Consider the following 114,017-nt stretch of genomic DNA (forward strand, 5'->3'; position numbering starts at 1 on the left):
TGGGCCAGCACTTCGGCACCGCCGAGCCGCGGTGGGCCGGCGCGCCGGGCGTCGTCCTCCTGGCGGAGGCGGCCCGGCGCACGCGCGACGCCGGGTTCGAGGTCGGCAACGTGGCCGTCCAGCTGCTCGGCAACCGACCCCGCTTCGCCCCCCGGCGGGCGCAGGCGCAGGAGGTGCTCAGCCGTGCGGCCGGTGCCCCGGTGTCCGTCTCCGCCACGACGACGGACGGCCTCGGCCTCACCGGCCGGGGCGAGGGGCTCGCGGCCCTCGCGACCGCCCTCGTCGTCCCCCGCGGCTGACTCAGGACGGGCCCAGGCGGACGTCGACGGCCTCGTGGACGGCCGCGACGGCGTCGCCGGCGGAGCGGCACGTCAGGCGGGCGGGCGGGCGACGGGTCCGGCGCACGGTGACCACCGCCTGGCGCGGCAGCGGCCCGCTGCCCGTGACGGGGACCTCCCAGCGGTCCTCGCCGACGGGCACCGGCCGACCGGCGACGGCGTCGCGCACGGACGCCGGGCCGTACCGGCCCAGCACGCCGAGCACGGCCGCCTGCGCCACGGGCGGACCGCTGGTCACGCCGCGCAGGTGCCGGGTCCGGACGGCGCCCGCCAGGTGCTCCTCGACGACCCGCTCCGCCGACGCGGGGTCGAGGTCGCCGTAGCAGGCCCCGTCGGGCAGCACGAGGAGGTTGGGCGCGAACCGGTCGCCGCCGACGTGCGAGCACTCCCAGGTCTCCTCGGGCCACCGCGAGGCCAGGGCCGCGGCGACCGGGCGGCCGCGGACGGCGCAGCACGCGTCGTGGCGGCCGTGCGCGCACACGAGCAGCAGGGGCGAGGTCCCGTCCGTCCCCGGGGACAACGGCTCCGCCAGCGCCCGGAGCGCGTCGGCCAGACCACCCAGCCGCGCTGCGGTCGGGTCGACGGCTCCCGCCGGCGGGTCGGCGGGGACCTCGTCGACGCACGCCTCCCAGGGCCCGCCCCGGCCGGGCCCACCGGGGTCGGCGCGGGAGGCGGGGTCGGCTCGGGAGCCCGGGTCTGCGCGGGAGCCCGGGTCTGCGCGGGAGGAGGGGTCGGCGCGGGAGGAGGGGTCGGCGAGCGCGGCGTCCCACGTGCCCCACCGCACGAGGCCCGTGGGCTGGTCCACGACGGCCCAGCGCCGCTGCGGGCGGGCGGCCGCCCTCGTCGCCGCGGGACGGCCCGCCGGCCGGCGGACGAGGAGCACCCGTCCACCGGCGTCCGAGGCCGCCGACCGCAGCCGTTCGCGGACGACCGTGGCCAGGCCGGACCCGCCCAGCGCGTCCGGGGCCCACGGACCGGGGTGCTCCAGCAGCAGCCAGCGGCGGGTCCAGGACGCCGAGGCGCCGAGCGGGTCGCACCGCTCGCGGGCGCCGTCCGAGCAGCGCGGCAGGTCGCGCCGCCGCTGCGGGGCGTCGGCCGAGCCGGGGTCCACCTGCGCCGGCACCGAGGTCCCGGCGAGCGCCGGGCGACCGGGCGACCTCGTCTCGGCGGCCCCGCTCACCGGGGGACGAGGACGCCGGCGAGGACCAGCCGGCGCGCGAGGTCTGCGTCCAGGGCAGCGGTGCCGGCGTCGCCCCCGCGGTCCAGCAGCGACCGGACGGCGTCGACGTCGTCCGCCGCGAGCGGGAGGTCACCGGCGCGGCTGCGCAGCAGGGCGCCGCCGTCGTCGCGGGCCACCAGCGAGGCGGCCAGGTGCTCGCGCAGGACGAGCGCGTCGGTGGCCCCGCCGTCCTCGACCTGCCGGGCGGCGCGCAGCTGCGCCAGGGGTCCTACGGGGGCCGCCCGCTGGTTCGACCGCACCTGCGCGGCCAGCGGCGCCGCCACCCGGGCGGCGTCGACGGCCTCGACGGCGCGCAGGAGCCGCTCGCGGACCAGCTCGAGGTCGTCGGCCGTCGCGGACGGGTCGTCCACCGCGACCCCGAAGGGCAGCGACGCGCGCACGTCCTCGTCGTCGGCGAGGTCCGCGAGCGCCGTGCGCACGAGCTGGTCCGCGAGCGCGTGCCGCGTCCAGGGGTGGACGCCGACCGTGAGGTGCGTGCTGACGCCGCCGAGCGCCGTCGCGGCGTGCAGGTAGCCGCGCGGCAGGTAGAGGCAGTCCCCGGGGCGCAGGACGACGTCCAGCAGGGGCTCGCGCGCCGCCTCGGCCTCCACGTCGGCCCGGCGCGAGGTCCACGGCTGGTCCCGCATCGGCCACGGGTGGACCGGGCGGTGGATGCGCCAGCGCTTCTCGCCCTCCACCTGCAGCACGAAGACGTCGTGGACGTCGTAGTGGTCGTCGAAGCCGCGCGACTGGGGCGGCGTGACGTAGGCGTTGACCTGCACCGGGTGCCCGAGGTCCGCGGCGAGGGACTGGGCGAAGGTCACGAGCGGCGGCCACGTGCGGTGCAGCCCCTGCAGGACCATCGTCGCGCCGTCGGCGAACAGGCGGGTGAGGCGGTCGTCGCTGACCTGGTCGCCCACGGCGGCGCCCACCCCGCCCCCGGCGGTGAACGAGCGTTCGGGCAGCGTGCTGCCCTGCTTGGCGACGCGCAGGAACGGGGTGCGCAGGCCGCGCTCGGAGACGAGCTCGTCCACGGCCCGTGCCGAGAGCAGGTCGTCGAAGCCCCGGGGCAGGTCCTCCGCGCGCGTCAGCAGGGGCGCGAGGCCCCAGGTGCGGGCGCCGAAGCCGTCGGCGCTGCCGCCGACCACCCTCCGCAGGGCGGCGAGCCCCGCGTCGTCGGCCGGGCGTCGGACGTGCGAGACCGGGTGGTCGGGCTGCTGCCCGACCACCCGGTCCTCGTGCGGTGCGATCACCTCAGGCGCTGCCGTCCGCGCCGCCGTCGTGGTGGCCCGGGATGCCGGTCTCGCCGGCACCCGCGTCGGCCGGGCCCTCGACCGCGTCGGAGGCGTCGGCGCCGCCGTCGGCGCCGCCGTCGGCCCCGCCGTCGTGCTGGCCCGGGGTGCCCTCGCCGGCGCCCGAGTCCGCGGGGCCCTCGGCGCCGCCGTCGGCCCCGCCGTCGTGCTGGCCGGGGACTCCCTGGCCGGCGCCGCTGTCCGCGGGGCCCTCGATGTCGTCGTTCGTGCTCATGGTTCCTCCTGGGTCGTCAGGTCGTCACGTTCGTCGTCCCCGGGCGCCGCGACGTGCGCCCGGCCTGCCGGCCCGCCGTCGACGGGCACGCCTCATGCCTACGACGCCGTGGCCCGGCGCGCCAGCCGGGACCACGGACCGGCGCCCCCTGTGCCCCTGCCGGCACGGGGGGAGTGCTCAGTGCCCCCGGTCCACCCACTCCTGCAGGTGCGGCGCCTCGTCCCCGATCGTCGTGCCCGGGCCGTGCCCGGTGCGCACCTCGGTCTCCGGCGGCAGGGCCAGCAGCCGGTCCCGGATCGAGGCGACGATCGTGGGGAAGTCGCTGTACGAGCGCCCCGTCGCCCCGGGCCCGCCCCGGAACAGCGTGTCCCCGGTGAAGACGACGCCCAGCGCCGGCACGTGCAGGCACACCGAGCCGGGGGAGTGGCCGGGCGTGTGCAGGACGTGGACGTCGGTGCCCGCGACCCGGATCACCTCGCCGTCGGACAGGGTCCCGCTGGGGGCGGTCGCGGGGTGCGTCGTCGTCCACAGGCCCATGTCCGCGGGGTGCAGCAGCACCGGCGCGGCGAAGCGCTCGCCGAGGTCGGGCGCCACGCCCACGTGGTCGTCGTGGGCGTGGGTGCAGACGACGGCGACCACGCGCCGCGTGCCGATCGCCTCGGCGATGGGCGCCAGCGCGTGCGGCGCGTCCACGACGAGCACCTCCTCGTCGTCGCCGAGGAGCCACACGTTGTTCTCCACGTCCCAGGTGCCGCCGTCGAGGCTGAACGTGCCCTCTGTCGTGAGGTGCTCGACGCGCACGCCGTCGGCCGCCATCAGAGCACCACCACCGAGCGCAGGACGTCGCCGCGCCGCATCGCGGCGAACGCCTCGTCGACGTCGCCGAGGCCGATCGTCTCGGACACGAAGTCCTCCAGGGGGAAGCGCCCCTGCAGCGCGAGGTCGACGAGCATGGGGAAGTCCCGGCTGGGCAGGCAGTCCCCGTACCAGGAGGACTTCAGGGCGCCGCCGCGGCCGAAGACGTCGGCCATCGGCAGCTCCACGGTGCGCCCGGGCTCCGGGACGCCCACGAGGACGACGGTCCCGGCGAGGTCGCGGGCCTCGAAGGCCTGGCGGTAGGTCTCCGGGCGGCCGACCGCGTCGACGACGAGGTCCGCGCCCACGCCGCCGCAGATCTCGCGGATGCGGGCGACGACGTCCTCGGAGCGGCTGCTGACCGTGTGCGTGGCGCCGAAGCCCTTGGCCCACTCCAGCTTCCGGTCCTCGACGTCGACGGCGACGATCGTCGAGGCGCCGGCGAGCCGGGCGCCGGCGATCGCCGCGTCCCCCACGCCGCCGCAGCCGATGACGGCGACCGACTGCCCGCGGGTGACGCCGCCGGTGTTGACGGCCGCGCCGAAGCCCGCCATGACGCCGCACCCGAGCAGGCCCGCGGCCGTCGCCGGGACGCGGTCGTCGACCTTCGTGCACTGCCCCGCCGCGACGAGGGTCTTCGCCGCGAAGGCGCCGATGCCGAGCGCGGGGGACAGCGGCGTCCCGTCGGCGAGGGTCATCGGCGTGCTGGCGTTGCGGGTGTCGAAGCAGTACCAGGGCTTGCCGGCCGCGCACGCGCGGCACACGCCGCAGACCGCCCGCCAGTTGAGGACGACGAAGTCGCCGACCTCGAGGCCGACGACGCCCTCGCCGACGGCGGAGACCCGGCCGGCCGCCTCGTGGCCGAGCAGGTACGGGTAGTCGTCGCCGATGCCGCCCTCGCGGTAGTGCAGGTCGGTGTGGCAGACCCCGCAGGCCTCGACGTCGACGACGGCGTCGCCGGGGCCCGGGTCGGGCACGACGACGTCGACGAGCTCGACGGGCGCCCCCTTCGCTCGGGAGACGACCCCCTGGACGGTGTGCGGCATGCCGGGCTCCTGTCGTGGACGGCGTCGTGGTGGTCCGGTGCCGCAGGGGCACGCGGGCGTCGAGGCCGGCAGCGGTCCGCACCGACCTCTGCGCCCGACCCTAGCCAGCGGTGCCGGTGCCCGCCGGGGCGCGGGGAGGGCACCGCCGCGCCGGTACCCTCGAGCGGGTGAGCCTGCGCCTGCACGACACCGCCACGGGGCAGCTGCGCGACCTCGAGCCCCTGGTGCCGGGCGAGGCCTCCATCTACCTGTGCGGCGCCACGGTGCAGGCGCCGCCGCACATCGGCCACGTCCGCTCGGGCATCGCCTTCGACGTCCTCGCGCGCTGGCTGGAGGCGGGCCACGGCCTGCGGGTGACGTTCATCCGCAACGTCACCGACGTCGACGACAAGATCCTCGCGAGGTCGTCGGAGGCGGGGGTCCCCTGGTGGGCGCTGGCCGCCCGCAACGAGCAGGCCTTCACCCGCGCCTACGACGCCCTCGGCGTCCGCCGCCCGACGTACGAGCCGCGCGCCACCGGTCACGTCACCGAGATGCTCGAGCTGGTCGACGAGCTCGTCGGCGCCGGGCACGCCTACGCGGCGCCGGACGGCAGCGGCGACGTGTACTTCGACGTCCGGTCGTGGCCGGACTACGGGTCGCTGACGCACCAGTCGCTCGTGGACATGGAGCCTGCCGCCGATGCCGACCCCCGGGGCAAGCGCGACCCGCGCGACTTCGCGCTCTGGAAGGGCGCCAAGGAGGGCGAGGCGGCGAGCTGGCCGTCGCGCTGGGGCCGCGGCCGGCCGGGGTGGCACCTGGAGTGCTCGGCGATGGCGCGCCGCTACCTCGGGCGCGAGTTCGACGTCCACGCCGGGGGCCTGGACCTGCGCTTCCCGCACCACGAGAACGAGCAGGCGCAGTCGCGCGCCGCGGGCGACCCCTTCGCCCGCACGTGGCTGCACAACGGCTGGGTCACCGTCGCGGGCGAGAAGATGAGCAAGTCGCTCGGCAACTCCCTCGTCGTCGACACCGTGCTCGCCTCCGGCGCCCGGCCGCTCGCCCTGCGGTACGCGCTGGGGACGGCGCACTACCGCTCCATGCTCGAGTACTCGCCCGAGCAGCTCGACGACGCCGGACGCGCGGTCGACCGCATCGAGGGTTTCCTGCGGCGCGCGATGCAGGCTCCCGGGGCGGCGGAGGTCCCGTTCGTCGAGTCCTTCCCGGAGGACTTCCGCCACGCCCTCGACGACGACCTCGACGTCCCCCGGGGCCTCGCCGTCGTCCACCGGGTCGTGCGCGCGGGCAACACCGCGCTCGACGCGGGGGACGGCCCGGCGGCGCAGGCCGCGGCGCAGGGGGTCGTGGCCATGCTCGACGTGCTCGGGCTCAACCCCCTGGACCCGCACTGGGGCCCGGGGGCGTCGGCGTCCAGCTCCGCGACCCGCGCCGAGCTCGCCGTGGACGCGCTCGTGCAGGCCGAGCTCCTGCGGCGCCAGGAGGCGCGCGCCGCGCGCGACTTCGCCACCGCCGACGGCGTCCGCGACCGTCTGGCCGACCTCGGCGTCGCCGTCGAGGACACCCCCGACGGCGCCCGCTGGTCCTGGGCCTGACCCGGCAGCGACGCAACGCCCGCCGCGCCCGCCCGCCCCCCGCCGGCACCTCCCGTCGCGCACCTCCCATCCCGCACCAGCAGCAAGGAGCACCAAGTGGCCGGCAACAGCCAGCGGCGCGGCGCAGTCCGCCGCGCCGGGTCGAAGAAGGGCGCCACCGTCGGCAGCGGCGGCCGCGGCCGACGGGCCCTCGAGGGGCGCGGCCCGACGCCGAAGGCGGAGGACCGCGTCTACCACGTGGCGCACAAGCGCTCCCAGGGCAAGCCGCAGGGGGCAGGGGGTCGTGCCGCGGGCCAGCGCCGTCGCAGCGGCGGGGGCAGCAGCGAGGTGGTCGCCGGCCGCAACTCCGTCGTCGAGGCCCTGCGCGCCGACATCCCCGCCACCGCGCTCTACGTCGCCGCCCGCGTCGAGTCCGACGACCGCACCCGCGAGGCCATCAAGACGGCGGCGGACCGGGGCATCCCGCTGCTGGAGGCGTCCCGCACCGACCTCGACCGCCTCACCGACGGCGCCGTGCACCAGGGGCTCGCCCTGCAGGTGCCGGCGTACGACTACGCCGGCGTCGACGACCTGCTCGCCGCGGCCCGGGCGTCCGACCGAGCGCCGCTGCTCGTCGCGCTCGACGGCGTCACGGACCCGCGCAACCTCGGTGCCGTGCTGCGCTCGACCGCCGCCTTCGGGGGCCAGGGCGTCCTCGTCCCCGAGCGCCGGTCGGCGGGCGTGACGGCCTCGGCGTGGAAGACGTCGGCCGGCGCCGCTGCCCGCGTCCCCGTGGCCCGGGCCACGAACCTCGTCCGCGCGCTGGAGCAGCTGAAGGCCGCGGGCCTCTTCGTCGTCGGCCTCGACGCCGGCGGCGACGTCGCCCTGCCCGACCTCGAGCTGGCCACCGGGCCCGTCGTCCTCGTCGTCGGCTCCGAGGGCAAGGGCCTCGGACGGCTCGTGCGCGCCGCGTGCGACCAGGTCGTCTCGATCCCCATGGACTCCGCCACCGAGTCCCTCAACGCCGGCATCGCCGCCGGTGTCGCGCTCTACGAGGTGGCGCGCCGCCGCGGCTGACCCCCGGGCCGGACGTCGCCGCGGACCTGACCGTGGACGTCGCCGTGGACGTCGAGGCCCGTGCCGGCGGGCGTCAGCCGGTCTCGACGACGTCCACGGGCGCCGTGTCGGTCTGGCCGATGAAGGCGGCCTCGTCCCGGCGGTGGACGAGGACGCCCGCCACGTAGGCGTCGACGGCCTCGCGGAGCGGCACGTCGCGCCGCTGCTGCTCGCTCATGAACCAGCGGTGCTCGAGGACCTCGTGGTAGACCTCGGCCGGCTCGAGCTTGCGGCGCAGGTCGCGGGGGACGGCGCGCACGACGGGCTCGAAGCTCCGGCTCACCCACTCGTGGGCGACGATCTCCTCGTCCTCGTTCTGCTGGTCGGTCGCGGCGCCGTACCCGTCGAGGTCGTTGAGGAGGCGGCGCGCCTGGTTCTCCTGCGCGTCGATCCCGGTGAGGCGCAGCAGGCGCCGGCTGTGGTGGCCGGCGTCCACGACCTTCGGCTGGATGCTCACGTAGGTGCCGTCGAGGTCGGTCGAGATGGACAGCTCGTCGACGTCGAAGCCGAGGTCGTTGAGGCGCTCGATCCGCGCGGCGACGCGCCAGCGGTCCCCCGCCTCGAAGGACTCCGTGTCGGTGAGCTCGGCCCACAGCGAGCGGTAGCGGCTCATGATGTGCTCGCTGATCGACAGGGGGTCGACGTCGATCTCCAGCAGGTCGCCGGCCTGCAGGTCCATGAGCTCGCCGGCGATGTTGACGCGGGCGACCTCGAGGTCGTACTCGCGCTGGCCGGTCGACAGCTCCTGGTGCAGCTCCCCGGTCTCGGCGTCGACGAGGTAGGCGGCGAAGGCCCCGGCGTCGCGACGGAACAGGGTGTTGGACAGCGAGACGTCGCCCCAGTAGAAGCCCGTGAGGTGGAGCCGGACGAGGAGCACGGCGAGGGCGTCGATCGCGCGGGTCGCGGTGTCGGGGCGCAGCACCTGGCTGAAGAGCGCTCGGTAGGGCAGCGAGAACTGCAGGTGGCTGGTGACGAGGGCGGCCTCGAGGTGCTCGCCGTCGCGGCCCTCCCGACCGGAGATCACGGCCACGGGGTGCACCGACGGGACGTCGAGGCGGCCGAGGTTCCGGAGCATCTGGTACTCGCGCCGGGCGATCGGCTCGGCGATCTCCTTGATCGCGATGACCTGGTCGGACAGGCGCACGAAGCGGACGGTGTGCCGCGAGATGCCGCGGGGGAGCGCGGCGATGCGGCTGGCCGGCCAGTCCTCCAGCGGGACCTCCCACGGGAGGTCGAGCAGCGCCGGGTCGGGCGCCGCCGCGGTGATCTGGAGACCGGCCATGGCGGGATCCTCCCACTGGGCAGGGGTGTGGACGGCGTGGACGTGCCGGAGGGGGCGGTCCGACGAACGGACCGGCCCCNCGGGCGCCGCCGCGGTGATCTGGAGACCGGCCATGGCGGGATCCTCCCACTGGGCAGGGGTGTGGACGGCGTGGACGTGCCGGAGGGGCCGGTCCGACGAACGGACCGGCCCCTCCGGGTGGTGCTGTGGTGCTGGGCTGCCGCAGGGCGGCTGCGGTCAGCCCTGGCCGAGGCGCCGGCCGTCCTCCGCCGAGAACAGGTGGACGTGGTCGGGCTTGGGCGCGAGGGCGATGACCGAGCCCTTCTCCGGGGGACGGCGGCCGTCGACGCGGGCGATGACCTCGCCCTCGGTGCCGTCCATCTTCGCGGTGCCGTAGATGTAGGCGTCGGCGCCGAGCTCCTCGACGACGTCCACGTCGACCTTGAGGCCGTTGTCGGCGATGTCGAGGTCCTCGGGACGGACGCCGACGACCACGCGCTGGCCGGCGCCGGAGAGCACGTCGCGGGGGACCGGGTGGACGTAGTCGCCGAACTTGATGCCGCCGTCGACCACCGGCACCTCGATGAGGTTCATGGCCGGCGAGCCGATGAAGCCCGCGACGAACACGTTCTTCGGCCGGTCGTACATCTCGCGCGGGGTCGCGACCTGCTGCAGGAGGCCGTCCTTGAGGACGGCGACGCGGTCGCCCATGGTCATGGCCTCGACCTGGTCGTGCGTCACGTACACCGTCGTGACGCCGAGGCGCCGCTGCAGCTGGGCGATCTGCGTCCGGGTCTGGACGCGGAGCTTGGCGTCGAGGTTCGACAGCGGCTCGTCCATGAGGAAGACCTGGGGCTGGCGGACGATCGCGCGGCCCATGGCGACGCGCTGGCGCTGGCCGCCGGAGAGCGCCTTGGGCTTGCGGTCCAGGTACTGCGTGAGGTCGAGGATCTTGGCGGCCTCCTCGACCCGCGAGCGGATCTGCCCCTTGTCCACGCCCGCGATCTTCAGGGCGAAGCCCATGTTGTCCGCCACGGTCATGTGGGGGTACAGCGCGTAGTTCTGGAACACCATCGCGATGTCCCGGTCCTTCGGCTGCACGTCGGTGACGTCGCGGTCGCCGATCATGATCCGGCCGGCGTTGATGTCCTCGAGCCCGGCGAGCATGCGCAGCGACGTGGACTTGCCGCAGCCCGAGGGGCCGACGAGGACGAGGAACTCGCCGTCCTCGATGTGCAGGTCCAGGGCGTCGACGGCGGGCTTGTCGCCGCCCGGGTAGATGCGCGAGGCCTTGTCGTAGGTGACGGTTGCCATGGTGTGTGTCCTCCCACCGGCAGGTACGTGCCGGACGATCCGTCGTAGGGGTGGCGACGACCCGAGGTGCGGGGTGCACCTCGGTGCCGTGGTGCGGGGCGAGCGGGACTCGGCTGCGAGCCCGTGCTCTCCTGCGCGGCGGACGCCCTCTCGACTGCGAGGGGAGTCCGCCGGCACGGCGCCTGGGCCGCCCGACGGGCGGACGGCGGCGTCGCCGTGCGGGCTCATCATGCACCACCGCGCCCCCGGCGGGGGCTCCTGCGCGAGATCGCCGCCCGAGAGGTCGCCGGGACGGGGGACGGCCTCGTCGCCGGGAGGGCGGGGCGACCTCCCGCTCCCGCCGGGCGCGGCGGTGCGCCGACGCCCCGCGAGCCCGAGCACGTCCTCGGCTCAGCGCGAGCGCAGCGCCAGCAGGTGCTCGAGCAGGTCGGCCACCGCCTCGGGGTCGGCGACCCGGTGCGCGGCGGCCGTGCTCCCGTCCCCGACGTGCACCCCGACGTCGCCGGCGGCGGGGTCCAGCACGGCGAAGGCGTGCTCGTCGGTGACGTCGTCGCCGGCGTAGAGGACGGCGTCGGCGCCCGTCGACGCGCGCAGCGCCTGCACCGACCGGCCCTTGTCGACGTCCAGGACGGCGAGCTCGACGACGTCCTTGCCGCGCATCGCGCGCACGCCCGGGAGGCGGCCGGGGCCGTCCGTGACGGCTCGCTGCGCGGACGAGGCGACGTCGAGCGCCGCGCGGCGGGTGTGCAGGACGACGCCCGCCGGCTTCGTCTCGACGTCGGTCCCGGCGTGGGTGCCCGCGACCGCCCGCACGCGGTCGACGACGTCCGCGAGGAGCGCCGTCTCGGCCTCGTCGAGCGGCGCGGACGACTCCTGCGCCCCGGCGAGCCGCACCTCGGCGCCGTGGCTGCCGACGAGCGAGGTGCCCTCCGGCGGCGAGGCCAGCCGGACCAGGGGCTCGAGCGGGCGGCCGGAGACGAGGGCGAGGTCGACCGCCCGGTCGCCGTCGAGCGCGGCCAGGGCGGCGAGCGCCGCGGACGACCGCTCGAGGGGCCTCGCGGCGTCGCGGTCGTCGACGAGCGGTGCGAGCACGCCGTCGAAGTCCAGGACCACGAGCGGCCGGGGCAGCGCCGCGAGGCGCTCGAGCGCCTCGCGCAGGGCCGGAGGGAGCGAGCCGCTCCCGGTGCCCGCCCCCGGGGTCACACCGGCTCCCGCGTCGGCACGGGGGCGTCCTGAGGGTCCCCGCCCGTCGCCGCGGGCCCGCCCGCGACGGCCCCGTCGTCGCCCCCTGCGGGCACCTCGTCGGCGAGGTCGGGGCGCAGCGCCGCGAGGAAGTCGTGCGCCCAGCGCTGGACGTCGTGCTCGCCGACGCGCCGGCGCATCGAGCGCATGCGCCGGCGCTGCTCGCGCGGCGACATCACGACGGCCTGCACGACGGCCGCCTTGAGCCCGTCGATGTCGTGCGGGTTGACGTGGACGGCCTGGCCCAGCTCGTCCGCGGCGCCGGTGAACTCCGACAGGACCAGCGCGCCCTGCTCGTCGTGGCGACTGGCGACGTACTCCTTGGCGACGAGGTTCATGCCGTCCCGCAGGCTCGTCACGAGCATGACGTCGGCGGCCTGGAACATCGCCGCCATCTCCTCGCGCCCGTAGCTGTGGTGGAGGTACTGCACGACCGAGTGCCCGAGGCGGCCGTGGGCCCCGTTGACCCGCCCCACCTGCAGCTCGATGTCCTCGCGCAGGAGCCGGTACTGCTCGACGCGCTCGCGGCTCGGGGTCGCCACCTGCACCAGGACGGTGTCGTCGGCGGCCAGCAGCCCGTCGTCGAGGAGCTCGGCGAAAGCCTTGAGGCGGTGGCCGATGCCCTTGGTGTAGTCGAGGCGGTCGACGCCGAGGATCACCGTGTCCGGGTCGCCGAGGTCCGTCCGGATCTCACGGGCGCGCTGACGCACGGCCTCGGTGCGGGCGAGGGCGTCCATCGCGGCGGTGTCGATGGAGATGGGGAAGGCGGCGGCGCGGACGCGGCGCCGGGTCCCGTCGGCGCCGCCCACCTCGACGGCCTGCTGGCGCGGCACGAGCCCCAGCGACCGGCGGCAGGCGCGCAGGAAGTTCTGCGCGTCGGAGGGCCGCTGGAAGCCGAGCAGGTCGGCCCCGAGCAGGCCCTCGAGCACCTGCCGGCGCCACGGCATCTGGGCGAAGATCTCGTAGGGCGGGAAGGGGATGTGGTTGAAGAAGCCGATCCTCAGGTCCGGGCGCGCGGCGCGCAGCATCGCCGGCACCAGCTGGAGCTGGTAGTCCTGCACCCACACGACGGCCCCGTCGGAGGCGACGGCGGCCGCGGCCGCCGCGAAGCGCTCGTTGACCGCGACGTAGTGCTCCCACCACGTCCGGTGGTACTCCGGCGCGACGATGACGTCGTGGTAGAGCGGCCACAGCGTGCCGTTGGAGAAGCCCTCGTAGAACCCCGCGACCTCGTCGGCGGACAGCCCGACGGGGACGAGGTGCATGCCGCCCCAGTCGAACGCGTCGGTGACGTCGTCCTCGGCGCTGCTCGGGGCGCCGGACCAGCCGACCCAGGCACCCTCCTGGGACTGCATGACCGGCTCGAGCGCCGTCACCAGGCCTCCGGGCGAGCGCTTCCACCGGGGCGAGCCGTCGGCGCCGGTGCCGTCCCGGTCGACCGGCAGGCGGTTGGCGACGACGACGACGTCGTACCCCTCGCCGTCGGCGGGGACGGGGGCGTGCTCCTGCGGCGTCGGCAGGTCGGCCCCCGCGGGCGACGGCGCCTGCCCGGCGTCCGTGACGGCCGTGCCGTCCTCGGGAGCCGCTGCCGTCCCGGTCGGGGCCTGCGGCGGCGGACCGTTCGGGCTGGTCGGGCCGGGAGCAGCTGGCACAGGGTCTCCTCGTCGGCCGCGCGCGGCCCTCGTCGTCTGACCTCGTCGGTCCCCGCCGGGGCGGGGCCCCCGGGCGGCGGTCCGCGCGGTGCGCGGCCGTCTCCCCACTTCGAACGTAGTGGCGGACCCGCCGTGCCCGCGAGCCGCGGGCACGCTCGCGGGTCGCTGCGGCCCGGCCGGGCTGCCGTAGCGTGGACCGCCGGCGGGGCCGGACCCGTCGACGGGACGGCGAGAGGCGGGCGAGACGCCCGCGGCGGCTGAGGAGGGCGCGTGGACGACACGACCCGCCGTCCGTCCGCCGCCCCGTCGCCGGGTGTGGGGGAGGTCCTCGGGCCGTACCGCCTGCTGCAGCGGGTCGGCGAGGGCGGCATGGGCGTCGTCCACCTCGCCCTCGGCCCGGGGGACCGGGCCGTCGCCGTCAAGGTCCTGCGCCCGCACATCGCCGACGACCCGGCGGCCCGGGAGCGGTTGCGCCGGGAGGTCGAGGTGCTGCGGAGGGTCCGGCACCGCCGGGTCGCCGAGGTCCTCGACGCCGACCCGGACGGCCCCCAGCCGTACGTCGTCACCCAGTTCGTGCCGGCGCGCAGCCTCGAGCAGCACGTCGCCGAGGAGGGCCCGCTCGGGCCCGCCGCCCTGGCGCGCCTCGCCGACGGGCTCGGGCGCGCGCTCGCCGCGGTCCACGACGCGGGCGTGGTGCACCGGGACCTCAAGCCCTCCAACGTGCTCATGCTCGACGGCGACCCCGTCGTCATCGACTTCGGCATCGCCCGCGTCGCCGACGAGGCCGCGCTCACCAGCCCCGGGCTCGTGATGGGGACGGCCGGGTACCTGGCGCCGGAGCTGCTCGAGGGCGCCGACGTCGGCCCCGCGGCGGACTGGTGGGGGTGGGCGGCGACGACCGCCTTCGCCGCGACGGGACGGCCGCCCTTCGGCCGGGGGCCCGTGGCCGCCGTCCTGGACCGCGTCCGTCGCGGCCGGGCCGACCTCGACGGCGTCCCCGCGGAGCTGCTGCCCGTGCTGCGCGCGGCGCTGTCCCCCGACGTCGACGAGCGCCCCGGCGAGGGCTGGCTGCGGCGGGCCGTCGAGGACCTCGCGGCCGCGGCGGCGCGCGAGCCCCGGATGGCGCCGTCCGCGGGGGACGCCGCGGCGACGACGGCGCTCGCCTCGCTCGCCGGCGGCCGCGTCGACGACGAGATGACGTCCGTGCTGGGTGGGGCGACCCCGCACGACACGGGGGGCGGGACGCCCGTCGAGGACGACGTCCTCGACGTCCTCGACGGCGGCGACGACGCGACGACCCGCCCGCACGACCGGGACGGCGCGGCGGCCACGACGGCCGTCCCGGCCCCGGGAGCGGGCGGCGTCCCCGCCGTGCGGGCGGACGGCACGACCTCGTGGGACGAGGTCGCCGCCGTGGACGCCCTGTGGGACGACGGGTCCCGGTCCGCCGGGGACGAGGAGTTCGCCGGGGACGAGGAGGAGGAGGACGACGCGCCGACCACCGTCCACGACGTCGCCCCCACCCGGGCGGTGCCGCAGGTGGCCGGACGGTGGGAGGAGTCGACGACGACGGCCTCCCCGCGGGACGCCCCACCGGCTCCGGACGTCCACGACGACCCCTGGGTGCAAGGCCGCGCCGCGTCGCAGCACGACGACCGGGGCTACGACGGCCGGGGCTACGACGGCCGGGGCTACGACGACCGGGGCTACGACGACCGGGGCCACGACGACCGGGGCCACGACGACCGGGGCTACGACGGCCGGGGCCACGACGGCCGGGGCCACGACGGGCGTGCGGCAGACCCGTGGGCGAGACCGCAGGACGACGCCGGCCCCGCCGGGCCCCTGCCCGTGATCGGCCCGGGCACGCCGGCCGCACCCCGGCGCCGCCCCGACCGGCCGGGCCTGCGGGCGGCGTGGGCGGCGGCGCTGGTGGCCGCCTCCTCCCTCGTCCCGGTGGTCGGCGTCCTCGTCGGCGCGCTCGTCGTGGTCCTGGCCCGCACCGTCGACCGCAGCCACGGCTGGGTCGAGCGACGCCGCGAGCTCGTCGGGCCCCGCCGCGGCGACGTCCCCCTCGCGGTGCTGCGCTCGCCGCTGCCCCTGCTCGCGGCGCTGGTGACCGGCGCCTTCTCCCTGCTGCTGCCCGTGGCCGTGGCCGCCGCGGTCGTCTTCCTCGTCGGCGTGGTCCTCGGCGACGCCGGCGTGGTGCCCGGCGACCCCGTCTCCCTGGCCGCGGGCGCGGCTGCCGGCGTCCTGGTCGCCTGGTACGGCCCGGGAGGTCGTCGGCTCCGGCGCGGCGCCGTGCTCGTCACGCGGACCCTGCCGACGGGACCGGCGGGGCGGGTGCTCGTCGTCGTCGCCCTGCTCGTGGTCGCCGCGGGGGTCTGGCTGGCGGTCACCGGCACCGCGCCCGACTGGAGACCACTGCCGCAGGCACCCCCCGGCCTGTGACCTGCCAGGGGACCCGGAGCCTCGTCGGGCCCTCGTCCCGGTCCGGTGCTCGAGGCCCGGCCGGGCGCGGAGGGGCCGAGGGGTAGCCCGGGCGCTCGACGTAGCCTTCGGTCGTGACCAAGAGCCGCCTCTCCGCGTCGAGGGGGACCCGTCGACCCGGAGGGCGGCCGCGCCGCGCCGGGGCGCTCACGGTCCTCGGGTCGGTCCTCGTGCCGGTCCTGGGGCTCGTTCTCGCGGCCGGCCCCGCGCACGCGGCCGTCGCGCCCCCCGTGGTCGTCACCGCGCAGCCCGCGGCCCTCTCCGCGTCGTCGACGCCTGCGGACCCGAGCGCGTCGGCCGGTGCTGCCGCGAGCCCGTCCCCGAGCCCGGGGCAGCGCCCCTCGGGCGTGGGCTCGGCGACGGCGTCGCCGGTGGGGCCGAGGGACGAGACGGGGACGGGCATCGTGCTCCCGCTGCTCGCGGCGACCGTGGTCGGCCTCGTGGCCCTCGGGCTGCTCTTCGCCTCCGCCGTGACCCGGCGCCAGCGCGAGGAACGCCGCCTGTAGCCCGTTCGTCGTCCGGGAGGTGGTACCGCGCGTCGCCGCGGGCCCGCCGTCCGACCGACAGGCCCCAGCACCCCTGCCGAGCACCCCGACCCCGCCCCGGAGGCGAGCACCGATGAGCCCGGACCCGCGCAAGCCCTCCAAGGCGGAGCGACAGGCCGACGCCCGCGCCAAGGCCCGCGCCATGCGCGAGCAGCGCGAGCGCGCCGCGCGCCGCAAGAGGCTCGGTCTCGTGACGGCCGCGGCCCTGGTCGCGGCGGCCGTCGTGGCCGTGGTGGTGGTCGCCGTCGTCTCGGGGCAGGAGGACGACGTGCCGCAGGCCACGCCGACCTCCTTCACCGAGGACGGCGGCTACGTGACGGGTGAGGCGGACGCGCCGGTCTCGGTGACGATCTACCAGGACTACCAGTGCCCGTTCTGCGCGCAGTTCGAGCAGACGAACGGAGAGTTCATCTCCGGCCTGCGGGACTCCGGCGACATCTCGGTCACCTACCACCCGCTGAACCTGCTGAGCCGCTTCGGCGACTACTCCGTCCGCTCGGCGAGCGCCGCCGTGTGCGTGGCGGAGGAGGCGCCCGAGCAGTTCCTCGCGTTCAACGACGCCCTCTACGACAACCAGCCGCCCGAGGGCGGCGACGGCCTTAGCGACGCCCAGATCACGTCCGTCGCCGACGAGGCGGGCGTCCCGGGCGACGTCGACAGCTGCATCACGAGCGGCCGGTACACCGACTGGGTCGACCAGGTCACCGAGGACCGCGACGAGCGGGTGCAGGGCACGCCGACCGTGCTCGTGGACGACCAGCAGGTCGAGGACGTCGCCCAGTTCCAGGCGGTCGTCACCGACGCCGTGGCCGGGACGGCGCCCGCCTCCTCCTGAGCCCGGCGCCGGCGCCTGCTGCTCCGCCGCCGTCCTCGACGTCCCGGACCCCGGCCGGGGGGTGACGCCGGATCCGGTGGAGGTCGACCGCGGCGGTCCGCGGGGCACACGCGCGGCGGTCCCGGTGTTGACCGCAGGCGACAAGGACCTGAGCCCCTGCACCGGACGAGGAGCACCTCATGCGCGCAGTCCAGTACTCCACCTACGGCAGCCCCGCCGACGCCCTGTCGGTCGTCGACGTCGACGAGCCCCACGCCGGACCCGGTGCGGTCCGCGTCCGGGTCGAGGCGGCCGGCGTCAACCCGGTCGACTGGAAGGTCGTCGCGGGCGCCATGGTCGGCGCCTCCGCCGGTGACCCCGTCCCCGGCGGCGCGGTGACCGCCGGCAAGGACGTGGCGGGGGTCGTCGACGAGGTCGGCGACGGCGTCGGTGACGTCGCCGTGGGGGACCGCCTGGTCGGGTCCGCAGCCTCGGGCGCGCTCGCGGAGCACGCCGTCCTCGACCTGTGGGCGCGCCTGCCGGAGACCGTGACGGCCGAGCAGGCGGCGACGCTGCCGGTCCCCGCCGAGACGGCCCTGCGGGTCCTGGAGCTGCTCGACCTCCAGGACGGGCAGACGCTCCTGGTCGACGGCGGCGCGGGGGCCGTCGGCATCGCCATCACGCAGATCGGCCTCGCCCGGGGCCTCCGCGTCGTGTCGACCGCCAGCGAGGCCAACCACGACTTCCTGGTCCAGCTCGGCGCGACGCCCACGACCTACGGCGACGGGCTCGTCGGCCGCGTCCGGGCGGTCGCGCCCGACGGGGTGCACGGCGCCCTGGACGCGGCGGGCAAGGGGTCGGTGCCCGACCTCGTCGAGCTGACGGGGGAACCGTCCAAGGTCGTCACCATCGCGGACTTCGGTGCCGGCGAGCTCGGCGTCCACGTCTCCAGCGGGGACGACGAGCGCGAACGCCGCGTGCGCGAGGCGGTGCAGCTCGCCGGTCAGGGCGTCGTGCTGGTCCCCGTGGCGCGGACCTACGCGCTCGAGGACGCCGTCGCCGCCTACGAGGAGAGCCGGAGCGGGCACGTCCGCGGCAAGCTCCTCGTCGTGCCGCGCTGACCCGAGCAGCCGCCGGGGGCGACGGCTCTCGTGGCCGTCGCCCCCGGTCGCCGCGAGGCGTGCCGTGACGGGTCACCTCACCCGTCGACGTCCCCGGTGAGGTCAGCCCGTGCCCGTGCTGTCCTCGTCCTGCCCATGGTCAGGTCCCGCCGACGCGACCGTCCCCGGCGGGGAACTGCCAGTACCCCTCGCCGAGTCGTGCGGGACCTTCGAGTCGTGCGGGGCCTTCGAGTCGTGCGGGGCCTCCGATCCGGGTGGGTCGTGGAGCTCGGTGACGAGCCCTTCGAGTCGTGCGCGCCAGGGTGGTGGGGCGTGCTCGGGTGGTGGGTCGCCGGTGCGGACGACGACGGGTCTGGTGCCGACGGTGTGGACGTCGAGGTGGCCGGTGTGGGTGCGGCGGTGGTGGTGGCCGCACAGGAGGACGAGGTTGGTCAGGTCGGTGGGGCCGCCGTCGGCCCAATGGTGGGCGTGGTGGGCGTCGCAGCGTTCGACGGGTGCTCGGCAGCCCGGGGCGGCGCAGCCGCGGTCGCGCAGCGCGAGGGCGCGGCGTTGCGCGGCGGTCACGGTGTAGGCGGTCCGGCCCAGGTCGAGCGGCTCGGAGCGGGTGCCGAGGACCGCGGGCACGATCTCGGCGTCGCAGGCGAGGCGGCGCACCGCTCCGGGGGACAGGGGCGCGTCGGACGGCAGCAGTCCCGCACCGGCCACGGCGCCGGTGAGCGCGGCGAGGTCGGTGGTGACCACCACGCGGGTGCGGGCCCCGCCGGTGGTGGGCAGCCCCGCGGCGGAGGCGGGTGGGGCGCTCAGGGCCTTGTCGGCCAGCGTGACGAGGGCGTCGGCGCGGCGCTGCGGGGCGGTGCGCAGGTCCGGTCCGTGCTCCCCGGAGGGCCGCGGCCCGGCGAGCGCCTCGATCGCAGTCATGAGGGTGGCGCCGGCCTCGGGGGCCAGGCGCCCGCGCAGGTGCCAGACGCCGCGGGTGTCCGGGGAGCAGTACAGCTCCCTCCGCTGGTGGGCGCGGGCCTCGGCCCGACCCAGCAGGTCCTCCCCTTCCACGACAGGGTCGCCCAGGGCGTCACCGTCGCCGAGGCGGGGGCCGGTCAGCTCGGTGCGGGCCAGGAGCCCGCGGGCGTGGAAGCGCAGGGTGGTCAGGGGCACCTCCGGGGCGTGCTCCAGCAGGACCCGCTCCACCGCCGCGCGACCGGCGGGTCCGTAGTGCTCCGGCAGGTCCAGGACGGTGGCGGCGACGACGTCGGCGGCCTCAGCGCTGATGGTCCCGGCGGCCAGCGCCGCCCCCGTCGCGGTGCCTTCCCCCAGGCCTGCGCCGTGGCCGCCGGTGCGCCCCACCCGCTGGGCCGGCAGCCCCGACCCGGTGACGTACGCCACGGTCGCCTGCCGGCGGGCCGCGGTCGCCGGGTGCACCCCCAGCACGCTCGCGAGGTCGGTGCGCCCGTCCCCTGCCCGCGAGCGTGCCAGCACCGCCCGCGCCGCCGGGTCCGTCGACCCCGGCACCAGCGCCTCACCGCGGGAGGCGACCTCCCCCAGCACCGCGACCTGCGCGGCCTGCGCCACCCGGACCAGGGCCTCGAGCTCGACCAGCACCGCCCGCAGCGCGGGTGTCGGCACCGACCACAGGGGCAGGTCCGCGACCGCGGCACGCCCCGCCACCACCGCACCGCGCAGGCCGCCCAGGCTCGGCAGGCCACCACCCGGCACGTCACCACCCGGCACGTCACCACCCGGACCCTCGACCACCGCCCCCGCTGCCATACCCAGAACCGTAGGACCGACCACCGACAACCACCCGAACACACGTTCGACGCTGCCGTCGGGTCGTCCCGCGACATCAGGTCGGAGGACGTCGCCGCGCGCACCCTGCCGTGCACCCTTGACAACGATGTCGCCCACGAGGTTCGCTCCGTCTGTCCGGTCTGCTCGGACCATGCCCGCTGGTCGCCGACGCCCAGGAGCCCGCCGTGCCGCACCCGCGCCACCTCACCGCCCTCACCACCACCGCGCTGACCTCGACCGCACTGGTCGCCGGGCTGCTCGGGGCCGCGCCCGCGTCGGCGGCCTCCGCGGACCCGCCGGCGGAGGGACCGCTCACCGACCTCGTCAACCCCTTCATCGGGACGCAGGACGAGGGCAACACCTTCCCCGGCGCCTCGCTGCCCTTCGGGATGGTGCAGCTGTCGCCGGACAACGGGCACACGACCGGCTACGACTACACGCGGGACCGCATCCGCGGCTTCAGCGCCACGCACATCTCCGGTGTCGGCTGCGGCCTGGGCGGTGACCTGCCGGTGCTGCCGACCACCGGCGACGTGACGTCGACGGACGACGCGCAGTACGCGCTGCCCTACTCCCACGACGGCGAGAGCGCCTCTCCCGGCTACTACACCGTCCCGCTGGAGGCCCCGGCGGGCACCGTGACCGCCGAGCTGACCGCCACGACGCGCACCGGCGTCGCGCGCTACACCTTCCCCGAGACCGACGAGGCGACCGTCCTCGTCAACGCGGGCCAGGCGCTGCACCGCGTGGAGTCCAGCGAGGTCCGCGTCACGAGCGACCGGACGATCGAGACGACGGTCGTCGGCAGCGGCTTCTGCCAGGGCACGAGGCCCTACACGATGCACTTCGTCACGACCTTCGACCGGCCGTTCACCGAGGTCGGCACCTGGTCCGGGGACGAGGTCTCCGCGGGCAGCACCGAGGCCGCCGGCACCGAGCGCCAGGGCGCCTACGTGCACTTCGACGCGCGGGAGGACCGCACCGTCGAGCAGACGACGGCGCTGTCGTGGGTGGGCGCGGACGGCGCCCGCGCCAACCTCGCCGCCGAGGGCGGGCGCACCTTCGACGAGGTCCGCGCGGCCGCGGACGCCACCTGGGAGGAGCGCCTGCAGCAGGTGCGCACCGAGGGCGGGACGCCGGAGCAGCGCCGCACCTTCTACTCCTCGCTGTACCGCTCGCTGCTGACCCCGAGCGTCGCCACCGACGTCGACGGCCGCTACACGGGCTGGGACCAGCAGGTCCACGAGGCGGACGGTTTCACCTACTACCAGACCTTCTCGCTGTGGGACACCTACCGGACCCAGGAGCAGCTGCTCTCGCTGCTGGCGCCGCAGGAGTCGCGCGACATGGCGCTGTCCCTGCTCGCGGTGCAGGACCAGGGGGGCTGGCTGCCGCGGTGGGCCTACGCCACCGTCGAGACGAACATCATGACCGGTGACCCGGTGACGCCCTTCCTCGTCTCCGCCTGGCAGCAGGGGCTGCTCGCCGGGCACGAGGAGGAGGCCTACCAGGCACTGCTGCAGAACGCCGACGGCGTGCCGCCCGCGGGCAGCCAGTACAACGGGCGCGCCGGCAACGAGCAGTACCTGCGCGACGGCTTCGTGCCGCACGAGCCGGAGCGCTCCGGCAAGCCGGGGGACTACGACCTGCAGCACGGCGCCTCCGCGACGCTGGAGTACGCGCTCGCCGACGCCACCCTGTCGACGATGGCCGCGGCGCTGGGCCACGAGGAGGACGCCCGGCGGCTCGCGCTGCGGGGGCAGAGCTTCCGCAACCTCTTCGACCCCCGGACCGGTTCCTTCCGGGCCCGGGACGCCCGGGGCCTGTTCGTCGGCCCGGAGGACCCGGCGGACGCCGTCGGGTTCCACGAGGGGACGTCCTCGCAGTACACCTGGCTCGTCCAGCAGGACCTCCCGCAGCTCGTCGACCTGCTCGGCGGCGAGGACGCCGCGAACGAGCGCCTCGACGGCTTCTTCGCCTACGACCAGCTGCTCGAGGACCCCGAGCGGACCGCCCGCGAGGTGTGGGTGAACAACGCCTACGACTACTACGGGTTCAGCACGTACAACCCGCAGAACGAGCCCGACCTGCACGCGCCGTACGTGTACGGCTGGACGGGCCAACCCTGGAAGACGACCGACGTCGTGCACGCGGCGCTGACGCTGTTCACCGACGGCCCGCAGGGCATCACGGGCAACGACGACCTCGGCACCATGTCGTCGTGGCAGGTGCTCTCGGCCATGGGCATCTACCCGTCGGTGCCCGGCACCGAGGTGTGGTCGCTGTCCACGCCGGTCTTCGACCGCGTCGAGCTGGACCTCGACCCGGCCTGGTACCCGGAGGGCTCCTTCACCATCACCGCGCCGGGGACGTCGGACGACGACAGGTACGTGCAGCAGGTCCGCGTCGGCGGCCGGCTCTCGGACCGCACGTGGATCACCGGTGACGACATCCGCGCCGGGCGCGACGTGGCCTTCGAGGTCGGGCCCGAGCCCTCGGACTGGGGCACCGACGTCGACTCCGCGCCCGAGCCGCTCGTCTCCGGGCGGGTGCGCACGAGCCACCTCGCGGCCGGGCTGGAGCCGGCCTCCGCCGACCTGCTCGGCAGCGACGAGGACCAGGTCGTCGACATGGGGGCCACGCTCGTCGTCACCGACCCCGGTCGGCCGACGGTCACGCTGGCCGCGTCGGCCGACGACCCCCTGCGGGTGCGTCTGGACCGCGACGTCCTGCGCGTGCGCTCGTCCGGCCTGCCGACGACCCAGGAGGTGCCGCTGCACGTCGTCGTCCCCGGGGGCACCGCGCCGGGGACCTACGAGGTGCGCCTGTCCGCCCGCGACCGCGCCGGCGACGTCGTCGAGCGCGCCGCGACCGTGACGGTCGTCCCGGCGTGCGGCGAGCCCGGCGGCTCCTGCCCGCAGGACCTCGGCCCGGCCTACGACGTCGACGGCATCGCGACGTCGGACGCGCGGGACGAGGGTGACTTCGACGGCGGCGGCTGGAGCTTCCCGGCCGAGCAGCTGCCCGCCCCCGGGGAGCAGCTGGTGCGGGGCCGCTCGTACGTCCTGCCCGAGACGTCCGGCACGGCACCCAACTTCGTCGCCGCCCGGGGCCAGACGCTCGCGCTGGAGCCCGGGTCCTACAGCGCGCTCGACGTGCTGCTGTCCGCCCACAACGGGGACGTCAGCGGCGACGCCGTCGTCACCTACGCCGACGGGTCCACCTCGACCGGCCCGCTGACGGCGACCGACTGGGCGGCCGGCGGACCCCGCCTCGGCGAGGAGACGGCGCTGAGCGCGAACGGTCGCTACCAGGCGGCCGGTGGCGGCGACGGCCTCACCGTGCACGTCTGGCACGACGTCCTCGCCGTGGACCCGGCGCGCCGGGCCGTGTCCGTCACGCTCCCGGACGAGAGCCGGATGAAGGTCATGGCGATCAGCGCCCGGACGCCGGCGGCCGCCGGCGAGGCGCTCGACCCGGCCGCCGCGGCGCAGGACGCCTACGCGGCGATGGCCGAGCAGCTCGCCGCCGCCGACGGCTCCGGCCTCTACCGGGAGCGTGTGCCGGCGGGCGCGGGGGACCGTCCGTACTCCTTCGAGTGGCCCTTCTCGCAGGCGCACGTCGCGGCGCTCGACCTCACCGGCCTGCCGGGCGAGCAGGGGGCCGCCTTCGCCGACGACCTCGCGCGCCACGCCGCGGCCCAGGAGCTCTACTGGGACCGCTCGGGGAGCGCGACCGGGCTGCCCGGCTACGACTCCTACCCGCAGCCGCCGTACGGCGGGTCGGGCGACCTCTTCTACGACGACAACCTCTGGGTCGGGCTGGCGAAGGTCCAGGAGCACCTCATGACCGGCGACGAGGCGGCGCTCGCCCGGGCCGAGGAGGTCTTCGAGCTGGCCGTCTCCGGGTGGGACGACGACCCGTCGCACGCCGCCCCGGGCGGCGTCTTCTGGACCCAGCAGCCGGGCGACGACGACCGCAACACCGTCTCGACGATGCCGGCGGCGCAGCTCGCCGTCCGCCTCCACATGATCACGGGGAAGCAGCGGTACCTCGACTGGGCGCTGCGGATGACCTCCTGGACCGACGAGCACCTGCGGGCCCCGAACGGGCTGTACTGGGACCACCTCTCGACGGACGGGACCGTCGAGACGACGCAGTGGGCCTACAACCAGGGGGTACCCGCGGGCACGTACGCGCTGCTCTACGAGGCCACCGGCGAGCAGCGCTACCTCGACCGGGCGCAGGAGGTCGCCGAGGCCTCGTACCGGTTCTACGTGGAGGAGGGGCGGCTCGACGACCAGCCGCGGGCCTTCGTCGCCATCTGGGCGAAGAACCTCCTGCTGCTGGAGTCCGTCACCGGGGGAACGCGCTACCGGGACGCCGTGACGGCGTGGGCGCAGCGGCAGCAGGCGGACCTCGACTCGACGACCGGCCTGTACGCCGGGGACGACGGCACGACCGAGCTGCTGGACCAGGCGGCGGTCACGCAGGTGCTCGCCGTGCTCGCGTGGCCGCAGGACCGCGTCGGCCTCCTGTACTGATCGGTCCGCGCGGACCGCGCCGGGCAGCACCGCAGACGGCCGGCGCACCGGGCGTCCCGTGCTGCGCCTCCGGGGACCGCGCTGGTCCGGTCCGACGTCCGGGCCCACGCTGGGAGCATGAGCGACGCCCAGCCCCCGTCCGGCCCGACCCCCTCGGCTCCGGGGGGCTTCCGCCGCCCTCCGTCCGCGGTGGGGCTCCTCGGCGTGGGGACCTTGTTGGTCGTCCTCGGCGTCGCCGTCCCGCGGCTGGCCGCCCTCACCGCCGCCGGCACGGCGGTCGCCCTCGCGGGCCTCGTCGCCGTCCCCGTCGGTGCCGTCCTCGTCCTGCTCTCCCTGCGGCGGATGGCCCTCGGCCTGGAGGCGGTCTACGACCACCTGGAGGGGCGTGGCGGGGCGCCGGCGTCCCGGGGCCGGGTGCACGGACCTGACGGTGAGCGGACCCGACCCGCTGCCCCACCGTCCGGGCCGCCGCCGTGGTCCGGCGCGCAGGTCCTGCGACGCGCTGCGGGCGCCGGGGCGGCAGGGGCATGCTGGTCGGGCAGGTCGGGGACGAGCCAGGGAGCGGACGATGCGTCGCGGTGGGGAGCAGGCCGGCGCAGGGAGGTCCGCGCGGTCGGCGGCGTCGGGCGTGCGCGTCTCGGCGCTGTGCCGGTCCGCGGTGGACCGGCTGCAGGGGGCGGGGGTGCCGCATGACACGACCCACGCCACCGTCCGCCGGGTCCACCTCGGCACGGACGTGCTGACCGTGCACGGCTCGGGCTGGGACCTGGGTCGCTACGTCCTGTGGTCCGACGGGTCCCTGCGGGAGGTCGGCGACCGGATCGGCTGGGTGGACGAGGAGTCCGGCGCGGTCCGCCTGCGCGGCGACGCGCGCTACTGCGTCGGTCCGGGCAGCGGGGCGCCGGCGCCGCGCGGCGGTGTGTGGGCGACGTCCGTCCTCGTGCCGCACGTGGACGTCGACGACGTGGGGGCCCGCACCGACGTCGTCGTCGCCGACGACGGCGTGTCGCGCTGGGCGGACCACCCCCACGTCCCGCCGCAGCGGCCTCGGCGGGGGGCCGCGCCCGCACCGGCGCGTCCTCGAGGGCAGTGGCCGGACCTGGCCGAGGACCTGCCCGCCCGCGTCGCGCGCCGGCTCGGCACCTGACGACCCGCTCGGCGTCTCCTCAGGACCCGTCGGCCCCCGCCCCGGGGACCGTCGCGTCCACCCACACGAGACGGTGGTCGGAGGTGGGGAAGGGGGAGGTGCCCACGAGGTCGAAGAGCGGGTCCTCCTCCTGCGGCCAGAAGACGCCGGAGCCCGTGACGCGCATGCCGATCCGCGGGAGCACGTAGTCCACGCGCAGGTTCCCCGGCGGCTCGGAGAAGTCGGCGGTGTCGGTGCTGGCGGGTCCCGTCTGGCCGAGGTTGGCGCCGGCCTGGAGGACCGACTGCTCGAGCGCCCCCCGGCTCGTGGGGGCCACGTCCTGGACCCGCGGCGCGTCCAGGAGCTGCTCGGCCGCGCCGGGCACGCTGTCGCCGTCCTGCGGGTCGGCGTTCTGGTCGCCCATGACGACGAAGCGCTCGCCCCCGCCGAGACCGCCTGTCACGCCGTCGTCGTCGTAGACGTAGCGGCTGCGCGCGGGGGAGACGTAGTCGGCCCAGAAGCGGATCTCGTCGGCGTTGCGGAGCCCGTTGCGGTCCTCGGGGCCGTCGAAGGTCGGCGGCGTCGGGTGGCTCACCAGCGCGTGCACGGTCCGGGCGCCCACCCGCACGGGCACGTCCCAGTGGCTCTTGCTCGACAGGCGCAGCACCTCGAGCTCCTCGGCGGAGTAGAAGTCGTGCGGCGCAGGCGTGCTCGGGTCGTCGGGCAGCCGCGAGCCGGGCATGTCGGCCCAGCGGAAGGTCTGGAAGGTGCGGACCTCGTCCTGCACGACGGGGTACCGGGAGAGGACCGCCATGCCGTACTGGCCGGGGAAGGCGCCGAACCCGTAGGCGTCACCCGGGCCGCCCACGGTGCCGTCACCGTCCAGGTCGTAGCCCGAGGGGAGCCCCGTGTTGACGTCGCCCGAGAAGGAGAACGGGTAGCTGATCGGCTCGGCCCCGCCCTGGGAGACGCCGAGGTAGTCCTCGACGAAGATCCGCAGCGCCTCCGGGTCGTGGTCGACCTCGTTGAGCAGCAGCACGTCCGGCCGCGTGCGCTGGACCACCTCGGCGACGTCGCGCGCCTGCTGGTCGCCCGCGAGCAGGTCGGCGCGCAGCTCGCCCGCGGTCGCGCGGTTCAGGGAGACGTTGTAGGTGGCGAAGCGCACCACGGTGCGCCCCGGGACGTCCGCCGGCGGGGGGACGGCGCGCGCCTGCGGCGTCGGGGTCGCGCTGCGGGGCGGCACGTCGGCGGACGCGGCCGTCGGGACGGCGAGCGCCGAGGCGGCGGCCAGGGTCACGGCGACGCGCAGCGGACGGCGCACGGGGCCTCCTCGGGGTGGTCGTCCGCCGGGAGCCCCGACGCGGTCGGTCCCCACCCTGCCGCCCCCGGGGCGGCGCGTCCAGGTCCGGCGAGGGTGCCCTGCGGGCCGGCCGTGCCGTCGCGGCCTCACCCCGGCGCCCGGTGCGCCATCCGCTCGCGGATCCGGGCCGCGACCTCGGCCGCCTCCCCCTCGGCGTACCGGTGGCGCGGCCCGAGGAAGAACCGCAGCCCGTCCCCCCGCGACCGGGGGACGACGTGCTGGTGCAGGTGCGGCACCGACTGGCTGACGACGTTGTTGACCAGCAGCAGCGCTCCCTCGGCGCCGGTGGCCGCCTCCACCGCCCGTTGCAGCGCCTGACCGGTCACGAGCCACTCCCGGGCCAGGTCGGCGGGCAGCTCGTCGTAGGTCGGCACGTGCACGACGGGGGCGAGCAGGACGTGGCCGGGGAAGAGGGGGTGCGCGTCGAGGAAGGCGAGGAGGCGCTCACCGCGGTGGACGACGTCCGCCGGGGCGTCACCGCGCACCACGGCGCAGAAGGCGCACGGGGCGTCCGAGCCCCGCGGGCTGAAGGCCTGCGGCACCGCGCCTCCGTCGTCCGGCGTCGAGGGGTCGTGGCGCCCGGTACCGGTGCGGGCGCCCTTCCCCACTGTCCCACCGTGGTGCCGGTGGCCCGCGGTGCGTCGGGTCAGCGCCGTCATCGACAAGAAGCCTTGTACGTCGTCTCTTGTCGACGTAGCGTCGGCCCATGGCCTCCCCCGAGCGATCTGTGCACGTGCGTGACGCCGGGGCGATGCGGGCGCTGGCCCACCCGACGCGCTCGCGTCTGCTCGGCGAGCTCCGTGCCGACGGCCCGAGGTCGGTGGGCGGCCTGTCCCGGGTGGTCGACGAGGCCCCGGGGTCGGTGAGCTACCACCTCGGCGTCCTCGCCGAGCACGGCTTCGTCGAGGAGGCGCCCGAGCTCGCGCCCAACCGGCGGGAGCGGTGGTTCCGGGCCAGCCACGACTACACCCGCCTCGAACCCGCCGACGTGCGGGACGACTCGGAGGCCACGGCGTCGCTGCGGGCGCTGCGCAGCACGATCGCCCACCGCTACGCCGAGGCGTTCGACGACTACCTGGCCCGGGAGCCGGGCCTGCCCCAGGAGTGGGTCGACGCCGCGACCGGCGGCGACGAGCTGCTGCACCTGACCCTGGAGCAGATGGTCCGGCTCCGTGAGGAGCTGCACGCCTTCGCGCGCCGCTGGGCGGCCGCCAGCGACCGGGACGCACCCGGTGCCCAGGGCGTGCAGCTCTTCTACCGGTCCCTCCGGCGATGAGCCGGAGCCCGGTCGGCGGCTCACCCGCGGGACGGCCGGGCGGGTCGCTCGACGCGGTCAGCGCCCGACGGCGGTACGTCGTCCTGACGGCCCTGCGGTGGTTGCCCACCGGCCTGGTGGCCCCGGTGGGCGTCCTGCTCGCGCAGGGACGGGGGCTTAGCCTGTCCCAGATCGGCGCGGTCGTGGCCGTGCAGGGCTTCGTGGTCTTCCTCCTCGAGCTGCCGCTCGGCGGTCTCGCCGACGCGGCCGGCCGGCGCCCCGTCCTCGTGCTGGCGGGCGGTGTCGCCGTCGTCTCGCTCGTCCTGCTGGTCACCGCCGACGGTGCGGCCGGCTTCGCCGCCGCCTTTGCCGTCCAGGGCGTCTGGCGGGCGCTGGACTCCGGACCGCTGGAGGCCTGGTACGTCGACACCGCGCAGGCCGCGGACCCGGGCGTCGACGTCACCGCCGGGCTGGGGGCCGGCCAGACCGCGCTCAACCTCGCCGTGGGGGCGGGCGCGCTCGCCTCGGGAGGCCTCGTCGCGCTCGGGCGCGTGCTGGACGGGCCGGCGCTCGCGCTGCCGGTCCTGCTCGCCGTCGTGCTGACGGCCGTCAGCACCGTCGCGGTCGTCGTCCTCGTCCGCGAGGAGCGGCCCGGCTCGTCCGTCCCCGCGCCACGCCGTGGCCGCGCCGCCGTCGCGGACGTCCCCGCGGCCGTCGGCCGGGGCCTCGGGCTGCTGCGCTCGTCACGGGTCCTGCTCGCCCTGGTCTCCGTCGAGCTGTTTTGGGGCTTCGGCATGGTCTCCTTCGAGAGCCTCATGCCGTTACGGCTCGGCGAGGTCCTCGGCAGCGCCGAGCGCGCCGGCGTCTGGATGGGGCCGGTGACCTCCGCCGGCTGGGTCGCCGCAGCGCTCGGCGCCGCGCTGGTCCCCGCGCTGGCCCGCCGCACCGGACCGGCGCCCGCGGCGGCCGCGCTGCGCGTCGTCCAGGGCGCCACCGTCGTGGGGATCGGGCTGCTCGCCGGCCCGGTGGGTCTCGTGGCCGCCTTCGTCGCCTGCTACGCGGTGCACGGCGCGTCGAACCCCGTGCACAACGCGCTGCTGCACCGGCAGGCCACGGGGGAGAACCGCGCCGTGGTGCTGTCGCTCAACTCGATGGCCGCCCAGCCCGCCTTCGCCGTCGGGGCGCTCGTCCTCGGCGCCGTCGCGGACGCGAGCTCCCTCTCGACGGCCCTGGTCGTCGGCGCCGTCGTCCTGGCCCTGGCCGCGCCGCTGTACCTCCCCGCGTGGCGGCACGACCGCGACGGCCCCGCCCCCGCCTGAGACCCGACCGACGGGGCCGCCCCCGTGCGCCCGACGCCGACGACCGGACGAGGACCGTGCTCACCCGTCGGCGCGGCGCGGTCAGGGCCGGCCCCGGTCCGCCGTGCGGACGACGACGAGGAAGTCCTCGCCGCGGGGGAGGACCTCACCGGTCCACGGGGTCTCGAGGTGGCCGTCGTCCTCGGCGTCGAAGCCCCTGAGGGCCTCCCCGCCCGGGAGACGCAGCACCTGCTGGGCCGGTCGCCCGGGGCGCAGCACCATGACGTCGCGGACGCGCCCCCGGACGTGCACGTCGGGCTCCCGGTGGTGGTGGGTCTCGACGAGGTGGACCTCGCCGTCCGGTGCCGTACGGCGCAGGCAGCCGAGGTCGACGAGCTGCGCGCGCTCGAGCGACGGCCCGCAGCACTCGTGCTCCCAGCCACCGATCTCGACCACCACGTCCACCCCCCTGAGGCTGGCGCCGGCGGGCCCGGCGGGCAAGAGGCTCTGGCGGCGAGGAGGGGGGCGCGGCCACGCCCGTCACGGTGGTGGGTCGCAGCGTCGTCCGACGTGCGCGGGGCGGCGGCCGGGGCGCCGACCTCCGGCCCCGGGGTGGTGCCGCAGGAGGCGAGGGTCTCGCCTCGCTACGCTCCGACGAGGGGCGTCCTCACGTCGTACGCCCGCCCGGCCAGCATGGCGCAACTGGTAGCGCACCCGACTTGTAATCGGGCGGTTGCGGGTTCGAGTCCCGCTGCTGGCTCCAGCCCCTCCGGCCGGCCTCCTCCGGCCGGCCCTGCGCCGGTCGCCGACGCGCCGGGCGGTCGTCAGCCCAGCAGCTCCGCCAGGGCGACGTCGATCTCCCGTGTCGCGCTCAGCGCGGCGGGCAGCGGGGTGCCGTAGAAGCCGTGCACGAGGCCCGGGAAGGTCCGGTGCCAGACCCGTGCGCCCGCGGCCTCCAGAGCGCGGGCGTAGGCGACGCCCTCGTCGCGGAGCGGGTCGTACTGCGCGGTGGCGACGACGGCGGGGGCGACGCCCGCCAGGTCGGCGTGCAGGGGCGAGATCCGCACGTCCCGGGCGCGCTCGCGGGCGGCGCGGGCCCCGGCCTCCGTCGCCGTGTCCACGCCGAGGTAGTGGCCGGTGAACCAGGCCATGTCGCGGTCGGTGAGGAAGTAGCCCTCGGCGTTCTCGGTGCGCGACGGGTGGTCGCCCGCGGGGTCGACCGTCGGGTAGACGAGCAGCTGCGCGGCGAGCGCGAGACCCTCGTCGCGGGCCCGCAGCGCGCAGACCGCCGCGAGGTTCGCGCCGGCGCTGTCGCCGGCGACGACGAGCCGTGCGCGGTCCCCGCCGAGGTCCCCGACCGTCTCGGCGACGGCGACGAGCGCGGCCCACGCGTCCTCCAGCCCCTCGGGGAAGGGGTGCTCGGGCGCCAGGCCGTAGTCGACGCTGACGACGACGGCCCCGAGGTCGCTCGCGAGCAGCCGGCACGGCAGGTCGTGGGTGTCGAGGTCGCCGATGACGAAGCCGCCGCCGTGCAGGAAGACCACGGTCGGTGCCGGTGCCGGTGCGTCCGCGGCGGCGACCGGCGGCCGGTAGGTCCGGGCGCGGACCCCGCCCACCTCGCCCTCCTCGACCGAGGCCATGGGCGGCAGCGTCGAGGGGTCGTGCCGGCCGACGCCGGCGAAGGCCCGCAGGCCCGCCCGCGCGCCGGGGACGTCCGTGTCGGCGGGGCCGGGACGGCCCAGCCGCTGCAGCTCGGCCAGCATCGCCGCGGTACCGGGGTCGAGGGGCATCAGGTCCTCCGAGGTGGGTCGGGCGGTCCGGGGCGGAGCGCGCGGCGAGCCGCGGCGCGGCGGGTCAGGCCGGCTGCGGCTGCTCGGCCGGTCGAGGGGCGGGGACGTCGGCCCCGCGGCGGACGAAGCGGAGCCCGCGGTGGCGGCGGTCGAGGCGCAGCATCACCACGTCGGCCAGGTAGTTCTGGTGCACCCGCCAGGGCGACCGCGCCGCCTGGCGCGGCAGCCGCGCCAGGCCCCGGCGCACGTAGCCGGCGGCCAGGTCGATGACCGGGCGGGTGCTCTCCGTGCCGGCCGGCGCCTGCGGCACGACGGCCGCTGCGCCCCGGCGCCGCATCGTCGCGAGCAGGTCGGCGACCGCGCCCGCGACGAGGTCGGCGCGCAGCGTCCACGAGGAGTTCGTGTAGCCGATCGTGTACGCGAGGTTCGGGAGGCCGTCGAGCATCATGCCCTTCCACGCGAGCGTGCCGCCCGGCTCGACCGCGCGTCCGTCGACCTCCAGGCGGATGCCGCCGAGGACGAGCACGTCGAGGCCGGTCGCGGTCACGAGGACGTCGGCGTCCACCCGTCCGCCGGAGACCAGCCGTACCCCGGTGGCGTCGACGCGCTCGATGCGGTCGGTGACCACCTCGGCGTCACCGGCGGTGATCGCCCGGAACAGGTCCCCGCCGGGCGCGGCGCACAGCCGCTGGTCCCACGGCTCGTAGCGCGGGGAGAAGTGGGTGTCGACGTCGTAGCCGGCAGGCAGCTTCTCGGCCGCCGAGCGCCGCAGCAGGGCGCGCATCGCCGCGGGGCGCCGCCGCGCGTACTGGTAGAGCAGCATCCCGCCGGCGATGTGCTTGACCCGCACGACGCGCTGGGCGAGCGCGGGCGGCAGCACGCCCTGCAGGCGCAGCGCCAGCCGGTCGCGCGACGGGACGGCGGCCACGTACGTGGGGGAGCGCTGGAGCATGACGGCGTGAGCGCCTCGGCGGGCCAGGGCGGGCACGAGCGTGACGGCGGTCGCGCCGCTGCCGACGATGCAGACCCGCCGTCCCTCGACCTCGAGGTCGGCCGGCCAGTGCTGCGGGTGCACCACCTCGCCGGCGAAGTCCTCCAGCCCCGGGATCTCCGGGCGGTAGCCCTGGTCGTAGCGGTAGTAGCCGGTGCAGGCGAACAGGAACGAGCAGGTGACCGTCGACGTCGTGCCGGGCTCGCCCTCGCGCCACTCACCCGTCGACGCCGGGTCGCGGTGCAGGACGGTCAGCTCCCAGCGGGAGACGGCGCTGCGCCAGGAGGCGGCGACGACCCGCTGCCGGACGCGCACCAGGTCGCGCACGCCCGTCGCGGTGGCCGTCTCCGCCACGTAGGCGCGGATGTCGTCGCCGTCGGCCAGCGACTTCGTGCCCGACCAGGGTCGAGCGGCGTAGCCGAAGGTGAACATGTCCGAGTCCGACCGCACGCCCGGGTAGCGGAACAGGTCCCAGGTGCCGCCGACGACGTCCCGGGACTCCAGGACCGCCAGGCGCACGCCCGGGTCGCGCCGCAGCAGCGTCGCCGCGGCGCCCACGCCCGACAGCCCCGCGCCCACGACGACGACGTCGAGGTGCTCGACCGCCCCGTCCGCCCCGGTGGCGGAGGGCCCCGTCGCCGTCGTCGGCCCGGTCGTCGTCGTCGCCATGACGGCACGCTACCGCTCGGTCGACACACCGTCGAGAGAGCCGACGGGGTGTCGAGGCGCCCGCCCCTACAGTCGGCGGATGAGCACGCCGCAGCGCTCCCGCCGGGCGGTCCGCCCGTCCGGCGACGACCGGCAGCGCGCCATCGTCGACGTCCTCGAGGAGCTGCTGCGCTCGCGGCCGCTCGCGGAGATCTCCGTCGACGAGATCGCCGGCGGGGCCGAGATCTCCCGCAGCGCGTTCTACTTCTACTTCGCGTCCAAGCAGGCGGTGCTGCTGGAGCTCCTCGACCGGATGGTCCGCGAGGTCGACGAGCGGCTGGCGGCCGTCCCCTCCCGCGTCGAGCAGCCGCGGGAGTGGTGGGGCGCCTGCCTCGCGGTGTTCGTCGACGTCTTCGGGGCCCACCGGGCGGTGACGGCGACCCTGGCCGAGGCACGGGCCACGGTGCCGGAGCTGCGGGCGGAGTGGGGGCGCCGGCTCGCCGGCTGGGTCGACCTCACGGCCGCGACGATCGCGGCGGAGCAGCGCCGCGGCCGGGCCGGCGCCGTCGTCGACGCCCGCGCGACGAGCGTGGTCCTCAACGCCATGAACGAGCGCGTCATCGCGGCGTCCCTCACCGGGGAGGAGCCGTCCCTGCCGCCGCAGCAGCTGCTCGTGGTGCTGACCGACGTCTGGTGCAGCGCCATCTACGGGACCCCGCGCCCCTGAGCCGTGCGGTGGCGCGCCGCCGCGCCGGGGGCCAGGGTCGGGAGCATGCAGACGAGAACCATCGGACAGCGCAGCGTCTCCGCGATCGGCCTCGGCGCCATGCCGATGTCCATCGAGGGACGCCCCGACCGCGACCGCGCCGTCGCGACGATCCACGCGGCGCTCGACGCCGGTGTCACGCTGATCGACACGGCCGACGCCTACCACCGCGACGCCGGGGAGGTCGGCCACAACGAGGAGCTGATCGCCGAGGCGCTGCGCAGCTACGGCGGCGGCACCTCCGACGTCCTCGTCGCCACGAAGGGCGGCCACGTGCGGCCCGGCGACGGCTCCTGGGTCACGGACGGGCGCCCCGAGCACCTCAAGGAGGCCGCGAAGGCGTCGGCGAGGCGCCTCGGCGTCGAGGCGATCGGCCTCTACCAGTTCCACCGCCCCGACCCGGACGTGCCCTTCGCCGACTCCGTCGGCGCGCTGGCGGAGCTGCTCGACGAGGGCGTCATCACGATGGCCGGCATCTCGAACACCGACGTGGGCCAGATCGACGCGGCCAACGAGGTCCTCGGCGGACGCCTCGCGTCGGTGCAGAACCAGTTCTCGCCGGCCTTCCGATCCAGCCGCGACGAGCTCGACCACTGCGCCGAGCTGGGTGTCGCCTTCCTGCCCTTCAGCCCGCTCGGCGGCATCGCGAACGCGTCCGAGCTCGGTGCCCGGCACGCCGCCTTCGCCGAGGTCGCCGACGCCCGCGGCGTGAGCCCCTACCAGGTCGTGCTCGCGTGGGAGCTCGCGCTCGCGCCTGTCGTCGTCCCCATCCCCGGGTCCTCCCGCCCGGCGTCCACCACCGACTCCGCCGGCGCCGCCGAGCTGCAGCTCAGCGCCGACGAGGTCGCCCGGCTCTCGGAGGCCTGATCCCGTGAAGACCGTCCCCCTCGGCACCAGCGGCCTGGACGTGCCGAACGTCGTCCTCGGCGTCATGCGCGTGGCCGACAAGAGCGACGAGGAGATCCGGGAGTGGTGGGCCGCGGCCCGCGACGCCGGCGTCACCTTCCTCGACCACGCCGACGTCTACGGCGGGTCCATGCACCGCTGCGAGGAGCGCTTCACCGAGGCGGTGGCGCTGTCGCCGTCCGAGCGCGACGCGGTGACCATCCAGACCAAGTGCGGCATCGTCCCGGACGGCCCGTACTTCGACTTCTCCTACGACCGGATCACCGAATCGGTCGAGGGGTCGCTCACGGCCCTCGGCACCGACCGGATCGACGTCCTGCTGCTGCACCGGCCCGACGCGCTCGTGGAGCCCGACGAGGTGGCGAGGGCCTTCGACGAGCTGCACGCCTCCGGCAAGGTCCTGCACTTCGGCGTGTCCAACCACACGCCGGGGCAGGTCGAGCTGCTGCGGCGCGCGGTCCGGCAGCCGTTGGTGGCCAACCAGCTGCAGCTCTCGATCACGCACGCGCCCCTCGTCGCGCAGGGCGTGGCGTCGAACATGGCCGACCTCGACCAGTCGGTCGCCCGCGACACGGGCACGCTGGACTACTGCCGGCTGCACGACATCACCGTCCAGGCCTGGTCGCCGTTCCAGGCAGGCTTCTTCTCCGGCGTCTTCCTCGACGACGACCGCTACCCGGAGCTCAACGCCGTCCTCGACCGCCTCGCGGAGCAGTACGGCGTCCCGAAGCTGGCCGTGGCGACGGCGTGGATCACCCGCCACCCGGCGCAGATGCAGGTCGTGCTCGGCACGACGAGCCCGGAGCGGGTGCGCGCGGCCGCGCTCGGCTCGGACCTGCCCCTGACCCGCGGCGAGTGGTACGAGCTGTTCCGCGCCGCGGGGTACACCGTCCCCTGACCTCGGCCCGGCGCCGACCACGAGAGCCCCGCCCTCCCCGGCGGGGCTCTCGTGCGTCCCGGCCCGAGGGGCCGCCCGGACGGGAGAGGGCTACCGTCCTGCTCGCCGCGACGCGCCCCCGGGCGCACCCGGCGCCTCCGGCCCCCTGATCCCCGGGCCGGTGCCAGGACGAGAACGGCGCCCCCAGCACGTCCGCAGGGGCGCTGCGACGAGGGGACACGCATGGACCTCAGCAGACGACAGCTGCTCGGCGCTGCCGGCGCCCTCGCCCTGCCGGCGGCGCTCGCCGGCTGCGGCGGCTTCTCGACGTCGGGCGGCTCGTCCGGCGGGGCGAGCGGCGGGGGCGACGCGCTCACCTTCACGACGTGGGGCACGGACGCCGAGCTGGCGGGCCTGCGCTCGGCGGTCAGCCGCTTCGAGGAGAGCTCCGGGGCGACGGTCTCGCTCAACGTCGTGCCCTACGAGCAGATGTTCTCCAACATCGACGCGCAGATCCAGGCCGGCAACCCGCCGGACGTCTTCCGGGTGCCGTACTACACGTTCGGCAGCTACGCCGGAGCCGGGCAGCTGCTCGACCTGTCCTCCTACCTGGGGAGCGACGTCGCCGACCGCTTCACCGACCAGGCCTGGGCGGCGGTGCAGAACGAGGGCTCGCCCTTCGGCGTCCCGCACCACACGGACACCTCGGCGATCCTCTTCAACCGCCCGATGCTCGAGGCCGCGGGGATCACCGACGTCCCGACCCGGCTCGAGGACGCGTGGAGCTGGGACGACCTCGCGCAGGTGGCCACGACCCTGCGGGCCGCCCTGCCCGACGACCAGTACCCCTTCGCCTACAACTGGCAGGGCAACGGGGTCACCCGGTGGCTGTCCTGGCTCTTCCAGGCCGACGGGCGCTTCCTCACCGAGGACCTCTCGGGGCCGGCGATCGACTCCGACGCCGGTCGCGCCGCGGTCGAGTTCACGCAGTCCTTCTTCTCCCAGGGCTGGGTGCCGCCGAACGACACGATCTCCTCCTCCACCTACGCGCAGGACACCTGGTACAGCCAGACGGTGCCCCTGGTGTGGTCCGGGGCCTTCTCCATCCCCGACGCCGAGGCCACCCTCGACTTCGAGTGGGGCGCCACCTTCGCCCCGCAGCGCGTGCGCGGCGGCAGCGACTTCGGGGGCAACGCCCTCGTCGCCACGGCCGGGACGGCGAACCCCGAGCTCGCCGCGGCCCTGCTCGCCTCGGTGACGGAGGAGGAGTCGATGCGCGAGTTCTGCACCGGCGCCTCGCTGCTGCCGACCCGCACCGACCTCGTCGAGCAGGGCATCGAGTTCGACGTGCGGCCCGAGCTCGCCCCGGTCTTCCTCGGTCAGGCCTCGACGGTGCGGCCGCAGGACTCGGCGCAGGTCGCCTCGCCGGACATGGCCGCCATCATCACGGTGCTCCAGGACCAGCTCGAGGACGCCTTCGTCGGCGGGCAGGACGCCGCGACGACGGTCCGGAGCCTCTCCGACGGCATCTCCGACGCGGTGCGGTGAGCACTCCTGCTCGCGCCGGCGGACGGGCCGGCGAGAGGTCGCCCGCGCAGGTCGACCAGGTCGACCCGATGGCGCCCGGGGCCCCCGCCGACGTCGCGCCGGCGTCCGGCGAGCAGCCGGGGCGCCGTCGTCGCGGCCGCGCGCTCGGCGGCTCGCCCGGGGAGGCGCTGGCGGCGTACTCCTTCCTCGCGCCGAACCTCGTCCTGCTGGGGCTCTTCGTCCTCCTCCCGCTGGTGTGGGCGCTGTGGCTGAGCACGCAGCAGACCGACGGCTTCGGCGCCGCCACCGCGGTCGGCCTCGACAACTACGCGCGCCTGTTCTCCGACGGCCAGTTCTGGCGGTCCGTCGTCAACACGACGCTCTTCACCGCGCTCGTGACGCCGGTCGCCATGGGGCTCGGACTGGGCGCGGCGGTGCTGCTGAACGGGGCGCTGCCGGGCCGGGGCGTCATCCGCTCGGCGCTCATCCTCCCGATGGCGGTCTCCGGCGTGGCGACGGCGCTCATCGGCGTCCTCGTCTTCGACGAGAACAGCGGCGTCCTCGACGGGATCATCAGGGCGCTCGGCCTGCCCTCGGTGCCGTGGCAGTCCGGCGGTGCGGCCGCCTTCGCCTCCGTCGTCCTCGTCACCCTGTGGTGGCGGCTGGGCTTCAACATGCTCATCTACCTGGCGGCGCTGCAGGGCGTCGGCCCCCACCTCTACGAGGCGGCCACCCTGGACGGGGCGTCGGCGTGGCAGCGGTTCCGCTACGTCACCGTGCCGATGGTGGGGCCGGCGACGTTCTTCCTCCTCGTGATGAACGTCATCTACTCGTTCCAGGTCTTCGACATCGTGTTCGTCATGACCGGCGGCGGGCCCCAGGACGCCACGAGCGTCCTCGTCACCTACGCCTACGAGAACGGCTTCGTCACGCGGGACCAGGGCTACGCCGCGGCGATCGGCGTCGTGCTCCTCGTGCTCACGCTGGCGTTCACCGCGGTCCAGTGGCGGACCAACCGGACCCGGGACCTCACCGAGTGAGCACGGCGAGGCCCACCCCGACGAGCACCCGTCCCTGCCGGAGGAGGCAGCCGTGAGCGCGACGACCGCCCGCGAGACCGCTCCGCGGAGCACGCCCGGCGCGGCGCCCCGCCGCCCGGCGGGGGCGGTGCGCCGACGCCGCGAGCGACGGGTCGCGGTGGCGCGCACCGCCGCGGCCGTCGTCGTGGCGCTCGTCGTCCTCGCACCGCTGTACTGGATGGTCGTCGTGTCGTTGTCGACGCGGGCCGAGCTGCTCGGGGGGCAGCTGCGGCTGTGGCCGCGCTCGCTGACGCTGGAGAACTTCGAGCGGGTGCTATCCTCGTTCCCCGTGTTGACGTGGTTCGGCAACTCGGTCGCCATCGCGCTCGTCACGTCGCTGCTCACCGTCGTCGTCAACCTGCTCGCCGGGTACGCCTTCGCCCAGCTGCGCTTCCGCGGGTCGTCGGCGCTCTTCCTCGTGGCGCTCGCGACGCTCATGCTCCCCGTGCAGGTGATCATGGTGGCGCTGTTCCGCCTCGTCACCCAGCTCGGGATCTACGGCAGCTACTGGGCCGTCATCCTGCCCACCGCGGCGTCGGCCTTCGGTATCTTCCTCGCCCGGCAGTTCATCCTCGGCATCCCCCGCGACCTCGTCGAGGCCGCGCGGATCGACGGGGCCGGCCACCTGCGGGTGTTCCTCCAGGTGGTGCTGCCGCTGTGCCGGCCGCTGCTCGCGGTGCTGTTCTTCATGAGCCTGCTGCAGACCTGGAACGACTTCGCCTGGCCGCTCATCGCGCTGCGGCAGAACGAGCTCTTCACGCTGCCGATCGGGCTGCTGTACCTGCAGGGGCAGTTCGGCGCCGACTACGGCGGGACCATGGCCTTCGCGCTGCTGTCCGTGCTGCCGATGGTCGTGCTGTTCCTCGTCTTCCAGCGCTACTTCGTCCAGGGCTTCGCCCGCAGCGGCATCCGGTAGCCGCTCCGCGACGTGTGGTGCCGGCGCGAGGAGCGACTCCGTACCGTGCGGTGGTGACCTCCCCGTCCACCGCCCGCGTGGCCGGAGGCCCCGCCCGCGACCGGCTGCCGGTCGGCACGCTGCTGCTGCTCGCGGCCGTGGTCTTCGCCGCGGTGACGACCGAGGTGCTGCCCGTCGGGCTGCTGCCGCAGATCGCGGCCGACCTCGGGGTCGGCGAGGCGCGCGTCGGGTGGTGGGTCTCGGCCTACGCCGTCGTCGTCGCGCTCGGCGCCCTGCCCGTCACCGCGCTCGTCGCCCGCTGGCCCCAGCGCCGCGTCCTCCTCGTGCTGGCCCTCGTCTACGCGGCCAGCAACGTCCTGCTCGTGGCGGGCGGGTCCTTCTGGGTCGGGCTCGCGGCGCGCGTCCTCGCGGGACTGGCGCACGCGGCCGTCTTCTCGGTCGTCGTGGCCCTGGCGGTCGGGCTCTCGCCGCCCCGGCGCCGAGGCCGCGCGGTCGCGCTCGTGAGCAGCGGCGTCGGGGTGGCCCTCGCGCTCGGCGTGCCGCTCGGCACGGCCGTCGGGACGGCGTGGGGCTGGCGGTGGGGCTTCGTCCTGACCGCGGTGGTGCTCGTCGTCCTCGCGGCCGCCACCGCGGTGCTCCTGCCGCGGGACGCCGCCCCGGCCACCGCGGACGGCGGGCGGTCGTCCGTGCTCGGCGAGCTGCGTCGCCCGTCGTTGCTGGTCGTGGCGGTGGTGGCGGTGGTGCTCATCACGGGTCACCAGACCGTCTACACCTACGTCAGCCCGCTCCTGCGGGACGCCGGCGTGGGACCGGCGGACGTCGCCCTCGTGCTCCTCGGCTACGGCGGCGCGAGCCTGCTCGGCCTCGCCGTCGCAGGTGCGGTCGTGGACCGCGCGCCCCTGCTCGCCCTGAGGACGACCGTCGCCGCCCTCGCCGTCGTCCTGGTGCTCCTCGCCGTCGCCACCGGCTCCGCGCCGGTGACGGTCGTGCTGGTTGTGGCGTGGGGAGGCGTCTTCGGGGCGCTGCCGGTGCTCCTGCAGGACGCCGCCCTCGACGCGACGGACGTGCCACCGGCGGCGCCCGCCGTCGTGAACGCGAGCTTCAACGTCGGCATCACCGTCGGTGCGCTCGCGGGCGGCTCGTTGCTCGCCGCCGGCCCGCCGGTGCTGTCCGTGGTCGGGGGAGGCCTCGTCGTCGCGGCCCTCGCGCTCACCACGCTGGTCCGGCGCCGCTGACGGCCCCCGTCGCGGGCTGGTCGAGGCTCCGCCTGGCGGGCGAGCCCCCGGGGCTGTGGCCGGGCCACCGGCGTACGCCGGCCGGGCAGGTGGGGAAGCACCCGGCGCTCGAGCATCACCGGGCCCTCGGGTCAGATCGGTGCCGTCCGCCTCTCCACCACCTCGTGCCCGCCCGTGACGGCACCTCGACCGTCCCCCTGGCGGTCCGGCGCATCCACAGGACCATGGCCGGCTTCGCCGCGAGCGGGTCACCGCCTCCGCCAGGCCGCTGCACGCGATGCGGGCCCTCGATCACCCTGCCGCCCTCGCTGCGGCGCACCCCCTCCGCCGCGCCGCCCGAAGCCGACGACCGGGGCCCACACGCCCCGTCCCCGCCCGGCGAGCCCACCAGGACGACGGGAGCTCGCGCCCCAGCGCGTCGAGCATGCCGAGGGACGGCCGCACGCGGGGCGCTGACCGAGGCGTGGGTGAGAGCCGCGGTGGGTGGCCCCGCGGGTGCCTCGGCCGGCTGGTGCTGCCGCCTGTCGACGCGTTCACATGCCGTCCCCCGGGCGGGATCGGATCCGGACGGGGCTACTGGAACGCGGGCGATGGGTCACCGCCGTACCAGCCTGGTGGCCTGCAGCGTCACCGGATGGGGGTCGTCAACTGAGACGCGGGCTGCTGTCTTCGACTTGGGCGTCTTCGCGGCCCTGTCTTCGACGTCTTCGTGCTCGTGGCGCGGGGTGCGTGCTTGGGTGGTCGGGTCGGCTGGGGTGGCGTCCGAGGTGGGGTGGTGCTCCGGCGCCGCGAGCCGTGGGGAGGCCTTGTCGTGACGTTGAGGTGTGAGCAACTGGTGGCGTCGGTGGGGGCTGGTGCCTCCAGGAGCCAGCCGTTGCAGGGGGTCTCCTTCGAGGTCAGGGCGGGGGAGTCGGTCGCGTTGATGGGGCCGAGTGGCAGCGGGAAGACGACGGTGCTGCGTGTGGTCGTGGGTGAGGTGCCGTTGGAGTCCGGGACCGTGGAGGTCGACGGGCTCGACCCGGTGGCTGCCCGGGAGCGGGGCTGGGTCGGATTCGTGCCGCAGGACTACCGGCTGGTGCCGTTCTTGTCGGCGTTGGAGAACGTGTCCTTCGCCCTGGAGGTCCAGGGCGCCAAGGGCGCCCAGGCCCGTGGCACGGCGCTGGAGTGCTTGGGCGCGGTCGGGCTGGGCGATCTGTCGGGTCGGCGCCCTGGTGAGCTCTCGGGTGGGCAGCAGCAGCGGGTGGCGATCGCGCGGGCGCTGTCGCTGCGGCCGCGGGTGGTGCTGGCGGATGAGCCGACGGCGGCGCTGGACCCGGCGACCGCGGGGCAGTCGTTGGGGGTGCTGGTCGAGGCCGTGCGCGCCAGTGGCGCGGCGTTGGTGATGGCCACCCACGACCCGTTGGTGGCGCAGCTGGCCGACGAACGGTTGGACCTGCGGGAGGGGCGGGCCTTCCGTGCGGCGGCCTGAGCCGCGCCGTGGGCGCCGGGACCGCGGCCATGACCTGCGTCGTGACCGCGGTCGTGGCCGGGTGAGGGGGTCGTTGCGTCGTCGCCTGGTCCGGCGGCTGCTCGTGGGCGACCGGCGGCTGGTGGCTTGGGTGCTGCTGGCGGTGCTGGTGCCGGTGGCAGCGGTCACGGTGCTGGACGGGTTGCGCTCGTCGACGGCCTCGGCGGTCCAGCAGACCCAGCTGTCGTTGAACTCGGGCTACCCGTACGCGCTGGAGGCCGCGACCGATCAGGCCAGGCAGGCGTTGCAGGACGCCGGCCTGCCCCGGCTGGACGTCGCGGGGGTGACGTACGCCTCGGCGCAGGGCCGCCTGGACGCGGTCTTCTTCGACGCCAGCACCCAGCGGGTCGCCGACGCCTACGGCGTCCGCACGAACGACCCCACCGCCTCGGGCGCGGACCCGGGCGTCGCTGGCGCCGGTGGTGACGGGCTCGCCGTCTCGGCGGCCCTGGCCACGGCGTTGGACTTGGGCGTGGGTGACGCCGTCGTCGTCACCGCCGCCGGCGTCGATCCGGTACCGACCACGGTCGAGGGCGTCTACACGGTCCCCGCGGCACCGCAGACGCTGTCGGCCGTCGGCGCCCAGGTGCTGCCCCCCGGGACCGGGACACCGCGGTGGCTGGCCGACGACGCCTACGTCAACGGCCCGGACGGCCTCATGAGGGTGGACCAGCAGACCTTCGACGGGATGCGGCTCGGCGGGATGCAGGGCGCCGCCGAGAACGCCCAGGCCACGTTGGACGCCGACCAGCTGGTGCCGCTGCAGGCCGCGGTGCCCGTGGCCATCCCGATCGTGCTGACGATCTGGACCGCGCTGGCCGCCGGGGCCGTGACCCGCTGGCGGCACGCCATCCTCGGGCTGCAGGGCCTCGGGCTGACCCTCGGCGACCGGCGCCGGGTGCTGCGCGGGGCCCTGGGCGTGCCCGTGCTGGCCGGGGTCGCCGGCGGCGCCCTGGCCGGCAACCTCGTGATCTTCACCGGGTACCGGTTCCTGGGTCGGGTCGTGGACCACGCCTGGGTCGCCGGCGCCGCCTCCGCGGTGCGGCTGTCGATCTTCTACGCCGTCGTGGTGGTCGGGGCGTTGCTGGCGACCCGGCTGGTCGTGCGCCAGCTCACCGAGCCAGCCCGGCTCCCGGACACCCGGGCGCGTCGCTGGCGGACCTGGGCGCCCTACCCCGTCGCCGCGTGCGGACTGCTGGTCCTGGCGACCACCGACACCGGCAGCCCCCAGCTGTTCGGGCAGGTCGCCGTGGGCACCGGCCTGCTCGTCCTGGCCCTACCGCCGATGGTCGTCCCGGTGCTGTGGCGCCGGGCCCACCGCCGCCCGGCGACCCGCGCGGTGATGACCCACTACGGGCGCACCGTCATCGCCCTGGGCGCCGCGGCCGCCGTGACCGCCGCCTCGGCCGGGTTCGTCGCGGCCATCTTCCACGCCACTCTCGTGTCGGACCAGGCCAGCTACCACCCCTCCCAGCCCGTCGGCAGCGTCGTCGTCGACGACCTCGCCCCCTCCACGGTCCAGGTCGCGACCGCGCAGTGGCGCGCCCTCGGTGGCACCGGCACCCCCAGGATGGTGGCCAGCCCCGCTGACGGCGGAGCGCAGCTGTGGGTCGTCACCCCCAGCGACGGCGCCTGCCTGCAAGCCCAGGTCGGCCAGCGCTTCGACGCTGGCAGTCCCGGTACGACGCAGTGCTCGTCCGGGCCCGACCAGGCCCTCGTCTACCCGCAGGACGTCGCGCCCACCCTCGGGGAGTCGTCCGCGGCCTCCGCCGGCGCCGAGGTCCTCGCCGCGCCGTACCTCATCACCGGCGGGAAGGTCTCCCTCGTCGAGCTCACCGCCGACCGGGTCGTCGCCTCCGTGCGCACCGTGACCGCCGCCCCCGACGGCGACCTCGGCAACAACCTGCCGGGTGCCGTCCTCTCCCCGGACTCACCCAGTGCGCCTCTCGCGGCGACTACCGGCCGTCAAGTCCTCCTGCTGCCCGGTGTCACGCGAATGATCGAGCAGGCGCAGGCGCAGATCGGCCCCACCCTGACCGCGCTGGCCCCAGCCGCGCAGGTCAGCACCGAGACCGGCTTCGACGACGGCGGCGCCGGTCTCGTCATCATCCTGACCGCCCTGATCGGCTGCCTCGTCGTCATCACCCTCGTCCTGCTCGCAGGCCTGGTCACCGCCTCCACCGCCGAGGACACCCGCCGCGCCCTCGCCGCCGAGCTCGGCGCACCACGACGTGCCCGCACCCTGCTCGCCGCCGGCACCACCGCCGCCCTGCCCGTCGCCATGACCGCCGCCGTGGTCGTCGTCGCCGCCGGCACCCTCGTCTGGGCACCCAGCAACGGCGCCGACCTCGGTTACGCCTGGGCCCTGCCCGCCGTCCTCGGAGCCCTCACCTGGCTCGGCACCGTCCGCGCCTTCGCCACCAACCCCCGCTGAGAAGAAGCGGCCGCAGAACCCGGCCACAGCGACCCGGAGGCCGTCCCAGTTCACGATCCCCTGTGGGGGAGGACCCGCTCCGGCATAGTGAGCGCGTGGAGCCATCGACGGGCGAGGTCCTGCGGGTGGTGCGGCAGCCCTACTCCTTCGTGCTCCGGCGCTTGGGAGCCCAGCCCCGCACGGTGGCTTGCTTCGACTCCTCCGGCATGGACTTCAGCGGTAATCGCTCGGTCCCGTGGCGTGCAGTACGAGAGGTGCGCTGGATGCTCGACCGCCCCATCCGTGGCTACGAGCACCTTGACCCATTCGAGGTCCTGGCCTTCTTTGTGCACGAGGACGAGAGCCCGCCCCCGCGACGACGGGACTGGCTCCTTCGCCGTTTCGGGACGCCCTTCGTGCTCGCCGGGCCGATGGTGACGCCATCACTGGGCGACATCGCTGACTTCGTCGCTGACGCGTCCGGACTTGTCGTGGTCGACCGGCCATAGCTTGTGGCAAGGCCATCGCCGTACCGGTTGAGGAGGATCGGCTCTGGGACGGCGGCCCACCGCCGCCATGGGGTGATCGTTCGTGCTCTGTCGAGGCCCTCCTGCCCATGGGCCTGTGGCGGATCGCCTACTGAACGCCGCGGCACGCCCGAGCTGACTCGCGCGGCGGTCATCTCGGAGGCCGCTGCGAGGATGCCGACCATGGGTGACCAGGCAGCGCGAGCTGGCGCCGGGGCGGTGATCGTCGGGGACCGCGACGGCGGCGTCGACGTCTACCTCGACGCAGCCCGCGCGGGGGACGCTCACGAGGCCGGCTTCGTGGAGGACGGCGAGTACACGAGCGTCTACCGCGTTGACGGGGCAGTGCTCGAGCTGCTCGACGACGACGGGTACGTCGTGGTCGACCTGTCGGGGGAGGTCGACGAGGCCGGCTTGCGGTCGCTGATCCGCGACTACCTCCGGCGGCGCCCCATCGCGCCCAGCACCGCCTCGCCCCTCGACTTCGCCGAAGCGTGGCTACGCGCCGACTGGGACTTCCAGCGTTCCCGGCGGCCACGGTGGCTGCACCGACGTATGAACCCTGCGAGTCCTCCGACGCGCGGGGAACTCGTGGCGCCCCCGGGCGCCCCGGCGCCACGGCTGGTGAGGCCTTGGCTGCTGCGTGAGGTGGTCGCCGAGGTGCTGGCTCGCCTGCCGGAGGGAGCGGTCCGCGTCGAGGAGGCGGCTGCGGGCGACCGGGCCACGTTCCACCTGCTGCCCCGGGCGGCCGGAGCCGTGGACGTCCTCCTTCTGCACGGCCTGACCCGGGTCGACGTGTGCATCGCTGGCTCAGCGCCGATCGAGATCGCGGCTCCCGAGAACGTCAACTACGGGCCGCCACATCGATTCTGGAGAGACGACGTGCATGACGTCCTCATAGCTGTCTCTCAAGGGGAGGCGGTTGTCGCCCTGGACGCAGCCGGTCTGGCGCACATGGTCGAGCTTCCCGGCGGAAGGCTGGGTGTGTCCGCTCAGGGAAGGGCGCGCTGGCCCGCTAGCCGCCCCTGCGCCTGGGACTGATCACCCGCGGGCAGCGTCCGCCGGCTGAGTCGATAAGGCCGCTCCGGCGCCAAGCCCAACATGTCCGGTAGGGGATCGCGAAGCGGGACGGCTTCGCCCGCCTGGATGGGCAAGACCTCTCCCTGGCTCCGCTCCCCCCCTCTGAGGGCTACGGACGTCGCCTGCGGTCCACCACCAGGAGCACGCCACCGACGGCCGCCAGCGCAACCGCCAGCGGCAGCAGCACCAGGCCAGGTCCAGGCAGGATCAACAGCGTCAGGCTGACCAGGAGAAGCACCAAGCCAGCCACGAGAAGAAGCCGAGCCGTCCGGCGCATCCTTCTGCCCCCTTCGTCTCAACCTCGATCGTCGACGCCAGCCAGATGCTGAGGGTCTCCGAGGTGTCTCCTCGAGCGCCAGGTCGCTGGAAGCCCCTTCCGCGAGCAGCCGCTACGGCGTGCCGCAGCGGATCGACATCCGGACGGGTCGAAGACCTCCCCACGCTGAACGGGTGGGGTTGCCCTGCTCGACCTCGGGCCGGCTGGCGTACCCCGACGATGTGTCCATGCACGCTGCCGTACTACTCAACCCAAGCGATCCCATCGAGGTGGTGATCCCCCACCTCAGCGAGGCCATCGTCGCCGGAGCGCTCGTCCTGCTCGTCGCCGTCGGCGTCATGGTCCTGGTGACTGCTCGACGCCGACGGAAACGCCGCCACGCATCTCGATGACGTCGGAGAGCGCATCCTGCTGACGATCGTCTGTGACACGGCCGCGGAGACGTTGCGGCCAGGTGCTCGAGCGGTCGTCGCGTCGCCACGAGGGAGTGGGCTGCCGGAGGGATCGGCGCGGAGCCCGTGCCCGTCGAGCAGATCAGTGCGTCGTCGGGTCATCGCATCCGTGGCCCCTCCTCTCGGCTGTCGCGTGGAGGACTCGACCGGGGCGAACGGGGCCGGCCAGCTCGGCGCCTACACCTGCCCAACTTTTCGTCATACGCTCTCCTCGTGGTGAGCGAGGAGCAGGTCCAGCAGTGGGCGGACGAAGCCGAAGCCGGCTACGACGTCGCCGAGCTGAAGCGACGCGGACGCGGTCGTCCCGGCCGCGGCGCCGAACCGATGCAGGTCGTCGCCGTCCGCCTCACCGTCGACGAGCTCGCCGCTGTCGACGCCGTCGCGGCACGCGAGAGCATCTCCCGATCCGAGGCGATCCGCAGAGCGCTCGCCGGCTTCGCCGCCGCGTGAAGGTCCATCCCAGTGCTCTCAAGCACGGGGTGGCTTCCGCGGATGCCCTCCGGGCGGCCGACTGGCCCCTGTGGGTGCAGCCACTCGACGAGGACGACTGGCCCCACCGCGAGCTGCGCCTCGGCTTTGACAGACAGGCGCGCCTCCTCGAGACCGTTGTCCTGGTCTTCGAGGGCGGTGGCGAGGAGCTGGTCATCCACGCCATGCCGGCCCGCAGGCAGTACTGGGAGCTCCTGCCCTGAGACGACCATGCAGGTCCAGCAGCGGGTGGTCACGCGAAGCGTGCCGGTGACCGCCGATCGACAGCGGGACGCTGTCCGGCCAGCGATCGCCAGCGGGACGCTGTCCGGACGACGATCGACAGCGGGACGCTGTCCGGACGACGATCGACAGCGGGACGCTGTCCGGCCAGCGATCCCGAGTGGGACGGCTGCGGGGGAGCGGCCGCGGGGTGCTCGAGCGGCCGTCGGGTCGCCGGCAGGGGGGTCGGCTTGCGGGACGGCGCCTCGCGAGCCGACTTGGGTGGCGAGCAACGTCTCGAAGGGCTGATGGGTGGCCGGAGACCGCTCGGGCCGCCGCCGATAAGGCAGAGTGAGCACTGTGTTGCAGAGCGGAGGTGCCCGCGCCGCACACATCGCCATCACCGTCGGCGCTTTCGTTATCGCAGTCATCGCCGCACTCGACGGCTCTTGGGCAGCGGCCATCGGGTCGTCTGCGGCTTGCCTAAGTCTGGTGCTCAGCTTCCTGGCTTTCCGAACGCTGCGCCGGCAGGCGCAGCGTTCGCCCCGGTAGTCGATCGACTGTGGGACGGCCGAGCTGCGCCGGCCTGCGCCCCCCGGGCACACAACAGCTGCTGGCTGCCGCGCCCCGCAGGCACGGTGCGGAAGCTCACGCTCACAGGGGACCCGAGAACCTCAACGTGCGCGTGACGCTTTCGAAGCCCAGGCCCTTGTAGATCGACGAGCCGGCCTCGCTGGAGTCAAGAGCGGCTGAGCGCGCACCCGCCGCCCGAGCAGCGCGCAGGGCCAGGGCCGTCATCGATCGACCGATCCCTCGACGGCGCCAGTCGGGTTCGGTGTTGACGAACAAGACCGCCGCCTGGTGACCGAAGATGCCGACTCCTGACGTAGCGCGGGCGACTCCGGCGCCGTCGACGGCGGCGAAGAGCCGAAAAGCGCGGGGGAGGGAGCGCAGATACCCGGCGAGGACGGCGGCGGGTTCGTCGATCGTCGGATCAGCGGTCATCGCGACGGCGACGGCATCGTCGAGCAGCAGCCCTTCGGGCGCGTCGTCCTCCAGCCGTCGCACTGGGTGGACGGCAAGCTCGCCGGCCAGCGGGAGGTCCGGCACGGTCCGCAGGTCGGGGCAGGCCATCGCCGTGGAGGGCTTCGAGGGCCATCCGAGCTGGTGGTGGATGAGGTCGATGCACCGGGGAGCCTCGCTGAAGGCGTCGATCCTGCCTGCACGGACGGTCGGGAGGAGGTCCGTGAGCTGGTCGTGGGCGCGGTCGTCGGTGATCAAGAGGCGGACTGCGGCGCCGTCCTCATCGGGGGGAGCGCCGTACATCGCCGGCCCGTGCAGGCTCGGTCGGTCAGGTGTCCTGTGGCGCGCGGTGAAGGCTTCGGCGTAGGCGGTGAGTGCCGAGGAGCTCATCCGCGGAAGCGTAGGGCGGGACTGCGTGGCCACTCCCCGCCGCGGACGAAGGCACGGCGCCTGTTCCAGATGCCGATCGACAGCGGGACGCTGTCCGGCCAGCGATCGACAGCGGGACGCTGTCCGGCCAGCGATCGACAGCGGGACGCTGTCCGGCCAGCGATCGACAGCGGGACGCTGTCCGGCCAGCGATCGACAGCGGGACGCTGTCCGGCCAGCGATCGACAGCGGGACGCTGTCCGGCCAGCGATCGACAGCGGGACGCTGTCCGGCCAGCGATCGACAGCGGGACGCTGTCCGGCCAGCGATCGACAGCGGGACGCTGTCCGGCCAGCGATCGACAGCGGGACGCTGTCCGGCCAGCGATCGACAGCGGGACGCTGTCCGGCCAGCGATCGACAGCGGGACGCTGTCCGGCCAGCGATCGACAGCGGGACGCTGTCCGGCCAGCGATCGACAGCGGGACGCTGTCCGGCCAGCGATCGACAGCGGGACGCTGTCCGGCCAGCGATCGACAGCGGGACGCTGTCCGGCCAGCGATCGACAGCGGGACGCTGTCCGGCCAGCGATCGACAGCGGGACGCTGTCCGGCCAGCGATCGACAGCGGGACGCTGTCCGGCCAGCGATCGACAGCGGGACGCTGTCCGGCCAGCGATCGACAGCGGGACGCTGTCCGGCCAGCGATCGACAGCGGGACGCTGTCCGGCCAGCGATCGACAGCGGGACGCTGTCCGGCCAGCGATCGACAGCGGGACGCTGTCCGGCCAGCGATCGACAGCGGGACGCTGTCCGGCCAGCGATCGACAGCGGGACGCTGTCCGGCCAGCGATCGACAGCGGGACGCTGTCCGGCCAGCGATCGACAGCGGGACGCTGTCCGGCCAGCGATCGACAGCGGGACGCTGTCCGGCCAGCGATCGACAGCGGGACGCTGTCCGGCCAGCGATCGGATGTGGGACGGCCGCCGGGGGAGCGGCGGCGCTGGCCGCCTGCGGCCGCGGCCGTGCCGCCAGGCGGTCGTCTGCTGGGACGGCGGCCGGAGGACGTCCCGGACGGTCGCGACGTCGAGGTTGCCGTCACCGCGGACGCCGTCCGTGACGGCAACCTCGATGTCGTGTCCGAGATGGAGGTTCTCGTCATGAAAGTGCCTCGCGCGTGACCACAGGCTCCATCTCAAGCCGGGTGCTGACGTGGGCGAGGGGTCTGGCCTCATGCTGACGCAGGTCGGTACGACGTGTCCGCATGTCGATCGACGCCTGGGACGGCCGTGAAGGGGTCGAGGAGCGGTCGACGTGCGTGCGGCTTCTGATGGAGGCGTCCTGTCGTGGGCACTGCCGCGTCCAGGTCGCCGGGAGGGCCACCCCTTCCGCTGCCCTCCGTCGGAGCGTGAGGGCTTCGGCTGTCAGGCGGTCAAGGGCACCGTGACCTCGACGTCGGGACGGCCCGCGACGACGAGGCGCAGCCGCAGCGCGGTGGCACTCGACGGGGGTGCGGGCGGGTACCGCCGCAGGACGCCCCAGGGGCTGTCGTCGCCGCCCTCCTCCCCGGACGCGAAACGCTGGTCGGTGCCGACGTCGTCCCCGACGAGGAGCTGCACGTTGGTCGTCAGCCGGGCGGCGGGCCACGTCGGTGGGCGGACGCGGCGGTCGGGCTGAGAGGTCTGCCGCGCGGACTCGTCGACCGGGTGCTGCTGCTCGTCCACCCGGTCGTGCTCGGCTCCGGCCAGCACCTGTTCGGCCCGGACGACCGGGCCCGCCGGCTCCGGTTGCTCGAGAGCACGGCGACGGAGACCAGGGTCGTGGTCCTCACGTACGAGCCGAAGCAGGCACGGGGTTGAGACGCCCGTCGAGGGCGATCCCCTCTGCGACGGGCTGTCGGGTCGGTCGTCGACGGCGCAGCTGCACCTGGTGGTGGACCGGCTGGTGGCCGCGAGGACCGGCCGGCGTCGGAGCCGCTCACGCCCTGTGCGCTGGTTCGATCAGGGCCGGGGTGCCGAGGTCACGCTTGAGGTAGGTGTACCCGAGGTTCCCGCCGACGAGCTGCCAGCCCTGGTCGGTCAGGCGGCGTGCGGCCCGCGCTCCGGACACCCGGCGGTGCTCCCACCGGGTGGGGGAGTGCATCACGCGGTGGTGGTTCAGGCCCGCCTCGACGCTGTGCCAGCCGTACTGGCCGGCCAGGGCCAGCTCGCGCATCTCGTCGAAGGGCCCGACCGGGCCGAGGATGCGCTCGTCGGCAGCCAGATCGGCTCCCGAGGGGATGGCCGTGGTCGCGAACCGCTTCTGCGCGGCCTGCTTCGTCATACCCAGTACGGCGCCGATGCTCGCCCAGGTGTTGCCCCTGGTGCGTGCGGAGAGGACCGCCTGGTGCAGGACCGTGCGGGCGCCGGCCTCGACCTCCGAGGCGGTGCGCACGAGCTGGAGGCTTCCCTCCCGGGTCTCGAGGTCGCGCCCCGCGCTGAGGGTGGTGACCGCCTCCACGAGGAGGTCGGAGGCCGAGCGGTCCGCGTCGGCGTGCAGCTCGCTCATGCCTTCGGCAGGGTCTCCGAGGGGCGCCAGCCGCCCTGGCGCCGCCTCATCAGCCGCGTGCCGGCGACGACGAGGGCGACGATCACGACGACGCCGGTCACCTGGAGCCATCGGGGCGGGTCGAGGAAGGTCAGGGCCATCCCGACGAACGGGATGGCGAGCAGGAGCAGGTAGCCGGTCCGCCAGGCGGGGGGTGCGTTCTTCTCCATGGCGTCAACCTAGGGTTGACTCCCCGAATCCGTCAACCAGAGGATGACGTCGCCGGGGCCGGAGGGCGCCCGGCCCTCCTGCACGCCGGACCTCTCGGAGACCGGCGTGAGCTGAGAGCCGGAGTTGTCACGGGCGTCACAGAGCGCGACGTCCCGGCAACACGGCGTCCCTAGGTTCTTCACCGCTGGCGCCGGTGCCGGGTGCCGCGGCGCTCGTCCGGCACCTCATCGGCCGATCCCGGGGAGTGCCGTATGGCGACGCAGACGCAAGGGCTCGACCGTGACCCGCACGGGCGGGTGGGCACCATCACCGACCCCCGACCGGGGCGCTGGGTCGACACCTTCGACCCCGAGGACGCCGGGCAGTGGGCCGACGGCGGTCGCCGGATGGCGCGACGCAACCTGTGGTGGTCGATCGCCGCGGAGTTCCTCGGCTTCACCGTCTGGCAGCTGTGGTCGATCGCCACCCCGGTGCTCGTCGCCGCCGGGTACGCCATCGCCCTCGACCAGCAGCTGTGGCTGACCGCTGTCCCGGTCCTGGTCGGCGCGACCCTGCGCTTCCCGTACGCCTTCGCCGTCGGACGCTTCGGCGGCCGCAACTGGACGATCATCTCGGCGCTGCTGCTCGTCCTCCCGTGCCTGGGGCTCACCTACGTGGCCTACAACCCGGGCACCCCCTTCTGGGCGATGCTGCTCATCGCCGCGACGGCCGGCGTCGGCGGCGGCAACTTCGCCTCGTCGATGAGCAACATCCACTTCTTCTTCCCGCAGCGGGAGAAGGGTGCGGCGCTGGGCCTCAACGCCGCCGGCGGCAACATCGGCGTCGCGGTGATCCAGGCGGTGGTGCCCTTCGTCGTGGTGGCCGGCGTCGCCGCCACCACGGCCCGTCCCGCGCTCTTCATCATCCCGCTGGCGGTGGTCGCCGCCCTCGGCGCGTGGCGGTTCATGGACAACCTCTCGGACGCCCGGTCTGACGGGGCCGCCTGGCGGGCCGCGCTGCGGGACAGGCACACCTGGCTGATCTCGCTGCTCTACATCGGCACCTTCGGGTCCTTCATCGGCTACGCCGCCGCGTTCCCCACGCTGCTGAAGAGCCAGTTCCCCGACGTGACGCTGACGATCGCTTTCCTCGGCGCGCTGATCGGCTCCCTCGCCCGCCCCTGGGGCGGCCGGCTGTCCGACCGCATCGGTGGCGCCCGGGTCTCCATCGTCGCCTTCGCGGTCCTCGCGCTCGGGGCGGTGGGTGCGGTGCTCGCCCTCCGGGCCGCCAGCGTGACGCTCTTCTTCGTCGCGTTCATGGTGCTCTTCGTCGCGAGCGGGGTCGGCAACGGCTCGGTCTACCGCATGATCCCGGCGATCTTCCGGCGCGCGGTGCCGGCCAGCGACGTCGACGCCGCGCGCTACGCCAGGCGCATCACGGCGGCCTGCATCGGCATCGCCGCCGGCATCGGTGCCTACGGCGGGTTCCTCATCAACCGCGGGTTCGCCGAGTCCGCCACCGCCTTCGGGTCGCTGCAGCCGGCGCTGTGGGCCTTCGTGGGCTTCTACGTCCTGTGCATCGTGGTGACCTGGGCGGTCTACGCCCGGCGTGGGGCGCTCGGCACGAGCGAGCGCATCTGACCGTGGCGACCACCACCGCACCCGCCGACCGGCCCGTCCTCGCCCTCGCGCGGACGCGGCCGGCCGGCGGGGGCGTGCGCCGCACGACGCGGACGCACTGCCCCTACTGCTCCCTGCAGTGCGGCATCCGCCTGACGGCCGGCGGGCGGCCGGCCGAGCTGGAGCCCGACGACTTCCCGACCAACCGCGGGGGCCTGTGCTCGAAGGGCTGGACGGCGGCCGAGCTGCTCGACCACCCCGACCGCCTGCTCACCCCCCTCGTGCGCGCGGTGACGGGGGACCGGTCCAGCGCCCTGCGCCCCGCGACGTGGGAGGAGGCGCTCGACCGCGTCGTCGCCGGCATCCGCGACAGCCAGGAGCGGTACGGGCGCGACGCCGTCGGCTGCTTCGGCGGCGGCGGCATGACCAACGAGAAGGCCTACGCGCTGGGCAAGTTCGCGCGCGTCGTGCTGCGGACGTCGGCGATCGACTACAACGGCCGGTTCTGCATGTCCTCGGCCGCCGGCGCCCTGAACCGGGCCTACGGCGTCGACCGCGGGCTGCCCTTCCCGCTCGCCGACCTCGCCGAGGCGGACGCGCTGATGGTCGTCGGCGGCAACCCCGCGGCGACGATGCCCCCGGCGATGCAGCACCTCGACGCGGCCCGGGCCCGCGGGGCCTCGCTCGTCGTCGTCGACCCGCGGCGGACGGCGACGGCCGCGGGGGCCACCCTCCACCTGGCGCCGGTCCCGGGCACGGACCTCGCGCTCGCGCTGGGGATGCTCCACGTCGCCCGGCGTGACGGGCTCGTCGACGAGGCCTACGTCGCCGCGCGGACCACCGGGTACGCCTCCGCGGTGGCCGCCGCGAACGGCTGGTGGCCGGACCGGGTGGAGCGCGTCACCGGGGTGCCGGTCGCGGACCTCACCCGCGCGGTGCACCTGCTCGCCGACGCCGAGCGGGCCGTCGTCCTGTCCGCCCGCGGCGCCGAGCAGCACGCCGGGGGTACCGACACCGTCCTCGGCTTCTCCAACCTCGCGCTCGCGCTGGGGCTCCCGGGCACGCCCGGTTCCGGCTTCGGCACGACGACCGGCCAGGGCAACGGGCAGGGTGGCCGTGAGCACGGGCTCAAGGCCGACCAGCTGCCCGGCTACCGGATGCTCGCCGACCCGGCGGCGCGCGCCCACGTCGCCGCCGTGTGGGGCGTCGACCCCGCCGACCTGCCGGCGCCCGGGCGCTCGGCCTTCGAGATGCTCGACGCCCTCGGCACCGACGGCGGGGTGCGGACCCTGCTCGTGCTCGCCTCGAACGTCGCCGTGTCGGCCCCCGACTCCGGGCGGGTGCGCGCCCGGCTGGCGGCGCTGGACACCCTCGTCGTCGCCGACTTCTTCCTCTCCGAGACCGCGGCTCTCGCCGACGTCGTCCTGCCCACGGCCCAGTGGGCCGAGGAGGGCGGCACGATGACGAACCTCGAGGGCCGGGTCCTGCTGCGGCGCAAGGCCCTCGACCCGCCGGAGGGCGTGCTGGACGACCTCGGCATCCTGCGCGCGCTGGCCGACCGGCTCGGCGTGGAGCGCGGCTTCCCCACGGAGCCGGAGGAGGTGTTCGCCGAGCTGCGGCGCGCCAGCGCCGGCGGCAAGGCCGACTACTCCGGCATCACCTACGCGCGCCTCGACGCCGAGCAGGGCGTGTTCTGGCCGTGCCCGGCGCCGGCGGGCGACACGTCGGACGCCGCGTCGCACCCGGGGACGCCGCGGATGTTCCTCGACTCGTTCCCCACCCCCGACGGGCGGGCCCGGTTCGTCCGCGTCGACTTCCGCCCCCGCGCCGAGCAGCCGGACCGGCACTACCCCTACGTGCTGACGACCGGCCGCACGACGAGCCAGTACCAGTCGGGCACGCAGACCCGCCGGGTGCGCCAGCTCCTGCTCACCGACCCCGACGCCCGGGCCGAGCTGCACCCCGACGTGGCGGCCCGCCACGGCGTCGCCGACGGCGACCTCGTCCGGCTCGAGACCCGCCGCGGCACCGCGGTGTTCCGGGCCCGGCTGACCGACGGGGTCGTGCGCGGCACCGTCTTCGTGCCCTTCCACTGGGCCGGCCTCTCGGGAGCCAACGGGCTCACCGACACCCGGCTCGACCCCACCTCGCGCATGCCGGAGTTCAAGGCGTGCGCCGTCCGGCTCGAGCGCGCCGGCGGCCCCGACGACCTCGACCTGCGGGCCGAGCCACCCGGACCGCCCGCCGGTGCCACCACCGGCCCCACCACCGGCCCCACCAGCAGCCCCACCACCGGAGGACCCCGATGAGCTCGACCTTCCGCTTCCTGCAGGGGGTGCACGCCTTCGCCGGCGAGGGCCTCGAGAAGCCCACCGCCCTGGACACCGCCCTCACGTACGTCGTGCCGGAGGGTGCGCGGGCCCAGGTCCTGTACTTCCGGGGCGGCAACTCCAGCGGGGAGCTCGTCGTCGTCGTGCTCCTGCGCGACGGCGTCCCCATGCGGTACTTCCCGGTCGGGGCCCGCGGGGACGTGCACGTGCCGCTGCGCGTCGTCGAGGACGTCGAGGCCGGCGAGACGCTCGAGCTGCAGCTCGCCGCGCCCGAGGGCACCAGCGGCTCCGTCGTCGTGGACCTGGGGCTGGTGGAGGTCTGATGGCGACGACCACGACGCAGGGGGCGGCGGTCCCGGGGCAGCGGCGCGGCGGCGCCGGGAAGAGGCGTCTCGTCGTCGTCGGCAACGGGATGGCGGGCGCCCGCACGCTCGAGGAGCTGCTCGAGCGCGGCGGCGGCGAGATGTTCGACATCACCGTCTTCGGCGACGAGCCCTACGGCAACTACAACCGGATCATGCTGAGCCACGTCCTCGCCGGCGAGGACGACGAGTCCGGCATCGTCCTCAACCCGCCGGAGTGGTACGCCGAGCACGGGATCGACCTGCGGTGCGGCGTCCGCGTGACGTCGGTGGACGTCCACGCCCGCGAGGTGCAGGACGCCACGGGCGCGACCACGCCCTACGACGTGCTGGTGCTCGCCACCGGCAGCTCCCCGCGCATCCCGCCGATGGAGGGGGTCCGTCGGGAGGACGGCAGCCTCCTGCCGGGCGTCACCGGCTTCCGCGGGCTGGACGACACCCGCGCGATGCTCGCCGCCGCGCGCGAGCACCGGTGCGCCGTCGTCGTCGGCGGCGGGCTGCTCGGCCTCGAGGCGGCGCACGGGCTGCGGGCGCACGGGCTCGACGTCACGGTCGTCCACTCCCCGGCCCACCTCATGAACCAGCAGCTGGACGCCGCCGCCGGCGCGGTGCTGCGGACGGGGATCGAGCGGCTCGGCGTCACGGTCCACACCGGGGTCCGGACGTCGGCCGTCACGGGCGACGAGCGCGTCACCGGCGTCGTCCTCGCCGACGGCCGGCACCTGCCGGCCGACATGGTGGTGCTCACCGCGGGCATCACGCCCAACGCCGAGCTGGCGCTGCGGGCGGGCCTGACGGTCGAGCGCGCCGTCGTCGTCGACGACCGGATGCAGTGCGTCGACACCGGTCTCGCGGGCGGCGTCGCCGGGGCCGACGGCGTCTACGCGGTGGGGGAGTGCGTGCAGCACCGCGGCGTCGTCTACGGGCTCGTGGCGCCCCTGTGGGAGCAGGCCGGCGTCCTGGCCGACGTGCTGACGGGCGCCGACCCGACCGCGGAGTACCACGGGTCGCGCACCGCGACGAAGCTCAAGGTCGCCGGCGTCGACGTCACGGCGATGGGCCTGTCCGAGCCCGAGCGCGAGGGCGACGAGCTCGTCGTCGTCTCGGACTCCTCCCGCGGGGTGCACCAGTCCGTCGTCGTCCGCGACGGCCGCCTCGCGGGGGCGACGCTGCTCGGGGACGTCCGCAAGGGCGCCTCCCTCCAGCAGGCCTTCGACCGGCAGCTGCCGCTGCCGGAGGACCGGCTGCGGCTGCTCCTGGACCTCGGGGACGCCGCCCAGGAGAAGGGGGCGGCCGACCTCGACGACGACGCGCAGGTGTGCAACTGCAACGGCGTGACGAAGGGCGACATCGTCGGCGCCGTCCAGGGCGGCTGCACCAGCGTCAAGGGCGTCATGGACGCCACGCGCGCCGGCAAGGGCTGCGGCTCGTGCAAGGGCCTCGTCGGGCAGCTCGTCGAGCTCGCCGCGGACGGCGGGCTGACGGAGGACCCGTCGGTGCACTGGTACGTGCCCGGCGTGCCGCTGCGCAAGGACGAGCTCGTGCGGGCGATCCGCGACCAGCACCTCACGAGCGTCTCCGCCGTCTTCGCGGCCCTCGCCCCCGACGGAGAGCACGACGCCAAGAGCACCATGGGCCTGACCTCGCTGCTGCGGACGCTGTGGGCCGACGAGGTCGTCGACGAGCGCGGCGGCCGCTTCATCAACGACCGCGTGCACGCCAACATCCAGCGCGACGGCACCTTCTCCGTCGTCCCGCAGATGAAGGGCGGCGTGACGACGCCCGACCAGCTCCGGAAGATCGCCGACGTCGCCGAGAAGTACGACGTCGGCATGATCAAGGTCACCGGCGGGCAGCGGATCGACCTCCTCGGCATCAGGAAGGAGGACCTGCCGGCGGTGTGGGCAGACCTCGGCATGCCGTCGGGCTACGCCTACGGCAAGAGCATGCGCACGGTGAAGACCTGCGTGGGCACCGACTACTGCCGCTTCGGCCTCGGCGACTCCACGCAGCTCGGCATCGACATGGAGACGCGCTTCCAGGGCCTGGAGTCGCCCGCGAAGATCAAGATGGCCGTCGTCGGGTGCCCGCGGAACTGCGCGGAGGCCTACGTCAAGGACGTCGGCGTCGTCGCCGTCGGGTCGGGCCGCTGGGAGGTCTACGTCGGCGGGGCCGCGGGGGCCAGCGTCCGCAAGGGCGACCTGCTGACCACCGTCTCCTCGCCGGGCGAGGTGATGACGGTGGTCGGCCGCTTCGTCCAGCTCTACCGAGAGTGGGGCAGCTGGCTGGAGCGCACCTACGACTTCGTCCCCCGGCTCGGGCTCGAGCGCCTGCAGAAGGTGCTGCTCGAGGACGAGGGCGGCCTCGTCGCCGAGCTCGACGAGCGCCTCGAGGCCGCCGTCGGCGCCTACCGCGACCCCTGGGCCGAGGGGCAGGAGCCGAGGACGCCGGGGCAGTTCCGCACCGCGCTGCCCCTCGTGCCGCTCCCGCTGGTGCCCTCGCGGCCGATGGGGGCACCCGGTGGCCTCCAGCCGGACGCGCACTCGAGCTCCGGCGCCGTCCCGGTCACGGCGGGGGCGTCGTCGTGAGCGCCGTCGTGGACGACCCGGTGGACGACCGCGTGGCGCCGGCCGCCGGCACCGGTACCGACGTCGGTGCGCTCGAGGACTTCGCGGTGGGCGAGGGGCGTGCCGTCGTCGTCGACGGCCGGCAGGTCGCCGTCTTCCGGCACCGGGACGACCGCCTGTCCGTGCTGGACGCCGTGTGCCCGCACGCCGGCGGCCCGCTGGCGGACGGGCAGATGGACGACCGCGTCGTCGTCTGCCCCCTGCACCTGAACGTCTTCGAGCTCGCCACCGGCCGCTCGTGCAGCGGCCAGGCCGACGTCGCCCGGCACCGTGGCGCCGTGGCGGACGGCCGGGTCAGGGTGACGCTCGCCTCCTGAGCCGCGGTCGGCCGCTGCGCCACGGGCCGGGCGGGGCCCGGATCCCGGTCGCGACCACCCGCGGCCGGGCGCGCAGGGTCATCATGGCCCGTACGCCGAGCGCGGCGGCCCGCCGGCCGCCGCCCCGACGCCGGAGGACCGCCGCCATGACCGATCCCGCCACCGCCGTCGCGCCCGCTGCCCGTCGCGCCGACGGCACGGTCCCGGAGCTGGACCGCACGCAGCTCGTCGGCGTCACCATCGGCGTGACGAGCGACCGGCGCAGCGACGAGCTCATCGGCACCTTCACGCGCCGCGGCGCCCAGGTGGTGCACGCCCCGACGATGCGCATCGTCCCCGTGACCGAGGACGCCGAGCTGCTGGCCGACACCCGCTCCGTGGTCGCCGACCCGCCCGAGGTCCTGCTCGCGACGACGGGCATCGGCATGCGCGCCTGGCTCGAGGCGGCCGACGCCGCGGGCCTGGCCGACGACCTGCTGGCCGCGCTGCGCGGCGCCCACGTCGTCGCCCGCGGCCCGAAGGCGCGCGGGGCGCTGCGCGCGGCGGGGCTGCCCGAGCACTGGACGGCGGCCAGCGAGCAGACCGTCGAGGCCGTCGACCACCTCGTCGCCGACGGGGTGGACGGGCGCTCGGTCCTCGTGCAGATGCACGGCGCCGCCGGGCGCGAGGAGCTGGACCCGCTGGTCGCCGCCGGCGCCCGCGTGCGCACGGTGACGCCCTACCACTGGCGTCCGCCGCGCGACCCCGTCGCGGTCGACCGGCTCGTCGACGGCGTCGTCGCGCGCTCGCTCGACGCGGTGACCTTCACGGCCGCCCCCGCGGCCGTCGCGCTGCTCGACGCGGCGGGCGCGCGCGGCCTGCGGGGGGAGGTCGTGGCCTCTCTCGCCGCCGGGGCGCCGGGGGCAGGGGGCGGAGGTGTGCTGGCCTGCGCCGTCGGCGACGTGACGGCCGCGCCGCTGCGCGCCGAGGGCGTCGAGCCGCTCGTGCCCGCGCGGTGGCGCCTCGGCGCCCTCATGCGCGAGCTGTCCCAGCACCTCGCGGACACCCCCCGGGCCCGGGCCACGACCCCGGCCGGCGTGCTCGTCGTCCGCGCCCGGACGGCGGTGCTCGACGGCCGCCCGCTCGACCTCGCCCCCGGCCCGCTGGCCGTGCTCGGACGGCTCGCGCTCGCCGGCGGCGCCGTCGTCCCCCGCGCCGAGCTCCTCGCCGTCCTGCCCGCCGCGACCGACGACCACGCCGTCGACGTGGCCGTGGGCCGTGTGCGCTCGACGCTCCCCGCCGGCGTCGTGACGACCGTCGTGAAGCGCGGCTACCGCCTCGCCAGCGCCTGACCCGTCCCCCTCTCACCAGCCCCCTCCTCGCACTTCGACGACTTCCTGTCGCACAAGGGGGCCGTCGGCAGCGAGAAGTCGTCGAAGTGCGGGATGGGGGCGGGCAGACGGGGGTCAGGGGGCCGGCACGGCGGAGCGGCGGCGCTCGTCCTGGGCGCGGAGCGCGCCGGAGAACCGTCCGGCGTCCCAGCCCTCGCGCACCGCCCGGAGGACGAGCTCCGCCTGCGTCTGCGGGGCGAGCCCGTCGACCGGCTGGTCACGGTCGAGGTTGGTGGGGAAGGCGTAGCCCTCGGCGGACATCGCGACCACGTCGCGCAGCGCCTGCTCCGCGGCCGCGTCCTGGCCGCCCTGCGCCCAGCGCCGGACCAGCACCGGGAACAGCGCCTCGGCCATGGCCGTGCGGTCGACCGTCTCCATCGCCCGGCCGAAGGCGGAGGAGACCTGCAGGAGGTTGGCCGTGCGGCGGACGTCGGTCGTCGTGTTGGTGCCCGCGCCGTGGAAGACCGCCGGGTTGAAGAAGGCGGCGTCGCCCGTCTCCAGCGGGAGCTGGACCCGGTGGGCGAGGAAGTACTCGGTGAACTCCGGACGGTGGAAGGCGACGTAGCCGGCGGGGTACTTGTGCGAGTGCGGCAGGTACAGCGTCGGGCCGGTCTCGAGCGGCATGTCGCAGTGGGCCACGGCGCCCTGGAGCGTCATGAGGGGGGAGAGCGCGTGCACGTGCGAGGGGTACGCCAGCGCCTGCTCCGAGCTCATGAAGCCCAGGTGGTAGTCGCGGTGCGCCGTCTGCGCCTGCCCGCCGGGGTTGACCACGTTCACCTGCGACGTCAGCTGGTAGCCGCGGCCGAGCCACGCCTCGCAGACGAGGGCGAGCGCGTCGGCGGCGTAGTAGTCGGCGAAGACCTCCGGGGCGCGGACCGCGAGCTTGTCGGCGGCTCCCCACACGCGGTCGTTCGCGCCGGCCCTCGCGAAGTGGTCACCCCCCGCGACGCCGGCGGCCTTCTGGTCGGCGATCATCGCGGAGAAGACCTCGGTCGCCCGGTCGACGACGTCGCGGGCGACGGCGCCGCGCAGGACGACGACCCCCGGACCCTCGGAGAGTGCCCGGGCCAGCTCCGCCTGGACGTCGCGCCGACCCTCCGGGGTGGTCACGTGCTCGGCGAGGCGGGGGCCGTAGACCAGGACGCCCTGCTCGACGGCGTCGGCGTAGGGGTGCTCGCCCAGGTCCGTCGTCACCTCGACGCTCGCACGGAAGTCCTCGAGGCGGCAGTCGGCCTCGGTGAACCACACCGGCGGGCGGACCTGCTCGGTGCTCGTGCCGGCGCTGGCGGTCGTGGTCATCGCGGTGTCCTCTCCTTCGCGGCCGGCGGTGGCCGCTGACGTCCCTGGTGCCGCCGACGCTAGGCCGGGTCCGCCCGGGCCGGTAGCCTCCGAGCCCTCGCGGACGCCTCTGCGAGCCCTCAAGAACCCCTCAGGCGCCGACGTCGGCCCGAGGGGGCCCGCACCGGCTGGAGACGGAGGACGGTGTGCCGCACACCTACCGGGTCCGGGAGATCGCCGCCCAGGCGGGTCTCTCGCCCGCCACCGTCGACCGCGTGCTGCACGCCCGGGGCGGCGTCCGCGCGAGCACCGTCCGCGAGGTGGAGCAGGCCGTCGCCGACCTGGACCGCCAGCAGGCGCAGCTGCGCATCGGCACCCGCACGTCCATGGTCGACGTCGTCGTGCAGGCGCCCGCCCGCTTCTCCGGCGGGGTGCGCGCGGCGATGGAGGCCGAGCTGCCGACCCTGCGGCCCGCCGTGGTGCGGGCCCGCTTCCACCTCCACGAGGGCGGTTCGCCGGGCGACGTCGTCGCGGCCCTGGGGCGGGTGGGTCGCGGGCGTACCGACGGCGTCGTCCTCAAGGCGCCGGACGTGCCGGAGGTGGTCGACGCCGTCGCGGCGCTCGACGCGCGCGGCGTCCCGGTCGTCACGCTCGCGACCGACCTGCCGACGAGCGCCCGCGTCGCCTACGTGGGCGCCGACAACCGGGCGGCGGGGGCCACCGCGGCCTACCTCGTGCACCAGTGGGCCGGCCGGCCCCACGGGTCCGGGCGCGCCGACCCGACGGTCGTGCTCGTCGTCCGCGGCCGCTCGTCCTCGCGCGGGGAGGACGAGCGGGAGATGGGCTTCCGCGCCACGTTGCGCGAGCTGGCCCCGGCGGCGCGCGCGCTCGAGGTGGTCGACGACGAGGAGGACGCCGGTGCCGTCCGCCGCGCCGTCGACGCCGCGCTGGCCGAGCGGCCCGACGTCGGGGCCGTCTACTCCCTGTACGCGGGCGCCGGGGGCAACGGCGCCGTCCTCGCGGCCCTCGACGCGGCCGGACGGCGGTGCCCCGTCGTCGCCCACGACCTCGACGGCGAGAACGTCGACCTCCTGCGCCGCCACCGCCTGTCCGCCGTCCTCCACCACGACCTGCGCCAGGACGTGCGCCGCGCCTGCCACGCGCTGCTGCGGGCGGACGGCCACCTCCCGGGCCCGGTGCGCTCGGGGACGTCGGCGGTCACGGTGGTGACGCCCTACAACCTCCCGCGCTCGGTGCTCGCGACGCCGTGAGCCGGCGGTCGTGCGGTGCGTCGGGAGGTCCGCGACGGTCGTCGGCTCAGCCCAGGGCCGCGGGCCTCGGCGCGAGACCGGCTGCGGCGTAGCAGGCGTCGACGAGCTCCATCGTCGCGACGGCGTCGTCGGCGTCCAGGCGCGGCGCACCCGGGACGGGCGGCGCACCACGCAGCAGCCGTGCGAGGGCGTCGAGCTGGTGGTCGTAGGACGAGCGCGTCCCGAGGTGCTCGGTGCGCTCCCCGGAGCCGTCGCGGACGACGACGCGGTCGTCCAGCTGGGGCTTGACGAACCCCGGGGCGTAGGCCTCGCCCCGGCTGCCGACGAGCCGGCACGAGAAGCGCAGCTCCTCCCCGTCCATCCGGCTGCGGACCACCCCGACGGCACCCGACGGCAGCACGAGGTCGGCCACGAGCTCGGCGTCCACGCCCGGCGAGCCGGGCCGCTCGACCGCCCGGGCGCCGGTGACGCGCGGCTCGCCCGCGTGCCGCGGGTCCTGCGCCGCCAGCTCGCGCAGCGTCCGCAGGCCGTAGCAGCCGAGGTCCATGACGGCGCCACCGCCGAGCTCGAGGGACCAGCGGGGGTCGTCCGCCGGCGGCGCGGGCATGAGCATGTCGACCTCGACGCGGACCAGGTCGCCGAGCTCGCCGCCGACCGCCAGCTCGACGAGGCGCCGGTGCACCGGGTGGTGCAGGTGGTGGAAGGCCTCGACGACGTGGACGCCCGCTGCCGCGGCGGCGTCGCGGACGACCCGGGCGTCGGCGGCGCAGGCGGCGGAGGGCTTCTCGGTGAGCACGTGCCGGCCCGCGCGGACCGCGGCGAGGTTCGCCGGGGCGTGCAGGGCGTTGGCCAGGGGGTCGTAGACGACCTCGACCTCGGGGTCGCCGAGGACGTCGGCGTACCCGTCGAGCACCCGCTCCGCGCCGAGCGCCCCGGCGGCCTCCTGCGCGCGGCCCCGGTCGCGCGCGGCGAGCGCGACGACGCGGTGCCCGGTACGTCGGGCCGGGTCGGCGAGCGCCTCCCGCGTGATGCGTGCGGCACCCAGGACGCCGATGCGCAGGGGCGCCGGGGTCCGCGGGTCGGCACCGGCCGGCGGCGGCGTGGCGGGGGAGGTGTCGGTCACGGGGTCATCGTGCCCGCAGGCCCGGCCCGCGCCGGCGTCACGGGTCACCCGAGCCGGCGTCACGGATCAGCCGGGCTCGGGGCTCCCGCCGTCGTCGCCGCGGTCGACGCGCACCTCGTCGACGCGCACCTCGTCGACGCGCACCTCGTCCACGCGCACCTCGTCGACGCGTACGGGGCGGTGCTCGGCCACGGAGAGCGCGAGGGCCTGCGCCACCCACGCGACCTCGAGGGCGTCCTCGACGGTGCAGGGGGAGGGGCGGGTGCCGGCCACGACCTCGGTGAAGGCCGCGAGCTCGGTGCGGTACGCCTGCGTGAACCGGTCCATGAAGAAGTCGTGAGGCGTCCCCGCGGGGAACGTCGTGCCCGGCTCGAGGGAGCGCAGCGGCAGGCGGTCCTCGAGCCCGACGGCGACGCTGTCGCGGGTCCCGTGCAGCTCGAGGCGGCAGTCGTAGCCGCGGGCGTTGTAGCGGGCGCTGGAGACGAGGGCCAGCGTCCCGTCGTCGAGGGTCAGGACGCTCGCGGCGGTCGCGACGTCGCCGGTCTCGGCGAAGACCGGGTCCCCGTGGGCCCGCCCGGTCGCGTAGACCTCGACGACCTCGCGACCCGTGACGAAGCGGATGGTGTCGAGGTCGTGCACGGTGCAGTCCGCGAAGATCCCGCCGGAGGTGCGCACGTAGGCGGGCGGCGGGGGAGCCGGGTCCAGCGTCGTCGACCGCACCGTGTGCAGCTCTCCCAGCTCGCCGGAGACGACCGCCGCGCGCGCCGCGGCGACCGCGACGTCGAAGCGACGGTTGTAGCCGATCTGCACCGGGACCCCGGTCTCGCGGGCGTGCCGCAGGACGGCCAGGGCGTCCCCGGCCTCGCGGGCGACGGGCTTCTCGCAGAAGACCGGCAGCCCGGCGTCGAGCGCCGCGTGCAGCAGCGCCGGGTGCGCGTCGGTCGCCGCGGCGACGACGACGCCGTCGAGGTCGGCCGCGAGCAGCGCCTCGGGCGACGCGGCGGTCTCGACGCGCCCGTCGCCGAGGCGGTCGACGGCAGCCCGGGCCGCGGCCGGGACGACGTCGGTGACGACGAGCCGGGTGACGGCCGGCAGGCCGACGAGGGTCTGCGCGTGGAAGGACCCGATGCGGCCGAGCCCGACGAGCCCGATCCGCATCAGTCCATCCCTCCCACGACGACCTGGTCCCAGTCGAGGACCGAGCCGGTGACCACACCGCTGCGGGGGGAGAGCAGGAAGACGGCCAGGTCGGCGATCTCGTCCACCTGCCCGAGCTTGCCCATGGGGAGCCGGCGGGCGGCCTCCTCGTCCCAGCCGTCCTGCGCGCCGTGGGCCGCCCGCTGGACGGCGTCCTCGCCCTCCGTGCCGGTCCACCCGATGTCGAGCCCGTTGATGCGCACGCGGTCGAAGCGGTGCGCGTGCGCGGCGTTGCGGGTGAGCCCGGCGAGCCCGGCCTTCGCCGCCACGTAGGGGGCCAGGTACGGCTGGCCGCCGTGCTCGGAGATCGAGATGACGTTGAGCACGGTGCCCGGCTCGCCCCGGCGGACCATGTCGGCGACCGCGGCCTGCATCGTGAAGAAGGGCCCGCGCAGGTTGACGGCCACGTGCGCGTCGAAGAGCTCCGGCGTCGTGCCGAGCAGCGTCCCCCGCGCGGTGAGCCCGGCGGCGTTGACGAGGCAGTCGACCCGGCCGAAGCGCTCGACGACGGCGGCCACGGAGGCACGGGCGCTCTCGACGTCGGCCACGTCGGCCCGCACGAAGTGCGCCTCCCGGCCCGGCGCCACGGCCTCGCGGAGCTCGGCGACCACCGCCTCGCCGACCTCGGCCCGCCGCCCGCTGACGACGACGTCGGCGCCCTCGCGGGCCGCGGCGCGCGCGATCCCCGCACCGACGCCCTGCGTGCCGCCGCTCACGAGCACGGCGCGTCCCTCCAGCAGTCCCACGGGTCCTCCTCGTCCGCGCGGCGAGGGCGGTGACGGACGTCGTGGCCCTCACCCGACGGGGCGGATCCTCCCGACCCGGCGCGGGCCGGGGCAAGGACGGTGCTCCTTCAGAAGTCCCTCAGAAGGTCCTCGTCGACCCGGCCCGGCCGCCGGCGGTGCCGGTCCTTGAGCGCTGGAACAGCCGGCGGGCCGGGCCGGTTGACCCCGCGGCGACCCTTCGACGGCCGCCCGCGCCACCGCCCAGCACCACGCCCAGCACCACCGCCCCGCACCACCGCCCCGCACCGGAAGGCCGGCACCGCCATGGACCCCCAGCAGCTCTTCACCCCCGTCACCCTCGGCGACCTGCCCCTGCGCAACCGCGTCGTCATGGCGCCGCTGACCCGCACCCGCGCGGGCGACGCCGGGGTGCCGAACGACCTGCTCGTGGAGCACTACGCCCAGCGCGCGAGCGCGGGCCTCATCATCACCGAGGGCACCTACCCGACGCAGGAGGGCCGGGGGTACCCCGGCCAGCCCGGCATCGTCGACGACGCCCAGGCCGCCGGCTGGCGTCGGGTCGCCGACGCCGTCCACGAGCGCGGCGGCCTCCTCGTCATGCAGGTCATGCACGCGGGCCGCGTCGCGCACCCGGCGGTCACGGGCACCGACCGCGTCGTCGCCCCCAGCGCCGTCCGGCTCTCCGGCGAGGCGCACACGCCCGAGGGCAAGCTCCCCTACGTCGAGCCGCACGCGCTGACGACCGAGGAGGTCCAGCAGGTCGTGGCCGACCACGTGGCGGCCGCCCGTCGCGCCGTCGACGCCGGGCTGGACGGCGTCGAGATCCACAGCGCCAACGGCTACCTGCTGCACGAGTTCCTCGCCCCGGACGCCAACCAGCGCACCGACGCCTACGGCGGCAGCCCGCAGGCGCGGGCCCGGCTCGGGGTCGAGATCGCCACGGCGGTCGCCGCGGAGATCGGCGCCGGCCGGGTGGGCATCCGCATCTCTCCCGCGCACGGCATCCAGGACCTGCCTGAGGCCGACGCCGACGACGTGGCCGCGACCTACGGCGCGCTCGTCGACGGTCTCGCCCCGCTGGGCCTGGCCTACCTCAGCGTGCTGCGGGCCGACCCGACGGACGCGCTCGTCGTCGACCTGCGCCGTCGCTTCGGCGGGAAGGTCGTGGCCAACAGCGGCTTCGGCTCCGCGACGACGCGCGAGGAGGCGGCCGCGCTCGTCGACGAGCAGCACGCGGACGCGGTCGCCGTCGGCCGTGCCCTCATCGCCAACCCCGACCTGGTCGAGCGCTGGCAGGCGGGCGAGGACGAGAACGCTCCCGACGCCGCGACCTTCTACGGCACCACCGCCGAGGGCTACACCGACTACCCGCGCCGCGCCGCCTGACACCGCCCGGCGTCCGCAGTGGTCGGCATCCGTGACCGTGCACGGTCACGGATGACGACCACTTCCGGTCGTCCACAGGGCCCCGGCACGGACGAGCACGGGCCGCCACGCTCGTGCGGTGCGTGAGCTCGAGCTCCCCGACGGTGTTCTCGCCCTGGCGCGCGCCCAGTCGGGCTGCGTCGCCCGGCGTCAGCTGCGCGAGCACGGCGTCGGCCCGGACGTGGTCCGCCGGCGGACCGGCAGCCGGAGGTGGCAGCGTGCCGGCCCCCGCGTCGTCGTCCTGCACACGGGACCGCTCGACCCCGGCGCCCGGCGCTGGGCCGCGCTGCTGCACGTCGGACCGGGGGCGGCCCTGGCCGCGTGGACGGCGCTCGGGGTCCACGGGCTCCAGGGGTGGCCCCGCGACGAGGTGCACGTGGCCGTCCCCCGCGGCGGGTCGCGGACCCCGCAGCTGCCGGGCCTCGTCGTCCACCTCGCGCACCGGGACGGCCGGGACGAGGTGACGTCGCGTGCGGGCCTGCCGCTGCACGGCGTCGAGAGGGCGGCGCTCGACGCGGCGTCGTGGTCGGCCGCGCCCCGGGCGGCCGGCGGGGTCCTGGCGGCGACGGTGCAGCAGCGGCTCACCACACCCGCTCGGCTGCGGACGTGCCTGCGGGCGCGAGGCCCGGTCCGGCACCGAGCCCTCCTCGCGGCGGTCGTGGAGGACCTCGCGGGCGGCTCGCAGTCCATGGCGGAGGTGGACCTCGTCCGGCTGTGCCGCCGCAGCGGTCTCCCCGTCCCCGTGCGCCAGTCCCTGCGCACCGACCTCGCCGGGCGTCGCCGCTACCTCGACGCCGAGTGGGTGCTGCCCGACGGGCGCCGCGTCCTGCTCGAGGTCGACGGCGTCGGCCACGTCGAGGTGCGCGGCTGGTACGACGACCTCCTCCGGGCCGCCGAGGTGAGCCGCGCCGGCGAGACGGTGCTCCGTCTGCCGGCCCTGGCGCTGCGGGTGGACGCCGAGCGGGTCGTGGCGCTGCTGCGCGTGCACCTGGGGTCCTCCGGCAGTGGTCGGCATCGGTGACCGTGCACGGTCACCGATGCCGACCACTGCCGGAGGACCCCAGGTGCACGCGCAGCAGCGCCACGACCCGCTCGGCGTCCACCCGCAGCGCCAGGGCCGGCAGACGGAGCACCGTCTCGCCGGCGCGGCTCACCTCGGCGGCCCGGAGGAGGTCGTCGTACCAGCCGCGCACCNCCGCGACGTCCGGGGTGGTGCGCCGGCGCCAGGCCGGCTGCGCGAGGACGGCCAGGACGACGGCCGCCCCGAGGGCGAGCGACCCGGCGCCGAGGGCCGCGGCCGGGCCGCCGAGCTCGACGACGACACCGGCGACCGCGGTGCCGGCCGCGCCGCCGGCGACCGTGGCCGTCGACAGCCAGGCCTGGCCCTCCGCCCGACGGCCGTCGGGGCTGAGGGCGTCGACGAGCGCCTGCAGGAGGATGAGGACCGGGGCGATGAGCAGGCCGGTCACCAGCAGCACGGGCAGCAGGACGGCGAGCGGGGGGCCGCCGTCCGTCCGGAGCAGGAGCGCGAGCGCGCCCAGGCCCGCGGCGAACCCGGCCAGCAGCACGGGCACCCGGCGGCGCTCGGTCGGCGAGCCCGGCAGGACGCCGTAGACGAGTCCGCCCGTGACGCTGCCGCCGGCGATCGCCGCGAAGAGCAGCCCGAGGCGCGACTCGTCCCGGAGCACCTCGCGCGCCGTCGCCACGAGGGAGGTGTCGACGAAGCCGAAGGCCACGGCCATGACGAGCCCGACGACGAGCGCGGCGGCGAGCGCGGCGCCCAGGAGGGCGCGAGGCGGTCGCGGGCCGTCCTCCCCGGACAGCGGGCCGTCCACGGGCGGCGCCGCCTCCGGAGGACGCCGCGCGGGCTCGGTGGCCGCGTAGAGCAGGCCGCCGGTGGCGTGGAGGGCGGCGGTCACGAGCAGCGGCCCGGCCGACGGCGTGCGCGGCAGCAGCAGGCCGAGCAGCAGCGGGCCCAGGACGAAGGCGGCCTCGACGGCCGAGGCGTCGAGGGCGTACCCCGTCCGCCAGCGCTCGCGGGGGAGGACGGCGCGCCACGTGACGCGCATCGCCGCGCTGAAGGGAGGCGCGGTGGCCCCGGCGGCCAGGGCCAGCGCGAGGACGGGTGCGAGCCCGGCCCCGGAGGCCGCCACGAGCGCGAGGGCCGCCAGCAGCGCGGCGCTCGTCGCGACGGCCGGGGCGACGACGCGCGCCTGGCCGACCCGGTCGATGGCACGGCCCCAGACCGGGGACCCGCCGCCCACGCCCACCGCGTACACGCCGGCGACGAGGCCGGCGAGGGCGTACGAGCCCGTGCTCTCCTGCAGCAGCAGGACGACGCCCAGCGGGGCCATGGAGACGGGGAGCCGGGCGAGCACCGCGGCGGCGAAGGGACGGGCCACGCGGCCGTCGCGCAGCACCTCGACGTAGGCGCCGCCGCTGCCGGGGGCGCTCGTCACCCGCAGACCCTACGGCGCCGGCCGTCGCGGCCCTCGTGGGCGTCCCGGCGGCCGGTGCCCCGGGCGTCGGTGCCGTGACCCGGCCGCGGGCACGTCGTCCCGCCGCGGGTGCGGACCTCGGACCAGTCCGACCGTGCGCCCGCTCCGAACGGGGGTGCACGGCCACGGCGGCGGTGGGACGAGGAGGCAGCGTGGACACGACGTCGCCCGCAGGCGTGGGACGCGTCCTCCCGGAGCCGGTGCGCCGGCACCTCGTCGTCCGGTGCCGCTCCGCCGGCCTGTCGGCGGCGCGCGACCTGGTGGGTCGCTGCTGCCGGCTCGCGGGGCTCCGCGACGAGGCGGAGCAGGTCGCCGTCCTGCTCGCCAGCGAGGTCGTCACCAACGCGGTCGTCCACGCGGAGACCGACGCCCGGCTGTCGGTGCTGCTGGCCGACCACCGTGTCCGGGTGGAGGTGGCGGACGGGAGCCCACGGCGCCCCCTCGTCCGGGCCTGGACCGACGACGGCGGCACGGGCCGCGGGATGGCCCTGGTCGAGGCGCTCGCCAGCCGCTGGGGGGTGGACCCCTCGCCGTCGGGGAAGATCGTCTGGTTCGACGTCGTCGACCCCGCGCCCTGCCCGACCGCGGGCCGCGGCTCCGTCACCCCCCGGTGACCGGGGCCGACGTCGGCCGCGGTCGGCGGAGGGCGGTGCCGCGGACCAGGGCTGCCTAGGTCCGGGCTGCGCGGCTCAGGGCCGCACGGCTCAGAGCTTCATGAGCCGCCTGTTGTTGGCGACGCGCACGAGACCCTGGGAGAAGCGCACGGTGACCTGGGCGTCGCCCTCGGTCGAGACGACGCGGCCGAGGCCGTGGACGTCGTGGTTGACGCGGTCGTCCACGTCGTAGTGCTCCACCGGCGGGGCGACCCGCTCCGCGAAGGGGCTCGTCTTGAGGTGGCGGCGGGGTGCGGAGGTTGCCATGCACCCAGTGTCACCCCGGCGGGCGCTGCTGGGAACCACCTGACCGGGTCCGGCGCTCAGCGTGACCGGGTCGGTCCTGGCCGACCCGGTGGTGACGCCGTGGTGGGCCGGTGGGGTGGACCCGGTGGGTGGACCCGGTGGTGCACCCCGGCGCCGGACCTGTCCTCCCGGCCGCTCCGGTGGCAGCATCACCGGCGTGAGCGACGGCGCGCCACCCCCGCCGGCCCCGGCCGGGAGGCCGCTGCGCGTGGCGGTGGTCGGCTCCGGGCCGGCCGGGGTGCACACGGCCGGGACGCTCGTCGCGGCGGGCCTGCCCGACGGGGTCCGGGTGGACGTCCTGGAGCGGCTGCCCGTCCCGTTCGGCCTCGTGCGCTACGGCGTGTCGCCCGACCACCCGGACATGAAGGCGGTCACGTCGACGCTCGCGGACGTCCTCGACCACCCGGACGTCCGGCTCGTCGCCGGCGTGGACATGGGCCGGGACGTCACGCTGGACGAGCTGCGCGCCGCCTACGACGCCGTCGTGCTCGCGACCGGTGCCAGCACCGACGCCCCCCTGGAGCTGCCCGGCGTCGACCTGCCCGGCTGCTGGGGCGCGAGCGAGCTCGTGGCCTGGTACCAGGGCCACCCCGAGGCCCCGCGGACGTGGGACCTCTCGGCCCGCGAGGTGGCGGTGCTGGGCGTGGGCAACGTGGCCCTCGACGTCGCCCGCGTCCTCGCCCGGCCCGCCCGGGACCTGCTGGCGACCGAGGTCCCGGCCGCGGTGCACGAGGGGCTGGCCGGCTCCGCCCTCACCGACGTCCACGTCGTCGGCCGGCGCGGACCGGAGCACGCCCGCTTCTCGCCCCTGGAGCTGCGCGAGCTGGGCGCGGTGCCGGACGTCGACGTCGTCGTCGACCCGGCGGACCTCGTCCTCACGCCCGAGGGCGTCGAGCACCTCGCCGGCGACCGCCGTGCCCGGCAGGTGGTCGAGGCGCTGCAGGGCTTCGCCGAGCGCGGGACCACGGGCGCCCCGCGGCGGGTGCACCTGCGGTTCTCCCGTGTCCCCGTCGAGGTGCTCGGCCGCACCGAGGGGCGCGTGACGGGTCTGCGCACGCACCGCGCGCACGCCGGGGCGGCGGGGGTGGTCGAGGACCTCGCCGTCCAGGCGGTGTACCGCGCCGTCGGATACCGCAGCAGGCCGCTGGCCGGAGCGCCCTTCGACGCCGGCCGCGGCGTCGTCCCGAACGAGGCGGGACGGGTGCTCGGCGCGGACGGCGAGCCGCTGCCCGGGCTCTACGTCGTCGGCTGGGCGGGCACCGGGCCCGTGGGCCTCGTCGGGCACACGCGGAAGGCGGCCCGCGCGACCGTCGCGAGCCTGCTGGAGGACGTCGCCCGGGAACCCGCCGCCGCCGCGTCCGCGGCCGACCCCCTGGACCTCGTCGACCGGCTGCGGGCGGGCGGCCTGCACGTCGTCGACCTCGACGGCTGGCGCGCCATCGACGCCGCCGAGGTCGCCGCCGGCGCCGCGGTGGGCCGACCGCGGGTCAAGCTCGTCGAGGTCCAGGAGCTCCTGGCCGCCGCGCGCCGCGAGGGCCGCGCCTGAGCCCCGCCCGAGCCGACCGCCCGAGCCGACCGCCCGAGCAGACCGCCCGAGCAGGCCGCCCAGGGCACGTCGGCGCCGGGGCGCCCGTGCGCCACCCCGGCCCCCGTGGGCAGGATGGCGGGGCAGCGGGGCACACCGTCCGGACGGGTCGCGGGAGGTCGTCGTGAGGGTCGCGGTCGTCGGGGGCACGGGGCGCGTGGGGCGCCCGCTGGTCGAGGTGCTGCGCCGGGCGGGGCACGACCCCGTCGCCGTGGCGCGCTCGACGGGTGCGGACGTCGTCACGGGCCGGGGGCTGGACGGCGCGCTCGCCGGCTGCGCGTCCGTCGTCGACGTCAGCGGGCCGTCGTGGCTGTCGGCCCGCGCACCCCGCGACCTCGAGCGGTTCTTCGCGGCCGGCACCGACCGCGTCGCCGCGGCGGCGCGCCGGGCGGGGGTCGAGCACCACGTCGTCCTCTCGGTGGTCGGGCTCGACCGCATCGCCGGTCCGCCGCTGTTCGCCGGGAAGCGGGCGCAGGAGGAGCGCGTCCGCCGCGGGGCCGTGCGCACCACGGTCGTGCGGGCGACCCCGGCGCACGAGGTCGGGGCCGACACCGCCGCGCTGACCCGGGACGGCGCCTCGGCGCGCGTGCCCCCGCTGCTGCTGCAGCCGCTCGCGGCGGCCGACCTCGCTGCGCTGCTGGCGCGCGTCGCGGTGGGTCCGCCGCGCGGGCTGGTCGAGGTGGCGGGCCCGCGCACCGAGGACCTCGTCGACATGGCCCGCCGCACGCTCGCCGCGCGGCGCGAGCCGCTGGACCTGCACGCCAGCTGGCGGGGCACCCCCTTCGGCGCCGACGCCGCCGGCGAGGTGCTGCTGCCCGGGCCGCGGGCGCAGCTGCTCGAGACCACCTTCGACAGCTGGCTGCTCGACACCTGGGTGCCGGGCTAGGGCGGAACACCGCCGCGCGGGTGGGCGCTGCCCCGTCGTGACCGTCTACGCGCTGCACGAGAACCCCGAGTGGTGGCCGCCCTTCGCCGCGGCGTTCGACGCCGAGGGCGTCGACGTCGAGCAGTGGCTGCTCACGGGCGACGGCGAGCTCGACCTCGGCGCCGAGCCGCCCGTGGGCGTCTTCTGGTCGCGGATGAGCGCCTCCGCGCACACCCGCGGCCACGTGCTCGCGAAGGAGCAGACGCGCGCCGTGCTGTCCTGGCTCGAGGGGTGGGGGCGGACCGTCGTCAACGGCCGGGGCGTCCTGGAGCTCGAGATGAGCAAGGTCGCCCAGCACGCGGCCCTGCGCGCCGCCGGCGTGGACGTCCCGCGCACCAGCGCCGTCCTCGGCCGCGACCGCCTCGTGCCCGCCGCGGAGCGCTTCGCCGCCGAGGGCGGGGGCGCACCGTTCGTCACCAAGCACGACCAGGGCGGCAAGGGCCTCGGCGTCCGGCGGTTCGAGGACCCGCAGGAGCTGCGCGCGGCGCTGGACGCCGGCGAGCTGGAGCCGCCCGCGAACGGTGTCTGGCTGCTCCAGGAGCTCCTGGTCGCCGCCGAGCCGGCGGTCACGCGCACCGAGATCGTCGCCGGGGAGCACGTGTACTCGGTGCGCGTCTCGACGGCGCAGGGCTTCGAGCTGTGCCCGGCCGACGCGTGCGCGCTGCCGGGGCAGGAGCCGCTCTTCGCCCTCCGCGAGGGCTACGAGCCGCCCCTCCTGGACGCCTACCGGCGCTTCCTGGACGCCACCGGGACGGCGGTCGCGGGCATCGAGTCGATCGAGACCGTCGACGGGCGCGTCGTCACCTACGACGTCAACACGAACACGAACTACAACGCCGAGGTGGAGGCCGTCGCCCCCCGCTCCGGGCCGCGGGCGATCGCCCGCCACCTCGGGCGGCTCGACGCGTTCCGGGGCTGACGCCGGGATCCGAGGAGGGGACGGCCCTCGCGGGTCCGACGGCGGCGGGACCGGATCCGGGCCGGTGCCGTCCGTCCCCCCTCAGGGCCGGAGCACGAGGCGGACCGGGCTCCCCTCCTTGCTGCCGAGCCGGTCGAGCGCGGTCTGCGCGTCGGCCAGCGGCAGGACGTCGCTCACGGACGCCGAGAAGTCGAGGCGCCCACGGGCGGCGAGGGCCACGAGCTCGGTGACGTGCTGCGGCTCGGAGCCGTAGTGGCCGAGGACCTGCTGGCGCAGGTAGCTGAAGCGCGTGCCGTCGCGGACGGTCAGCGGCGCGTCGGCGAGCCCGACCAGGACGAGGCGCCCGCGGTAGGACAGCGTCGCCAGCGCCTGCTCCCGCACGGCGGGGACCCCCGCGAAGTCGAAGGCCACGGCGAGGCCGGCGCCCCGGGTCTCCCGGCCGACGACGTCGCCGAAGGCCTCGTCGGAGGGGTCGAGCGCCACGTCGGCGCCGAGGGCGAGGGCGCGCTCGCGGGCGACGGCGACGGGGTCGACCGCGACGATCGGCGCCGCCCCGGCCATCCGCAGCAGCTGCACGGCGTGGGCGCCGAGGCCGCCGACGCCCCAGACCCCCACCGCCTGGGCCGGGCGGACCCCCGCCGTCGCGGAGATCGCCGCCCACGGGGTCGAGACGGCGTCCGGGATGATCGCCGCCTGCTCGAAGGGCAGGTCGTCGGGGATCGGGACGAGGGTGGACGCCGTCGCCAGGGCGAGCTCGGCCCAGCCGCCGTCGTAGTCGACGCCCCGGGTGTGGACCGCGCCGCCGCGCTCCTCGCCGGCCTGCAGGAGGACGCGCTGCCCGGGCTCCCAGCCGGTGACCCCCTCGCCGAGGGACTCGACCTCGCCCGCGACCTCGTGCCCCAGCGTGACGACGTCGCCCGGCAGGTGCAGCGGCGTGAGGCTCCCCTCGACGAGGTGGAGGTCGGACAGGCACACCCCCGCGGCGCGCACCCGCACCCGGACCTCGCCGGGGCCCGGCTGCGGCTCGGGGACCTCCTCCACCGAGAAGCTGCGGCTGCTGACGTCCAGTCGACCGGCGAGCACGCCGACCACCTCCTCGCGGGCCGGACCCCGCCTCGTCCACCGGCCACCCGTGCGGGCGCGAGCTGCACGGTCGCACCGGGGGCGACGGGTCGCAGGTCGACGCCGGGTCAGGGGGCCGCCGGCGACAGCCGTCCCGAGGTGCCGCGCCCGCCCGGGCGACCACCGCTCAGGGCCCGCGAGGACCTGCCGATGCACCGGGGAGCGCCCGGCCGCCGCCGGGTCCACCTGCGCCGCCGACCCCGGGAGCCCTCGTGCCGCACCGCCTCGTCACCCGCAGCGACTTCGACGGCCTGGTCTGCGCGGTGCTGCTCCGCCAGGTCGGCCTCGTCGACGAGATCACGTTCGTCCACCCCAAGGACGTGCAGGACGGCGTCGTGGAGATCACCGGGCGCGACGTCCTGACGAACCTGCCGTACGACCCGCGCGCGCACCTGGTCTTCGACCACCACTCCTCCGAGACGCTGCGGCTGGACCTCCGGGGCGCGCCGGCGGGGCGGCCGAACCACGTCATCGACGCCGACGCCCCGTCGGCCGCCCGCGTCGTCTACGAGCACCTCGGCGGCGCCGAGCGCTTCCCGCACGTCTCCGCCGAGCTCATGGACGCCGTCGACCGCGCCGACTCCGCCGCCTACGGCATCGAGGAGGTGCTCGACCCGCAGGGGTGGACGCTGCTCAACGTGCTCATGGACAGCCGTACCGGGCTCGGCCGCTTCCGGGACTTCCGCGTCTCCAACTACCAGCTGATGATGCAGCTCGTCGACGCCTGCATCGAGCACCAGGACGCCGAGGAGATCCTCGCGCTGCCCGACGTCGCCGAGCGGGTCCGGCTCTACCGCGCGCAGCACGAGCTGTTCGTCGCCCAGCTGCGCCGCTGCTCGCGCGTCGTGGGCGACGTCGTCGTCGTGGACCTGCGCGAGGAGGAGGTGATCCACGCCGGCAACCGCTTCGTCGTCTACGCCCTGCACCCCCAGGCCCGGGTCTCCGTCCACGTGATGTGGGGCCGGGAGCGGCTGAACACCGTCCTCGCGGTGGGGAAGTCGATCGTCGACCGCACCTCGCCCGTCGACGTCGGCGCGGTCTGCCTCGCCCACGGCGGTGGCGGCCACCACGCCGCCGGCACCTGCCAGGTGCCGCACGCCGACGCCGAGCACGTCCTCGCCGAGGTCGTCGACGCCGTGCGCGGCGACCGCGCGCCCGTGCCCGCCTGAGGTCGCTGCGGCGGCGGGACCCCGTGGTCCCCCGCCGGTCCCCTCGGCCGGTCCTCGCCGCTGGGCGAGGATCGGGGGATGAGCGCGTCCCCGCCGTCCACGCCGTCCGTCCCCGCCCGCCCGCACGTCGTCACGCCGCCGGACGGTGCCGGTCCCGGGCCGGGGCCGGCGCCCTGGTGGACGAGCGCGGTCGTCTACCAGGTGTACCCGCGGTCCTTCGCCGACTCCGACGGCGACGGGGTCGGGGACCTGCGGGGCATCACCTCACGGCTGGACCACCTCGCCGACCTCGGCGTCGACGTCGTCTGGCTGTCGCCCGTCTACGCCTCGCCGCAGGACGACAACGGCTACGACATCAGCGACTACCGGGCGGTGGACCCGACGTTCGGCACCCTGGAGGACCTCGACGAGCTGACCGCGGCCCTGCACGCCCGGGGGATGCGGCTCGTCATGGACCTCGTCGTCAACCACACGAGCGACGAGCACGCGTGGTTCGTCGACGCGAAGGGCTCGCCGACGAACGAGAAGCGCGACTGGTACTGGTGGCGGGGCCCCCGCGAGGGCATGGCGGCCGGGGCGCCGGGCGCCGAGCCGACCAACTGGCGCTCGCACTTCTCCGGCCCGGCCTGGACGCTCGACGAGGCGAGCGGCGAGTACTACCTGCACCTCTTCTCGCCGAAGCAGCCGGACCTCAACTGGGAGAACCCGGAGGTCCGCGCCGCGGTGCACGCGATGATGCGGTGGTGGCTCGACCGCGGGGTCGACGGCTTCCGCATGGACGTCATCAACATGATCAGCAAGGACGTCGCCGCCGACGGGTCGCTGGCCGACGGACGCGACGCGGACGGCGCGACCGGGCTGGCCGGCGCGGGGGAGCAGTACCTCTGCGGGCCGCGCGTGCACGAGTACCTGGCGGAGATGCACGCCGCCGTCCTCGCCGACCGGCCCGAGAAGCTGCTGACCGTGGGGGAGATGCCCGGCGTGACGGTGGCGGACGCCCGGGCGTTCACCGACCCGGGGCGCACCGAGGTCGACATGGTCTTCCAGTTCGAGCACGTGGACCTCGACCACGACGGCAGCAAGTGGCTGCCGCGCCCGTTCGACCTGCGGGCGCTCAAGGCCTCGTTCGGCCGCTGGCAGGCGGGCCTGGCCGACCGCGGCTGGAACAGCCTGTACTGGAACAACCACGACCAGCCGCGGATCGTCTCGCGCTGGGGGGACGACGCGCCCGAGCACCGGGCGGCGTCCGCGCGCTGCCTGGCCACGCTGCTGCACCTGCACCGGGGGACGCCGTACGTCTACCAGGGCGAGGAGATCGGGATGGCGAACTTCCCGTGGAGCTCGGCGGAGCAGCTGCGGGACATCGAGAGCACGAACCACCTCCGGGAGGAGGTGGCGCAGGGCGCCGACCCCGAGGACGTGCTGCGCCGGGTCGCCGTCTCCAGCCGCGACAACGCCCGGACCCCGGTGCAGTGGGACGCCTCGCCCGGGGCCGGGTTCACGACGGGCGAGCCCTGGATCGCCGTCAACCCCGACCACGAGCGGTGGAACGTCGCCGCGCAGGCGGGCGACCCGGGCTCCGTCCTCGCCCACCACCGGCGCCTGGTGGCGCTCCGGCACGACTGGCCCGTCGTGGCGCTGGGGGACTTCACCATGCTGCTGCCCGACCACGAGCAGGTGTACGCCTTCACGCGGCGGCTCGAGGGCGCCGGCGCGGACGGGGAGCGTCGCGTCGACGAGCTGGTCGTGGTCGCCAACGTGGGCGGCTCGGCGGTCGACCTCGCCGACCTCCTGCCGGAGGCCGTGGGCGCCGAGCTCGTCCTGGGCAGCCCGGGGTCCGACCGGGACGACGTCGACGCCGGCGACCCGGTGCTGCGGCCCTGGGAGGCGCGGGTCCTGCGGACGGGGTGAGGGTCGGCCGCGTGGCCCGGCGCGCGTCCGACGGGGATGTGCGGGTCCCGCTGCACGCGCCCCGGCGCCCGGGTGACACTGGGGAGGGCACCGCGCCCGGCGTCGCCGTCGACGCCGGGGACGCACGAGGTCGGCGGGGCCCACGAGGAGGTGCGCTGAGGTGGTCGAGCCGTCGGGCGGGTCGGCCGGTGGACCCGGTGACGGCCCGTGGGGCGCCCGTCGTGGCGAGGCGTCGGACGCCGGCGAGCTGCTGGACGGCGTCCCCGACCCCTGGGGCGTGCCCTCGGTCGTCCACCTGCGCGCCCGTCGCACGAGCGTCCTGGTCGCCGCGCAGGGCCCCGGGCTGCCGCGGGTCCTGCACTGGGGCGGCGACCTCGGCGAGCTCTCCGTCGACGAGACCGACGCCCTGGCCGCCGCCCTCGCCGCAGCGGGCCCGGACGACGCCGGGGCGGGCGCACCGCTGCTGCCGCCGTCGTCGGACGCCGGCCTCACCGGGCTGGTCCTGCGGGCCCCCGCGGGCGTCGCGGCACCGCGGCCCGTGCTCGCGCGGACCCGGGCGGCGCTGGCGGTGACGGCCGTCGGGCACCAGCGCCTGTCCGTGCGCGCCGCGGACGCCGGGCTCGGCGTCGTCGTCGACCTCGTGGTGGAGCTGGACCCCGCGGGTGTCCTGCGGCTGCGCGCGTCGGCGGGTGTCGAGCCGGGGGGCTCCGTCCTCGTCGGCGGTCTCCACCTCGTGCTCCCCGTCCCCTCCGTCGGTCGCCAGGTCCTCGTCGACGTCGGGGGCAGGCTCCGCCCGGCCGCCACGCGTCGCCCTCCCGCGGCGGGGCCGGACCGCGACGTCCGGCCCAGCGAGGTGCTCGGGGCCGCCGTCGTCTCGACGGCCGGCAGCACCAGCGAGGAGCTGTGGGCGCTGGCCGCGACGACGGTGTCCCGCCGCTCCGAGGCCCGGCGTGCCGGCGACCCGCTCGTGGCCGCCCGCCGGGTGACCGGCGGGGGGCTCGTGCTCACCGGGGGCGAGGACGTCCCCGGCACCCGCGGCGAGACCGACTGGACGACACCCCTGCTCGTCGCGGCGCACGGCCGCACGTGGGCCGACGTGCGGGCGCGCCTGTCCGCCGCCGGGCGCCCGGTGGTCGGCTGAGTCGTCGGCCGGGTCGTCGGCCGGGTCGTCGGCCGGGTCGTCGGCCGGGTCGTCGGCCGGGTCGTCGGCCGGGTCGTCGGCCGGGTCGTCGGCCGGGTCGTCGGCCGGGTCGTCGGCCGGGTCGTCGGCCGGGGCGGCCCGTGCGGGGCGCGGCGGCTCGACCTGGCGGGGTGGTGGGGCCCTGCCTACCGTGGCGGCATGGACGTCGGAGCGCTGCTGCAGGAGGTGCTCGGGCGCGCCCGGGCCCTGGCCCCCTCGGTCGTCGAGGGTCTGGCCGCCGAGGAGCTCGCGCGCCCGCCGCAGGCCGGGGCCAACACGATCGCCTGGCTCGTCTGGCACCAGGCGCGCGTCATGGACGACCACCTGGCCGACGCCGCGGGGCGCGAGCAGGTGTGGACCGCCGAGCAGGACGGGGACAGCTGGGCCCGGCGCCTGGGGCTGGACCTGCCCGCGGAGGACACGGGCTACGGCCACTCGCCCGCGGAGGTGCTGCGCGTGCGCGCGTCGGCGGACCTGCTCGCGGGCTACGCGGACGCCGTCGGGGCGCGGGCCGACGAGGTGGTCCGGGACCTGCGCCCCGCCGACCTCGACCGCGTCGTCGACGAGGCCTGGGACCCGCCGGTGACGTACGGGGTGCGGCTGGCGAGCGTCGCCGCGGACTGCCTGCAGCACCTCGGGCAGGCGGCGTACGTGCGGGGCCTGCTCGGGCGGTGAGCCCGGGCCCGGGCGGCGCCCTCACCCGGGGGAGCGCCGCCGCTGGTCGGCCGGCACGGGCAGGCGCCAGCGCAGGCCGAGCGTCGCAAGGCGCAGGACGACGACGAGGGCCACCCCCGCCGTCGCCGCCAGCAGCCCGTAGACCTCGAGCTCCCACGCGACGGCGACGCCGACCGCCCCGGCCAGTGCGGCGACGGCGTAGAACTGGCCGTCGGACAGCACGAGGGGGACCTCCCGCAGCAGCACGTCGCGGATCACCCCGCCGCCCACGCCGGTGAGGACGCCCAGCAGGCACGCCTGGGGCGCCGCCAGGCCGGCGGCGAGCGCCGTCGCGGTGCCGGACACGGAGAAGAAGCCGAGGCCGAAGGCGTCGGCGACGCGGACCGAGCGCCGCAGCCGGGACAGCCGGGGGTGCAGCCACCACGCGAGCGCCGCGGCGGCGGTCGGGACGGCGAGGTAGCGCCAGTCCCGCAGCGCCAGCGGCGGTTCCGTGCCGAGGATCACGTCGCGGACGAGGCCCCCGCCGATCGAGGAGACCATCGCCACGACGACGAGCCCGATGACGTCGAACCGGGCGCGGACCGCCGCCAGCGCCCCGGCGAGGGCGAAGACGAAGACGCCGGAGAGGTCCAGGACGAGCGAGAGCACCGTGGCGTCCACCCGGCGGAGGCTAGGGGCCCCCGGGGACGGGCCGGGGCGCCGCCGCTGCGGCGGTCCGCCGGTCGTGGCACTGTCACGGCATGCGCGCCCGCCTCCTCGCCCGTCCCGCCGCCCTGCTCGTCCCGATGGTCGTCCTCGCCGCCGGCTGCAGCGCCTCGGACGACACCGGCACCGAGACCCAGGCGTCCATCGAGGCGCAGGCGCCCACCCAGTACGAGGTGGTCTCCGAGGAGGAGACCGACGACGGCGACGACATCACCGTCACCGTCGAGATGACCCCGCAGGAGATGGGGGTGCAGGCGCTCGTCGCCGAGCTCCAGGAGACGCGCACGGACGACGGCGTGTACCGGCTGACGGTGCTGTGCGTGAACGACGACGCCGAGCTGGCCACCGCGACCTGGGCCCAGGGGGACGCCGCGCTGGAGGAGACCGGGCTCGCGGAGGGCGACATCGACACCGACGTCAACACCGACGCGAGCTGCGAGGTCTGAGCCGTCCGACGCCCGACCGGTCCTGCCGCCGACCGCCCGTCGTCCCCGAACGCCCGCTTCTCCTGACCGTCCTCTGCTCCTGACCACCCGACCCACCCACCTCACCGTCGAGGAGGACGCCGTGCCCGAGGCCGTCGTCGTGTCGCTCGCCCGCTCGCCCATCGGCCGCGCCGGGAAGGGGGCGCTCGCCGGCGTGCGCGCCGACGACCTCACGGCGCAGGTCGTCCGGTCGGCCCTGGAGCAGGTGCCCGAGCTCGACCCGGCCTCGGTCGACGACCTCCTGCTCGGCTGCGGGATGCCCGGAGGGGAGCAGGGCTTCAACATGGCGCGCGTCGTGGCCGTGCTGCTGGGGCTGGACGGCGTCCCGGGTGCGACCATCACGCGGTACTGCAGCTCGAGCCTGCAGACCACCCGGATGGCGATGCACGCGATCCGGGCCGGCGAGGCCGACGTCGTCGTCTCCGCGGGCGTCGAGGTCGTCAGCCGCTTCGGGGCCGGCTCGTCCGACGCGCCGCCGGCGGACGCCCCCGCCGCGACCGCGAGCGGGACCAACCCCTGGACCAACCCCCGCTTCGACGAGGCCCGCGCCCGCACGGCGGGGCGTGCCCGCGGCGGCGCCCCGGCGTGGCGCGACCCGCGCGGCGACGGCCTCCTGCCGGACGCGTACGTCGCGATGGGCCAGACGGCCGAGGACGTGGCCGCGGCCTGCGGCGTCACCCGGGAGGAGCAGGACGCCTACGCGCTGCGGTCCCAGCAGCGCGCGGCCGCCGCCGTGGAGTCGGGCTTCTGGGCGCGGGACATCACGCCCGTCGTCCTGCCCGACGGCTCGGTGATGGACGCCGACGAGTCCCCGCGGCCGGGCACGACGGCCGAGGCGCTCGCCGGCCTCCAGCCCGTCTTCCGGCCCGACGGCACCGTGACGGCCGGTAACGCCTGCCCGCTCAACGACGGTGCCGCGGCGCTCGTCGTCATGAGCGACGTCCGCGCCCGCGAGCTCGGCATCACGCCGCTGGCGCGCGTCGTCTCCACGGCGGTGACGGGGATCTCGCCCGAGGTCATGGGCCTCGGACCCGTCGAGGCGAGCCGCCGGGCGCTCGCGCTGGCGGGCCTGTCGGTCGGCGACGTCGACCTCGTCGAGCTCAACGAGGCCTTCGCGGCGCAGGTGGTCGCCTCGGCCCGGCAGCTCGGCCTGGACGAGGACCGCCTCAACGTCCACGGCGGCGCCATCGCCGTCGGTCACCCCTTCGGGATGACGGGCGCCCGCATCACCTCGACGCTGCTGCACGGCCTGCAGGAGCGGGACGCCACGATCGGTCTCGAGACGATGTGCGTCGGCGGCGGCCAGGGGATGGCGATGGTGCTGGAGCGCCTCTCGTAGGCCGGCGACGACAGCCGGTCGCGACGCCCGGCCACGACGACCGGCCGTGTCGACGGACCGCATCGCGGGCCAGCGCCCCGCCGGCGTCCCCCACCTGGTGTGATGCCGTCCCGTGAGCGCCTTCGACGACGTCCTTGCCGGCAACGCCGAGCACGAGCGGACCTTCACGGACACGGGGATGGCCGGGCGTGCAGCGCGCGGTCTCGGCCTGGTCATGTGCATGGACTCGCGGATCTCGCCCCTCGACATGCTCGGGCTCCGGCCCGGGGACGCCAAGATCCTGCGGAACGCCGGGGCACGGGTGACCGACGACGTGCTGCGGACGCTCGTGCTGGCCGTCCACCTCCTCGGCGTCGAGAGGGTGCTCGTCGTCGCGCACACCGACTGCCGGATGACGAAGGCCACCGACGAGCAGGTCCACGCGACCATCTCCGAGGCCGCCGGGATCGACACCCGCAGCCTGGAGTTCCGCACCATCCCCGACCAGCGGGCCACGTTGGAGCACGACGTCCAGCGCGTCCGGAGCTCGCCGTACCTGCCCGCGGGGCTGCCCGTGGCCGGCGCCGTGTACGACGTGCGCTCAGGGCACCTGGAGGTCGTCGTCCCCGAGGCGTGAGCGCGCCCGCCCGGGTGCACCCGGGCGGGTCGCGACGGACGCGGTCGAGCACGGGTCCTGGGTACGGGCAGCGCAGCGGGGCGGTCGTGGGGTAGACCTGCCCCGTGGCGATCGTCGTGGGCACCCCGTCCGAGCTGCTGGCGCGCGCCGGCGAGGACCTCGGGGCGAGCCGCTGGCTCGAGGTCCCGCAGGCGGACGTCGACGCCTTCGCCCGGGCCACGCACGACGAGCAGTGGATCCACGTGGACGCCGAGCGCGCGGCGGCCGGGCCCTTCGGGACGACGATCGTCCACGGCTACATGAGCCTGTCCCTCGTCGTCCCCCTCAGCCACGACCTCCTGCGCGTCGAGCGCTCCTCGATGGTCCTCAACTACGGGCTCGACCGGGTGCGGTTCCCCGCCCCGCTGCCCGTCGGCTCGCGGGTGCGGCTGACGGGGTCGCTCGCCTCCGCGACCGAGGTCGCCGGCGGCGTCCAGGTCGTCCTGTCCCTGCTCCTCGAGCGCGAGGGCGGTGACCGCCCCGTGCTCGCCGCGGACGTGGTCTTCCGCCACCTGGACTGAGCAGCGGCGGTCGGCGTGCCGCGGCAGAGCGGTCGGGGCCGACCCGCGCCCCGTCGGGGCACGGGCCCGACGGGGGACGGGGGCGACGGCGCCGCCTGGGACCTCCTCGAGGTGGCCACCGCGCTGGTGGGGGCGTCGACCCACGCGGAGGTCGTCCGACGCGTCCTCGGCGCGGGGCTCCCGCTGACCGGGGCCACCGGCGGCGCCGTGCTCCTGCGCGAGCCCGACCGTGCGCCCGCCGACGCGCCCGCGGACGGGCGGGCGGTTGGGCCTGCGGACGGGCAGAGGGGCGGCGCCTCCCGCGGACCCGGGCTCCGTCGGTGGGTCGGGGAGGGCGCCGGTGAGCTCCTCGACGTCGGGGACGGGTGCGCCGGCGCACGGGCCGCGGCGACGGGCCGTGCGGTGGCGGCCGTCGAGCCGGGGGACGTCGACCGCCTCGCCCCCGGCGTCCGCGCGGCGGCGGTGGCCGCGCTCCCGCTGCGCTCGGGCGGCGAGGTGGTCGGTGCGCTCGAGGCGCGGTGGGACGCGGCGCCGGACGGCCGCGCAGCCGTGCTGCTGGAGGCGCTCGCCGCCGTCGCGGCGCAGGCCGTGGCGCGCGTCGACGCCGACCGTGCCCGCACGCGCGCCCTCGCCGCGGCGCAGGGGGCCGGCGACCGGCTCGCCGTCCTCTCCGAGGTGGGGCGGCTGCTCGCCGCGGTGCCCGGCAGCGCCCCCGGCACGGGCACGTCGCCCCGGGCGGGCGCCGGGGCGGGCGAGGAGGAGGTGCCCGAGCGCGCCGCCGTCGACCGGTCCGTGGGGGCGCTGGCGCGGCTCGTCGTGCCCGCGCTCGCCGACTGGTGCGTCGTCACCGTCGTCGACGACGCCGGACGCTGGCGCGACAGCGGCGCGGCGCACCGTGAGCCCGGGCGCACGCCCGAGGTGGACGGCTTCGCCCGCGCGCTCGTCGCCATGCCGTCGATGGGCTCGGCGCTGGCCGGCGAGCTGCGGTACCGCCGCACCGTCGTCGTCCCGCGCATCTCCGAGGCCGAGCTCGCCGCCGCGCTGCCCGAGCCCGGGGCGGCGGCGGCCTTCCGCGCGCTCGACCCGTGCGGGGTGCTCGTCCTGCCCCTCGGCGTGCGCGACCGGGTCGTCGGCTCCCTGCTGCTGGTGACCGAGACCGCACGGGGCCCGCACACGGGCGCCGAGGTCGAGGCCGCCGAGGAGGTCGCCCGGCGCGCCGGCGCGGCGCTCGACTCCGCCGCGCTCTTCCGCGCGCAGAAGCGCCTCGCCGAGGGCCTGCAGCGCTCCATGCTGACGCCGCCGGCCCGGCTGCCGGGGCTCGACGTCGCCGTCCGCTACGAACCCGCCTCGCGCCGGGCCGAGGTCGGTGGCGACTGGTACGACGTCCTCGTCCAGCCGAGCGGCTCGCCCGTCGTCGTCATCGGGGACGTCATGGGCCACGACGTCGAGGCCGCCGCGGGCATGGGGCAGCTGCGCAGCCTGCTGCGCGGCATCGCCTACACGACCGACGAGCCGCCCGAGGAGGTCCTCGCCCGCACCGACGCCGCCATGGCCGGGCTCGGGCTCGCGACGACGGCGACGGCCCTCGTCGGGCGGCTCGACGACCTCGGCCCCCGGGGGTGGCGTCTCGTCTGGTCCAACGCGGGCCACCCGCCGCCCGTGGTCCTGCGCGCCGACGGCCGCGCCGAGGTCGCGGGCACGGAGCACGACCTGCTGCTGGGGGTCCGGCCCACGACGGTGCGCACCCCGGCCAGCCTGCTGCTGGGGGCGGGTGACGTCCTCGTCCTCTGCACCGACGGCCTGCTGGAGCGGCGCGACCAGGGCCTCGACGTGGGGATCGAGACGTTGCTGCGCGTGCTCGCGCAGCAGCCGGCCGACGTGCGCGCCTCCGCGCAGCGCCTGTGCGACGTCGTCCTCGCGGCGTGCGCGCCCGGGCCGCGCGAGGACGACGTCGCGCTCGTCGCGGTCCGGGTCCGGTGAGCCGGGTCGCGGTCCGCGGCGCTCAGGCGCCCGGCGGGGGCAGCTCGGCGAGGACCGCGACGTCCTCGCGACCCCGTCCGGCCGGGGCGGCGCCGCGCAGCCGCTCGCGGACGCGCTGGAGGGCGTCGGGGAGCGGGTCGGGCCCGTCCGACGCCGCGAGGTCGAGGTCCTTGAGGGCCAGCTCGGCGGGGAAGCCCGCCGGGTAGTCGCCGCTCGTCATCATCGCGGCCTTGCCGAGCGCGTAGGGCATGCCGAGCGGGCCGCCGTCCAGGACGTCGCGCAGGTCGGCCGGGTCGGTCCCGAGCTGCTCGGCGAGCGCCAGGGCGTCGGCCATGGCCGCGGTCGCGGCCGTCATCCAGGCGTTGACGACGAGCTTGAGCGCGCTGCCCTCCGAGCGCCGCCCGAGGTGCTGGATCCGCTGGCCGAGGTCCTCCAGCACGGGCCTGGCCCGGTCGAGCACACCGGCGTCCCCGGCGACGAGCCACGTGAGAGCTCCCTTCCGGGCCGGCTCGGTGCTGCCGGAGACGGGCGCGTCGAGGAAGGCGCGTCCCGCGGCGTCGGCCTGCGCTCGCAGGCGGTTCGCCGCGGCCGGCCCGACGGTGCTCGCCTGCACCCAGACGGCGTCCTCGTCGAGGTGGGGCAGGAACCGCTCGGCGACGTCGGCGACCGCGTCGCCGTCCCGCAGGACCGTGAGGACGACGCCCGCGCCGCGGACGGCCCCGGCGAGGTCGCCGACCGCCCGCACCCCGCCGGCCTCCCGCGCGGCGTCCTCCGCGCGCTCCGCCGAGCGGTTCCAGAGCCGGACGTCGTGGCCCCGCTCGCCGAGCCGTGCCGCCATGGCGGCGCCGAGGAGGCCGGCGCCCAGGACGGTGACGGGCGGGGACGCGGACGGGCTCTGCTCGCTCATGCCCCGATCGTCGTCCCGTCCGGGCGCCGGCGCACCCGTCACGCCGCGTCCGTCGTGCCGGGTCCGTCGTGCCGGGTCGGTCGTGCCGGGTCGGTCGTGCCGGGTCGGTCGTGCTGCGTCAGTCGTACTGCGTCAGTCGTGCTGGGCGCCCTCGTGGGCGGAGTGGCCGGCGGGTTCCAGCTGGAAGGTGCTGTGCTCGACGTCGAAGTGCTCGGCGAGGCAGCCGCCGAGGGCGTCGAGCACGCGACCGGAGCCGGCGCGGTCGAGGACGTCCTCCTCGACGACGACGTGCGCCGACATGACGGGCAGGCCGCCGGTGAGGGTCCACACGTGCACGTCGTGGACGTCGACGACGCCCTCGACGGTGAGCACGTGGGCGCGCACGTCGTCGAGGTCGACCCCGCGCGGCGTCGACTCGAGCAGGACGTCGAGGGTGTCCCGCAGCAGGGACAGCGCGCGGGGGACCACGAGCAGGCCGATGCCGAGGGAGACGAGGGCGTCGGCGCGCAGCCACCCGGTGAGCGCGATGACGAGCGCGGCGACGACGACGGCGACGGACCCGAGCAGGTCGGCGAGGACCTCGAGGTAGGCGCCGCGGACGTTGAGGCTCTCGCCCTGCCCGGCGTGCAGCAGCCGCAGCCCGACGAGGTTGACGACGAGGCCGGCCAGCGCGACGACGAGCATGGCGCCCGACTCGACGGGCCGCGGGTCCAGCAGGCGGCGCACGCCCTCGACGAGGACGAAGGCGGCGACGCCGAGCAGCAGCAGCGCGTTCGCCGCCGCGGCCAGCACCTCCGCCCGCGCCAGCCCGAAGGATCGGCGCCCGCCGGCGGGCCGGGCCGCGAGCACCGAGGCGACGAGGGCGAGGCCGATGCCGGAGGCGTCCGTCAGCATGTGCCCGGCGTCCGCGAGCAGCGCCAGCGAGCCCGACAGCAGCCCTCCGACGACCTCGGCGACCATGACGACGAGCGTCAGGACGAGCACGGCGGTCAGGCGGCCGCGGTGGCGTCCGGTCGCCGTCGCGTGCCCGTGGTCGTGCCCCATGCCGACCATGATGCCGAGCGTCCCGACGACCGTCCCGGCCGGGACCGGTGCGATGTCCCGCTCGGCTGCGCGTCAGACCGCCTTGAGCAGCGGGGCCTCCTGCTCGGCGTCCACGCCGCCGTCGCCGGGCACGGTGCGCCGCAGGGCGGCGTACACGGCCTCGGGGGTGAGGACGCCGAGGAAGCGGTCGCCGTCGACGACCGGCAGCCAGCCCGCGTCGTGCTGGACGAGCTCGGACAGGGCCCGCCGCAGGAAGGTGCCGAGCTCGACCGTCTCGCCGAAGCGTCGGGCGACGTCCTCGACGGGGGAGTCCGGCGGCACCTCGGTGAGCGCGCGGGCCCCGACGTAGCCGCGCAGGTCCCCCGCGTCGTCGACGACGACGGCGTAGCCCTCGGGGGCACCGTCCACGGCCCGGCGGGCGTCCGCGGCGCGGTCGGACAGGCGCACGACCGGCGGGTGGAGGAGGTCCTGCTCCTCCACGGGCTGGACCGCGAGGCGGCGCAGGCCGCGGTCGGCGCCCACGAAGTCGGCGACGAAGTCGTTGGCCGGTGCCCCGAGGACGGTCGCGGGGTCGGCGAACTGCTCCAGCTTCCCGCCCTGGCTGAAGACGGCGATGCGGTCCGCGAGCCGCACCGCCTCGTCGACGTCGTGGGTGACGAACAGGACGGTCTTGTGGAGCTCGGACTGGATCCGGCGGAACTCGCCCTGGAGCCGGTCGCGGGCGATCGGGTCGACGGCCCCGAAGGGCTCGTCCATGAGCAGGACGTCGGGGTCCGCGGCGAGCCCCCGCGCCACGCCGATCCGCTGCTGCTGGCCGCCGGAGAGCTCGTGCGGGTAGCGGTCGGCGTAGGTCTTCGCCGGAAGCCCGACCAGGTCCAGCATCTCGGCCGTGCGCTCCCGCTGCCGCTTCTTGTCCCAGCCGAGCAGCCTCGGCACGGTGGCGACGTTGTCACCCACGGTCAGGTGGGGGAACAGGCCCACCTGCTGGATGACGTAGCCGATGCGACGGCGCAGCTCCACCGCGCTGACGTCCGTGACGTCGTCGCCGTCCAGGACGATGCGGCCGCTCGTCGGCTCGATCAGCCGGTTGACCATGCGCAGGGTCGTCGACTTGCCGCAGCCGGACGGACCGACCAGGGCGACGAGCTCGCCTCGCCGGACCGCCATGTCGAGCTCGGCGACCGCGACGGTGCCGTCGGGGTACCGCTTGCCGAGGCCGTCGAGCCGGATCATCGCGTCGCCGCTACCGTCGCGCCGGTGATCGAGGTCGCTGCCAGTCCCGTTCTCCACTCCGGGAGCGTCGCGGACAACTGCCTGGTGCGCAACGACTGGGTGTGCCCGCTGTACCTGACGACGCGCTCCGAGCAGGTCCTCGCCGCTCTCCAGGAGCACGTGACGATCCTGCTCATCACCCTCGTCGTGAGCGTGCTGCTGTCGCTCCCTCTCGCCGTCCTCGCCCACCGGGCGGCCTGGGTCAAGGCCTTCGTCCTGGGGACCTCGACGGTCATCTACACGATCCCTTCGCTGGCGATGTTCTCGCTCCTGCTCCCGATCACCGGCTTCGGGCCCTCCACCGTGGTGGTGGCACTCGTCCTCTACTCGCTCACCGTGCTCGTGCGGGGCCTCGTCTCGGGGCTCGACGCCGTGCCGCGCGACGCCGTCGACGCCGCGACGGGGATGGGCTACAGCCGCGGGCGCCTGCTGCGCGAGGTGGAGCTCCCGCTCGCCGTGCCGACGGCCTTCGCGGGCCTGCGCATCGCCGCGGTCTCCACCGTCGCGCTCACGACCATCGGGTACCTCTTCGACTCCGGAGGCCTCGGCAACCTCATCAACCAGGGGCTCACGAGCAACTTCCGGGCCGAGGTCCTCACCGCCACCGTGCTGGCGGTGGTCCTCGCCGTCCTCGTCGACGTCCTGCTGGTCCTCCTCCGACGGGTGCTGACGCCCTGGCGACGAGGGGTGGCGGCGTGAGCGAGATCTTCGACTACCTCGCTGACCCCGCCAGCTGGTCGGGCTCCGGCGGCCTGCTCAACCGCACGGTCGAGCACGTCGGGCTGAGCGCCCTCGCGCTCCTCGTCGCCACCGTGGTCGCTCTGCCCGTCGGGCTGTGGCTGGGGCACGTCGGCCGGGGAGGCGTCGTCGCCCTCAACGTCGGGGGCGTCGGTCGGGCCGTCCCGACCTTCGCCCTCCTCGTGATCTTCGTCCTCCTGCCCCAGCCGCTCGGCGCGAACACGCAGAGCTTCGTCCTCGCCCTGGCGCTCTTCACCATCCCGCCGCTCCTGACGAATACCTGGACGGGGATCCGAGAGGCCGACAGGGCCGCCGTCGACGCCGGCCGAGGGCTCGGGATGAGCGGGTGGCAGCTGCTCTGGCGCGTCGAGCTGCCGATCGCCCGGCCGCTCGTCCTCTCGGGACTCCGGCTCGCCGCCGTGCAGGTCGTGGCGACGACGACGGTCCTCGGCCTGGTCGGCGGGGGAGCGTTGGGCCGGGTCATCAACGTCGGCTTCACCCGTCAGGACCAGGCCGTGGTCGTGGTCGGCGCCGTCTTCGTCGCCGTCCTCGCCCTGGCGACGGAGCTGGGGCTCGGGGCGCTCGAGCGACGCGCCTCCCGGCCGCGCAGCGGCAGGAGTGGCGCAGGAGTGCCCCGGGGTGCCGAGTCCGCGCCGACGCGGCACTGACCGTCCTGCGACGGCCCGTGACGCGATCGTGACGGCGCCCCGTGCCTCCCGGCGCGACGGCCAGAGGTGGCGCACGGTCTACTAGCGGCTCGTGCGGGCCTGCCGGCCCGCGCCGGACACGCGCGGCCGCCGAGGTCGCGGGACACAGAAGGCGAGACCCCCAGTGCGCACCAAGAACTTCGTCCTGCCCGGCCTCCTGGCCGGATCGCTCCTCCTGACGGCCTGCGGGGGCGGCGACGCCTTCGAGGAGGCCGACGGCGGGTCCGGCGGCGCGAGTGGGGGCTCCGACGGCGGCGGAGGGTCCCTCGTCGTCGGCGGCGCCCAGTTCACCGAGATGTCGGTGATGGAGAACATGTACGCCCTCCTGCTCGAGGAGGCCGGCTACGACGTGACGATGCAGACCGCCGAGCAGCGGGAGATCTACGCACCGGCCCTCGTCAGCGGGGAGATCGACGTCGTGCCCGAGTACGCGGCGACCTTCGTCCAGTACCTCAACCGCGAGGCCAACGGCCCCGACGCGGAGGAGATCGCCACCAACGACGTCGAGGAGACGATCGACGCAGGCGAGCCCCTCGCCGAGGAGCAGGGCCTGATGTTCCTCGAGCCGGCCGAGGCCGCGGACACCAACGGCTTCTACGTCACCCAGGACTACGCCCAGCAGAACGAGCTCACCACCCTCAGCGACCTCGGCGAGCTCGGGCAGCCGGTCGAGCTGGCCGCCGGCGACGAGTGCCTGGACCGTCCGTTCTGCGCACCGGGCCTGGAGGAGACCTACGGCATCGACATCACCGGCGTCACCGGTGACTCGTTCGCGAGCATCACCGGCAAGCAGAAGGTCGTCGACGGCACCGCCCAGCTCGGGCTCACCGGCACGACGGACGGCACGCTCGACGGCCTCGGCCTCGTCATCCTCGAGGACGACCAGGGCCTGCAGGCTGCGGACAACATCGTGCCCGTGGTCAACGAGGAGTCCGCCGGCGACGAGGCGGTGGCCGAGGCTCTCAACCAGCTCGCCGGCGTGCTGACGACCGAGGACCTCACGCAGCTCAACCTGCAGGTCGACGAGCAGCGCCTCCTGCCCGAGGACGTCGCGCGCGACTACCTCGTGGACAAGGGCCTCGTCGAGGGCTGACCTCGCCCCGTCCGACGCACGAGGGCCCTGCCGCGCACCGGCGGCAGGGCCCTCGTGCGTCCCGGTGGTCTCGGTCGCCGGTCTCAGTGCTCGGCCCACGGCCCCCGGTGCGCCTCGCCGACCTCGAGGGGGGCGTCGAGGCGGTTGTCGGCGGGAGGCAGCGGGCACGCCCACGCGGGGTCGTAGGCGCACGACGGCGGGTAGGCGAAGTTGAGGTCGAGGACGAGGCGCTCGCCGACCGACCCGAGGTCGGCGCCCTTGACGGTGTCGAGGACGTACCGCCCGCCCCCGTAGCTCCACGGCCCCGAGGCGCCGTCGCGCACCGGCACGAACAGGCCGCCGCCGTACCCGACCAGCCACCACAGCGCGAGGCTCCCGACGCCCGGCAGGTCGGCCGTCCCGACCCGCTCGAAGGCCACGACGCCGTCGGTCCCGGTGCGGTAGGAGAAGGACGCGCCCGGGTCGTCGGGGGAGCCCTCCCACGGCCGGACCTCGGCCTCGTACCGGTGCGCCGGGTCGTAGTCGGCGACGGGCAGCCCCGTGAAGGCGCCGCGGTGCTCCGGCAGCAGCGGCGAGGCGGGGTGGGCGCCGACCAGCTCGTCGCGGCCGGCGCGCCAGAGGGCGTGGGCCGCGGCGGGGTCGTCGGCGGCGGTGGCCCGCACGCCGGCGTAGAGGCTCTCGACGCGTCGCCGCCAGTCGAGGACGTCGAGGCGGGAGGATGCCGGCGCGTCGTCCGGGCGGTCGGGGGGCGTGGTGCCTGCGGGGCTGGTCACCGTGCCACCCTCCCACCGGGTGCGCCGCGGCGCGGGGCCGGTGACGGGTGATCGGGACCGGTGACCGGGGCCGGGGCCGGTGACCCGGCGCGGGACGACGGGGTCGGCGACGAGGGGCGGACGAGACGGTCATGGCGAGCAGGCGCGACGACGGGGTCTTCGACCCCCAGGGCGTGGACTGGCAGCGGGTGTCCCCCCGCCTGGCCGCGGTCCGGCGGATCGGCAGCGTCCTCGCGAGCCTCGTGCCGCTCGTGCCCGCGGTCGTCCTCGCCGTGCTGCTCGACCGCTGGTGGATCTCACTGCTCTGGCTGCCCTTCGCCGTCCTGCTCGTGGTCCGGCTCGTCGTCGTCGGCCGCCAGGTCGCCGCGATCGGCTACGCCGAGCGGGAGGACGACCTGCTGGTGCGCCACGGCCTGCTCTTCCGGAGCCTCGTCGTCGTGCCCTACGGGCGGATGCAGCTCGTCGACGTCCAGGCCGGGCCGGTGGACCGCCGCTTCGGCATCGCCACGGTGCAGCTGCACACGGCGTCGGCGGGCACGGACGCCACCATCCCCGGGCTGCCGCCGCAGGAGGCCGAGCGCCTGCGCGACCGCCTCGCCTCGCGGGGCGAGGCCCGGCTGGCGGGGCTGTGACGTCGTCCCCCGAGGGCGCGCCGGGGCCGTCGGCGGAGCCCCTGCCCGACGACGTCGGCGCGGTCGCCGCCCGCGGCGGCGTGGTGGACCCCGAGCCGGCGCCGGAGGCGGACGGGACCTGGAAGCGGCTGCACCCCGTCACCCCGCTCGTGCGCGGCTGGGCCGTGCTCGCGGTGCTCCTCTTCTTCGTCGTCCAGCAGCAGGGGGAGTCCTTCCTCGGCGGGGGAGGTCCCGCCGGAGGGGTGGGCGGTGGGCTCCGGGCGCTGCTCTCGCTGGCGACGATCGGCGTGGGGGCCGTGCTGGTGGCCGCGTGGTCCTACGTCGTGTGGCGGGTGACCCGCTTCCGCGTCGGCGAGGAGGTCGTCGAGCTCCGGACCGGCGTGCTCAACCGGCAGCACCGGCGCGTGCGGCTGGACCGCCTGCAGGCCGTCGACGTCGTGCAACCGCTCGTCGCGCGCCTGGTGGGTCTCTCGGAGCTCAAGCTGGAGGTGGCCGGCGGCGCGGGCTCGGACGTCTCGCTCGCGTACCTGCGCTCCGCCGAGGCGCAGCGCCTGCGCCGGACCCTGCTCGCGCGCGCCGCCGGCGTGCAGGACGACGAGGCGGGCGAGGCCCCGGAGGCGCCGGAGCGGGTCCTCCTCGAGGTCCCCGTGGACCGGCTGCTCGTCAGCATGGTGCGGTCGGTGTGGCCCGTCCTCGCCGTCCTCGCCGTGGTCGCGCTCGTCGTCGTCGCCACGGTCACGGGGCAGCCGGGGCTCTTCGCCGGCGTCCTGCCGGCCCTCCTCGGCGCGGGGGCCGCCGCCTGGGGGATGTTCGCGCGGGGCTTCGGGTTCCGCGTCGCGGCGTCGCCGGACGGCCTGCGGCTGCGCCACGGGCTGACCGAGACGCGCGCGCAGACGGTCCCGCCGGGGCGGGTGCAGGCGGTACGCCTCGTCCAGCCGCTGCTGTGGCGGGGCCCGGACTGGTGGTCGATGCAGATGGACGTCGCGGGGTACGGGGGCCTCGGCGCGGACGACGCCGGCAAGGAGACCGTCCTGCTGCCCGTCGGCACCCGCGCCGAGGCCGTGCAGGTGCTCTCGCTCCTGCTGCCCGACCCGGGCTGCGACGACCCGGCGGGGGTCCTCGGCGCCGGGCTGACCGGGACCGGCGAGGAGCACGGGTGGGTGGCGGCGCCCCGGCCCTCGCGCTGGCTCGACCCGGTGGCCTGGCGCCGCAACGGGTACCGCGTCACGGGGACGGCGCTGCTCTGCCGTCGGGGGCGCCTCGTGCGCCAGCTGGACGTGGTGCCGCACGAGCGCACGCAGAGCCTCGCCCTCGAGCAGGGCCCTCTGCAGCGCCGGCTCGGCCTCGCGACCGTCGTCGCCCACGCCACCCCGGGCCCCGTGACGCCGCGGGTCGACCACCTGACGGCGTCGGCGGCGGCGGCCCTGCTGGACGAGCAGGCCGCCCGCGCCCGCGCCGCCCGGCGCCGGGCCGGCCCCGAGCGGTGGATGACGGCGCTGCAGGCCGAGCCCCCGTCGGCGGGCCCGGACCTGCCGGCCGGGGCCCCGGCGGCGTCGACCCCACCCGACGAGGGCGGCGGCGCGCCGGCGACCTCCGTCGAGCGGTGGGAACGCTCGTCGCGGGAGGATCACGCGTGACCTCCGTCGAGCGGACCATCCCCTGCCCGCGGGAGGACGTCGTCGCCGTCCTGTCCGACGGCTGGCTCTACGGCCTGTGGGTGGTGGGGGCCACGCGCATCCGCGGGGTGGAGCCGGGCTGGCCCGCGCAGGGCCAGCGGCTGCACCACTCGTCGGGTCCGTGGCCGCTGCACCTGGACGACTCGACGACGGTGCTGCGCGGCGAGCTGCCGGACCGGCTGGAGCTCATGGCCAAGGGGTGGCCCTGGGGCCGCGCCCGCATCGACATCCGCCTCGAGCCGGTGGACGGCGGCACCCGCGTCGTGATGTGGGAGGACGCGGTCACCGGCGTCGGGCTGATGATCCCGCAGCCGCTGCGGGCCATGCTGCTCGGTCCCCGGCAGAAGGAGTGCCTGGACCGTCTCGAGCAGCTGGTGCTCGGTCGCTCCGGCCGCCGCTCGCCGGACGAGGAGGACGACGACCGGCCCGACCGTCCCCGGCGCTGAGCGTCGGCGCCCGTCACCGACCTCGCGGGGCTCAGACGCGCTCGAGGACGACCGCGACGTCGGTGACGGCGAAGAGGAACTGGCCGGCGTCCGCCAGCGCGCGCAGGTCCTCGACCCAGCCGGCCGCGCGGGCGGCCAGCGCCGGGTCGTCGGCCGCCGCGGCGAGCACGGCCGTGGCGACCTTCCACGCGACGGAGCCGTCGTCGAACCGGCGGTGCGGGTCCGCCCACACGTCGACGTCCCGCAGCGCGAAGGGCGCACCCGCCGCGCCCGCCGCGTCGGCGAGCGCCAGCAGCTTGCGTCCCATGAAGCCGTCGGAGCGGGGGGAGGGGCCGTGCGCCGCCGCGGTGAAGCGGTCGACCAGCTCCCGGGTCAGGGCGTCGTCGGAGCTGGTGAACAGGGCCGTGTCCCAGTCGCTGTGCGCGAGGACGAGACGTCCGCCGGGACGCAGGACGCGGTGGCACCCGACGAGGTGGTCCACCGGCGACGCCAGGTGCTCGACGACGTTGAGCGATACCGCCACGTCGAGGGACGTGCCCGCCAGCGGCACCCCCTCGTCGAGGTCGGCGAGCCGGCTGCGCACGCGGGCGTCGACGAGCAGGTCGTCGTCGAGGTCGGAGCTGCGGTCGAGGGCGTGCACCCGTGCCGGCCCCGCCGCGAGCAGGGCGCGCACCGTCCGGCCTGGCCCGCAGCCGAGGTCGGCGACCTCCAGCCCGGTGAGGTCCTCGCCGGCGAGCGCCGCCACCCGCTCGTGCCTGCCCACGCCGCGACAGTAGGGGGATGCGCCGTGGGGCCGGGGACCGGCGGGCGGGCGCGTCGTGGCGGTGCGGTGCCCCGGGCGGGACGACGGGCGGCGGTCCCGCCCACCCCGCGTGCCACCATCGGGACGTGCTCGACCCCGTCCCCGGCAGCCCGCAGCCCTCCGGTGCGGCGGTCCCGCGGAGCCCGGCCGACCGCCCCGGACGCCTCGGCGTCGGCGTCGTGGGGGGCGGGCGCGTCGGCGCGGTGCTGGGCGCGGCGCTGCGCGCCGCCGGCCACGCCGTCGTCGGCGCCAGCGGCGTCTCGGAGGCCACGCGCGAGCGCGTCGACGTGCTGCTGCCGGGGGTGCCGCTGCTCGAGGTCCCCGAGGTGGTGCGCCGGGCCGAGCTGGTGCTCCTGGCCGTGCCCGACGACGCCCTCGCCGACCTCGTCGCGGGTCTCGCCGCGACGGGCGCCTGGCAGCCCGGGCAGCTCGTGGTCCACACGGCCGGCCGCCACGGCGTCGAGGTGCTCGCGCCCGCCCGGGCCGCCGGCGGCATCCCGCTCGCGGTGCACCCGGCCATGACCTTCACGGGCACCTCGCTCGACCTCGCGCGCCTCGTCGACTGCTGCTTCGCCGTCACCGCGCCCGGGCCGGTCCTGCCGGTGGCGCAGGCCCTCGTCGTCGAGATGGGCGGCGACCCGGTGGTCGTCGCCGAGCAGGACAGGCCGCTCTACCACGCGGCGCTCTCGCACGGCGCGAACCACCTCGTCACGCTCGTCGCCCAGGCCCGCGAGCTGCTCGCCGCCGCCGGCGTCGCCGAGCCCGGCCGCGTGCTCGGCCCGTTGCTCGGCGCGAGCCTCGACGGCGCCCTGCGCGCCGGGGACGACGCGCTCACCGGGCCCGTGGCCCGCGGCGACGCCGGGACGCTGGAGACGCACCGGGCGGCGCTCGCCGAGCACGCCCGCCGCTCGGGCTCGCAGGAGGTCTCCGCCACCCACCGCGCGCTCGCGCGCGCCACGGCCGAGCGCGCCCTCGCCCGCGGCCGTCTCTCGCCCGAGGCGGCGGCCCGGATGCTCGCCCTGCTCGCCGACGACCCCTCCTGATCCCCACGCCTCCGGCGTCGTCGGGTGCTGCGGGGGCGACGTCGTCGCCGACGTCGGGTCGGAGCCGGGCCGCAGGGCACGATGGCGCCCGTGAGCAGCAGCACCGGTCCGGGGACGGCACCCCCTCGGCGGGGGACGGCCGCCGGCGACGCGGCCCGCGCAGGCCGCCCGCTCCTCGTCACCACGCGCGACGAGCTGGACCGGGTGCGGGCGGGGCTCGCCGGTCCGGTGGCGGTCGTGATGACGATGGGCGCCCTGCACGAGGGCCACGCCGCGCTCGCCCGGGCGGCGCGGGAGCGGGCGGCGTCGGTGGTGGCGACCGTCTTCGTCAACCCCCTGCAGTTCGGGCCGGGCGAGGACCTCGACCGCTACCCGCGCACGCTGGGGGCGGACCTCGACCTCCTCGGCCGCGAGGGCGTCGACGTCGTGTTCGCGCCGGCCGTGGAGGAGGTCTACCCGGCCGGGCCGCCCCGCGTCGTCGTCAGCGCCGGCGAGCTCGGCGCCGTGCTGGAGGGGGCGAGCCGTCCCGGCCACTTCGACGGCGTCCTCACCGTCGTCGCGAAGCTCGTGCACCTGACCCGGCCCGACGTCGTCCTGTTCGGGCAGAAGGACGCCCAGCAGCTCGCGCTGGTGCGTCGGATGGCCCTCGACCTGGACCTGCGCGTCGAGGTCGTCGCCGTCCCGACGTCGCGTGAGGACGACGGGCTGGCCCGCTCGAGCCGCAACGCCTACCTCGGCGCGCGGGACCGTGAGGCGGCCGCCGTGCTGCCCCGGGCGCTGCGCCGGGGGGCCGGGCGGGCGGACGCCGGCGCGGTCGCGGTCCGCGCGGCGGCGGCGGCCGAGCTGCGCGGCGAGCCGCGGGCCGACGTCGACTACCTGGCCCTCGTGGACGCCGTCGACCTGCGCCCCGTGCCGGACGACCACGTCGGCCCCGCCCTGCTCGCGGTGGCCGCGCGCGTCGGGTCCACCCGGCTCATCGACAACGTGCCGCTGGTCCTGGCCGGTGCGGCGGAGGACGGCTCGACGCGCCGATAGCCTCCACGCCGTGGAGCAGGCGCCGTCGGAGACCAGCCCGTCGACCGGTCCGGAGGGGGTCACCGAGCAGGAGCGGGTCCGGCGCGACAAGCGCGAGCGGCTCCTCGCGGAGGGCGGTGACCCGTACCCGGTGGGCGTGCCGCGGACGACGACCCTCGCCGCCGTCCGCGAGCGGCACGCCGGTCTGGGGGCGCAGGAGGTCACCGACGACGAGGTCTCCGTCACCGGGCGGGTGGTCTTCCAGCGCGGCCGGGGGAAGCTCTTCTTCGCGGTGCTCCAGGAGGGCGGCGGGGCCGGCACCCCGGCCGGCGACGGCGAGGAGGGGCGGCAGCGCGCCCGCCGCCTGCAGGTGATGCTCGCGCAGGAGGCGCGCCCGGACCGGGGGCTCCCCGTCGGCGTCGGGCCGGAGGCGCTCGCCGCGTGGAAGGCCGACGTCGACCTCGGCGACCACGTCGGCGTCACCGGGCGGGTGGTCACGAGCGGGACGGGCGAGCTCAGCGTCCTGGCGTCGTCGTGGCGGATGGCGTCCAAGGCGCTGCGGCCGCTGCCGAACCTCTACGAGGGCGCCGAGATGTCGGAGGAGGCGCGCGTGCGGGCCCGCCACCTCGACCTCGTCGTGCGCCAGCGCGCGGCGGACGTCGTCCGCACCCGGGCCGCCGTCGTGCGGAGCCTGCGCGACGAGCTCGGTGCGCGGGACTTCCTCGAGGTGGAGACGCCGATGCTGCAGACGCTGCACGGCGGCGCGAGCGCGCGGCCCTTCTCGACGCGCAGCAACGCCTTCGACCTCGAGCTCTTCCTGCGGATCGCCCCCGAGCTCTTCCTCAAGCGTTGCGTCGTCGGCGGCCTGGACCGCGTCTTCGAGATCAACCGCAACTTCCGGAACGAGGGCGCGGACTCCACCCACAGCCCCGAGTTCGCGATGCTCGAGATGTACCAGGCCTACGGCGACTACGACGTGATGGCCGACCTCACCCGCGAGCTCGTGCAGGCCGCGGTCCGGGCCACGCGCGCGGTGGCCCCCGACCTCCTGCTCCCCGAGGCCGAGGAGCTGCTGGGGGAGTGGGGCCGGCTGACGATGTACGGCTCGCTGTCCGACGCCGCCGGCCAGGAGGTGACGCCGGGCACCTCCGCGTCCGACCTGCTCGCCCTCGCCGGGCGCGTCGGCCTGCCCGTGGGCCCCGACCCGGCCGAGCGCGGCCACGGCAAGCTCGTCGAGCACCTGTGGGAGCACCTGGTCGTCCCGACCCTGCCGGGGCCGACCTTCGTGCGGGACTTCCCGGTGGAGACCTCGCCGCTCGTGCGGGCGCACCGCTCGCAGGAGGGGGTCGTCGAGAAGTGGGACCTCTACGTCCGCGGCTTCGAGCTCGCGACGGGGTACTCCGAGCTCGTGGACCCGGTCGTCCAGCGCCAGCGTTTCGTGGAGCAGGCGCGGCTGGCCGCGGGGGGTGACCCCGAGGCGATGGTCCTCGACGAGGACTTCCTCGCCGCGATGGAGGCCGGGATGCCGCCCACGGGCGGGGTGGGCCTGGGCGTCGACCGGCTGCTCATGGCCCTCACCGGCCTCGGCATCAGGGAGACCGTCCTCTTCCCGCTGGTGCGCCCCGAGAAGTGAGCCCGAGAGGTGAGCCCGAGAGGTGAGCCCGAGAGGTGAGCCCGAGAGGTGAGCCCGAGAGGTGAGCCCGAGAGGTGACCCCGCCCGCCGAGGTGGGCCCGGGAGGTGAGCCCGCGGAGCGGCTCGTCGGGCCCGTCCTACCCTGGCGGGGTGGACATCTGGCCCGTGCTGGGCGCGCTGCTGCCGTCGGCGGGCGTGTGCGCCCTGTTCGTCTACGTCGTCCGGAAGATGATCTCCGCCGACCGGGACGAGCGCGCCGCGCAGGCCCGGCTCGAGGCCGCCGAGCGGAAGGCGGAGCGCGGGCGGACGCGGGGGACCGGCGCGGGCGACGGGCCCCCGCCCGTCTGACCCACCGGCGGGGCCAGGAAAAGCACCCGACCGGCTCCCGGGAATGCGCGTCCTTTTGACCGCCGGCATTCCCGGTGCCATGGTTGCGCCTGCATCACGATCCGGGCACGGTGATTTGTCCGGCCCGGACCCGGGCGGCCGTCGACGCCGCCGAACCCGTACCGCCCCCGACGAATACCTCGGTGGGCGCACCAGACCCAGGAGACGTGGATGGCGCAGAAGACCAAGGTGATCCTCATCGACGACGTCGAGGGGGGCGAGGCCGACGAGACCGTGACCTTCGCCCTCGACGGCGTCAGCTACGAGATCGACCTCACGAGCGAGCGCGCGGCGCAGCTGCGCGACGCGCTGGCCCCCTGGGTCGGTCACGCCCGCAAGGCCGGCGGCAGCGGCCGCGCGACGGGCACCCGTCGCGCGAGCCGCTCGTCGTCCTCCGCCTCGCGCTCCTCGGGCAGCGGTGTCGACACGGCGGCCGTGCGGGAGTGGGCCCGGGAGAACGGCCACACGGTGAGCGAGCGCGGCCGCATCTCCGGCGCGGTCCTGGAGGCCTACCAGGCCGCGAACGCCTGAGCAGCCCCACCAGCACCACCGGGACGACCCGGCACGAGGGCCCCGCGGCGCAAGCCGCGGGGCCCTCGTGCGTCCGGGCGCTCAGCCGCGGCGGCGCAGCCGGGGGCAGGTGGAGCAGACCAGCGCGCGGTCGACGGCGTAGGCGAAGCAGCACGAGCGGCGCTCGCGGGTCCAGGCGGCGACGCCCCGTCCGGGGTCGGCCGTGGCGCGGGTGCGCCCGCGCAGGGGCTCCGGCGCCCCGCGCAGCACGGCGTCGGCGTCCGCGACGCCGGCCGCCGCGTCGCCGCGGGCCGCGCCCGTGGCGGCGAGCACGTCGTCGACGGCGTCCGCGAGCAGGCCCCAGCGCTGCCGCGACCCGACGCGCACCGGTGGCCGCCAGGCCGCCTCGACGGCGCGGCCCGCCGCCGCGAGGCCGGCTCCGAGCGCCGCCGCCGACGCGTCGTCGCCGCGACCGTCGTGCTCGCGGTCGTCCGTCGGCCCCGTGCCGGCGGGCGCCAGCAGCACGACGGCGTCGACCTGCCCGAGCGGTGCGGCCCGGTGCACGCCGACGCGCTGGAGCCCCAGCGGCGGGACCCGGCGCACCAGGCCGTAGGGGACGCCGCCGGCCCACGCGAGCGCGTCCAGGACCCACCCCAGGACGTAGGTCGGGGCCACCTGCGGCGGCACCGGGCCGGGGTGCCCGCCGGGGCCCGTCGTCCGCAGCCGACCGAGCCCCGCCTGCGCGACGGCGACCCAGCGGTCGACCGCCGCGGGGGCGAGGGCGTCGCGGAGCGTGACCCACCCGGGCGCGGCGGGCAGGGGGCCGACCCGCAGCACGCGCCACCCCGCGACCGCAGGCGTGCCGGCGAGGGCCCTCCCGAGGCGCTCCCCCGGAGCGGCCCCGGGCGGGAGGGGCCCGTCGACGGGCGGCGGGACCGCCCCGACGGGGGGCGGGCTCACGCCCGGCGCAGCGGCCGGATCGTCCAGGTGGCCGAGGCGCTCTCGCCGCGGGCGAGGCGGACCAGGCCGGTCCCGCTGTTGAGCGCGTCCGGGGGGCAGGTCATCGGCTCCACCGCGAGCCCCGCCCGGTCGAGGTCGGGCTCCGGGCGGTCGGCGGTGTGCACCTGCACCCAGGGCAGCACGGCCGGGTCCCAGACGACCTCGGAGCCGAGGCCGTCCGGCCCGACGACGCCGACGTGCGCCAGCCCGTCCTCGGGGTCGGCGCGGACGTCGGTGAGCGCGTCGTCGAGCTCGACCCCGGCCAGCGGGCGGCCGCCGCGCAGGTCGCGGTGGGTCCCTGCGACGGGTCGCACCTGCCCGGGCAGCATCCGCTCGCCGAGCGCCTCGAGGTAGGAGGCGGCGTCGGCGTGCGCCGTCCAGTCGTCGACGCGGCCGCTGCCGGTCGTCAGGTACGGGTGCGCGGCGCAGCCCCAGGGCGCGGGGTCGTCGCCGGCCCCGGTGCCGGTGACCGTCGTCGTCAGCCCCACGTCGGACAGCGCGTAGCCGACGACGACGTCGACGGCGAAGGGGTACCCGGCCTGCGGCCACACCCGGGCGGCGAGCTGGAGGGTCGCGCCGTCCTCGTCGCCACCCGTGCCGGTGCGGGTGAAGGGCGCCCAGGCGAGGAGGCCGTGCAGCGCGTGCCCGCGGGCGGGCTCGGTGAGCGCGAGCTGCTGCTCCACCCCCGACGCCGACCCCACGCCGTCGGCGCGCCAGCGCCCGTCGACGACGCGGTTGGGCCACGGCGCCAGCACGGCGCCGCGGAAGACCGGGCGCACCTCGTCCGCCCCGAAGGGGACGACGAGGTCGCGCCCGTCGTCGGTCAGCGACCGCAGGCTCGCCCCGACCTGGGTGACGACGGCCCGCAGGGACCCGTGCTCGAGGAGGTGCTGCTCGCCGCTGGGGTGCACGCGGCGCACGGTACCGGCGGGTGGCCGCGGCGACCCGGCCCCGCCCGGCCGACGGCGGCGGGCGGCGGCGGGCGGCGGAGGAGCCGCGCTCGTAGGGTCGTCGCGCGCGGCCGTCGAGCCGCCCCCGCCGGCACCGCGCCGGCCGAGACGCTGGAGGACCCGTGTTCGAGGCTGCAGACATCCGCGAGTACCGCGGCCACAAGGTCGTCGACGCCGACGGCGACAGGATCGGCGACCTGGAGGCCGTCTACGTCGACACCTCGACCGACCAGCCGTCCTTCGGCACCGTCTCGCTGGGCGGGCTGCTCGGCGGCAGGCGCCTGGCGTTCGTCCCGTTCGACGGCGCCACCGTCGGTCCCGACTACGTCAAGGTCGCCTACTCCAAGACGCTGGTGAAGGAGGCGCCGTCCATCGACACCGACGGCGAGCTCCTCGTCGAGGACGAGCCCGCCGTCTTCAGCCACTACGGCAAGGACCCCGGCGCCGGGACCGGTCGCCGCCTGGCCCGGCGCTGAGGGTGGCCCGGTCCCGGCTGGGCCGGCTCGAGACCGCTCTGCGCCGCCTCGTCGGGCCGGCCCAGCTCGGGCGGCACGACGATCCGCCGGAGCACCTGCGCCGTCGTGCGCAGGAGAGCCGCACCGCCCACGCGGCCGCCTGGGAGACGGTGGTCGACTCCTCCGGGCGGCGCTACCTGCGCGCACGGCGCCCGCCGCAGGACTGACCCGGACGGGTGACCCGGGCGCCCGGCGCAGCGGGCCCGGGCCTACGCCCACGGCGAACGGCGCGACCGGAACACCCCTGCGCCGCGGGGACGTTGAGGACGTCGGTAGGAGGGGTCGGGCGCCGGGCGGCGCCGAGACCACGAGCGGCGGACCGCCGCGCCACCTGCGGGTCTAGCATCGAACGACTCGCAGGGGGACCGCCCTCCGCCGCCCGATCGTCCGCGAGGAGCGCTGCATGTTCGAGAGGTTCACCGACCGAGCCCGTCGAGTCGTCGTCCTGGCGCAAGAAGAAGCCAGGATGCTCAACCACAACTACATCGGCACCGAGCACATCCTGCTCGGGCTCATCCACGAGGGCGAGGGCGTCGCCGCCAAGGCCCTGGAGTCGCTGGGCATCTCGCTGGACTCCGTCCGCGAGCAGGTGCAGGAGATCATCGGCCAGGGCCAGCAGGCCCCCTCGGGCCACATCCCCTTCACCCCGCGGGCGAAGAAGGTGCTGGAGCTGAGCCTGCGCGAGGCGCTGCAGCTCGGCCACAACTACATCGGCACCGAGCACATCCTGCTCGGGCTCATCCGCGAGGGCGAGGGCGTCGCGGCCCAGGTGCTCGTGAAGCTGGGCGCCGACCTCAACCGGGTCCGGCAGCAGGTCCTCCAGCTCCTGTCCGGCTACCAGGGCAAGGAGCCGGCCGCGGCCGGCGGGCCCGCCGAGGGCACGCCCTCGGGCTCGCTCGTGCTCGACCAGTTCGGGCGCAACCTCACGCAGGCGGCGCGCGAGGGCAAGCTCGACCCGGTGATCGGGCGCGCCACCGAGATCGAGCGCGTCATGCAGGTGCTCTCGCGGCGCACGAAGAACAACCCCGTGCTCATCGGCGAGCCCGGCGTCGGCAAGACCGCCGTCGTCGAGGGCCTCGCGCAGGCCGTGCACAAGGGCGAGGTGCCCGAGACCCTCAAGGACAAGCAGCTCTACACGCTCGACCTCGGCGCGCTCGTAGCCGGCAGCCGCTACCGCGGTGACTTCGAGGAGCGGCTGAAGAAGGTCCTCAAGGAGATCCGCACCCGCGGCGACATCGTCCTGTTCATCGACGAGATCCACACCCTCGTCGGGGCCGGGGCGGCCGAGGGCGCGATCGACGCGGCGAGCATCCTCAAGCCGATGCTGGCCCGTGGCGAGCTCCAGACCATCGGGGCGACCACCCTCGACGAGTACCGCAAGCACATCGAGAAGGACTCGGCGCTCGAGCGCCGCTTCCAGCCCATCCAGGTCGCCGAGCCGACGCTCGCCCAGGCGATCGAGATCCTCAAGGGCCTGCGGGACCGCTACGAGGCGCACCACCGCGTGTCGATCACGGACGGCGCGCTGGTCGCGGCGGCCAACCTCGCCGACCGCTACGTCAACGACCGCTTCCTCCCGGACAAGGCGATCGACCTCATCGACGAGGCGGGTGCGCGGCTGCGCATCCGTCGGATGACGGCGCCGCCGGACCTGCGCGACTTCGACGAGAAGATCGCCGGAGTCCGCCGCGAGAAGGAGTCCGCGATCGACGCGCAGGACTTCGAGAAGGCCGCCTCGCTGCGCGACGACGAGAAGAAGCTGCTGGCCTCCCGCGCCGAGCGCGAGAAGCAGTGGAAGGCCGGTGACATGGACGTCGTCGCCGAGGTGGACGAGGAGCTCGTCGCCGAGGTGCTGGCCATCGCGACGGGTATCCCGATCGTCAAGCTCACCGAGGAGGAGTCCAGCCGGCTGCTCCACATGGAGGACGAGCTCCACAAGCGGGTCATCGGCCAGGAGGACGCCATCAAGGCGCTCTCCCAGGCCATCCGGCGCACCCGCGCCGGGCTCAAGGACCCGAAGCGCCCGGGTGGCTCGTTCATCTTCGCCGGCCCCACCGGCGTCGGGAAGACCGAGCTCGCCAAGGCCCTCGCGGAGTTCCTCTTCGGCGACGAGGACGCGCTCATCCAGCTCGACATGAGCGAGTTCTCCGAGAAGCACACCGTCTCGCGGCTGTTCGGCTCGCCCCCCGGGTACGTCGGCTACGAGGAGGGCGGCCAGCTCACCGAGAAGGTCCGTCGTCGCCCGTTCTCCGTCGTCCTGTTCGACGAGGTGGAGAAGGCGCACGCCGACATCTTCAACTCCCTGCTGCAGATCCTCGAGGACGGCCGGCTCACCGACTCCCAGGGCCGCACGGTGGACTTCAAGAACACCGTCATCATCATGACGACGAACCTCGGCACGAGGGACATCGCCAAGGGCCTGCAGATGGGCTTCCAGGCCGGCGGCGACCTGTCGACCGACTACGACCGGATGAAGCGCAAGGTGGGGGACGAGCTCAAGCAGCACTTCCGCCCCGAGTTCCTCAACCGCGTCGACGACACCGTCGTCTTCCCGCAGCTCACGCAGGACGAGATCATCCAGATCGTCGACCTGATGCTGGCCCGCCTGGAGCTGCGGCTGCGCGACCAGGACATGTCCATGGAGCTGACGCCGAAGGCGAAGGCCCTGCTCGCGGTCCGGGGCTACGACCCCGTGCTGGGCGCCCGGCCGCTGCGCCGGACGATCCAGCGGGACATCGAGGACGTCCTGTCCGAGAAGATCCTCTACGGGGAGATCGCCTCGGGCGAGATCATCCTGGTGGACACCGAGGGCGAGGGACCGGCCGAGAAGCTGACCTTCGCGGGCACGCCCAAGGGCGAGGTCCCCGACGCCCCCGTCGTCGAGGCGGCCGCCACCGAGTGACGCCTCGCTGACGACGACGAAGGCCCCGCTCCTCCTCCCGGAGGGCGGGGCCTTCGCCGTGCGCAGGAGCCCCCGCCCGGGCGCTGCGTCGCGCCGGCCCGGCTCCCGCCCGTCCACCCGGTGCGGAGGCGGCGCTCGGACTACGGTCGCGTCCATGGCCACGACCTCCCAGACCACGGTCTCCGCCTCCTCGCCGCTCTCCCCGCAGGTCCTCGTGCAGCGCCTGGTCCAGGCCCTGCACGGCGCCGCGGACGTGAGCACGACGCAGGAGGAGACCGTGCTCGTCCTCCCTCCCGCCGGGTCGCCGATCGGCGACTCGCCCGTGGGGTCGGTGCACCTCCGGCCCGGCAGCGAGACGCTGATGCTCGACTGCACGGCGCCCGACAGCACCCAGCTGACCCGGGTGGAGGAGCTCGTGAGCACCCGTCTGCGCACGGTCGACGTGGCGGCGGCGGGCGCCCTCGACTGGCGCCGCCACGAGTGAGCGCCCCGCCCGCCCCCGGGGGCGCACCTCTCGGGCCGGTCGTGGTCCGGCCGGCCCGGACGCCGGACGTGCGGGCGGTGCGGGCGCTGACCGCCCCGCTGGCCGAGCGGCGCGTCCTCGTCGCCAAGGAGGCCGTCGCCTACTACGAGGGGCTGCCGGAGCTCGTCGTCGCCGAGGCCGGCGGCCGGGTCGTCGGGTGCGGGGCGCTGCACGTGTTCTGGGAGGACCTCGCCGAGGTCCGCACCCTGGCGGTGGCGGACGAGGCCCGGGGCGCGGGCGTCGGGGGGCTCGTCCTCGCGGAGCTGCTGCACCGGGCCCGTGACGTCGGCGTCGCGCGGGTGTTCTGCCTGACGTTCGAGACGCGCTTCTTCGCGGCCCACGGGTTCGAGGAGATCGACGGCACGCCCGTCGAGCCGGAGGTCTTCGCCGAGCTGCTTCGCTCCCACGACGACGGCGTCGCCGAGTTCCTCGACCTCGCGCGCGTGAAGCCGAACACGCTCGGCAACACCCGGATGATCCGCTACCTCGACGAGGACGCCCGCGCGCACGACGTCGCCCGACAACGCCTCCCGCGGACGGCGGGGGGCACGTCCCCCGGGCTCCCGGGCGCACCGGGTGGTGCCGGCCAGACCGGCCGCCCGGGTCAGCGGGGGAGCGCGTAGGCGGCGCCCGCGGCGGGGACGACGAGGCCGTCGTCGAGCAGCGACGCGAGGCAGCGCGACCGCTGCGCCTCGTCCGGCCAGGCGACCGCGAGGTCCACGTCCGCGACCGGCCCGTCCGCGGCGCGCAGGACGGCGAGCAGGCGGCCCCTCGCCTGGCGGTCGGTGCCCTCCCACCGCTGCGTGCGTCGGGTCGGGCCTGCGGCCGGCGGCGCCCCCGCCCGGAGCCAGGCGCACCGGTCGGCGACCGGGCACGCGGCGCAGCCGGGTGCTCGGGCCGTGCAGACGAGGGCGCCGAGCTCCATCACGGCGACGCCCCAGCGCGCCGCCGTGGCGTCGTCCTCGGGCAGGAGCGCCTCGGCCAGCGCCGTCTCGGCGGCGCTGAGCGCGGGCGCCGGCTGCGCGGCACCCGACACCAGCCGGGCGTGCACGCGCCGCACGTTGGTGTCGACGACGGCGTGCCGGCCGCCGTGGGCGAAGACGGCCACGGCGGCCGCCGTGTAGGCCCCGACGCCGGGCAGGGCCAGGAGCACCGCGTGGTCGCTAGGCACCCGGCCCCCGTGGCGCTCGACGAGCGCGGCGGCCGCGGCGTGCAGCCGCAGCGCCCGGCGCGGGTACCCCAGCCGGCCCCACGCCCGGACGGCGTCGCCGGCGGGGGCGGCCGCGAGGTCGGCGGGCGTCGGCCACCGCCGCAGCCACGCGCGCCAGACCGGCAGCACCCGGGCGACCGGCGTCTGCTGGAGCATCACCTCGCTCACGAGGACGCCCCACGCGCTCGCGCCCGGCTCGCGCCAGGGGAGGTCCCGGGCCTCGCGGGCGTACCAGGCCAGGACGTCGGCGTGGAGCGCTCCCAGCTCCTCCGGCGGTGGCGCCGCGACGGCGCCGGCCGGGCGGGCGGCCACGCTCAGACGTACCGCTCGAGGATGCTCGACTCGGCGAGGCGGGACAGCCCCTCCCGGACGGCGCGGGCGCGCTGGTCGCCCACCCCGTCGACCGCCATCAGCTCGTCGATGCCCGCGGCGAGCAGCTGCTGCAGCCCGGCGAAGTGGGCGACGAGACGCTCGACGATGGCTCCCGGCAGGCGGGGCACCTTGCTGAGCAGCCGGAAGCCCCGGGGGCTCAGGGCGCTGTCGAGCGTGTCGCCGCCGGTGGTGAGGGCCAGGGCGCGGGCGACGTGGGCGAGGTCCACCAGCTCGGTCGACTCGAGCCGGGCCAGGTCGGCGAGCACGGTCGCGACGGAGCCTGCGGCGCCGTGATCCTCGGTGTAGTCGCGCAGGACGAGCTCCTGGTCCGGGCCGATCCCGCCGATGAGCTCCTCCAGCTGCAGGGAGAGCAGGCGCCCGTCGGCGCCCAGCTCCACGACGTACCCGGCGATCTCCTCGGAGATCCGCCGCACCATCTCCTGGCGCTGGACGACCGCGGCGACGTCCCGGACGGTGACGAGGTCCTCGATCTCCAGGGCCGAGAGGGTCCCCGCCACCTCGTCGAGCCGTGCCTTGTACCGCTCGAGCGTGGCCAGGGCCTGCTCGGCGCGGCCCAGGATCGCCGCCGACCCCTCGAGCACGAAGCGCCGGTCCGCGACGTAGAGGGCGACGATCCGCATCGAGGCGCTGACCGAGATCACGGGCATCGACGTCTGCTTGGCGACCCTCTCCGCCGTGCGGTGACGGGTCCCCGACTCGGACGTCTCGATCGTCGGGTCCGGCACGAGCTGCACGGCGGCGCGCAGGATCTTCGTGGCGCCCGCGTCGAGGACGATGGCGCCGTCCATCTTGGCCAGCTCGCGCAGGCGGGTCGCCGAGAAGTCGACGTCGAGCGAGAAGCCTCCGCTGCACAGCGCGTCCACGACCCGGTCGTGCCCGAGGACGACGAGCGCGCCCGTGCGGCCGCGCAGGATCCGCTCCAGGCCGTCCCGCAGCTCGGTGCCGGGCGCCACCGCGGCCAGGGTCGCCAGCAGGAGCTCCTCGGGCGAGCGCTCGGCGGCCATCGGCTCCTCGTGGGGTGGGGATGTTCTCGGTGGCGCGTCGGTCGGCCGGCGGGGGCGCCGGACGTGCCGCGGCGCGGCCCGCGAAGGCTACCGGCGCCCCGGCACCGCTCGGCGACGGCGCGGGACGCCGTCGCCGAGACGTGACCTCGCCGCGCCGGGGCCGCGCGACGCCGGCGGGCCCGTCAGCCCCAGATCGCCTCCACGCCCTCCGGCGACAGCGCGTCCTCGGCGACCATCGCGCCGGCGCCGGCGACACCGGCGCGCCCCCTCATCTGCGAGGGCACGATCCGCAGGTGGGCCGTGGCCAGGGGCAGCGAGCGCCCGTAGACGACCTCTCGGACCCCCGCCAGGAGCGGCTCGCCGGCCGCGGACAGCGAGCCGCCGACGACGATGACCGACGGGTTCAGCAGGTTGACGCAGGTCGCCAGCACCTGCCCGAGGTCGCGGCCGGCGGCACGGACCGCGCTGCGGGCCCGTGCGTCGCCGCCCCGGAGCAGCGCGACGACGTCGCCCACGTCGGGCACCCCGAGCGCGTCGGCGAGGGCGCCGCCGCCGGCGACGGCCTCCAGGCACCCGTGGTGGCCGCAGGGGCAGGGCACCTCCGCGCGGTCGGGGACGAGCACGTGGCCGAGGTCGCCGGCCGCGCCGCGGGCGCCCCGGTCGAGCCTGCCGCCGGACACGATGCCGGCGCCGATGCCCGTCGCGACCTTGACGAAGAGCAGGTGGTCCGCCTGCGACCACCGGTGGGTGTGCTCGCCGAGGGCCATGAGGTTGACGTCGTTGTCGACGTGCACGGAGCCGGGGAGCCGGCGGCCCACCAGGGCCGGGACGTCGACGCCGTCCCAGCCGGCCATGAGGGGCGGTCGGGTCGGCCGGCCGGTGGAGTGGTCCACGGGCCCGGGTACGCCGATCCCCGTGCCGACGAGGTCGGCGAGGTCGCGGCCCGCCTCGCGCAGCAGCTCCTCGGCCGTGTCGGCGAGCCAGTCGAGGACGACGCCGGGGCCCGCCTCGATGCGCAGCTGCTCGGTGCGGGCGGCCAGCACGCCGCCGGCGAGGTCCGTCAGCTCCACCGTGCCGTGCCGGGCACCGAGGTCGGCCGCGAGCACGACGCGCGAGGCGGGGTCGAAGGCGAGGCGCACCGGGGGACGCCCGCCCGTGGAGCCGGCCTCCCCGGCGCTGGTGACGAGCCCGGTGCTCAGGAGGTGGTCGACGCGGGCGCCGACGGCCGAGCGGGACAGGCCGGTGGTCGCCGCGAGCTCGGCGCGCGTGCGGGGCCGGCCGTCGCGCAGCAGCTGGAACAGCTGCCCCGGGCCGGGCGGGGCGCTCGGGGCGGGCCGCCCTGCTCGGGGACGTGGCCGCGGCGCGTCGGCTCCGGGGGGCTGCGGCGGCACGGTGCTCCTCCTGCGGGTCGGGCAGGGCGGCGCGGTGGCCGCCCCCGCACGTCGTCGACGCGCGCGCGTCCTGCCACCGTCGGCGAGCGGGACCGTAGCCGTCCCCCGCGGCGGCCCCTGCGCCCGGGGCGTCGACCGTCACCTGCCCGCCCGGGCGGCCCGCGCCCCACCGCGGGCGCTACCCCCGCGCCGCACCGCCCCGGGGGCCGCCGTCGGTGGTGGCGAACAGCTGCAGCACGCACGAGCGCAGGTCGTCCACCTCGACCACGCGCAGCGAGCCCCAGGGCGGCGCCTGCTCGCCGCTCGTCCCGGCGCCGGTCGAGGGGACCGGCTCGGGCGCCGCCGTGAGGTGCCGGCGCCCCGGGCCCTCGGCCGCCGGCGCGACGGGGGTCTGCAGGCCGAGGGCGCCGCGCGGCACCAGTGCGGTGCGCATGCCGAGCCGGGCGGCCTCGACGAGGCGGCGCTCGGTGCCGGGGACGACGCGCACGTCACCGGACAGGCCGATCTCGCCGACGGCGACCGTGCCCGCCGGCAGGGCCGCGTCGAAGCAGGCCCCCGCCAGCGCGACCGCGACCGCGAGGTCGACCCCCGGCTCCGTCGTGCGGACCCCGCCGACGGTCGAGGTGAAGACGTCCATGGGGGTGCGCAGCAGCCCGGCGCGCGCCTGGAGGACCGCGACCGCCATCGCCACCCGGCTGGCGTCCAGGCCGCTGGAGCGGGTGCGGGGGCTGCTGCCCGAGGCCGGGACGACGAGGGCCTGGACCTCGACGACGAGCGGGCGGCGCCCCTCGAGCGCGACGGTGGCGCACGTCCCCGGCACCGGGGCGCTGGTGCGGGACAGGAAGAGCTCGCTGGGGTCGAGCAGACCCGTGATGCCGCCCTCGGAGAGGTCGAAGCAGCCCACCTCGTCGGTGGGCCCGTACCGGTTCTTCACCGCCCGGACCATCCGCAGCCGCGAGTGCCGGTCGCCCTCGAAGGTGCAGACCACGTCGACGAGGTGCTCCAGGACACGAGGGCCCGCGACGGAGCCGTCCTTCGTCACGTGCCCGACGAGCAGCGTGGCCATCCCGCGCTCCTTCGCCGTGGCGATGACGGACGCCGCGACCTCGCGCACCTGCGTCACCCCGCCCGCGGAGCCCTCGACGGCGGCGGAGGCGACGGTCTGCACGGAGTCCAGGACGAGCAGGTCGGGGGAGACCGCCTCCACGTGCGCGAGCACCGCCGCCAGGTCGTTCTCGGCGGCGAGGTACAGGCGCGGGCGCAGCGCCCCGATGCGCTCGGCGCGCAGCCGGACCTGCGCCGCGGTCTCCTCGCCGGTGACGTAGAGGACCGTCCGGCCCGTCGTGGCCGTCCGGGCGGCCACCTCCAGCAGCAGGGTCGACTTGCCCACGCCCGGCTCGCCCGCGAGGAGGACGACGGCGCCGGGCACCACCCCGCCGCCGAGCACCCGGTCGAGCTCGTCGACACCGGTGGGCGCCGCCGACGCCTCCTGCGCGTCGACCTCGGCGATCGGCTGCGCCGCACGACGCACCGCCCGCGCGGGCGCGGTGCGGGGCCCCGACGGCGAGGCGGTCTCCTCGACCGTCCCCCACGCCTGGCACTCCCCGCAGCGGCCGACCCACTTCGGCGTGGTCCACCCGCAGTCGGCGCAGCGGTAGCTCGGGCGGGGCGCTCGCGGGGCGGCGGGGCTCTTCGAGGGCATGGGGCGGACGCTAGGGGAGGGGTCCGACATCGCCGCCGGACGCGCCCGGCACCCCCCCGGCGGGCGCCGGGCGCGGACCGTCGAGCCCCTGCTCCCGAGCCCACCTGCGGGCCTGCTCCCGGGCCTGCTCCCGGGCCTGCTCCCGGGCCTGCTCCTGGGCTCGTCCCCGGGCTCGTCCCCGAGCCTGCTCCTGGGCTCGTCCCCTTGCTCGTCCCCGGGCCTGCCCCTGCGCCTGCGTCTGCCCCCGGGACCGTCGCTACGGTCCTGCGCCATGCGCCTGGGGGTCCTCGACGTCGGCTCGAACACCGTCCACCTGCTCGTCGTTGACGCGCACCCGGGCGCCTCGCCGGTGCCGACCGCCTCCCACAAGCGGGTGCTGCGGCTCGCGGAGCGGCTCGACGCCGAGGGCGCCGTCCGGGCCGAGGGCGTGGACGACCTGCTCGACGCCGTGGGCTCCGCCCGGCAGGTGGCCACCTCCGAGGGGGTGGAGGAGCTCACGGGCTTCGCGACGAGCGCGCTGCGCGAGGCGCCCAACGGGCCGGAGGCGCTCGAGCGGGTGCGCCGGGAGACCGGCGTGGCGCTCCAGGTCCTGTCCGGCGGGGCCGAGGCCCGGCTGACCTTCTTCGCCGTCCGCCGCTGGTTCGGCTGGTCGGCCGGCCGGATGCTCGTCCTCGACATCGGCGGCGGGTCGCTCGAGCTCGCCGTCGGCCGGGACGAGGACGCCGACGTCGCGCTGTCCGTGCCGCTGGGCGCCGGACGCACCACCCGCTCGCACCTCGCCGAGGGGGTGACGCGGCCCCGCGACGTCGCGGGCCTGCGCGAGCACGCGCGCGACGTGCTCGCGGCCTCGACCGGCCGGCTGCGCGGGGACGACCCGCCCGACCTCGCGGTCGGGTCCAGCAAGACCTTCCGGACGCTGGGCCGGCTCACGGGTGCCGCCCCGGCGCGCGAGGGCGCCCACGTGCCGCGAGAGCTGCGCCGGGACGCGCTCCAGGAGCTCGTCCCGCGGCTGGCCTCGCTGGGGCCCGGCGGGCGCCGTCGCCTCGAGGGCGTCTCGCAGGCGCGGGCCGGGCAGGTCGTCGCCGGCGCCGTCGTGGCGCTGGAGGCGATGCGCGCGCTGGACCTCGAGCGCCTCGCCCTCAGCCCCTGGGCGCTGCGGGAGGGCGTCATCCTGCGTCGCCTCGACGCGCTCGCGCCGCTCGTCGGCCGCTGACCGCGACCCGGGGGCCGTCGGCGCCGCGCCCGTCCGGGGCACCCGGTGCGGGCCTGCGGGGCCCGTCCGCCGCCGGGGCCTACTGTGGGTGGGTGAGCGAGCACGGGAGCCCCCGCCGCGCGCCCGCGGTGACCCTCTCGACGAGCTCGGTCTACCCGGGCTCCTGCGCGGACGCCTTCGAGGCCGCGGCCAGGCTGGGCTACGACGGCGTCGAGGTCATGGTCTGGACCGACCCCGTCAGCCGGGACGCCGTCGCCCTGCGCCGGCTCGCCACGCACTACGGCGTACCGGTCCTGTCGGTGCACGCCCCCACGCTGCTGCTGACGCAGCGCGTCTGGGGCCGGGACCCGTGGACCAAGCTGGAGCTGTCGGTGCAGCTCGCCCAGGACCTGGGGGCCGACGTCGTCGTCGCCCACCCGCCGTTCCGCTGGCAGCGGGAGTACGCCGCGGGCTTCGTGGACGGCGTCAAGGAGGTCGTCGCGCGGACGGGCACGACCGTCGCCGTGGAGAACATGTTCCCGTGGCGCGCCGGCAGCCGCGAGGTCGTGGCCTACTCCCCGGGCTGGGACGTCGTCGACGAGGACTACGACGACGTGACCCTCGACGTCTCGCACGCCGCCACGTCCGGCAGCGACTCCCAGGAGCTGGCCCGCAAGCTCGGCGACCGGCTCCGGCACATCCACCTCACCGACGGCAGCGGCTCCCTCAAGGACGAGCACCTCGTCCCCGGCCGCGGCTGCCAGCCCGTGGCCGGCCTGCTCGAGGACCTCGCCCGCGGGGGCTTCACGGGGCACGTCGTCGCCGAGATCAACACGCGCCGCTCGCGCGCGCCGGGCGAGCGGGAGCGGGACCTCGCCGACACGCTCGCCTTCGCCCGCACCCACCTCGGCCAGGCCTGAGCCCTCCTCGCCCACGCCCGAGCACTCCGCGCCCCGCT

The 114,017-nt window shown here is 76.3% G+C and carries 102 protein-coding genes, 1 tRNA gene and 2 pseudogenes (1 of these 105 cut by a window edge); 67 read left to right on the forward strand and 38 right to left on the reverse strand.

The window, feature by feature from the left end:
• Positions 1-299: the 3' portion of a 2-C-methyl-D-erythritol 2,4-cyclodiphosphate synthase gene (gene ispF, locus WDZ17_RS02540; protein ID WP_339573561.1), read on the forward strand. The gene continues 208 nt to the left of window position 1, outside the view; 299 of the gene's 507 nt are visible here — the last part of the coding sequence; its start codon lies beyond the left edge, outside the window; it ends in the stop codon at positions 297-299.
• 1 nt (position 300) lies between these two features.
• On the opposite strand, the gene WDZ17_RS02545 is transcribed toward ispF, so the two are convergent.
• From WDZ17_RS02545 to WDZ17_RS02565, 5 genes are all read right to left on the reverse strand, one after another.
• The gene (locus WDZ17_RS02545) at positions 301-1,518 is read right to left on the reverse strand and encodes a sucrase ferredoxin (RefSeq protein WP_339573562.1); all 1,218 of its coding nucleotides are present in this window, start codon (positions 1,516-1,518) and stop codon (positions 301-303) included.
• Entirely contained in the window at positions 1,515-2,786 is a 1,272-nt protein-coding gene (locus WDZ17_RS02550) for a cupin domain-containing protein (RefSeq protein ID WP_422631800.1), read from the reverse strand. Before WDZ17_RS02550 ends, WDZ17_RS02545 begins: the two co-directional genes overlap by 4 nt.
• 25 nt (positions 2,787-2,811) lie before the next feature.
• Complete coding sequence (locus WDZ17_RS02555; protein WP_339573564.1) at positions 2,812-3,084, reverse strand: hypothetical protein; 273 nt, start codon at positions 3,082-3,084, stop codon at positions 2,812-2,814.
• Between the two features lie 177 nt (positions 3,085-3,261).
• Entirely contained in the window at positions 3,262-3,900 is a 639-nt protein-coding gene (locus WDZ17_RS02560; RefSeq protein WP_339573565.1) for an MBL fold metallo-hydrolase, read from the reverse strand.
• Positions 3,900-4,985 (reverse strand): S-(hydroxymethyl)mycothiol dehydrogenase, encoded by a 1,086-nt coding sequence (locus WDZ17_RS02565; RefSeq protein ID WP_339573566.1) that lies wholly within the window; start codon positions 4,983-4,985, stop codon positions 3,900-3,902. Before WDZ17_RS02565 ends, WDZ17_RS02560 begins: the two co-directional genes overlap by 1 nt.
• Before the next feature lie 167 nt (positions 4,986-5,152).
• Here WDZ17_RS02565 and cysS point away from each other — a divergent pair, with 167 nt between their 5' ends.
• Both cysS and rlmB read left to right on the forward strand, forming a co-directional pair.
• Entirely contained in the window at positions 5,153-6,577 is a 1,425-nt protein-coding gene (cysS, locus tag WDZ17_RS02570; RefSeq protein WP_339573567.1) for a cysteine--tRNA ligase, read from the forward strand.
• 96 nt (positions 6,578-6,673) lie between these two features.
• The gene (rlmB, locus tag WDZ17_RS02575; RefSeq protein WP_339573568.1) at positions 6,674-7,633 is read left to right on the forward strand and encodes a 23S rRNA (guanosine(2251)-2'-O)-methyltransferase RlmB; all 960 of its coding nucleotides are present in this window, start codon (positions 6,674-6,676) and stop codon (positions 7,631-7,633) included.
• A 73-nt stretch (positions 7,634-7,706) separates the two neighbouring features.
• On the opposite strand, the gene WDZ17_RS02580 is transcribed toward rlmB, so the two are convergent.
• The 4 genes from WDZ17_RS02580 to WDZ17_RS02595 all read right to left on the reverse strand — a co-directional run bounded on the left by WDZ17_RS02580 (position 7,707) and on the right by WDZ17_RS02595 (position 13,030).
• Positions 7,707-8,954 carry a DUF4032 domain-containing protein gene (locus WDZ17_RS02580; protein ID WP_339573569.1) on the reverse strand — a complete coding sequence of 416 codons (1,248 nt, stop codon included), beginning with the start codon at positions 8,952-8,954 and terminating at the stop codon, positions 7,707-7,709.
• A gap of 237 nt (positions 8,955-9,191) precedes the next feature.
• Positions 9,192-10,268 carry an ABC transporter ATP-binding protein gene (locus tag WDZ17_RS02585; RefSeq protein ID WP_339573570.1) on the reverse strand — a complete coding sequence of 359 codons (1,077 nt, stop codon included), beginning with the start codon at positions 10,266-10,268 and terminating at the stop codon, positions 9,192-9,194.
• A gap of 390 nt (positions 10,269-10,658) precedes the next feature.
• Positions 10,659-11,471 (reverse strand): trehalose-phosphatase, encoded by an 813-nt coding sequence (otsB, locus tag WDZ17_RS02590; protein WP_339573571.1) that lies wholly within the window; start codon positions 11,469-11,471, stop codon positions 10,659-10,661.
• The gene (locus WDZ17_RS02595) at positions 11,468-13,030 is read right to left on the reverse strand and encodes an alpha,alpha-trehalose-phosphate synthase (UDP-forming) (RefSeq protein WP_422631801.1); all 1,563 of its coding nucleotides are present in this window, start codon (positions 13,028-13,030) and stop codon (positions 11,468-11,470) included. The genes otsB and WDZ17_RS02595 overlap by 4 nt, the downstream gene beginning before the upstream one ends.
• Positions 13,031-13,432: 402 nt before the next feature.
• Between WDZ17_RS02595 and WDZ17_RS02600 the strand changes: the two genes are divergently transcribed.
• The 4 genes from WDZ17_RS02600 (at position 13,433) to WDZ17_RS02615 (ending at position 18,132) form a co-directional block, all read left to right on the forward strand.
• Positions 13,433-15,613: a serine/threonine-protein kinase gene (locus WDZ17_RS02600; protein WP_339573573.1), complete on the forward strand. Its 2,181-nt coding sequence runs from the start codon at positions 13,433-13,435 to the stop codon at positions 15,611-15,613.
• A gap of 113 nt (positions 15,614-15,726) precedes the next feature.
• A complete protein-coding gene (locus WDZ17_RS02605; RefSeq protein WP_339573574.1) occupies positions 15,727-16,158 on the forward strand; it encodes a hypothetical protein in 432 nt (143 codons plus the stop codon).
• Positions 16,159-16,270: 112 nt separating this feature from the next.
• Positions 16,271-17,032: a DsbA family protein gene (locus WDZ17_RS02610; protein WP_339573575.1), complete on the forward strand. Its 762-nt coding sequence runs from the start codon at positions 16,271-16,273 to the stop codon at positions 17,030-17,032.
• A 179-nt stretch (positions 17,033-17,211) separates the two neighbouring features.
• Entirely contained in the window at positions 17,212-18,132 is a 921-nt protein-coding gene (locus WDZ17_RS02615; protein ID WP_339573576.1) for an NADP-dependent oxidoreductase, read from the forward strand.
• Positions 18,133-18,234: 102 nt separating this feature from the next.
• On the opposite strand, the gene WDZ17_RS02620 is transcribed toward WDZ17_RS02615, so the two are convergent.
• Positions 18,235-19,896 (reverse strand): HNH endonuclease signature motif containing protein, encoded by a 1,662-nt coding sequence (locus tag WDZ17_RS02620; RefSeq protein ID WP_339573577.1) that lies wholly within the window; start codon positions 19,894-19,896, stop codon positions 18,235-18,237.
• Between the two features lie 206 nt (positions 19,897-20,102).
• Here WDZ17_RS02620 and WDZ17_RS17430 point away from each other — a divergent pair.
• From WDZ17_RS17430 to WDZ17_RS02630, 3 genes and pseudogenes are all read left to right on the forward strand, one after another.
• A pseudogene (locus tag WDZ17_RS17430) lies at positions 20,103-22,454 on the forward strand (GH92 family glycosyl hydrolase); the annotation flags it as partial.
• 93 nt (positions 22,455-22,547) lie between these two features.
• Positions 22,548-24,461, forward strand: a complete 1,914-nt coding sequence (locus WDZ17_RS17580; RefSeq protein ID WP_494516966.1) for a glycoside hydrolase family 76 protein — start codon at positions 22,548-22,550, stop codon at positions 24,459-24,461.
• Between the two features lie 682 nt (positions 24,462-25,143).
• On the forward strand, positions 25,144-25,608 hold the full coding sequence (locus WDZ17_RS02630; protein ID WP_339573579.1) for a hypothetical protein: 465 nt from the start codon (positions 25,144-25,146) through the stop codon (positions 25,606-25,608).
• A gap of 19 nt (positions 25,609-25,627) precedes the next feature.
• Here the strand turns inward: WDZ17_RS02630 and WDZ17_RS02635 are convergent, their stop codons facing one another.
• Both WDZ17_RS02635 and WDZ17_RS02640 read right to left on the reverse strand, forming a co-directional pair.
• Positions 25,628-26,896, reverse strand: coding sequence for an endonuclease/exonuclease/phosphatase family protein (locus WDZ17_RS02635; protein WP_422631803.1), 1,269 nt, complete (start codon positions 26,894-26,896; stop codon positions 25,628-25,630).
• Positions 26,897-27,033: 137 nt separating this feature from the next.
• A complete protein-coding gene (locus WDZ17_RS02640) occupies positions 27,034-27,555 on the reverse strand; it encodes an HIT family protein (RefSeq protein WP_339573581.1) in 522 nt (173 codons plus the stop codon).
• A gap of 98 nt (positions 27,556-27,653) precedes the next feature.
• On the opposite strand from WDZ17_RS02640, the gene WDZ17_RS02645 reads away from it, so the two are divergent.
• Together WDZ17_RS02645 and WDZ17_RS02650 are read left to right on the forward strand one after the other, a co-directional pair.
• Complete coding sequence (locus tag WDZ17_RS02645; RefSeq protein ID WP_339573582.1) at positions 27,654-28,223, forward strand: winged helix-turn-helix domain-containing protein; 570 nt, start codon at positions 27,654-27,656, stop codon at positions 28,221-28,223.
• Positions 28,220-29,521 carry an MFS transporter gene (locus WDZ17_RS02650; protein ID WP_339573583.1) on the forward strand — a complete coding sequence of 434 codons (1,302 nt, stop codon included), beginning with the start codon at positions 28,220-28,222 and terminating at the stop codon, positions 29,519-29,521. The genes WDZ17_RS02645 and WDZ17_RS02650 overlap by 4 nt, the downstream gene beginning before the upstream one ends.
• 81 nt (positions 29,522-29,602) lie before the next feature.
• On the opposite strand, the gene WDZ17_RS02655 is transcribed toward WDZ17_RS02650, so the two are convergent.
• Positions 29,603-29,965, reverse strand: a complete 363-nt coding sequence (locus WDZ17_RS02655; protein ID WP_339573584.1) for a hypothetical protein — start codon at positions 29,963-29,965, stop codon at positions 29,603-29,605.
• Positions 29,966-30,187: 222 nt separating this feature from the next.
• Between WDZ17_RS02655 and WDZ17_RS02660 the strand changes: the two genes are divergently transcribed.
• Positions 30,188-30,263, forward strand: a tRNA-Thr gene (locus tag WDZ17_RS02660).
• 61 nt (positions 30,264-30,324) lie between these two features.
• Here the strand turns inward: WDZ17_RS02660 and WDZ17_RS02665 are convergent.
• Entirely contained in the window at positions 30,325-31,290 is a 966-nt protein-coding gene (locus tag WDZ17_RS02665; protein ID WP_339573585.1) for an alpha/beta hydrolase, read from the reverse strand.
• Between the two features lie 64 nt (positions 31,291-31,354).
• On the reverse strand, positions 31,355-32,950 hold the full coding sequence (locus WDZ17_RS02670) for a flavin-containing monooxygenase (protein ID WP_339573586.1): 1,596 nt from the start codon (positions 32,948-32,950) through the stop codon (positions 31,355-31,357).
• A gap of 79 nt (positions 32,951-33,029) precedes the next feature.
• Between WDZ17_RS02670 and WDZ17_RS02675 the strand changes: the two genes are divergently transcribed.
• From WDZ17_RS02675 to WDZ17_RS02735, 13 genes are all read left to right on the forward strand, one after another.
• Entirely contained in the window at positions 33,030-33,656 is a 627-nt protein-coding gene (locus WDZ17_RS02675; RefSeq protein WP_339573587.1) for a TetR/AcrR family transcriptional regulator, read from the forward strand.
• 45 nt (positions 33,657-33,701) lie between these two features.
• Complete coding sequence (locus WDZ17_RS02680) at positions 33,702-34,562, forward strand: aldo/keto reductase (protein WP_339573588.1); 861 nt, start codon at positions 33,702-33,704, stop codon at positions 34,560-34,562.
• A gap of 4 nt (positions 34,563-34,566) precedes the next feature.
• Positions 34,567-35,499 (forward strand): aldo/keto reductase, encoded by a 933-nt coding sequence (locus WDZ17_RS02685; RefSeq protein ID WP_339573589.1) that lies wholly within the window; start codon positions 34,567-34,569, stop codon positions 35,497-35,499.
• Positions 35,500-35,721: 222 nt separating this feature from the next.
• Entirely contained in the window at positions 35,722-37,026 is a 1,305-nt protein-coding gene (locus WDZ17_RS02690) for an ABC transporter substrate-binding protein (protein WP_339573590.1), read from the forward strand.
• The gene (locus WDZ17_RS02695; RefSeq protein WP_339573591.1) at positions 37,023-38,045 is read left to right on the forward strand and encodes a carbohydrate ABC transporter permease; all 1,023 of its coding nucleotides are present in this window, start codon (positions 37,023-37,025) and stop codon (positions 38,043-38,045) included. Before WDZ17_RS02690 ends, WDZ17_RS02695 begins: the two co-directional genes overlap by 4 nt.
• Positions 38,046-38,097: 52 nt before the next feature.
• The gene (locus tag WDZ17_RS02700) at positions 38,098-39,000 is read left to right on the forward strand and encodes a carbohydrate ABC transporter permease (RefSeq protein ID WP_339573592.1); all 903 of its coding nucleotides are present in this window, start codon (positions 38,098-38,100) and stop codon (positions 38,998-39,000) included.
• 53 nt (positions 39,001-39,053) lie between these two features.
• Positions 39,054-40,235, forward strand: a complete 1,182-nt coding sequence (locus tag WDZ17_RS02705) for an MFS transporter (protein ID WP_339573593.1) — start codon at positions 39,054-39,056, stop codon at positions 40,233-40,235.
• A gap of 874 nt (positions 40,236-41,109) precedes the next feature.
• Positions 41,110-41,703, forward strand: coding sequence for an ABC transporter ATP-binding protein (locus WDZ17_RS02710; RefSeq protein WP_339573594.1), 594 nt, complete (start codon positions 41,110-41,112; stop codon positions 41,701-41,703).
• Between the two features lie 61 nt (positions 41,704-41,764).
• The gene (locus WDZ17_RS02715; RefSeq protein WP_339573595.1) at positions 41,765-44,176 is read left to right on the forward strand and encodes an amino acid adenylation domain-containing protein; all 2,412 of its coding nucleotides are present in this window, start codon (positions 41,765-41,767) and stop codon (positions 44,174-44,176) included.
• 95 nt (positions 44,177-44,271) lie between these two features.
• Positions 44,272-44,664: a hypothetical protein gene (locus WDZ17_RS02720; protein WP_339573596.1), complete on the forward strand. Its 393-nt coding sequence runs from the start codon at positions 44,272-44,274 to the stop codon at positions 44,662-44,664.
• 237 nt (positions 44,665-44,901) lie between these two features.
• Positions 44,902-45,723, forward strand: a complete 822-nt coding sequence (locus WDZ17_RS02725; protein ID WP_339573597.1) for a hypothetical protein — start codon at positions 44,902-44,904, stop codon at positions 45,721-45,723.
• 981 nt (positions 45,724-46,704) lie between these two features.
• Positions 46,705-46,941, forward strand: a complete 237-nt coding sequence (locus WDZ17_RS02730) for a ribbon-helix-helix protein, CopG family (protein WP_339573598.1) — start codon at positions 46,705-46,707, stop codon at positions 46,939-46,941.
• Positions 46,938-47,183 carry a toxin gene (locus tag WDZ17_RS02735; protein ID WP_422631788.1) on the forward strand — a complete coding sequence of 82 codons (246 nt, stop codon included), beginning with the start codon at positions 46,938-46,940 and terminating at the stop codon, positions 47,181-47,183. Before WDZ17_RS02730 ends, WDZ17_RS02735 begins: the two co-directional genes overlap by 4 nt.
• Positions 47,184-47,835: 652 nt before the next feature.
• Here the strand turns inward: WDZ17_RS02735 and WDZ17_RS02740 are convergent.
• Both WDZ17_RS02740 and WDZ17_RS02745 read right to left on the reverse strand, forming a co-directional pair.
• A complete protein-coding gene (locus WDZ17_RS02740) occupies positions 47,836-48,594 on the reverse strand; it encodes a GNAT family N-acetyltransferase (protein ID WP_339573600.1) in 759 nt (252 codons plus the stop codon).
• A gap of 1,402 nt (positions 48,595-49,996) precedes the next feature.
• Entirely contained in the window at positions 49,997-50,296 is a 300-nt protein-coding gene (locus WDZ17_RS02745) for a hypothetical protein (RefSeq protein WP_339573601.1), read from the reverse strand.
• On the opposite strand from WDZ17_RS02745, the gene WDZ17_RS02750 reads away from it, so the two are divergent.
• On the forward strand, positions 50,279-50,431 hold the full coding sequence (locus WDZ17_RS02750; RefSeq protein WP_339573602.1) for a dihydrofolate reductase family protein: 153 nt from the start codon (positions 50,279-50,281) through the stop codon (positions 50,429-50,431). The two genes, WDZ17_RS02745 and WDZ17_RS02750, sit on opposite strands and share 18 nt — an antisense overlap.
• A 118-nt stretch (positions 50,432-50,549) precedes the next feature.
• Here the strand turns inward: WDZ17_RS02750 and WDZ17_RS02755 are convergent, their stop codons facing one another.
• Entirely contained in the window at positions 50,550-51,119 is a 570-nt protein-coding gene (locus tag WDZ17_RS02755) for a hypothetical protein (protein ID WP_339573603.1), read from the reverse strand.
• The gene (locus tag WDZ17_RS02760; protein WP_339573604.1) at positions 51,116-51,328 is read right to left on the reverse strand and encodes a hypothetical protein; all 213 of its coding nucleotides are present in this window, start codon (positions 51,326-51,328) and stop codon (positions 51,116-51,118) included. Before WDZ17_RS02760 ends, WDZ17_RS02755 begins: the two co-directional genes overlap by 4 nt.
• 252 nt (positions 51,329-51,580) lie before the next feature.
• Here WDZ17_RS02760 and WDZ17_RS02765 point away from each other — a divergent pair, with 252 nt between their 5' ends.
• The 6 genes from WDZ17_RS02765 to WDZ17_RS02790 all read left to right on the forward strand — a co-directional run bounded on the left by WDZ17_RS02765 (position 51,581) and on the right by WDZ17_RS02790 (position 59,894).
• On the forward strand, positions 51,581-52,948 hold the full coding sequence (locus tag WDZ17_RS02765) for an MFS transporter (protein WP_339573605.1): 1,368 nt from the start codon (positions 51,581-51,583) through the stop codon (positions 52,946-52,948).
• 74 nt (positions 52,949-53,022) lie between these two features.
• Positions 53,023-55,236: a molybdopterin oxidoreductase family protein gene (locus WDZ17_RS02770; protein WP_494516967.1), complete on the forward strand. Its 2,214-nt coding sequence runs from the start codon at positions 53,023-53,025 to the stop codon at positions 55,234-55,236.
• Complete coding sequence (locus WDZ17_RS02775) at positions 55,233-55,580, forward strand: molybdopterin oxidoreductase (protein ID WP_339573607.1); 348 nt, start codon at positions 55,233-55,235, stop codon at positions 55,578-55,580. The genes WDZ17_RS02770 and WDZ17_RS02775 overlap by 4 nt, the downstream gene beginning before the upstream one ends.
• Positions 55,580-58,207 carry a nitrite reductase large subunit NirB gene (nirB, locus tag WDZ17_RS02780; protein ID WP_339573608.1) on the forward strand — a complete coding sequence of 876 codons (2,628 nt, stop codon included), beginning with the start codon at positions 55,580-55,582 and terminating at the stop codon, positions 58,205-58,207. Before WDZ17_RS02775 ends, nirB begins: the two co-directional genes overlap by 1 nt.
• Complete coding sequence (locus tag WDZ17_RS02785) at positions 58,204-58,563, forward strand: Rieske (2Fe-2S) protein (RefSeq protein ID WP_339573609.1); 360 nt, start codon at positions 58,204-58,206, stop codon at positions 58,561-58,563. Before nirB ends, WDZ17_RS02785 begins: the two co-directional genes overlap by 4 nt.
• A 146-nt stretch (positions 58,564-58,709) precedes the next feature.
• Positions 58,710-59,894, forward strand: a complete 1,185-nt coding sequence (locus tag WDZ17_RS02790) for a uroporphyrinogen-III synthase (RefSeq protein WP_339573610.1) — start codon at positions 58,710-58,712, stop codon at positions 59,892-59,894.
• A gap of 114 nt (positions 59,895-60,008) precedes the next feature.
• Here the strand turns inward: WDZ17_RS02790 and WDZ17_RS02795 are convergent, their stop codons facing one another.
• Complete coding sequence (locus tag WDZ17_RS02795) at positions 60,009-61,232, reverse strand: phytanoyl-CoA dioxygenase family protein (RefSeq protein WP_339573611.1); 1,224 nt, start codon at positions 61,230-61,232, stop codon at positions 60,009-60,011.
• A 185-nt stretch (positions 61,233-61,417) separates the two neighbouring features.
• Here WDZ17_RS02795 and WDZ17_RS02800 point away from each other — a divergent pair, with 185 nt between their 5' ends.
• The gene (locus tag WDZ17_RS02800) at positions 61,418-62,482 is read left to right on the forward strand and encodes a LacI family DNA-binding transcriptional regulator (RefSeq protein ID WP_339573612.1); all 1,065 of its coding nucleotides are present in this window, start codon (positions 61,418-61,420) and stop codon (positions 62,480-62,482) included.
• A gap of 46 nt (positions 62,483-62,528) precedes the next feature.
• Here WDZ17_RS02800 and WDZ17_RS02805 read toward each other — a convergent pair whose 3' ends face one another.
• The 3 genes from WDZ17_RS02805 to WDZ17_RS02815 form a co-directional block, all read right to left on the reverse strand.
• The gene (locus WDZ17_RS02805; RefSeq protein ID WP_339573613.1) at positions 62,529-63,605 is read right to left on the reverse strand and encodes a Gfo/Idh/MocA family protein; all 1,077 of its coding nucleotides are present in this window, start codon (positions 63,603-63,605) and stop codon (positions 62,529-62,531) included.
• Positions 63,606-63,671: 66 nt separating this feature from the next.
• Positions 63,672-64,763, reverse strand: a complete 1,092-nt coding sequence (locus WDZ17_RS02810) for a Gfo/Idh/MocA family protein (RefSeq protein ID WP_339573614.1) — start codon at positions 64,761-64,763, stop codon at positions 63,672-63,674.
• Entirely contained in the window at positions 64,763-65,548 is a 786-nt protein-coding gene (locus WDZ17_RS02815) for an SDR family oxidoreductase (protein WP_339573615.1), read from the reverse strand. The genes WDZ17_RS02810 and WDZ17_RS02815 overlap by 1 nt, the downstream gene beginning before the upstream one ends.
• A 303-nt stretch (positions 65,549-65,851) precedes the next feature.
• On the opposite strand from WDZ17_RS02815, the gene WDZ17_RS02820 reads away from it, so the two are divergent.
• Both WDZ17_RS02820 and WDZ17_RS02825 read left to right on the forward strand, forming a co-directional pair.
• The gene (locus tag WDZ17_RS02820; protein ID WP_339573616.1) at positions 65,852-66,934 is read left to right on the forward strand and encodes an alkene reductase; all 1,083 of its coding nucleotides are present in this window, start codon (positions 65,852-65,854) and stop codon (positions 66,932-66,934) included.
• 118 nt (positions 66,935-67,052) lie between these two features.
• Positions 67,053-67,994: a hypothetical protein gene (locus tag WDZ17_RS02825; RefSeq protein WP_339573617.1), complete on the forward strand. Its 942-nt coding sequence runs from the start codon at positions 67,053-67,055 to the stop codon at positions 67,992-67,994.
• Between the two features lie 10 nt (positions 67,995-68,004).
• Here the strand turns inward: WDZ17_RS02825 and WDZ17_RS02830 are convergent, their stop codons facing one another.
• Complete coding sequence (locus WDZ17_RS02830; protein WP_339573618.1) at positions 68,005-69,432, reverse strand: MFS transporter; 1,428 nt, start codon at positions 69,430-69,432, stop codon at positions 68,005-68,007.
• 191 nt (positions 69,433-69,623) lie between these two features.
• On the opposite strand from WDZ17_RS02830, the gene WDZ17_RS02835 reads away from it, so the two are divergent.
• Positions 69,624-70,085 carry an ATP-binding protein gene (locus WDZ17_RS02835; protein ID WP_339573619.1) on the forward strand — a complete coding sequence of 154 codons (462 nt, stop codon included), beginning with the start codon at positions 69,624-69,626 and terminating at the stop codon, positions 70,083-70,085.
• A gap of 90 nt (positions 70,086-70,175) precedes the next feature.
• Here WDZ17_RS02835 and WDZ17_RS02840 read toward each other — a convergent pair whose 3' ends face one another.
• Positions 70,176-70,391 (reverse strand): hypothetical protein, encoded by a 216-nt coding sequence (locus tag WDZ17_RS02840; RefSeq protein ID WP_339573620.1) that lies wholly within the window; start codon positions 70,389-70,391, stop codon positions 70,176-70,178.
• A 196-nt stretch (positions 70,392-70,587) separates the two neighbouring features.
• Between WDZ17_RS02840 and WDZ17_RS02845 the strand changes: the two genes are divergently transcribed.
• From WDZ17_RS02845 to WDZ17_RS02855, 3 genes are all read left to right on the forward strand, one after another.
• Positions 70,588-71,976 carry an FAD-dependent oxidoreductase gene (locus WDZ17_RS02845; RefSeq protein ID WP_339573621.1) on the forward strand — a complete coding sequence of 463 codons (1,389 nt, stop codon included), beginning with the start codon at positions 70,588-70,590 and terminating at the stop codon, positions 71,974-71,976.
• Between the two features lie 163 nt (positions 71,977-72,139).
• On the forward strand, positions 72,140-72,901 hold the full coding sequence (locus WDZ17_RS02850; protein ID WP_339573622.1) for an SDR family oxidoreductase: 762 nt from the start codon (positions 72,140-72,142) through the stop codon (positions 72,899-72,901).
• A 37-nt stretch (positions 72,902-72,938) separates the two neighbouring features.
• Positions 72,939-73,859, forward strand: a complete 921-nt coding sequence (locus tag WDZ17_RS02855; protein WP_339573623.1) for an ATP-grasp domain-containing protein — start codon at positions 72,939-72,941, stop codon at positions 73,857-73,859.
• 81 nt (positions 73,860-73,940) lie between these two features.
• On the opposite strand, the gene WDZ17_RS02860 is transcribed toward WDZ17_RS02855, so the two are convergent.
• Positions 73,941-74,951, reverse strand: a complete 1,011-nt coding sequence (locus WDZ17_RS02860) for a zinc-binding dehydrogenase (RefSeq protein WP_422631789.1) — start codon at positions 74,949-74,951, stop codon at positions 73,941-73,943.
• Between the two features lie 242 nt (positions 74,952-75,193).
• Here WDZ17_RS02860 and WDZ17_RS02865 point away from each other — a divergent pair, with 242 nt between their 5' ends.
• The 4 genes from WDZ17_RS02865 to WDZ17_RS02880 all read left to right on the forward strand — a co-directional run bounded on the left by WDZ17_RS02865 (position 75,194) and on the right by WDZ17_RS02880 (position 79,916).
• Positions 75,194-76,150, forward strand: coding sequence for an exopolyphosphatase (locus WDZ17_RS02865; RefSeq protein ID WP_339573625.1), 957 nt, complete (start codon positions 75,194-75,196; stop codon positions 76,148-76,150).
• Positions 76,151-76,228: 78 nt separating this feature from the next.
• Positions 76,229-78,061, forward strand: coding sequence for a glycoside hydrolase family 13 protein (locus WDZ17_RS02870; protein WP_339573626.1), 1,833 nt, complete (start codon positions 76,229-76,231; stop codon positions 78,059-78,061).
• 160 nt (positions 78,062-78,221) lie between these two features.
• The gene (locus WDZ17_RS02875; RefSeq protein ID WP_339573627.1) at positions 78,222-79,202 is read left to right on the forward strand and encodes a hypothetical protein; all 981 of its coding nucleotides are present in this window, start codon (positions 78,222-78,224) and stop codon (positions 79,200-79,202) included.
• Between the two features lie 198 nt (positions 79,203-79,400).
• On the forward strand, positions 79,401-79,916 hold the full coding sequence (locus tag WDZ17_RS02880) for a mycothiol transferase (RefSeq protein ID WP_339573628.1): 516 nt from the start codon (positions 79,401-79,403) through the stop codon (positions 79,914-79,916).
• 21 nt (positions 79,917-79,937) lie between these two features.
• Here the strand turns inward: WDZ17_RS02880 and WDZ17_RS02885 are convergent, their stop codons facing one another.
• A complete protein-coding gene (locus WDZ17_RS02885; protein WP_339573629.1) occupies positions 79,938-80,576 on the reverse strand; it encodes a trimeric intracellular cation channel family protein in 639 nt (212 codons plus the stop codon).
• Between the two features lie 80 nt (positions 80,577-80,656).
• Here WDZ17_RS02885 and WDZ17_RS02890 point away from each other — a divergent pair, with 80 nt between their 5' ends.
• The 5 genes from WDZ17_RS02890 (at position 80,657) to WDZ17_RS02910 (ending at position 85,601) form a co-directional block, all read left to right on the forward strand.
• Entirely contained in the window at positions 80,657-81,067 is a 411-nt protein-coding gene (locus tag WDZ17_RS02890; protein WP_339573630.1) for a hypothetical protein, read from the forward strand.
• A gap of 121 nt (positions 81,068-81,188) precedes the next feature.
• Positions 81,189-82,445, forward strand: a complete 1,257-nt coding sequence (locus WDZ17_RS02895) for an acetyl-CoA C-acetyltransferase (protein WP_339573631.1) — start codon at positions 81,189-81,191, stop codon at positions 82,443-82,445.
• Between the two features lie 112 nt (positions 82,446-82,557).
• Entirely contained in the window at positions 82,558-83,061 is a 504-nt protein-coding gene (locus tag WDZ17_RS02900) for a beta-class carbonic anhydrase (protein WP_339573632.1), read from the forward strand.
• A gap of 104 nt (positions 83,062-83,165) precedes the next feature.
• Complete coding sequence (locus WDZ17_RS02905; protein WP_339573633.1) at positions 83,166-83,621, forward strand: MaoC family dehydratase; 456 nt, start codon at positions 83,166-83,168, stop codon at positions 83,619-83,621.
• 15 nt (positions 83,622-83,636) lie between these two features.
• Positions 83,637-85,601, forward strand: coding sequence for a PP2C family protein-serine/threonine phosphatase (locus tag WDZ17_RS02910; protein ID WP_339573634.1), 1,965 nt, complete (start codon positions 83,637-83,639; stop codon positions 85,599-85,601).
• Between the two features lie 22 nt (positions 85,602-85,623).
• Here the strand turns inward: WDZ17_RS02910 and WDZ17_RS02915 are convergent, their stop codons facing one another.
• The 3 genes from WDZ17_RS02915 to WDZ17_RS02925 form a co-directional block, all read right to left on the reverse strand.
• Entirely contained in the window at positions 85,624-86,508 is an 885-nt protein-coding gene (locus tag WDZ17_RS02915) for an NAD(P)-dependent oxidoreductase (RefSeq protein WP_339573635.1), read from the reverse strand.
• Between the two features lie 132 nt (positions 86,509-86,640).
• Positions 86,641-87,552, reverse strand: coding sequence for a cation diffusion facilitator family transporter (locus tag WDZ17_RS02920; RefSeq protein ID WP_339573636.1), 912 nt, complete (start codon positions 87,550-87,552; stop codon positions 86,641-86,643).
• A gap of 72 nt (positions 87,553-87,624) precedes the next feature.
• Positions 87,625-88,785, reverse strand: a complete 1,161-nt coding sequence (locus WDZ17_RS02925; protein WP_339573637.1) for a betaine/proline/choline family ABC transporter ATP-binding protein — start codon at positions 88,783-88,785, stop codon at positions 87,625-87,627.
• 24 nt (positions 88,786-88,809) lie between these two features.
• On the opposite strand from WDZ17_RS02925, the gene WDZ17_RS02930 reads away from it, so the two are divergent.
• From WDZ17_RS02930 to WDZ17_RS02940, 3 genes are all read left to right on the forward strand, one after another.
• On the forward strand, positions 88,810-89,523 hold the full coding sequence (locus WDZ17_RS02930; protein ID WP_339573638.1) for an ABC transporter permease: 714 nt from the start codon (positions 88,810-88,812) through the stop codon (positions 89,521-89,523).
• Positions 89,520-90,230, forward strand: a complete 711-nt coding sequence (locus tag WDZ17_RS02935) for an ABC transporter permease (protein ID WP_339573639.1) — start codon at positions 89,520-89,522, stop codon at positions 90,228-90,230. Before WDZ17_RS02930 ends, WDZ17_RS02935 begins: the two co-directional genes overlap by 4 nt.
• 163 nt (positions 90,231-90,393) lie before the next feature.
• Complete coding sequence (locus tag WDZ17_RS02940) at positions 90,394-91,362, forward strand: ABC transporter substrate-binding protein (protein ID WP_339573640.1); 969 nt, start codon at positions 90,394-90,396, stop codon at positions 91,360-91,362.
• An 83-nt stretch (positions 91,363-91,445) separates the two neighbouring features.
• On the opposite strand, the gene WDZ17_RS02945 is transcribed toward WDZ17_RS02940, so the two are convergent.
• Complete coding sequence (locus WDZ17_RS02945) at positions 91,446-92,135, reverse strand: DUF1684 domain-containing protein (protein ID WP_339573641.1); 690 nt, start codon at positions 92,133-92,135, stop codon at positions 91,446-91,448.
• Between the two features lie 131 nt (positions 92,136-92,266).
• On the opposite strand from WDZ17_RS02945, the gene WDZ17_RS02950 reads away from it, so the two are divergent.
• Genes WDZ17_RS02950 through WDZ17_RS02960 form a run of 3 tightly spaced genes read left to right on the forward strand, consistent with a single transcriptional unit; the run spans position 92,267 to position 94,889 of the window.
• Entirely contained in the window at positions 92,267-92,767 is a 501-nt protein-coding gene (locus WDZ17_RS02950; RefSeq protein ID WP_339573642.1) for a PH domain-containing protein, read from the forward strand.
• Positions 92,764-94,404, forward strand: a complete 1,641-nt coding sequence (locus WDZ17_RS02955; protein ID WP_339573643.1) for a PH domain-containing protein — start codon at positions 92,764-92,766, stop codon at positions 94,402-94,404. The genes WDZ17_RS02950 and WDZ17_RS02955 overlap by 4 nt, the downstream gene beginning before the upstream one ends.
• On the forward strand, positions 94,401-94,889 hold the full coding sequence (locus tag WDZ17_RS02960; RefSeq protein WP_339573644.1) for an SRPBCC family protein: 489 nt from the start codon (positions 94,401-94,403) through the stop codon (positions 94,887-94,889). The genes WDZ17_RS02955 and WDZ17_RS02960 overlap by 4 nt, the downstream gene beginning before the upstream one ends.
• Positions 94,890-94,920: 31 nt before the next feature.
• Here WDZ17_RS02960 and WDZ17_RS02965 read toward each other — a convergent pair whose 3' ends face one another.
• Entirely contained in the window at positions 94,921-95,652 is a 732-nt protein-coding gene (locus WDZ17_RS02965) for a methyltransferase domain-containing protein (RefSeq protein ID WP_339573645.1), read from the reverse strand.
• A 125-nt stretch (positions 95,653-95,777) separates the two neighbouring features.
• Here WDZ17_RS02965 and WDZ17_RS02970 point away from each other — a divergent pair, with 125 nt between their 5' ends.
• From WDZ17_RS02970 to WDZ17_RS02990, 5 genes are all read left to right on the forward strand, one after another.
• Complete coding sequence (locus tag WDZ17_RS02970; protein WP_339573646.1) at positions 95,778-96,734, forward strand: Rossmann-like and DUF2520 domain-containing protein; 957 nt, start codon at positions 95,778-95,780, stop codon at positions 96,732-96,734.
• A gap of 81 nt (positions 96,735-96,815) precedes the next feature.
• A complete protein-coding gene (gene panC / locus WDZ17_RS02975) occupies positions 96,816-97,769 on the forward strand; it encodes a pantoate--beta-alanine ligase (protein ID WP_422631790.1) in 954 nt (317 codons plus the stop codon).
• A 10-nt stretch (positions 97,770-97,779) separates the two neighbouring features.
• Entirely contained in the window at positions 97,780-99,381 is a 1,602-nt protein-coding gene (locus WDZ17_RS02980) for a lysine--tRNA ligase (protein WP_339573648.1), read from the forward strand.
• A gap of 150 nt (positions 99,382-99,531) precedes the next feature.
• A complete protein-coding gene (locus WDZ17_RS02985) occupies positions 99,532-99,729 on the forward strand; it encodes a hypothetical protein (RefSeq protein WP_339573649.1) in 198 nt (65 codons plus the stop codon).
• 210 nt (positions 99,730-99,939) lie between these two features.
• Positions 99,940-100,299: a histone-like nucleoid-structuring protein Lsr2 gene (locus tag WDZ17_RS02990; RefSeq protein ID WP_339573650.1), complete on the forward strand. Its 360-nt coding sequence runs from the start codon at positions 99,940-99,942 to the stop codon at positions 100,297-100,299.
• An 81-nt stretch (positions 100,300-100,380) separates the two neighbouring features.
• On the opposite strand, the gene WDZ17_RS02995 is transcribed toward WDZ17_RS02990, so the two are convergent.
• Together WDZ17_RS02995 and WDZ17_RS03000 are read right to left on the reverse strand one after the other, a co-directional pair.
• Positions 100,381-101,238 (reverse strand): (2Fe-2S)-binding protein, encoded by an 858-nt coding sequence (locus WDZ17_RS02995; RefSeq protein ID WP_339573651.1) that lies wholly within the window; start codon positions 101,236-101,238, stop codon positions 100,381-100,383.
• Positions 101,235-102,188, reverse strand: coding sequence for an aldose 1-epimerase family protein (locus tag WDZ17_RS03000; RefSeq protein ID WP_339573652.1), 954 nt, complete (start codon positions 102,186-102,188; stop codon positions 101,235-101,237). Before WDZ17_RS03000 ends, WDZ17_RS02995 begins: the two co-directional genes overlap by 4 nt.
• Before the next feature lie 161 nt (positions 102,189-102,349).
• Between WDZ17_RS03000 and WDZ17_RS03005 the strand changes: the two genes are divergently transcribed.
• From WDZ17_RS03005 to WDZ17_RS03025, 5 genes and pseudogenes are all read left to right on the forward strand, one after another.
• Positions 102,350-102,703 (forward strand): PRC-barrel domain-containing protein, encoded by a 354-nt coding sequence (locus tag WDZ17_RS03005; protein ID WP_339573653.1) that lies wholly within the window; start codon positions 102,350-102,352, stop codon positions 102,701-102,703.
• 2 nt (positions 102,704-102,705) lie between these two features.
• The gene (locus WDZ17_RS03010) at positions 102,706-102,909 is read left to right on the forward strand and encodes a hypothetical protein (protein WP_339573654.1); all 204 of its coding nucleotides are present in this window, start codon (positions 102,706-102,708) and stop codon (positions 102,907-102,909) included.
• A 236-nt stretch (positions 102,910-103,145) separates the two neighbouring features.
• Positions 103,146-105,644 carry an ATP-dependent Clp protease ATP-binding subunit gene (locus tag WDZ17_RS03015; protein ID WP_339573655.1) on the forward strand — a complete coding sequence of 833 codons (2,499 nt, stop codon included), beginning with the start codon at positions 103,146-103,148 and terminating at the stop codon, positions 105,642-105,644.
• 154 nt (positions 105,645-105,798) lie between these two features.
• A complete protein-coding gene (locus WDZ17_RS03020) occupies positions 105,799-106,128 on the forward strand; it encodes a hypothetical protein (RefSeq protein ID WP_339573656.1) in 330 nt (109 codons plus the stop codon).
• Positions 106,125-106,655 (forward strand): annotated as a pseudogene (locus tag WDZ17_RS03025) (amino-acid N-acetyltransferase); the annotation flags it as partial. The gene WDZ17_RS03020 and the pseudogene WDZ17_RS03025, both read left to right, overlap by 4 nt.
• A 116-nt stretch (positions 106,656-106,771) precedes the next feature.
• Here the strand turns inward: WDZ17_RS03025 and WDZ17_RS03030 are convergent.
• From WDZ17_RS03030 to radA, 4 genes are all read right to left on the reverse strand, one after another.
• Positions 106,772-107,689, reverse strand: a complete 918-nt coding sequence (locus WDZ17_RS03030; RefSeq protein ID WP_339573657.1) for an HhH-GPD family protein — start codon at positions 107,687-107,689, stop codon at positions 106,772-106,774.
• A 2-nt stretch (positions 107,690-107,691) separates the two neighbouring features.
• Positions 107,692-108,774, reverse strand: coding sequence for a DNA integrity scanning diadenylate cyclase DisA (disA, locus tag WDZ17_RS03035; RefSeq protein ID WP_339573658.1), 1,083 nt, complete (start codon positions 108,772-108,774; stop codon positions 107,692-107,694).
• Between the two features lie 182 nt (positions 108,775-108,956).
• The gene (locus WDZ17_RS03040) at positions 108,957-110,165 is read right to left on the reverse strand and encodes an ROK family transcriptional regulator (protein ID WP_339573659.1); all 1,209 of its coding nucleotides are present in this window, start codon (positions 110,163-110,165) and stop codon (positions 108,957-108,959) included.
• Positions 110,166-110,343: 178 nt separating this feature from the next.
• Positions 110,344-111,867: a DNA repair protein RadA gene (radA, locus tag WDZ17_RS03045; RefSeq protein WP_339573660.1), complete on the reverse strand. Its 1,524-nt coding sequence runs from the start codon at positions 111,865-111,867 to the stop codon at positions 110,344-110,346.
• 271 nt (positions 111,868-112,138) lie between these two features.
• Between radA and WDZ17_RS03050 the strand changes: the two genes are divergently transcribed.
• Both WDZ17_RS03050 and WDZ17_RS03055 read left to right on the forward strand, forming a co-directional pair.
• Positions 112,139-113,080 (forward strand): Ppx/GppA phosphatase family protein, encoded by a 942-nt coding sequence (locus WDZ17_RS03050; RefSeq protein ID WP_339573661.1) that lies wholly within the window; start codon positions 112,139-112,141, stop codon positions 113,078-113,080.
• Positions 113,081-113,172: 92 nt separating this feature from the next.
• Entirely contained in the window at positions 113,173-113,979 is an 807-nt protein-coding gene (locus WDZ17_RS03055) for a sugar phosphate isomerase/epimerase family protein (protein ID WP_339573662.1), read from the forward strand.
• The last annotated feature ends 38 nt before the right edge of the window (positions 113,980-114,017 follow it).

The organism is Pseudokineococcus basanitobsidens, from assembly GCF_037482545.1.
Classification (GTDB): Bacteria; Actinomycetota; Actinomycetes; order Actinomycetales; family Quadrisphaeraceae; genus Pseudokineococcus; species Pseudokineococcus basanitobsidens.

What these genes read in the sequence shown, in the direction of transcription:
- WDZ17_RS02555 (WP_339573564.1), bottom strand. Translation starts at nt 3,084, where the DNA reads ATGAGCACGAACGACGACATCGAGGGCCCCGCGGACAGCGGCGCCGGC.
- WDZ17_RS02560 (WP_339573565.1), bottom strand. Translation starts at nt 3,900, where the DNA reads ATGGCGGCCGACGGCGTGCGCGTCGAGCACCTCACGACAGAGGGCACG.
- WDZ17_RS02565 (WP_339573566.1), bottom strand. Translation starts at nt 4,985, where the DNA reads ATGCCGCACACCGTCCAGGGGGTCGTCTCCCGAGCGAAGGGGGCGCCC.
- WDZ17_RS02580 (WP_339573569.1), bottom strand. Translation starts at nt 8,954, where the DNA reads ATGGCCGGTCTCCAGATCACCGCGGCGGCGCCCGACCCGGCGCTGCTC.
- WDZ17_RS02585 (WP_339573570.1), bottom strand. Translation starts at nt 10,268, where the DNA reads ATGGCAACCGTCACCTACGACAAGGCCTCGCGCATCTACCCGGGCGGC.
- WDZ17_RS02610 (WP_339573575.1), top strand. Translation starts at nt 16,271, where the DNA reads ATGAGCCCGGACCCGCGCAAGCCCTCCAAGGCGGAGCGACAGGCCGAC.
- WDZ17_RS02615 (WP_339573576.1), top strand. Translation starts at nt 17,212, where the DNA reads ATGCGCGCAGTCCAGTACTCCACCTACGGCAGCCCCGCCGACGCCCTG.
- WDZ17_RS02620 (WP_339573577.1), bottom strand. Translation starts at nt 19,896, where the DNA reads ATGGCAGCGGGGGCGGTGGTCGAGGGTCCGGGTGGTGACGTGCCGGGT.
- WDZ17_RS17580 (WP_494516966.1), top strand. Translation starts at nt 22,548, where the DNA reads ATGGGGGCCACGCTCGTCGTCACCGACCCCGGTCGGCCGACGGTCACG.
- WDZ17_RS02645 (WP_339573582.1), top strand. Translation starts at nt 27,654, where the DNA reads ATGGCCTCCCCCGAGCGATCTGTGCACGTGCGTGACGCCGGGGCGATG.
- WDZ17_RS02650 (WP_339573583.1), top strand. Translation starts at nt 28,220, where the DNA reads ATGAGCCGGAGCCCGGTCGGCGGCTCACCCGCGGGACGGCCGGGCGGG.
- WDZ17_RS02665 (WP_339573585.1), bottom strand. Translation starts at nt 31,290, where the DNA reads ATGCCCCTCGACCCCGGTACCGCGGCGATGCTGGCCGAGCTGCAGCGG.
- WDZ17_RS02670 (WP_339573586.1), bottom strand. Translation starts at nt 32,950, where the DNA reads ATGGCGACGACGACGACCGGGCCGACGACGGCGACGGGGCCCTCCGCC.
- WDZ17_RS02675 (WP_339573587.1), top strand. Translation starts at nt 33,030, where the DNA reads ATGAGCACGCCGCAGCGCTCCCGCCGGGCGGTCCGCCCGTCCGGCGAC.
- WDZ17_RS02680 (WP_339573588.1), top strand. Translation starts at nt 33,702, where the DNA reads ATGCAGACGAGAACCATCGGACAGCGCAGCGTCTCCGCGATCGGCCTC.
- WDZ17_RS02690 (WP_339573590.1), top strand. Translation starts at nt 35,722, where the DNA reads ATGGACCTCAGCAGACGACAGCTGCTCGGCGCTGCCGGCGCCCTCGCC.
- WDZ17_RS02740 (WP_339573600.1), bottom strand. Translation starts at nt 48,594, where the DNA reads ATGAGCTCCTCGGCACTCACCGCCTACGCCGAAGCCTTCACCGCGCGC.
- WDZ17_RS02755 (WP_339573603.1), bottom strand. Translation starts at nt 51,119, where the DNA reads ATGAGCGAGCTGCACGCCGACGCGGACCGCTCGGCCTCCGACCTCCTC.
- WDZ17_RS02760 (WP_339573604.1), bottom strand. Translation starts at nt 51,328, where the DNA reads ATGGAGAAGAACGCACCCCCCGCCTGGCGGACCGGCTACCTGCTCCTG.
- WDZ17_RS02765 (WP_339573605.1), top strand. Translation starts at nt 51,581, where the DNA reads ATGGCGACGCAGACGCAAGGGCTCGACCGTGACCCGCACGGGCGGGTG.
- WDZ17_RS02775 (WP_339573607.1), top strand. Translation starts at nt 55,233, where the DNA reads ATGAGCTCGACCTTCCGCTTCCTGCAGGGGGTGCACGCCTTCGCCGGC.
- nirB (WP_339573608.1), top strand. Translation starts at nt 55,580, where the DNA reads ATGGCGACGACCACGACGCAGGGGGCGGCGGTCCCGGGGCAGCGGCGC.
- WDZ17_RS02790 (WP_339573610.1), top strand. Translation starts at nt 58,710, where the DNA reads ATGACCGATCCCGCCACCGCCGTCGCGCCCGCTGCCCGTCGCGCCGAC.
- WDZ17_RS02795 (WP_339573611.1), bottom strand. Translation starts at nt 61,232, where the DNA reads ATGACCACGACCGCCAGCGCCGGCACGAGCACCGAGCAGGTCCGCCCG.
- WDZ17_RS02810 (WP_339573614.1), bottom strand. Translation starts at nt 64,763, where the DNA reads ATGCGGATCGGGCTCGTCGGGCTCGGCCGCATCGGGTCCTTCCACGCG.
- WDZ17_RS02820 (WP_339573616.1), top strand. Translation starts at nt 65,852, where the DNA reads ATGGACCCCCAGCAGCTCTTCACCCCCGTCACCCTCGGCGACCTGCCC.
- WDZ17_RS02840 (WP_339573620.1), bottom strand. Translation starts at nt 70,391, where the DNA reads ATGGCAACCTCCGCACCCCGCCGCCACCTCAAGACGAGCCCCTTCGCG.
- WDZ17_RS02870 (WP_339573626.1), top strand. Translation starts at nt 76,229, where the DNA reads ATGAGCGCGTCCCCGCCGTCCACGCCGTCCGTCCCCGCCCGCCCGCAC.
- WDZ17_RS02880 (WP_339573628.1), top strand. Translation starts at nt 79,401, where the DNA reads ATGGACGTCGGAGCGCTGCTGCAGGAGGTGCTCGGGCGCGCCCGGGCC.
- WDZ17_RS02890 (WP_339573630.1), top strand. Translation starts at nt 80,657, where the DNA reads ATGCGCGCCCGCCTCCTCGCCCGTCCCGCCGCCCTGCTCGTCCCGATG.
- WDZ17_RS02915 (WP_339573635.1), bottom strand. Translation starts at nt 86,508, where the DNA reads ATGAGCGAGCAGAGCCCGTCCGCGTCCCCGCCCGTCACCGTCCTGGGC.
- WDZ17_RS02920 (WP_339573636.1), bottom strand. Translation starts at nt 87,552, where the DNA reads ATGGGGCACGACCACGGGCACGCGACGGCGACCGGACGCCACCGCGGC.
- WDZ17_RS02925 (WP_339573637.1), bottom strand. Translation starts at nt 88,785, where the DNA reads ATGATCCGGCTCGACGGCCTCGGCAAGCGGTACCCCGACGGCACCGTC.
- WDZ17_RS02950 (WP_339573642.1), top strand. Translation starts at nt 92,267, where the DNA reads ATGGCGAGCAGGCGCGACGACGGGGTCTTCGACCCCCAGGGCGTGGAC.
- panC (WP_422631790.1), top strand. Translation starts at nt 96,816, where the DNA reads ATGGCGCCCGTGAGCAGCAGCACCGGTCCGGGGACGGCACCCCCTCGG.
- WDZ17_RS02990 (WP_339573650.1), top strand. Translation starts at nt 99,940, where the DNA reads ATGGCGCAGAAGACCAAGGTGATCCTCATCGACGACGTCGAGGGGGGC.
- WDZ17_RS03015 (WP_339573655.1), top strand. Translation starts at nt 103,146, where the DNA reads ATGTTCGAGAGGTTCACCGACCGAGCCCGTCGAGTCGTCGTCCTGGCG.
- WDZ17_RS03020 (WP_339573656.1), top strand. Translation starts at nt 105,799, where the DNA reads ATGGCCACGACCTCCCAGACCACGGTCTCCGCCTCCTCGCCGCTCTCC.
- disA (WP_339573658.1), bottom strand. Translation starts at nt 108,774, where the DNA reads ATGGCCGCCGAGCGCTCGCCCGAGGAGCTCCTGCTGGCGACCCTGGCC.
- radA (WP_339573660.1), bottom strand. Translation starts at nt 111,867, where the DNA reads ATGCCCTCGAAGAGCCCCGCCGCCCCGCGAGCGCCCCGCCCGAGCTAC.
- WDZ17_RS03050 (WP_339573661.1), top strand. Translation starts at nt 112,139, where the DNA reads ATGCGCCTGGGGGTCCTCGACGTCGGCTCGAACACCGTCCACCTGCTC.